This is a genomic window from Bifidobacterium polysaccharolyticum (assembly GCF_016101585.1).
GTDB lineage: Bacteria > Actinomycetota > Actinomycetes > Actinomycetales > Bifidobacteriaceae > Bombiscardovia > Bombiscardovia polysaccharolytica.
Genome location: NZ_JACFQG010000005.1, coordinates 1 through 115,343 on the forward strand (window position 1 = coordinate 1; position 115,343 = coordinate 115,343).

Genomic DNA, 115,343 nt, shown 5'->3' on the forward strand with positions numbered 1-115,343 from the left:
CCGAACCCGGAAGCTAAGACCCAGCACGGCAATGGTACTGCACCCGGAAGAGTGTGGGAGAGTAGCACACCGCCGCCACAACACGTGAACGAGGGAGGCGTCTTCAGGAGAACAATCCTGAAGACACCTCCTTTTTTATACCCGTCTCAGACCTATATTTGAAAATTCCAGTCTCCGTGCATAAAGACACATGCCAAGCAAGGGAACACGGTTAATCGGGACAAGTCAGGTTGCCTTTCACTTGGGCAGTCTGCGATTTGATTTTCGGGAGCCCTGATGCCGCAGCTGTCGCTCGCTTTGCCACCTTGACTTTGCCACCTGTTGTTTATTGTCTAGGACACCTAAAATGAAAACAGCCGAATCAGGCGCGTAAACACATAGGCGAAGAAAGCGGATGAGCATGGGCAAAAGAATCATTCTTGTAGGAGCTACCGGCAGAGTGGGTGCATTGACACTGGAGGATCTGGTCAAAGCCGGCCATGAGGTGGTGGCCTGTGCACGAGGAGCCTCGAAGATTCCGGCCAGCCGGCAGGTGGAGCCTACGACCCTGGATCTGCATGACCCGCTCTCCCAGGTAACCGACGTGTTCCGCAAGATGCATGCGGACGCCGTTGTTTTCACTGCTGGTTCGCGTGGCAAAGACATCAACCAGATTGATGCCCTGGGAGCGATGAAGACCATAGAGGCCGCCAAAGCGGTCGGCATCACCAGGTACGTCATGTTGGGGGCCATGTATGCAGCCGACTGGCTGCGCTGGGAACAGCCCCAGGTCAAGCCTGCCATTGATGCCCTTGCCGACTATTACGTGACCAAGAACATGGCCGACCAGTACCTGATCGGCTCCGGACTGGACTACACCATCATCGAGCCGGGCAGCCTGACCGAGCAGAACGGCACCGGAGCCATCCAGGTAGAGCCGGACGGGCCCGGACCCATACCGATCCCCGATGTGGCACAATGCCTGGCCGACTGTGTCGACCTGCCGCAGACCGTAGGCCGGATCTACAACATCGTCGGAGGCAGCACTCCCATCAGACAAGCCCTCACCGCAAAGCGGTGACAGAAACCCATCTAGTTCCTCGACAGCGGCTTTTGACGCCAACCATGGCGTGTCTGCATAGCAACGGGGATGGTACCTTGGGTGCAATGTTTGTTGCTTGTTGATTGCGCGCTGGTACACCGGGCTCCTGTTATTTTTATGGAGGCGGGGGTGGCTTAGAGACAGGGCGGATATTAAGGAGGTCGTCGATGAACATTACCAATTTTCGTGATCTAGGAGGTATACGGACCATTCATGGCCGTCTGGTCCGTCCCAACAAGTTCATCCGCTCCGGGCAATTAGTGGGTCTGGACGAAGACACTAAGAAGGAGCTGGTCGACCGCTACCAGGTGACCCAGGTCGTGGACTTCCGCCGGCCTTTCGAGATACAGGAAAGTCCAGACGACCGGATCGACGGTGTGACCTTTACCAACATTGATCTGCTGGAGCAAAGCGGCACCAACAGCGCCAGCCTGGACGATTTCGCCTCGATAGGTTCGGCGGATCAGGTCAACGGGCACATGCTGAATGTCTACCATGACCTGGTCATGAGTCCTGCGGCCCAGCAGGGGTATGGGAGATTCCTGCGCATCGTCGTGGACAACACCCAGGGGGCTACTCTTTTCCACTGCTTTGCCGGCAAGGACCGGACCGGGTTCGCCGCGGCACTGGTGCTCTGGCTGCTGGAAGTGGACGACGATCAGATATTCGCGGATTATCTGAAGACCAACAAAGAGAGGGTTGCTGCCAACAATCAACTGCTGGACCAATTCCGCGCCAAAGGCTTTGACCAGGATTCGTTGGATGCGCTACAAATTGCGCTCTGCGTCAAGAAAGAGTACCTGGCTCATGCCCAAGAAGCCATGGTCGAGGCCTACGGGGATGTCTTCGCCTATGCGCGTCAGGCTTTGGGGTTCGGGCCGGACCAGGTGGAGGCCCTGCGTAGCAACCTGCTGGAGTAGCCGCACCAGGCTGGAGGTAGCTGATACGGGTAGACTCGAGCTTAGACGTCAATCACGAGGAGGACATTGTGCGATACATGAATTTAGGACGGTCAGGATTCCGGGCCTCCCGTGTGGCCCTAGGGGTCATGCGGATCGATCAGAAGAGCCGCGAGGAGGCGCGGACCATTGTGGAGACGGCCATGAATGCGGGCGTGGACTTCTTTGATACAGCAGACTGCTACCATGCCGGGGCCAGCAGCCGCGCCCTGGGGCAGGCTCTGAAGGATCTGAGCGTAGACCGTGACAGCGTGGGCATCCAGACCAAGTTCGGCATTTTCCGCAACCCGGACAGCGACCAGATCACTCGCTATGACTTCTCCAAGGATCATCTGCTGAAGGCCCTGGATGAAGAGCTGGTCAATCTGCAGACCGACCATGTCGATTTCGTGCTGCTGCATCGCCCCGACACTCTGGTCGACCTGGACGATTTGGCTGAAGCCTTCAATGAACTGCAGTCCAGCGGGAAGGTTCGGCACTTCGGCGTCAGCAACGTCAACCCCATGCAGGTGGAGCTGCTGCAGAGCGCGGTAAGCCAGCGGTTGGAGGTCAACCAACTGCAGTTCGGCCTGGGGCACACCGGCATGGTCGACCAGGAGATTCATGTCAATATGGGCGACGATCCCAGCCTGGATCACGATGGCGGTCTTCTGGCCTATTCACGGCTGAAGTCCATGACCATTCAGGCTTGGAGCCCCTTCCAGACCGGATACTTCGACGGGGTCTTCCTGGACAATCCCCACTACCCCGAACTCAATGCCGAGCTGGACAAACTGGCCAAGCAGCATGGAGTGACCAAGAGTGCAATCGCAGTGGCTTGGATTCTACGGCACCCCGCCGGCATACAGGTGCTTCTGGGATCCATGAACCCTGAGCGCATCACCCAGATGGCAGCTGGTGCAGATGTGGATCTGACCGCCCAGGAATGGTACGACCTCTATCTGAGCGCCGGTCACGACCTGCCCTGATCCCTGCCTGCTGTAGGGTCGCTCACGTCCGTTCGGTTTCTGCCCTTGCCGCTTCAGGTTATGAAGGATTGTGCTCTGCCAGTCTGATCTTGCATCAATTTTCATGCATCATCGGTTTGCGTCATTTGGCAGGGCCTGCTTTATCGGGCATTGGGCGTCATGAGTGCAAAAGTGCGCAGAAGGATAGTCAGATCGGTTGCGAGGTAGTCGTACGCTGTCATGCATTATTTCACCCCACGACGTTGCGCTGCTACGTCCAAGATCATGTATCACGATCGGGCCAAGGCCCAGCAGGCCGCCGACCGCAGCATGGTCGAACGCAACGTTCTTCTGTGGGTCTACCGTTGCGATTACTGCGGAAGCTGGCATCTAACTAGCCATGAGCCGGGCTCCTACCAGCGTATGAGGACTGCCTCGCGAGCTTTGAAACCACACAGCCGCAAACGTGGGTACAAGCCTCGTCGCAGGTGAGGCAGTCATTGTCTCTCTGCAACCCCAGCGTTCTTGGTGATTGCCAAGCTGATTCTGATTGATTCCGACGGCCCCGAGCAGCAAGATTGGATTCCACTGATCTCGCTGTTTGGGGCCGATTGGACTTCGTCTATTCACCCAAGGCTGGTGGACTAGGCAGGTGAACTTATCGGGTGGCCATTGCGGTTGACTGGCTGGCAGGGATTTCGTCGCCTTAGCAGGCTGGGTCGAATCCCTGTCGGCGGATCGAATCCAGCATGGGTTCATGGCCGGAGGCGGGATTGCGAACCTTGTCAGCCATAATGGCACTGAATGAGCGGTGGGGAGCGTCCATGTGCCGGATGTCCCGATAATAGCGGGTGACCGTCTGGTCGAAGTCGACCAGGGCATCCTTCATGTCTGCATCTTCATCGGCTCTCTGATAGGTGTTGGTGAAGATTTGCGCCTGACGAGGCATCCTGGGTTTGGGATCCGGATCCTGGGCCGGGTGACCGATGGCAAGACCCAGCACCGGATAGACCAGTTTGGGCAGCTTGAGCAGATCAATCAATCTGTTTGTGTCATTGATGACGCTGCCCAGAATGACTCCGCCCAGGCCCAAGGCGTTGGCTGCGGTCTCCATGGCGTGCAGGGCCAAGACCGCATCGTTCTGCGACTGCAGGAAGACATACCCGGTGTTGAGCAGGGTGGTATCGGGATCCACATCATCGGCGAATCGTCGAACCAGATCTGCATTGCGACGCTGGTCGGCTAGGAAGATGTAGAGCAGCGGAGCTTCGGCGACATAGTGCTGATGGGCCATATCGGCGATGGCAAGCGCCTCATCATGATCAGTGACTCTGATGGCCGACCATTCATGGAAATACCGGCTGGTCGCTGCATGCTGGGCCGCCTGCTCCAGCAGGGCGACGGTCTGGTCGTCAACCGGCTCGTCGGTGAATCCGCGGATGGAGCGTCGCTCAAGCAAGGTCCGTATGGTGGGATTGTCGGTCGGATTCGTGGCCGAGGTTTTCTGTGAATTTGCTAAGGTCATTTTGATATTCTGGCCGTCAATGCCTGCCAATGCAAGACCTTGTCGCCAAAATCACGCAATCAGCGTTATCGGGCACTGCCCGGTTGTCGGTTGGCATCCTATGCTTTCAGCGCTGGTGGCGGCGATCAATCAGAGCCTGGGAACCACGCTCGAACAGGCCGGAGACCAGGGCGGTGACGGCTGCCGACAGCATGCCGAAGAGGAGCCCGGGAGGCCTGGACCATTGTGAAGAAAGTCATGAGTGTATGAGTGGGTTCTCTTCCACATAAACGGATTGTCGAGCAGACTGCGATTATAATGTCAGCAAAACGACACTGAAGTAGCTGGATTGGTCTTGGCTCAACATATCAATGTTGCAGGCGTTTGGATGGTTGAGGAGGATTTTGGACTCAGCTTAAAAGAGGTATCCGTATCCTGGAGCGGTTGCGGCGTCTCCCTGCCTGCTTTGTTTTCGTTCTTTCTTATACCGCTGGAGGTCAGAAGAGACCGTTGCTGTTGCGGGATTGTACGCCTTTCACGTTGTGCTCGATGATGTTCCCGTGCTCAGCCAGCTGGCCGCCCTGCAGCCGGTAGATATCGCAAACCTCGCTGGTATGGCCGTTCTTCAGCGTGCACTTGAAGAAGACATGGACCATGTCGTCCTCGCTGTTTAGCCTGATGATCACGATTTGCGGGCCAAGGGACAGGAAGCCCTTGATGGACTCCAGGAAACCCGCTTTCCCGTCGGCACAGGTTGGATTGTGCTGGATGTAGTCGTCCCGCATGAACCTGTCGATATTGCTGGTGTCTCCCCGAGTGAAGACCTGGTCGTAGAATGCTTGCGCCAGGGACTTGCAGGCTGCCGTTTCAGTCTCGCTCATCAGGAATCTTCGTTTTCTGCTTATACATAGGCTTTCGAGTTTTTCATGATGGGTGTCTTCGCTCAGGCTCGTAGGCGCGTATAAAACCAAGATGAGCAGGTGGATGGCGGCTGACGGGAAGGCTATCAGGCCTTGAAGTGGCGCTCGTCGTTCATTGTGGCGAAGTTCAGGCCGATCAGGATGCCGCCGCCTATGTAGTTGCCAAGCATAGCCACCAGGACCACCAGAATCGCCTTCCAGGCGTTGACCCGCCCGAAGAGACCCAGGATGAGGAAAAGGGCCGAATCCGCTATCGAGTGCTCGAAACCGCAGAAGGCGAAGACGAAGACGGCCACGACCATGATGATGCACTTGGTGAAGTCGTTGGAAAGCTTGCCGTTGTAGACCATGAGCATGGCGATGTTGATGCAGAAGTTGCACAGGATGCCGCGCACGAAGAGGTCCGCGAAGCCCATGGGACCGCCTGAGACGTAGCCGATCTTGGTCGTCGCGGCCGCCAGCATCTGGTCCAGGGTGGGACCGCTGACGATGGATGAGAATCGCAGGATGGCGGCCACGATCAGGGCTCCGACCAGGTTGCCCAGAAGGCAGAGGACCAGGATACGCAGGGAGGCCAGCCAGCCCAGGCGCTTGTGATAGGCGCCTATGGTGACCACCATCATGTTGGACGTCAGCAGTTCCGAGTTGGTGTAGTAGATCAGGACCAGGGCCCAGCCGAAGGTGGTCGCCGCCAGGACCCGGCCTGCCAGAATCAGGCCGTGATCGGCGGGGTTTTGTCCGGCCTGGCCCATGATGACAAAGAAGGCCGTGAAGAAAATGCCCACAAAAAGGCCGGCCATGGTGGCTCGCTGCATGTACTTGCCGGTCAGGGCGCCGCTCATGGTCTTCTTGCTCTCGACCACGTCCAGGACGGTGCTGATAAAGGCCCGCCCGGGGAAGAGGGGCTGTCTGTTCTGTTGATCTGTCATCTGATTGGGTTGCTCATTCACGGGGTTCATTATGGCATTCCCGAGTAAAGAGGGACCGCCCTTAGGGCCCTACTGTGCGGGAATTCACTTCTTTGCCGGTATCACCCAGCATCACTTAGTGTTACTCGGTGCGCAGGGCGGTGGCAGGATCCTGCTTGGCCGCCTTCCGTGAGGGGATCAGGCCGCCGATCAGGGTCAGGACCACGCTCAGAATGACCAGAGCCACGCCACCCGAGGCGGGCAGGGCCGCATTCACCTCGGTGGTCCCCATGAAATGGTGCATGATGCTGTTGGCCGGAATGATCAGCAGCAGGGTGATGCCCACCCCCAGCAGGCCAGCCAGAAGTCCGATGAGGCCGGTTTCGGCGTTGAAGACGTTGGAGACGTTCCGCTTGGAGGCCCCCATGGCGCGGAGGATGCCGATCTCCTTGGTCCGCTCCAGAACCGATATGTAGGTGATGATGCCGATCATGATGGAGGAGACCACCAGCGAGACCCCGACGAAGGCTATTAGCACGTAGGTGATGACGTTGATGATGGTGGTGACCGAATTCATCATCAGGCCCACGTAGTCGGTATAGACGATCCTGTTCTTCTCCGCGGCCTTGTTGTTGTAGTGCTTGATGGCGTCACCCACGGAATTCTTGTTCTCGAAACTGTCCGTGTAGATGCTGATGCGGGAGGGGGCGTTCCGGGAGATCAGGCCGAAGTCGCTCAGGTTGTCGGCGTAGGTGCCTGTGGATACGTACTGGTTGTAGATGGCGACCAGGGCCTCCTGCGGAGCGGTGGCGATGTACTGGTCGAAGGCCTGGGCCGTCTGTTGCTCAGCTGAGGCCCCAGTGGGGATGCCTGCAGAACCTTGGGCTCTGGCAGCGGCCCCAGCCCGGCCCTGGGCCTCCTGGCCGGCCATGGCTGCCGAGCCTTTCATGATCTCCTGGGCCATGCTGGCCTTCTGGCTAACGCCCAAGGATGCGATGTAGGCCTTGGCATCGTTGGCCTTGGCCGCATCGTCGGAGGGAGCGAAGGCCATTCCGTTGAGGACGCTGTGGCCCTGGTCAGCCTCCTGGTCGGTGACGATGGGGCTGGTCTTGGCCTGGTCAATCAGGTAATCGGTCAGCTGGCGGGTGTACCCGACGCCCACCTTGAGCGGCGTGGCCTTGGCCCCCTGGTTGGGGCGAACGATGCCGACGATGTGCAACTGCAGACCCTGGTCGGCGGCCTTGGACATCTGGTCGGTGCTGTCGCCGATGTAGTGGTAGTGGCCGTCGGTCCCCTTGGCATACTGGGCCGCAGCGGGCACCAGGGAGAGCTTCTGGTCCATGGCCTTGGCGTATTCGATGGGCTTGGTGTCGACCTTGACCTCCTGGCCGCTGTTGAGCTTGTTCATCATGTCGGTGTACTGGCTGGAGGGGAGGATGCCCAGCTTGTAGAGGCTGGTGACGGGCATCTGGTTGTTCTTGTCCAGCACCAGGACCACCTGGTCCTTGGCCTTGGGCCAGGTGCCGTTCACCACCTGGTAGTTGTCGGTCACCACCTTGCTGATGGTGGTCTTGGCATCGGCGCCAGGCATGATTTCACCGAAGATCTCCGGGGCCTTGTTCTTTTCGGTCTTGCCGGTCAGGTAGGACATCTGCATGGACTGGATGTCGCCCATGTCGCTGTCGGTGTTGGCCGTGGCCATCTGGCTAGCGGTGGAGCTGGCGTCGTCCTGCCCGCCCATGGTCACCTTGTCTGCAGAGACCAGCTTGCCGTCCGGATCGTGCCCGAAGACCGAGAACTTGGTGGCGTAGGAGTACTGGATGCCAACGGACCCCACGTACTGGTGGATTTCGCTCTTGGGATTGTCCAAGTATTTTTTGAAGTCTGTCAGATTGTTCTGGGTGATGCTGCTGGTCAGGCTGGAGGCCCCCTTGATGCTGGAGTCGTCTGGCTGAATGGCCTTGAGATCCTTGTGGGCCTTGGCCTCCTTCTGGGATTCCTGGGCGGAGTCCACTATCTTGTTCAGGTCGAAGGACTGCTCCTGAATGGTGATGGGGTAGGAGGTCATGGTCTCCCGCTGCACCCTGTCGATGTAGCGGTTGACCCCGGTGGATACGGACAGGATCAGGGCGATGCCGATAATGCCGATGGACCCGGCGAAGGAGGTCAGGGCCGTCCGGGCCTTCTTGGTTCGAAGATTGTTGAAGCTCAGCGACAAGGATGTCAGCAACCCCATGGAGGCCTTGCCGAAGGTGCGGTGGCGGGCCCGGCGAATGGGCACTTGGTCGTCGGGCAGGGGGTCGGAGTCGCTGATAACCGATCCGTCGTGCAGCTCTACGATTCTGGTGGCGTACTGGTGGGCCAGCTCCGGGTTGTGGGTGACCATGACCACCAGCCGGTCCTGGGCCACCTCCTTGAGTAGGTCCATGATCTGGATGGAGGTCTCGGAGTCCAGGGCTCCGGTGGGCTCGTCGGCCAGGAGGATGCGGGGGTTGTTGACCAGGGCCCTGGCGATGGCAACCCGCTGCATCTGCCCGCCCGAGAGCTGGTTTGGCCGCTTGTTCACATGCTGACCCAGCCCTACCTGCTCAAGGGCCTTCCTGGCCCGCTCCCGCCGCTCCTGCCGGTGTACGCCCGAGATGGTCAGGGCCAGTTCCACGTTGGACAGGATGCTCTGGTGGGGGATCAGGTTGTAACTCTGGAAGACGAAGCCCACGGTGTGGTTGCGGTAGGAATCCCAGTCCCGGTCCTTGTATTTCTTTGTGGAGGTGCCGTTGATGATCAGGTCGCCCTGGTCATAGCGGTCCAGCCCGCCGATGATGTTGAGCAGGGTGGTCTTGCCGGAGCCGGAGGGGCCCAGGATGGCCACGAACTCGTTGTCGCGCAGGTTGACGCTGACATCATTCAAGGCCTGCTGGACGAAGTCCCCTGTTTTGTATTGTTTGGAGATGTGTTCGATCTGCAGCACCGTCGTCCTCCGCTTTCTGGATTCTCAATGGCTCAATGGCATGGACTTATGGACTCTTGGAGTGCCAGCTTACGCCATGAGCATGGGTAAATGCCGATATGGCCTAGTCCACCGACTTAAGAGCCTCGAGCATGTCCACGTGCTTGAGCTTGTTGTTGACCATCCAGCCCAGGCCGGCCGTGATGACGGTGATCATGACCAGGGGCACGACGAAGGCCACCCAGCTGATGGAGGGGTCAAAGAGGACGTTGTCCGGAGGGACGGTGGTGATGATGTAGTGGTGCAGCCAGGCCCCGAACCCGTACCCGGCCAGGACGCCGATAGCCGATAGGAGGATGGTCTCCCGGTAGATGTACATGGTCACCTCGCGGTCGTAGAAGCCCAGCACCTTGATGGTGCTCAGCTCGCGGATCCGCTCCTCCACGTTCAGGTTGGTCAGATTGTAGAGGATGACCAGGGCCAGCAGGGTGGCCACGATGATCAGCACCTGCATGATCATGTTCAGGGACGTGACCACGGTGTCGATCTGGCTCATCAGAGTCGTGTTTTGCACCACTCCCTGGATCCCGTCGATCCGCATGAAGGAGGCGGCCTGTCTTCTGGTGTTCTCCGCGCTGGAGTCCTTGAAGGTGACCAGGTGGGCGTTGGGCGAGAAGTCCTGGTGGAAGACGGTCCTGTAAGCCGATGGGCTCATGAAGATGAAGTGCCCCAGGTACATCTCGCAGATGCCATCCACCCGCATGGTTCTGTTCCTGCCACCTGAATCCTGCAGGGTGATCCTGTCGCCGGTCCTGGTCCCCGTCAGCTGGGCGATCCGTTCGGACAGGATCACACCGTCGCCCTTGAGGTTCAGGGGCTTGTGCCCAGACCGGGTGTTTATGCGGATGAAGTCGTCCAGGTGCTCGGCGCTGGCCGGCGCGATCATGGTGATGGACTGCTTGTCGGCGTTGTGGCCGGCCGTCTTGCTCATCTCCTCGTAGCGCACGTTCAGGGAACGGCTCACATCGGGCTGTTCCAGCCGTTTTTTGATGGATTGACGCTGGTCGGTGGTTGCCTGGCTGTTCTCGGCAGCAATCAGGTCGTAGCGAATGACTTGGCCGAATTGGTGCTCGTTGATGGCCGAGATGGACCCCTGCACACCGAACCCGGCCATCAGGAGAGCCACTGACCCGCAGACACCGAAGATGGTCATCAGCATCCGTTGCTTGTAACGGAAGATGTTCCGGGCGGTGACCTTGTGGGTGAAGTTGAGCCTGTTCCATATCAGGGGGATGCGCTCCAGGAAGATTTTCGATCCGGCGCTGGGGGGCTTGGGCAGGAGGAGGGCCGACGGCTTCTCGCGCAGCTCCCGCCAGGCGCTCAGGAAGGCCGGAACCACGGCGCTCAGGAAGGCCAGCAGGCAGGCCAGGAGAGTTATGGGCAGGTGGAAGCCGTAGTGGATGGGCGGCATGTCGAAGGCATGGGCATAGGCCTGGTAGACGATCCAGGGTAGGAGGGTGTGGCCGGTGATGATACCCAGAAGCGCGCCCAGGGCGGAAGCCGCTCCGCCATAAACCAGGAACTTGGCCATGACATCCCGGTCCCTGTAGCCCAGGGCCTTGAGCGTTCCGGCGTTGATCCGCTCCTCGTCTACGAAACGCGTCATGGTGGTGAAGGTGACCAGGGCAGCAACCAAATACATAAAGTAGGGGAAGACCTTGGCCAGCGAGTCCACGATGAAGGAGACGGATGCGTAGACCTTGTAGCCCTCTGAGCCGGGCGCTTCACGGCGTGAGTCCAGGGCGTAGACCGGCTTTTCCAGACGGCTCAGCTGATCGGCCGCCTGGTTCAGCTTCTTCTGGGAGTCGTCGATCTTCTTCTGGGCGTCCGGGCTCTCCCTGTTGAACTTGTCCAGTTTGGTCTGGTATTCCGCGGTTTTCTGATCCAGGGTGGCCTGGGCCTGGTCGATCTGCCCCTGGGCCGAGGCGCGGCTGCTGGCCAGTTGCTGCCGGGCCTGGGCTATCTTGGTCTTGCCTTGACCCAGCTGAGCTGAGGCTTGGTCAAGCTGTGCCTTGCCCTGGGCCAGTTGGCGCTCGCCCTCCGCAACTTTGGTCCTTGCCTGGGCCAGCTCCCGGCGCTTTGCGTCCAGGGTCTGCTGGTTGGTCGCAACCTGGGCCATGCCGGGTGTGTACTGGTTGGTCATGAAGGCATTGCGGCCCGCCTTGGCCTTGGCCGCCAGGGCGTCGATTTGCGGCGATTGCCGGTTGAGCTCGGTCAGCTGCGCCTGTAGATCGGCCTTCTTGTGGTTGAGCTCCTCCTGCTGCTGGGGGGTCAGCCCGGATGTGGCCAGTTGGGTGTCGATGGTCTGAATGAGGCCGGTGACCTGTGCAATGCCCTGTCTGCATTGCTTCTGCGCTTCCTGGGCCTGGGCCACAGCCTGGTCGGCCTGGGCCTTGCCACCCTCCAGCTGCTGGCGGGAACCATCAAGCTTGGCCTGCCCCTGGTCGATGGCCTGCTGCCCGCGATCTGCCTGCTGCCTGCCCTGGGCCACCTGGCTGGCGGAGGACTGGTACTGCTTCTGCTTTCGGGCCAGCTCGGCCGAGCTCAGGTCTATCTCCTGCTGTCCTTGGTCGATGGCCGCCTGGGCCTGTACCGTCTTGGCGGCCAGTTGGTTCTTTGCGGACTGGATGCTCTGGCCACCCCGGTCCAGATCCTTCCTGGCCTGGTCCAGCTGCTGCCGGTTTCCCTCAAGTTTGTCTCTGGACTGGTTCACCTGGTCCTGCCCCTGGTCCAGCTTCTTCTTTAGGGGGGCCTTGATGGCGTTCAGCCTGGCGGCGGGGCGTCCTGACAGGATCCGGTTCAGGTCGTCCTTGTGGGTTTGCAGGGCCTGGATGTACTGGTCGGAATAGTGGTCCCTGATCCGATCCAGATCCTTGAAGGTCAGGCGGGCGATCATGTACTCGTCCGAGTCGAAGGCCTTTGGCGTGGTCACTGCGTAGGAGTCCAGGGATCCGGATCCGGCTGTGGAGGGGCCCATGTTGACCTTGCTCAGGATCTCGGTCGACCTGACCGTGCCCACCACGTGCAGCCTGTGGTGCTTCAAGACCTTCCTGCCCAGCTGGTCAGCCTTTTCGTCCACCTGGATGCTGCTGCCGATGGGGTGGCTCTCACCCAGGGCCGTGTCGACCGCTATCTGGTCGGGTCTGGTCGGCATGGATCCATCGACCAGCTCATAGGTGGAGATCCGGTCGGGGGCGGAGTAGATGCGCAGGCTCTTGTCGGTGCCCTTGAGCACCACATCTTTCAGATATCCGTATTCGATTCCCGAGTTGCCGGGGGCGGTGTCGATGGCATCCCGATCCTCCTGGTCCAGCCCGTAGCTGCTGATGACCATCAGGTCGGCCAGATGGTGGTTGGACAGGTAGGAGTTGCCGGCCTGCCGCATGTCCGGTCCGGTCACGCTCAGTCCGACCAGGGCGAAGGAGCCCAGCGCCACCAGGCAGACGATGGAGATGAACCGTCCCAGGGACTTACGCAGGGAGACCCGGATGTCGTGCCAGAGCACCTTCCTGACGGGCCGCATCCTCACCACTCCACGTTTTCGATGTCTTCAGGGCTGTCATTGGTCTGCACGGCCTGGACCCGGGCGTCGTGCATGCGGATGACCCTGTCGGCGATGGGGGCGATGGCCGCGTTGTGGGTGACGATGACCACGGTGGCGCCCTTCTTGCGGCACTGGTCCTGGAGGATGCGCAGCACCTGTTTGCCGGTCCGGTAGTCCAGGGCTCCGGTGGGTTCATCACAGAGCAGGATCTTGGGGTTCTTGGCCACGGCCCGGGCGATGGCCACCCGCTGCTGCTCGCCGCCGGAAAGCTGGGCGGGGAAGTTGTCGATCCGGTCGCCCAGGCCCACGTCGACCAGGGTCTGGACCGGGTCTGCGGCATTGTCCACGATCTCCGAGGCCAGTTCCACATTCTCCCTGGCGGTCAGGTTGGCCACCAGGTTGTAGAACTGGAAGACGAAGCCCACGTCGTAGCGGCGGTAGGTGGTCAGCTGCCGGGCGTCGTAGCCGGCGATGTCCTTTCCGTCCACGATCACCTGGCCCTCGTTGCAGGTGTCCATGCCGCCCAGAATGTTCAGCACGGTCGACTTGCCCGCTCCCGAGGCTCCGAGGATGACCACCAGCTCGCCCTTCTCGATAGAGAAGGTGACGGCATTGTTGGCCACGATGGTCGTCTCGCCGGTCACATACCGTTTCGTCTCTCCGATGACGTCGATATAGCCCATCATGCCCTCTCGTAACCCTGACCGTGCGGCGGGGCCGTCCGACGCAAGGGACGCCCTCCTGATGCTCTGTTCCCCACTACTGTATACGTTCGCGGGGTCCGGAGCATAGGAGAACCGCCTGCCGGGCGGCGACATGTTCACCGACTTTGCAAGGGCTCAGAGACTTAAAGGGCTTGCAAGAGGTTGCCTAGTTTGCGGCTGTCCCTGACCGGCCTGCCCTGGCGGAAGGTGATGAACCGCTGGCAGGTCTGGGCCAGGAACTCCTGGTCGTGCGAGATGACGATCACCATGACCCCCAGGGAGCGCATGTAGCGGATCATCCCGGTCACCTGGTTCATGTGGAGCAGGTCCAGACCGCTGGTGGGCTCGTCCAGAACCACCAGGCGCTTGCCCGACAGTATGGCGGCCGCAATGGCCACCCGTTGCTTTTCCCCGCCGGAGAGGGTGTTGGGGTGCCGGCCCAGGAGACGCTCCAGGTCCAGCTTTCGCGCCACCTCCTTGAAGAGGTCGGTCCGTTTGGCCCCAAGGAGCATCTCGCCCTCCACGGTCTCGCTGAAGAGCTGGTAGTTGACATCCTGAAAGACCATGTAGGAGTCCTCGACACGCTCCCTGACGGTCTGCTTGGTCCCATTCAGGCTGATTTCCGACCTGTCGCCAGGTTTGAGCAGTCCGGTCAGGACCGAGGCGAAGGTGCTCTTGCCGGCACCGTTGCGGCCGATGATGCCGGTGATGTCGTCGCTGGACAGGGTCAGGTCGTCCACATCCAGGGCAGGAGGCTGGTCGTGATGGTAGGCATAGGTCAGGTTCCTGACCCGGAGCAGGTCGGGGGTCTTCTCGCTGATGACCCTGGCTGGGGCGCTCGCGTCCTGGCCCGCATCCAGGGTCAAGGCTCGTAGCCCCATGGCCTGACGACTCGGGCCATCCAGCTCCCTCATAGCGGCTGGAGTCAGATGCTCTGTCAGCCCGCCGTCCTTCATGACCAGGAAGTCGTCGGCCAGGCCGTTCAGGTAGTAGAGGCGGTGCTCGATCAGGACCATGGTCAGGCCCCGGTCCTTCAAGCGGCCCAGGATCTGCGCCAGGCCGGCCACTGCTTCGACGTCCAGGTTGCCGGAGGGCTCGTCCATGACCAGGATCTGCGGGTCCATCATGCAGGAGGATGCGATGGCGATCATCTGCTTCTCACCCCCGGAAAGGGAAAAGATGTCCCGGTCCATGAGCGGGGCGATGCCGAAGAGGTCAGCCAACTGGTCTATACGCTCCCGGATGGCCTCCGGCTGGACCCCGGTGTTCTCCAGGGGGAAGGCCAGCTCGCTGCGGACGTCGGTGGTGAAGAACTGGGTCTTGGGATTCTGGAAGACCGACCCTACCTGTTCCGAAAGCCGGTAGATGGGCCGGGCCGTGGTGGGTTCGCCCCCGATCAGGCACTCCCCCTCCAGCTTGCCCTCGTAGAGCTCGGGAATCAGGCCGTTGATGACCCTGGACAGGGTGGTCTTGCCGCAACCGCTCGGTCCGGTGACCACGGTCAGCCGGCCCGGTCCCATCCGGCAGGAGACCTCCTTGAGGGATGGCTGGCTGGCACCTTCGTAGGTGAAGCTAAGCCTGGAACATTGCAACATAGGCTCCACATCCCATAAGGACCAGACCCAGGGCACACATGAGCGCATCCAGTCTGGTGAAGGCAATCCGTTGGATGGAGGTCTTGGGTCCGGGGTCGCCGATCCCCCTGGTCAGGGCGGCCGAGGTCAGGTCGGAGGCCACATTGGTGGCGTTGTTGAGCAGGGGAACGTAGATGTACTCCATGGTTCGCATCGGATGCCGTACCATGTCCCCGGTGGTGACCGCGATCCCCCTGAACTTCATGGCCCGTCTGATCTGGGCATAGTCGTGCCTGACGGTCGGGAAGAAGCGGAAGAGGACGCTGACAGGGATGACCAGCCACTGGGGGGCATGAATCTTGCGCAGCAGGTAGACCAGCTCCGAGACCTTGGTGGTGCCCATCATGAAGGCCGCCACCAGCACCAGGGGGAGGATCCTGCCCACGCCGACGAAGAGGAAGAGCAGATAATGCCCCGGCAGATTCTCGGGGAAGACCATGGCCAGGGAGGCGCCCAGGGCGAAGACCAGGCAGACCAGAAGCCAGGCCTGGCCCTTCCTGATCCTGCCCACGATGACCTGGAAGCTGCAGAAGTAGATGTTGATGGCCAGAACCAGGGGGGTGGGCAGAGTGACAAAGATCAGGGCGTTGGCGAAGATAACCAGCAGGAATCTGGTGTAGATGGAAATGGGCGTCATTGCTTGGCGGGAATCCGGTTGAAATGCCGGTCAACGATCCGGGCGCCTATCCATGCTCCAAGCAGAGCGCCGACCAGGGTAGCCAGAATGCAGACCAGGAAGGTGGCTCCGGTGATGGGCGCGAAGACTCCGTCGATGTACTCCTGGCTCTTGCCTCGACGAACCAGGCTGGCCACGTAGGCGTCCTTCATGAACCAAAGGGGAAGCACGGGACCGGTGCAGCCGAAGGTGAGGATGACGTAGCTCAGGTAACGGGCCAGGTTGGGACGGCTCTCCCTTAGCGAGGACTGAACCAGATCAGCCAGCAGGCCGCAGAAGGCGTAGGGGATGAAGGAGAGGGCGAAGTGGCCGAAGACCAGCAGGAAGAGGCCCATGATGACGCCGACGATGGTGATGGCCCCGAACCTGGGCACGCGGCGGATCATCAGCATGTAGACCGGGCCGGAGACCAGCCCCACCACAGCGGGGATGAAGAGGGAGGACAGGCCGGGCATGACCAGGCCAGCCAGGAAGACGGTGATGAAGTTGCCCACCGCCATACTGACGAAGTAGAGGGCCGTAAAAATGCCGACGTTGACCAGGTCTTTTGTCTTCAGTGCTTTCATAAAGGATCGCTCCCATCCGGGTGGCGGTCGCTCGGCCCTAGGCCATATCCGCCGATTTCAGGTTGTGCCGTCAAGTTTAGGAGGGCCGGGAGGGAAAGTAAATGATATTTTTTTATGTCTCTTGCCAGTGCTTCACAATAAGGGTATTGCCTGGCACATGAGGATTTTGTTAGTGTCCACTGAGAGGGGCGTATCAGAAAGGCGGCACGGAGGACAGGCATGATCAGCAAGCGACTACTTCATCTACCGGGAGCCAGGATGGGCGCCAGCCTCCTGCTGGCCCTCCTGCAGACGATCGGCGCGCTGGCGGAGGTGCTCCTCCTGCCGGTGGCCATCGCGGCTGTGGGCCGCTCTCTTGGCCTGGCTGTTCCTCATGCCCTTGCCTGGGTGCCGGATCGGCCCGGGCCTCTGGCGGTCTTGATAGGCGGGCTGATCCTGGTTCGGCTCCTGGCCCAGGCGGTCGCCAGGTCCGTCAGCGCCCGGCTGGCTGATGGGATGGGCAAGGCGCTCTCCCAGGCCCTCTACCTATCCGTGTTCGACCCCAATAGGCAGGAGGACGACCTGGGCGTTCCGGCGCAGACCCTGGCCAGGCTTTCGACCGAGGGGGTCAAGTCGGTCGTTTCCTATTTCACGGCCTATATTCCGGCCCTGGTCCAGACCGTCCTGATGCTGGCCCTGCCCCTGGCCGTCCTCCTGCCTGTCAGCCCCCTGGCTGCGGGGATCGTCGTGATCGGTATGGTGGCCCTGCCCCTGGCTTCCAAGCCCACCATGGGCGAGAACATCAAGATTCAGCTGGGTCAGCTGCGCAAGTACGACAAGGTCGGTGTCCACTTCGAGCATGCCCTGAGGGGGCTCAACACCTTGAAGATTTTCGGGGCAGACCAGCGGCAGGCCGACGACCTGGCCGAGGAGTCCGAAGGGTTCCGCCGGATCACCATGGGGGTTCTGGGCGGCCAGCTGCGCTCGCTGATCAAGGCCGACGTGGTTATCTACACCAGTCTTATTTTGGCGGTTGCAGCCACGGTCCTGATCGGGCAGGGCGGGCCCTCCCAAGTGCTGTCCTGCCTGGTTGTCGCCCTGGCTGGGGTCCGGCTCTTTGCACCTGAGCGGCAGCTGGTCTACATGATGCATTCCGGCATGGTCGCCATCAAGCAGGGCAAGGCCATTGACGATATTCTCCAGGCGCGGCAGGGGAGCGACGGGGAGTCGGCGGCTACGGGGACGACTCCTGAGTCACGCAAGAAAGTGGCGCCGGAAGAGGTTCCGGCAACGATTCCGGAAGCATCCGAGGAAGCGGCTCCGGAAGTGAGTCTCGAAGCATCTGAGGAAGCAATTCGGGAGTCTGAATCGGAATCTGCCTCGAAGCCTGCTTTGCAGCCTGCGTCGGAATCTGCTTTGGAACCTGTTTCGGATGCTGTCCAAATGCCTGCACGGACATCTGCGTCGAAACCTGTTTTGGGTGCTGTTCAAATCCTTGCACCGGGTTCTGCCAATGCGATGAGGCAGAATACTGGTTCGGCGCGATCGAGCTCGCAGCAGGCAGATCAGACGGATATGTCTGGCGACGATTTGCCGGGCATCAGCGCTCGCAATCTGACCTATACCTATCCTGACGGCTTCCAGGCCCTGACTGACCTGAACTTCGACCTGCCGGCCAAGGGGCATGTGGGCCTGGTCGGCGCTTCGGGCTCTGGCAAGAGCACCTTGGCGGGCCTGCTGTCCCGGCGCCTTCAGGGGTATGCCGGAGAGCTGACCATTGGCGGGCGCCAGATCAGCGATCTGCCGCGCCAGGACCTGGTCGGCCTGCAGACCGTGGTTCGGGGAACCGACCACCTCTTTACCGGGACCATCAGATCGAATCTCGATCCGGCCGGACTGGGCTACTCGGATTGGGAGCTGCTGGACGCGTTGGATCAGGTCGGTCTGACCGGTCTGGTGCAAAGCAAGGGCGGGCTGGACGCTCACATCGATCCTGAAGGAGGCAACCTATCCGGTGGGCAGCGCCAGCGTCTGTCTATTGCCCGCGGGCTCTTGCGGCGTTCCCCTCTCTACATCTTCGACGAGGCCACCAGCGCCGTGGACCGTGAACATGACGCCACTCTGGCTGCTCTGATGGATGCGCTGGGCAAGGAGTCCCTGGTTCTGACCATCACCCACCGCCTGGCTGGGGTCCGCAATGCCGATTCCATCCTCTTCCTGCAGGAGGGCCGTCTGGTGGAGTGCGGCGGCTTCCGTGAATTGATGGATGCCGGGGGCGGATTTGCGGCCCAGTGGAAGGAGCAGGCCCAGTATGAGGACGGGGAGTGACGACATGCAGCAGACGACGAGCAACCTGACGATGATGCGTCGCATGGCCCGGCTGATGAAGCCCCTGGCTGGTACGGAGGGCAAGGCCATCCTCTGCGGCAGCTTGGGCCATCTCTTTGCTGTCTGGAGCATGATGGCAGCCGCAGCGGCTCTGATCGGTCTGGTCACAGACTGGCCGCCGCTGAACGGTCAGTGGGTCGTCTGGGCTCTGGTGGCGGTTCTGACTGCTCTCAGCAGAGGGGTTATGGCCTATGGAGAGCAGTACTACAACCATGAGATGGCCTTCAGTATGCTCCGCGACATCCGCACGACGGTCTTCGACAAGATGCGCTCCCTGGCCCCGGCCGGTCTGCGAGACCAGGCGCGCGGGGACATGGTGACGGTGATTACCAACGACATCGAGCTGCTGGAGATCTTCTACGCTCATACCCTATCGCCCATCGCCATCGCCCTGGTGACCTCCTTGGCCAACCTGGCCCTGCTCACTTGGCTCTCGCCCTGGATGGGTCTAGCCGCCCTGGTCTCCTACCTGATTGTCGGTCTGCTCATCCCCATCCTGAGCGCTAGACCCACTTTCAAGGTGGCTATGGAGGAGCGGACGGCCCAAGCCAATTTGCACTCTCTGCTTCTGGAGACACTGCAGGGCCGTACCGAATTGGCGGGGCTGGGCGCTTTGGAGAATACCCGTCGCCGGGTGGGAGCCGCTACGGACCAGATGCTGGATGCCCGGGGGCGCACCTCTGGGCGGACCATCGCCAACGATATGGTCACCAACGTGGTCACTCTGATCTGCGCTGGAGTCTTCACTCTGATGGCCTGCCACCTAGGTTCGGCAGGGTTGGTGAATCCTGCCCGAGGGATGATCGGGCTGGTCGGCTTCCTCTCCTCCTTCGCTCCCTTGATACCTGTGGCCCGGCTTGGTGCTGGCTTGCAGCCTACCCTGGCTGCTGCTCGGCGGGTCTTTTCGCTTTTGGACAAGGAGCCGCCTGTGCGTGAGGTGGAATCCGGTCATGGGAATCGCCTGGCGGGGTTCACTGGAGAGGAGGCCAAGGTGGTTTCCTTCTCCTACGCTGTCAAGACTGACACGGGCAAGACTGACCCAGGTAAACATGGCGGTCGAATCGCGGTTTTGGATAATCTGGATCTTTCCATCAAACCTGGCGAGTTGATTGGCATCCAAGGTGCCAACGGGGTTGGTAAGTCCACCTTGATCGACCTGCTGATGCGGTTCCAGGAGCGAAGCGGCGGGGATCTGACCGTTTCCGACCTGCCGATCGAGACCATCTGCACCGCTGATCTGCGTGCCCAGCAGACTCTGGTGAGCCAGGACACTTATATATTCAGTCTCACATTGGCGGATAGCATCGCTCTGGCCCGGCCCGATGCCAGCAGAAAGGATATTGAGCAGGCGGCTCATGATGCCTGCCTGGATGATCTGATCGACCAGCTACCCGACGGCTTGGATCATCTGCTTGCTGACAACGGCTCAGACCTGTCCGAGGGACAGCGGCAAAGGGTGGCTCTGGCTCGCGCCTTTTTGAGCTCGGCGCCATTCATGCTTTTGGATGAGCCCACCAGCAATATGGATGCTCTCTTGGAGGGCAGAGTTCTGACCAGGCTGATTGAGCGGAAAGGCGACCGTACCTGTCTGATCGTCTCCCATCGTCCCTCGGTCCTTGCCAAGGTTGACCGTCTGCTGACGCTGCAGGACGGTAGACTTATCCCCGCCTGACCGCAGGCAGACGGGAGACGGCCGCGGGCAGGGGTCAGTCAGAGGAATTGGCGCATAATCTCGGGCAGCGGCGGCATCTTGGGAATCTGGAACTTCCCCTTGAAGTAGCCGGTAGCCCTGGGGCTCGCCCCGGTCGATCTTGCCGGGCAGGGGCCTCGTCGTAGGTAGCCACGATCAGTACCTGCCGGTCGGATATGTCGGTCTTGTGGACGCGGTCGTCCTGGGCAGTGCACAACTCATGGTATCCAGATTGATGATGTGGCAGTGACCGATTCTGGTGGCCTCCAGGTCTATCTGGATGGCAGGAGTCTTATAGAGGTACTTTCCTTATAGAGGTACTTTCCTTATAGAGGTACTTTCGGTAGGTGGCCGCCTTAGAAAGGTGCGTATCCGTGCCGCTACCATCTAACCCGGGGCTAATTCAGGCCGACCTGTTGAACACCATCGCAGATAAGCAGACGTTGATGATATAAGTCAAGATATGCGAGTCAGTATCAGATAACCCCGAAAGAGCGGCCAGAGTGGCATCCTTCACCATCATCCAGCCTGAAGATACCTATTGGAGCATTCGCCACAGGTCTACTTTTCAGATATGGTGAATTCCTGATCGATCTCTTTCATTTCTTGCCAGAGACGGACAACCGGATACCGACCCGGGTCATGCCTTGTGCGCTTCGATACCTTGGTCCTCACTGACCGGTACGGCAGATTCTCGAAGAGCGTGACCTTGTAGATCGGTTCCACAGCACAGATGCCGGTTTCTTTGACGCAATGTGATTCGGCGATACCTACACGTACTTGGTCGACCTTGGCCAGTAGTACCAGAGCTTCCGACGGGGTGAGGCCGGACGATTTGGCTTTAGAGAACGCCTGCCTCCTCTGGATTCGATCGGTGTTGTCCTCGATGCCTTCGAATCTAGAGTATGCGGCCGAGTACTGCCCTTTTTGGAATGATAGGAGATTCCCAGTTTCCGAATTTTGGCATGCAATTCAGCCTCGGGTGAGCCGTCTATACCATGCTTGAGCTAGCTGTCTACGAAATCTGGGTGGTCGGATCAATGGGTTCCGGGTCGATGTACCAGTCCCGGGTGGTGGCCATATAGGCGTAATCCCCGGCATGCTCGTGGACGTAGTCGGCAATCCGACCAGTGACCTCGTTGCTTCCCTCGACCGCCAGTTTTTCTCCTTCGCAAAAGGTTGGCTGAACATCCACGATTATCAGAATCTTGGGCGTGGTGATCGTTGTCTCTGCTGGAACAGACGATACGAATCAAGAATGTCCAACTTTATCTTGCTAGTCATTCATCTACCATGGCAGTCTAACGCCATGCCTCGGCCGGTCGTATCAGTCTCCAAGCATATGAAGGAATGCAGAGAATGCAGCTGGCGGACAAGGTGGCGCAGTGGGCACTAGATCATCGAGAGTGTCCGTCGCGGATCAGATTCAATGATATGGTCTTATGGGGCTGTTGAGGCAGTTAGTGATCTTTCTGTCGCCACTCTTTTCCTTCAGACAAAGCAGATGTTCAAAATTCCGGTCGCAAATACCCAAGGTCAGCCGCCATAAGGGTCGTCATCTTCTGCCACAAACTCAGTGGAATGGTCTCCACTTGGCTTCCCAGTCGTTTTAGCGTGGTGGTCACGTTCATGGCATAGCAGTGAGCGATATTCCCAGCCAAGTGAGCCTTGGCATCGACTAGATTTCACGGCAGCCTTAGTGCTAAGTTGTTATGGACCAGGTCAGCTTGTTGTATACTGCTACGTCATCGAAGAGCTGGGGAGTATCGATCTTTTGAAAGTACCACGGTGTTGAGCAGGTGCAACTGTATTTGACCCAAGACGGCTATCACGGGCACTATGATCCATTTTGTATCGGAGAGTCCGTCGGGCATATGGATGATGGCCCTGGAACCACCAGTCGACAGCCAGCTGACCGCTTTCCAGGTTCAGCTTGGCGTGGGGCGCAGCGGCCGGAGCCGCTACCGCTTCATGCTTGGCTTGGGTGAAACTTGACTTTGTTGCTCTGTCGGTAGAGCGCACAGACCATCGTATTTACCGAATCCCCAGCCAGTCCATAAACGTTGTCAATTCCTTAGGTCTCCATGGCCCTGACCATCTTGTCGGCAGCTCGGTATCTATCTTCACGCCCCATGTTCGGTTTTGTGCAGTTGTTCGTTAATGGTATTGCCAGGCTTCTCATGGCCTGTTGACGCTAATCGGTTACGAGCAACTACCATATGTTTTACCTTATAAAATCAAGCATCTTCCCTGCGACTAGGAAGACAATTAAAAGTCTAGGAAAGAGGTCAGGGAAGCGGGGTATGCACCAAAATAAAACGTTCCATTCCGGAATTGATTGTCTCTCCTTCTGCAATATCGGTTGGTTGAGGAGAGACAATCAATTGATATGGACGTCTCTATATGCGCCAATCAGCCGGCCAATCTGTCGGTTGTGGCAGCTCTTCCAATGGCGGTAGCGATTCAACTATATCAAGTGTCTTCATGCTGACAGTCACGACTTTTTCAACGAGTTCCACGATATACCGTGGATTATCGCTGTAGTTGTTGGGATCGTTGGTAATCCCTGATTTGTTGTCAGTGGTTACCTTGTATCGATCAATAAGCCAGCCAATGGCAGATTTGCCGTTTACTACATATTCATAGGCTCGCAATGGTATGCCATGAAGTGTGAGGTGTTCTGCTACTTGGAGCACTGTGCGGTCAGGCACCCTCTTACCGGTCTCTGGATCCTTGATCCTTTGAGGGTACTTCATTTTCTCGGTTCTTCCGGGTTCCTTGGAATTCCCTACTTCCATGAGTGGCCAGTTCTCTACAGTTTCATAATTAAGATGCAGGTCAGCCAATGCGCGCCCAGCATTCATGAAAGCCACAAAGTCATTCGCAAGGGGAATTCGGGGCATTTCCTTCTTGAGATTATTGCCAAAGCGCTGACGATACTCTGGAGAGTGCAGGATACCGTAAACATAGAAGAATATATCTTCCTTGCTTATGCGGGGGTCTCTGTTAGCTTTAAGCGCTGTATTCTTCCCATGTACATGGTGACTTAAGTGGATGCTTTGGTAGGCTTCGCGGAATACGCGAAGTGTGGTATCTGTTATTGCACTATGTTGGACCCAACGTGGAGTCTCCCCGCTAATAGGATCTCGATTAATTGCCAGTTGGCCCTGTTGTGCTCCACTAATTTGCTCGTACCAGTAGAGTGGGAAGCACTGTCCATGGTGGTTAAGCTCGAGATCTGGAACAAGATTCGTAATAAACGGGCCGCGTTCTCCTGTGATAATAGCAAGATTTTCCATATCAGAAGCGGGAAAAATTTGTGGCTGGAGATATACACAGCTGTTGAATTGTGAATCCATGTATTGCCACTGTTTAAAGAATGGACGGTACAGAGCGAGACGCACATGTTCAATGTTGAACTCAGCTTTACGATTCTGGATAATATCGTTGTACACTTCGCGTGTCCATTTGATTCGGGTTTGATCCCTTGTGAGAAATGACTGAGCATTAGCTGGTTTACCTGCTTGCTGCCAGCGTAGTAGTTCAGAGTTATAAGTGTCGACTGTCCTTTTCATATTTTCGATAACGATGTCACGTTCGGAGTTATAGCACCACGAATCACGATTGGTCTTTACCCCTGCTGACCAAATAGAGAAGAGGCCTGTCTTCAGTTTTCTGGTTCCAACCTGAATACCGGCCGGTATAAAGGACTTATAGCTATCGTCACGGTGATTAAGCCAATCGCCATGCATATCTTGTTCCAGGCTGGTCCATTCCGGATCTTTGGTGACCGCTTGGGTGAGAATCCCAAGCTTATCTTCGCGAGATAGATAATCGCCAATGTCACAATAGTGGATTATTCCATGACGATTTGAATTGGGGTTCTTTACTAGAAGAGTGATGGCAATGGTGGCCCGTGAGCCAGAGTCAAATATCTTGCCGCCTTCGCGTCGAGACTCTTCACCTAAAGTACGCTGATTGCCGCGCAGGTTATAAACATAGATATCGTTAAATTCTCTGGTGAAGCATCGCCGTACGCCTGCACCTGCTGCGCTGGTTAGCCACCCACCGTTGGAGACGAAGCAAACTATGCCAGAGCTGCCGATCCTGTCAGATGCCCAACGAAAAGCTTTGATGTAGTGGTCGTACAAAGAGTTGTTGTTTGTCGCATCCGAATTGGCGACATAAGTCTCTTCGACACGTTTATCAAGTTTAGGATATCTGGTATTTTGATTTCCCGTATTTTGGCTATCTCCTGCACGGTATGGAGGATTACCGATAATGATTTTGATGGGTAGGTCTTTTTGCTCCTTCACCCTAGTTGTGTTTTCGACGAATACGCCTAAATCGAGTGGATCGTCCTGTTCATACATCTGGAATGTGTCTGTTAGCAGGGCGCCGGGGAAGGGTTGGTAATCGCCACCGACACGTTTGTGGTAAGACTGCTCAATATTGATATCCATAATCGTCTCGGCGAGCGGAACGATTTCATTCGAGTGCAGATCGTGAGTGTATTTGTAAGGTAGGTCTTCATCACTGATAAGACTTCTGTCTTCGATAAGGCGGCAGATATAGGTACCAGTGCCGGCGAAGCCGTCCAAAATGTGTACACCTTTGTCGCTCAGAGATTGGTTGAATTCTCGTTGCAGTGCACGCTCAACCATGTGCAGTTGTGCATCTACGACTTCTACAGGCGTGTAAACGATTCCCAGTGAGTCAGCTGTATCTTTGAAGGCTTTGGTGAAGAAGTCATTGTAAATCTCCTTAATCAGATTCTGCTTTGCCAAATCAGATTGCAACTGAGCAGCTGACAGCCGCACGCTTGCATACAAATCACGCAAGGTGGCACTATCAATGCTGTCTGGTAATCCTGCTGCGTACAAGGCACTTAATGCTCGGTCCAAGCCCTTTATGATCGGATTATTAGCGAGTACTTCTTTATTCGTAAATAGGGTTTCAAAAATTGGTTTGGTGATTTCATGCTGGGCTAGTACGGCAATCGCGTCAGCTTCAGAATACCCGGGATTAAGGCTCTCCTGTAATCCCTGAAGGAAAGTAAGGAAAGCGCTGCGAGCAGATCCTTCTTTTGAAACTAGTTTGGTGATTTTATCGATCCTGCCTCGAGTTATGGATGCAATGTCATCCGTCCACTCACCCCAGTAGATTTTTGTGCCGCACTTACGCACTATCTGTGCATTGATTCCTCGAGCCATCTCACTTAGATCAAAGTCGAGTTCAGGTTGTGAGCTATTTCCCTCTTGAATATTCTCATCCGTGATTTCTTGCTCACCTGATTCTTGAGAGCCGATTTGGTTCGTCCTATTCGCTGGCTGGCCATTTCTGCGCTTGTTTTTGCGCAACTTCGACTCATCGAGTACATCGACCTCGATAATACGGCTCAGGGCATCAGTGTCACCAAGACTGGCCGAGTTGATAACGGCATCCAAACGTTCATCATGACTACGTAGTGCAGTGACAACATCCCAGACGGGTTTATAAGCTCCAGAGGAGAGCACGGAATCAGCATCTGCGCCCAGTGGTATCACCACCGGAATTATGATATAGCCGTACTCCTTGCCAGGAGAACGCCGCATTACGCGGCCAACGGATTGGATGATATCTATCTTGCTTTTCCGACTGCTTAGATACATCACCGCATCCAGATCAGGCACATCAATGCCTTCGGCCAGGCATCTGGCATTGGATAGAATGTGGCATTCATTGTCGGCCGTCGAAGCTGCCAGCCAGTCCAGTCGCGTTTTGCGGGTCTGTGAATCCATGCCACCATCTACATGCTGAACGTCTACAAGAACTTCTTTATTCGCATCGATAAGGGCTTTGTTTTCGCTGCTGTCATCGAGATTTGACGTGTAATCGTCAATGACGGCCCGGAACCGTTCTGTCAGAGCTTTGGAAGCTTTGATTGAAGGGGCAAAGGCAATGGCGTGGTGCAGTATTGTCTGACTGCTGTCGTCTTCTATCGCTGTAGGAGAGCTGTCTGCAATGTTGATGTCGCTGATACTGCGTGAGCGCTTTCGGTCAAAAAGCGCCTTCCAGCAACCGACGAACTTGGCGGCATCATCCAGCGGAATTTCGGAATCCTTGGCGCCATACATTTCTTGCATGCGCTTGCCCATCATGGATTCGGCAACTTGCATGACTACGATTTTGTAGTCAGTTAATAGATGTTGATCTACTGCTTTGCCAAAGCTTAAACGATATGCAACCTTCCCAAAAATGTGTGTATCATCCATGCTGGCTATCTGTATTGCACCAACATCAGCTTTGTTCCGTGCACCTTCTGAAAAGATGCGAGGTGTGGCAGTCATGTATAGGCGTTTGCTTGAACGTATGAAATGGGGGTCGTGAATTTTTTGGAATGCGGCTTCGCCATCGATAACTCCGGTTGTGCGGTGAGCTTCGTCGCAGATTGCTAAGTCAAAATCCGGTAGTCCCTTTTCCTGAGCATCGTGAATGACCTGAATTGACTGGTAAGTTGAGAATACTACGTTCAGCGCTTTCTTGTTCACATGGAAACGCTGAGAGACGGTTACCGGATTTGTGGTCGCGGGGAATGGTATATCTGATAGCTGGCCATAAGATTCTTTAGATAGCTTGCTGGCTTTTCCGTCGGAGCACACCACGTATACGTTGATGGGTACACGAACCTGGTTTACCCAGTCACGCATGGTCTGAGAGACCAGTGATATCGATGGGGCAAGGAATAGGACCGTGCCGCCCTCGCCCAGCATTTCTTCCGTAAGCCTCAGTGATGTTAGCGTCTTGCCGGTACCGCAAGCCATAACCATTGAGCAACGGTCAGCCTTGGAAAGCTCTTGTTTGACTGCATCAATGGCTTCCCGTTGGTGTGGACGAGGATCATAGGTGGCACGCTGCTTGAACTTTGTGCCGTGCACAAACGCACTCCAATCAAGATTTGCGTCGCGCATGGTTTCCAAGTCCATGCGAACCAAATCCAGATCGGGGTGTGTGTTGAAGTATGTTTCCAAATTTGAAGTATAGCCAGGTGCAGTATCAGCAATCATATAGTGCCGGTACCGATCATCTGCAAGAGCGTTCATAAAGAAAGTGGCGACATCGCCGTTTGCCAGCCTCGCCTTTGAGTAACATTTCGCTTGTATTGCCCAATACGTGCCATCAACATCTTTCGCAACCAGGTCAATACCTGTATCTTGTTTACCAGGATTGGTGGGAGCCTCATCCCAAAGCCATACGCCGGTCAGCCGTTCAACCCAAGCAGGGTCATTTTTCAGGAACCATTCGACGGCGCGCTCAAATCGGGTTCCCTGTTCCCGTTTGTCAACTGAATCCGCAAGGATGCTGGTGAATATTTCCCCCAAAGAGTCTGTTGGCTTGCTTTGGGCAATTGTGTCATCCGTGTATTCCGTCATCAGTTACCTTATCCTCCGACTGTCGGCTTCAATGTCATTCTAGAAGTGATTATGATTAACTCATAAGCAGACTTTGTGATGTAGGAAATCAACATGACCAGAGTAATAAGGGTGTCCTGTTGCGCTACTTGTTTAATGAAAATTACTGTAAGTCAGATGCGGGATTTTTACAAAGAATCCGAGCCGGTTGAATTCATCGATTAAAAGCAACGTATGATTCAGTGCGATTGCCCTAATTCTTCTAGATTAAAAATGAACAGGATAGAGGCCTGGAATCTGTACTGGATTGGAGGACTTATGAAAAGGGCCCCTTGCGGAATCCCGGAAATCCCTACCTGTGGAGCTAGCCGGATTCGAACCGGCGACCCTCTGCTTGCAAAGCAGATGCGCTACCAGCTGCGCCATAGCCCCGTGAATGTGTAAAGAACTTCAACCGCGCAAGAAATGCGTGGGCCTGGGAGGACTTGAACCTCCGACCTCATCCTTATCAGGGATGCGCTCTAACCAGCTGAGCTACAGGCCCATGCCGTGTGACCGAAGAATCACACAAATGGATAGCTTACCATAGTGTCCCCTCAAGTCAATCTCGGCGGCGTCGCGTCGCGTCTTGGCGAAAGAATGGAGGTCATGAGGCGGAAACGGCGTGCGGAACCAGTCCGGTCGGAGCAGCTGGAGATCGGCGACGAGACGGTTCTGGTCATCAGGAAGCGGATCGTCAACGTCTATCTGCGAGTCAAGCCGCCTGACGGCCATCTGGAAGTGACGGCGCCTCTAAAGCTGAGCGATGACCAGATTCGTGCCTTTATCGACGGCAAGCGCCGCTGGATCGTAACCACTAGAGAGCGTCTGGCCCGCTCACGCGATGTATACGCCCAGCCTGGAGCTGATGGTCTGCTGTCGCCAGACCGATCCGAGGCCGAAGCAAAGAGGATTCTTCGTGAGAGGTTGCCCATCCTTCTGGATCGCTGGGTCCCCGTGGTGGGTCGTCGGCCCGAGCGCATCAGTCTGCGGAAGATGAAAACCCGCTGGGGCTCCTGCACCCCCGCCACTGCCAGCATCCGGCTCAATACCGACCTGGCCTGGCTGGATCCTGACCTGCTGGAGTATGTGCTGGTTCACGAGCTGACCCACCTCTACGAGCATGGTCACGGGCCCGGCTTCCGCGCGCGGATGGATCGTTATATGCCCGACTGGGCTGAGCGCCGTCGTCGGCTCAACCGCTATTTAGCTCTGTAACCTCCGAAGCTTCGACATCTGAAGTCATGATTTCCAGAGTCATGATTTCGGGAGCTGTGAACTCGGCGTGATTTCTAAACTTGCACACTGCGAGCCAGTAAATTATGAACCCACAGCATCATTCGTACTGATGAGCTCCGAATCGGAGCCCCGCTAGGCCATCTCGTACGAAGCAGGATTGGTTTTTTGACGCATCCTTTCGATCCTGATCTAACCTGACTATACGGCCTGATTCAGCCCGATCTGACTTTGATCTATTTTGACTCAACTAACCTGCCTTTAATTCGTTCCGACCCTGCTCGAGGTTGGTTTAATGCGCCACATTTGTCATCGAAGAACGAAGAGAGTCTGTCACAGCCCATGCTGGTGCGCTAGCGTTAAAGAAGAAGGGCGATCCTGCAGCAGCTAGGCAAGCTCCCTGCGAACCGGAGGCAAGCGTGGAGTCAATCCGGGGGAATAAATCATGAAGGAGCGGATGAGATGACGGAATCCAAGAAGACAATCAAGCGTGCCGTGGTGACCGGCGCCTCCAGCGGTATCGGCCAGGCCAGTGCTCGGGCCTTGGTGGACAAGGGCTGGAAGGTGGTCGGCCTGGCCCGGCGCGAGGACAATCTCAAGGTTCTGGCCGACCAGCTGGGCCAGAACTTCACCTATGAGGTCTGCGATGTGACTGACGAGGACTCCACCCAGGCGGCCGTCGATGCCGTTCTCAAGGGCGGACCGGTCAAGGCTCTGGTCAACTGCGCCGGCGCAGCCTTCGGCAAGGATCCGGTGGCTACCTCCAGCCTGGATGACTGGCGCGGCATGTACGAGCTGAATGTCATCGGCACCCTGCGGGTCATACAGAAGCTGCTCCCGGCCCTGAAAGAGTCGGAGGGCACGGTCCTGGTCATCTCCTCGACGGCAGGCATCGAGCCCTACGAGGGCGGTGGCGGATACTGCGCCTCCAAGGCGGCGGAACGGGTCATGGCCCGTATTCTGCGGCTGGAGCTGATTGGCCAGCCAGTGCGCGTGGTAGACATCGCCCCGGGACTGGTCCACACTGATGAGTTCTCCCTGAAGCGGTTCGGCGGGGATAGCGACAGGGCCGATGCGGTCTACGCCGGAGTGCCCGACCCGCTGACAGCCGATGACATCGCCGGATGCGTCACCTGGGCCCTGGAGCAGCCCGACACTGTGGACATCGACCAGATTGTGGTCCGCCCCCGCGCTGAGGGCTCCTACACCAAGCTCTACCGTCGCAGCTAAGCCTGATAAGGGACCGATTCTGTCAAAACTGATTCTGTCAAAACCGAGTTTGGCAGGTTGATTCTGGCAGGAGCCGGATCTGGCGGAAGTTGAGTCTTGGCAACTAAGCCTATGTGTGCCTGGCGGAAGATAGTCGACCGGGGATAGTGCCCACGGCCACGATGAGCACGGACAGGACCGATCCTGCCAGCACGCCCAGTAGGGCTGACTCCAGATGCGGGGAACCAGCGAAGGCCAAGTTGGCGATCAGGAAGGACATGGTGAAGCCGATTCCGCAGAGCTGGCAGAGGCCAATCATGTTTCCGGTCCTGGAGCCGGCAGGCCGCTGCAGCCCCAGATGACTTGCCAGGTTCACCATGGTCATGATTCCCAAGGGTTTGCCCAAGGCCAGACCCAGCGTGGCCCCCCAAAAGACCCGGTCCGCCAGCAGTCCGGGTCCCAGCTGATCCAGGGAGATGGACAGCGAGAAGAAGGCGAACACAGGCAGAACCACCAGGGCGCTCAAGGGTGTCAACAGACGATTCAACTGTTCGGCGGGTGATGATGCCCGGACGTGGCTCGACTCAATCCCAGTCGTTTTGGTCCCAGCTGGATTGGTTCCAGTCGATTCCGTTCCTGTCGACCTGGTAACAGGGGTCAAGAGACCCATCGCCACTCCCGCCAACACCGGGTGGATCCCAGCCTTGAAGAGGCCGCACCACGCCAGCAGACCGCCGGCAAGGGCACCCAGCAGGAACAGCAGCATCAAGGGTCGCCAGAGCCGGCAGAAGCGGCTCGCCGCTCGGACCAGCAGGGCCCAGACCACAAGGCCGGCCAGGCAGACAAGTAGCCAACTCGGTTGCCCCAAGCTGGAGTAGCCCAAGGCGATCAGCAGGACGCCGACCAGATCGTCGAAGATGGCCAGGGTCATCAAAAACGCCTGCAGGGCGGGCCCAGCCTTGGGTAGGAGCAGTTGCAAAGCCGCCAGGGAGAAAGCTACATCGGTGGCCGTTGGGACAGCCCAGCCACGCAATCCGACGGGGGAGCCCAGGTTGAGTAGGCAGTAGATCAGAATCGGAACGGCTACGCCGCCCAAAGCGGCCAGCATGGGCAGCAGGACCTGCTTGTGGTCGCGCAGAGTGCCCGTGGCAGCCTCCTGGCGCAGGTCAAGACCCATGGTCAGGAAGAATATGGTCAGCAGCACGTCCTGTATCCAGTCCTTGAGGGAGAGGTTCAGTCCACCGGGCAGGTCCAGAGGGATCCAAGCGGCAAGAGCATTCAGCCCCGGCCCGGTCTCTGGCAGATTGGCCAGGATCAGCCCGACCAAGGCACAGGCCATCATGAATAGCCCGGTGATCCGGTCGTTTTCAGCCAGCGACGACAGGGCGGCGAAGAAGTTTGAAAGATGGAGTCGTTTGTGCCGGTCCCTGTCAGATCCGCCCTGCCCACGCTGAGGATTTGATGGTTGGGCATTCGATGGCTTGGAATCCGAGGGCTCGGAATTCAGTTGGGGGTCTGAGGGTTGGAGGCCCGACTGCCTTGGATTGAACAGTTTAGGATTCTGTTGCGAATCCGAATCGTCGTAATCCTGACGCTGTGGATTGACTGGGAACGCTGGGAATGTAGGCGTGGGCGGCATGATGCTCCTGGTCGGGCGGGTAGGGTTCGGTCTTCCATGGCCGACCAGTCTTCCCGGCGTGAGGCAGCGCCCGGCTGTCTCCCAAGTGCCAATTCTATCCTGAATTCCTGCAGTCTATCTCGGTCAGAGAAAATGCCGGCGGCCCCGCACCTTCACGATGCAGGGCCGCCGGCATACCGCCTATCGGGGGCGGCGATGAGTTCTCAGAACTCAGTAACTCAGTAACTCAGAACAGGTGGCTGCGCATGAACCACTGGAAGTGCTCGAGCTCCTGCACGTGGTCCTGCAGAATGTTGGAGCTGACGATGTCCAGGTCGTCCAGCTCCTTGATGGCCTCGCGGTCGCGCTTGATGAAGGTGGTGTAGTAGGTGTCCAGGGCCTTCAGGTAGTCCAGAGCATCCTGGCGGCCGGTCATGGTGATGCCATCCCAGTCGCGGTTCTTCATGATGTCGTCAGGCCGTCCGGCGGGGGAGCCGCCCAGGGTGGCGATGCGCTCTGCGGTCTCGTCGGCCATGTTCAGGACCGAATCGACCTCGGGGTCCATCATCTCGTGAATGCCGATGAATTCCTTGCCCTTCATGTTCCAATGGGCGTGCTTGAGGATCAGGGCAGTCTCCTGTTCCTGGCTCAGACGGCTCTGCAGGATGGCGACGACCTTTTCGCTGGTCGCTTCGTCGAGTCCCGGTACGGTAAAGTTCAATGCCATAATCGCTCCTTAAATATGAAATTATGCCTACGGTCGGGTCGGCCCGACCTTGTATCTCCAGACTAGAGGAAAAAGCAAGGAAACGCTTGGATTTTGCGGGAATCAACCAGTGAAATCATTCACGGACCATCGGCTACGCTGACAGTCATTTTTTCTTGACTGGTGTGAGGGCGGTCACCGGCTGACCGCTAGCCAAGCACTGGCTAGAGGATAGCTGGATTCGGTTAGACGATAGCTAGGCTCTGGTCGCAGTATCGTCTCGGCTCGTGTTGGATTGTCGTCTTCCTTCTTAGCTTCGACCAACCTCGGTCAGGTTAGAGCCGGCAAAGCTATCCTCGGTCAAGTCAGTCTCGCTCAGATTAGATCTGGTCCGGTTATCCTCGGTCCGCTCCTGCTTCGGAATTCGACCTGTCTTCATCCTTCCTGTTCTCACCCTCGTCATCCTCGTCGGCCTCGGCCTCCTGCCGCCGCCTGACCTCGATGGTCTCGATGCGCCGACCATCCACCTTGGTCACCACCATGTCATACCCGTCATCGGAGTGGATTACGTCGCCCACCTGCCCCATCCGCCCGGTCTGGGCCAGGAAGTAGCCGGCCAGGGTCTCGTAGGGCCCATCCTCCAGCTCGATCCCGGTCAGGTCCGCGAAGTCCTCGATGGTCATGCCGCCGTCGACCGTGGCCACCCCGTTGACGAAGGCGGTCGCCTGGGGATGGGCCGGGTTCTGCTCCTCGGGCAGGTCGTACTCGTCACGGATGTCGCCCACCAGCTCCTCGGTCATGTCCTCCAGGGTGACGATGCCGTCGGTGCCCCCGTACTCGTCGATGACCACGGCCAGGTGGATGCCCTTCTTGCGCAGCTTCTCCAGGCTGGGCAGGAGTTTGGAGGTGCCGGGCAGGGCGATGCCGGGCCTGGTCACGTCGGCCACGGTCTTGGCATGGGGATTGCGCACGTCCATCAGATCGCGCACGTGGACGAAGCCCAGCACGTCGTCAAAGTCGCGTCCTGTCACCGGGTAGCGCGAGTAGGGCTCATCATGCACGAATTCGACCGCATCCTGCAGCGGCATGTCCCCGGCGATGAAGACCACGTCGGCCCTGGGGCGCATGACCTCGGCCACGCTGGTTTCTGAGGCATCGAAGACGTCGCCCAGGATCATCCGCTCGTCCTTGCTCAGGTTGGTGTTGGAGGAGACCAGCATCCGCAGCTCGTCGTCGCTGACCTCGGTGTCGGTCTGCTGGGGGTCGAAGCCCAGGATGCGCACGATGAGGTCGGTGTTCTTGCCGATCAGCCAGATCAGCGGTCTGCACAGGGTGGTGAAGACATCGATGGCCGGAACGACGGCCCTGGCGATGGCCTCGGTGCGCTGCATGGCGATCCGCTTGGGCACCAGCTCGGAGATGACGATGGAGCAGTAGGAGATGATCAGGGTCAGGATCACCGTGGTCAGGGTGCCGGCCAGACCCTCGTGCACGCCCCACCCGGTCAGGACGGGCACCACGTAGGGGGTAATGGATGATGCGCCGAAGGAGGCCGACAGGAAGCCCGTCAGCGTCACGCCGATCTGCACGGCGGAAAGAAAGGTGTTGGGGTCGCGGGCGATGCGGGCCACCCGGGCGCCGCGCGCGTCCTGTTGCTCCATCTGCTCCAGCTGCGAGCCTCGCAGGGAGACCAGCGCCAGTTCAGTCCCCGAGAAGACGGATCCGAGCAGGAGAAAGAAGAGAATGAGCAGGATGTTCAGCCATAATGCCATGCCTCTAATGCTAGGGTATGGGCGCCCCATGTGCCCTATGTCACACCCCAGCGGCGAACCTCCGTCTTCCCCATGCAGCGCTTCCTGACTAGCATGAAATACGGAGACAGGTTCGGCTTCAGGCCGACGTTCCCAATGCTCCCGAAAGGATTTTTTTCATGTCACAGCTTCAGCACGAATTGACTGAGTTCACCACGCAGGCCTACCAGGATAACAAGACCTTCCCGGTCTCAAAGAAGGATCTGCTGGGCCACTGGTCCCTGCTCTTCTTCTACCCTGCGGACTTCAGCTTCGTCTGCCCCACCGAGCTGGAGGATCTGGCCAGCAAGTACGAGGACTTCAAGAAGATCGGCTGCGAGATCTACTCCGTCTCCTGCGACACCGAGTTCGTCCACAAGGCCTGGCACGAGGCCAACGAGAAGATCGCCAAGGTCCAGTACCCCATGCTGGCCGATCCGACCGCAACCCTGGCCAAGGACCTGCAGACCTACAACGAGGCCGAGGGCAAGGCCGAGCGCGGCGACTTCATTCTGACCCCTGAGGGCAAGGTCGTGGCCTACGAGGTCATCTCCTCCAACGTGGGCCGCAACGCCGACGAGCTGCTGCGCCGCGTCCAGGCCTCCCAGTTCGTCTATGAGCACGGCGATCAGGTCTGCCCTGCCAAGTGGGAGCCCGGCGAGGACACCATCGAGCCCAGCCTGGATCTGGTCGGCCAGCTCTGATCCGCAGCTGCCAACATCGGGAACTCGCCGATCGGAAGCGACCAGGGCGGGTTCCCTTTTCTGTATTCACGACCAGCATTCAAAACCAGCACATCCGTGCATTCCTTCGGAAGAGGCATTCATGACGGAAGACAAGAATCTTTATGACGTGGTCGTCATCGGCGGCGGCCCTGCAGGCCTGAGCGCAGGGCTCTACCTGGCTCGGGCGCGGTATCGCACCCTGATCCTGGAGAAGGACGACTTCGGCGGCCAGATCACCATCACGGCCGACGTGGTCAACTACCCGGGCGTGGCCAGCACCGACGGCCGCAAGCTGACCGAGACCATGCGCCAGCAGGCCCAGAACTTCGGAGCCGAGTTCATGAGCGCCGAGGCCACTGGAATCGAGGCCCAGGGCGACATCAAGGTGGTCCACACTTCCCGGGGCGACCTGCGCACCTTCGGCATCCTAATCGCCACAGGCGCCAGCCCCCGCAAGATAGGCTTCCAGGGCGAACAGGAGTACGCGGGCCGCGGTGTGGCCTACTGCGCCACCTGCGACGGCGAGTTCTTCACCGGGCGCGAGGTCCTGGTGGTCGGCGGCGGGTTCGCGGCCGCTGAGGAGTCGGTCTTCCTGACCAAGTACGCCACCAAGGTGACCCTGCTGGTGCGCGAGGAGGACTTCACCTGCGATGCCGCCGTGGCTGACGAGGCCCGCAACAACGACAAGATCGAGATCCACTACTCCACCGAGCTCAAGGGGGTCTCCGCTGGCCCCGGCGGACTGGTCGAGGCCACTATCTTGGACCGGAAGAGCGGGCAGACCACCACCTGGAAGCCTCAGGACGGCGGCACCTTCGGCGTCTTCGTCTTCGCTGGTTACGTGCCCCAGACAGGCATGCTCAAGGGCGTCGTGGATCTGGACGATCATGGCTACGTGCTGACCCACGACTACCTGGAGACCTCGGTGCCGGGCATCTACGCCGCCGGGGATCTGCGGGTCAAGAACCTGCGTCAGGTCATCACCGCCACTTCCGACGGTGCTGTGGCCGCTGTGGAGCTGGAGCGTTACGCCTCCAACATGTCCGATAAGACCGGACTGGTACCGCCGCGCCCCGAGGATTCCCCCTATGCCCGTTCTGAGCGACAGGCGGAGAATTCCGCACTGGCCTCGGGCACTTCGCCCGCGCCTGTGGCCCAGGAGCACGACCAGGCCCCGGCCAAGACCTCCGGCTTCTTCGGACCGGACATCCGCAAGCAGCTGGACATGGTCTTCGGCAAGATGACCGGAAAGCTGGAGCTGGCCCTGGATCTGGATGGCAGCCAGGTCTCCAAGGAGCTGGAGGCCTTCGTGGACGAGCTGGTCGGGCTCTCCGACGGCAAGCTGACCTCCAGGGTGGACTCCCGCACGGATGAGGACGGCAAGGAATACGATCCCGCCGGCGACCTGCCCGATGCCCGACCCAGCGTGCGCATCTGCCGCGTGGACGACCAGGGCGTCTCCCAGCCGACCGGGTTGGCTTTCCATGGCGTGCCCAGCGGCCACGAGTTCAACTCCTTCGTTCTGGCCCTCTACAACGCGGCAGGTCCCGGTCAGCAGGTGGATCAGCCAACCTCGGACCGTATCGATGCCATCAAGGACCAGGTGGACGTGATGATGCTGGTCTCCCTGACCTGCACCATGTGCCCGACGACGGTCCTGTCCGCGCAGCGTGTGGCTGCCCAGAACGGCAAGGTGCGTGCCGAGGCTTACGACCTGGCCCACTTCCCCGAGCTGAAGGACCAGTACCAGGTCATGAGCGTCCCCTGCATCGTGATCCGCAAGGACGGCCAGGAGACCGTGGAGTTCGGCAAGAAGTCCGTCCCCGAAATGCTGGATCTGATCGGAGCCTGACCCTGGGTCCGAGCCTGAACAGAGTCTGAAAGGCGCTGGCGTTACTGCCTTTACGGTGTGACGTCAGCGCCTTTTCTGATTTAAGTCCCTGAAATTATATTGATGAAAAACTGCTGATGCTATCCACGGTCTACATGGTCTGCCACATTCATGGCGCATGCGGCGATTGTTGTCATCATGACCGGCTCGACACAGTCTGGAATGACTACGCTCTATCCCACTGCATTCTTAATTGAGACCCCATGGGGGTGGGGGTCGCTTACACGTTCCTGCGGAGACACCCCATTGCGGTGTTAATGGCCGGAGCAGTCAAGTAGTCTATTAATCAGGAGCTGCCTAACCGCAGTGGAGCGGGCGGCTCAGTGGTTCATCAACCATTGTTGTTTTTGCACATGTGTGCCGTAGCTACCAAAGGATTTTTCATGCTCTTTCCACAGTCGGTCCATTCAGATCAGCCGCTCACCTACATGGCCCTGGGGCCCATCACGCCGGGTGCTGATATTCCTGACATCAGGGGACTGTATGCAGGCCCCGACATGAACGGATTGGAACAGACTCCCGCCTGGACCTCAACCCATTCGTCCCTGCTGCTGGAGCATGCGCAGAACACCTACCTGCATCCGGGCATGACCGGGCATCGGATTGCTCAAGGCCCAGAGGGCTTCCAAGCCGGGCGCTCATGGTCGCCGCGATTTTTGGTGGAAAGTCAGCCCGAGCAGACCGCCGAATCGCTGACCATTAGGGCCCGTGACGAGGATGCCCAGCTTGGGTTGGAGACCAGGGTGGAGGCCATGGCCGGCGGTTCCCTGCGGATTCGCCACACCCTGCGTAACCTGGGCGCCGATCCCTTCCTGCTGGAAGGTCTGGAGGTCCGCCTGCCCTTGGACGACCAGCAGACCCAGATTCTGGACTTCGCCGGCAGACACGAGCGTGAGCGCAGCCCCCAGCGCCATGACCTGGCCGACGGGGCCTGGGTCCGTGAGTTTCGCTGGGGTCGCACCGGCTTCGAGGGGCCTGTGGTCATGGTGGGCACCCCCGGGTTCAACTTCCATCATGGCAGGGTGCTCTGCGTCCAGCCGGCCTGGAGCGGGAACACCGTGCTCCGGGTGGACCGGAACAGCGCCACCCCGGCCGGCGTTAGCGCTGGCGAGCTCCTTCTGCCCGGCGAGGTGGTTTTGAGCCAGGGCCAGGAGTACAGCACGCCCTGGATTGTGGTCACGGCCTCCGACCATGGCATGGATCCGATCATGAACAGCCTGCATGCCTGGGAGCGAACCCTGCCCGAGCACCCCCGCGAGCAGCCGGTAATCCTGAACGTCTGGGAGGCCATCGGTTTCAAGCACGACTTCGATACCCTGCGCGACCTGGCCGACCGCGCTGCCCGCATCGGGGTGGAACGCCTTGTTCTGGACGACGGCTGGTTCCACCTGCGCCGGGACGACACGGCTGGTCTGGGCGACTGGTGGGTGGACGCTGCGGTCTGGCCACACGGTTTGGAGCCTTTAGTTGATTATGTCCATAAATTGGGGATGCAGTTCGGCCTCTGGTTCGAGCCGGAGATGATCAACCCGAATTCGGATGCCTTCCGCGACCATCCTGAGTGGGTCATGAGGGCATCCTCCAGAAACCCCGAGCTGCAGCGCAACCAGCTGGTCCTGGACCTGACCAATCCCCAGGCCTTCAACCATGTGCTGGAGGCCATGACCCGGGTTCTGGAGTCCTGCCAGATCGACTACGTCAAGTGGGACCACAACCGCGATCTTCTTGAGGCTGGTTCCCAGGCCCATGGAGGCGCGCCGGCCATCCATGAACAGACCCTGGCCTACTACCGCCTTCTCGATACTCTCCGCGCTCGCTTCCCCAAGGTGGAGTGGGAGTCCTGCGCCTCGGGCGGCGGCCGCATCGACCTGGGTGTGATCGAGAAGATCCGCCGCTTCTGGACCTCTGACATGACCGATGCCCTGAGCAGGCAGATGATCCAGCGCTGGACCGAGCAGACCGTAGCCCCCGAGTATATCGGCGCCCACATCTCCCAACCCTCCTCCCAGCAGACCGGCAGAACCTACAGCCTGGATTTCCGGGCGGCCACGGCAGTCTTCGGATCCATGGGCATCGAGTGGGACATTCGCCAGGCCAGCGAAGAGGACCTGGACCGGCTCAAGGAATGGATTGCCTGGTACAAGGCCAACCGTGGCTTCCTCCACTCCGGCCGTGTGGTTCGCCTGGACCTGGCCGACCCCTCGGTACTGGCCCATGGCGTGGTGGCCCCCGACCGCAGCCGGGCCATCCTGGCCCACGTCCAGTTGGACGAATCCCTGCATAATCGTGGTGTTTACTTACGTATTCCCGGCCTGGATCCCAAGGCCCGGTATCGGCTGGCTTGGACCGGCCCCGCCAAGCCCAGGGCTTCGCTGGAGCACTTGGATCCGGCGGGTCCGCTGGGCACCGCCGAGGTCACCGGCACCTATCTGGAGCGCGTGGGCATCCGCATGCCCCGCTGCCAGCCCGAGACAATCCGTCTGATCGACCTGGTCCGGGTCTGACCCGCCGCCATCTGCCACGCCACAGGGATGAAGGAGCACTGCATTATGAACCCAACTAGCCTCAGCCTGGGAGAGCCGGACTGGATCACGCTGACCACCGATGCCGACAGGGAGACAGCGCCCGCAGGCAGGCCTTTCCACGCAGCCCCCGATGCGAGGGTCAGCCTCAAGGGCGAATCCGCTCTGACGGTCAGCCTGACCGTCGGCTCCACCCCCATCCGGTCCTTGGCGCTGCGCTGGACCAGGCCCATGCCCGCCGACGACCTCTATCTGGGCGATGCCTGGGAGCGTGGTTACGGCCGCATGGGTTTCCAGACCATGCGCGCCAACCGGTTCATGCCCTGGTACTTCCTGGCGGCGGGTCAGGAGCAGGCCAAGGGGTATGGGGTGGTTACCGGTGCCAACGCCTTCTGCTTCTGGCAGGTCGACACGGCCGGTATCACCCTCTTCATGGACCTGCGCAACGGCGGCAGTGGCCTGGTGCTGGACGGGCGGCAGCTTGAAGCCGCTACCATCATCTGCCTGCAATATCCGCTCCAGGAGCGGGCTGGCGCCCCGGTCTTTGCTGTGGCCAGTGACTTCTGCTCTCGGATCAGCCGCAATGGCCTTATGCCCCCTGAGCCGGTCTACGGGAGCAACAACTGGTACTACGCCTACGGGGACTCCAGCCGCTCCCGCATTCTTGCCGATGCCGAGTATCTGGCCGACCTGACCCAGGGCAATGCTCACCGCCCCACCATGGTTGTGGACGACGGCTGGCAGGACCACCACCGGCTTGGGGACTACAACGGCGGCCCCTGGCGGCGTGGCAATGAGAAGTTCGGCGACATGGGCGCCCTGGCCGACCAGATCAAGGCCATGGGCATCAAGCCCGGCATCTGGTATCGCCCGCTCCTCAACGAGGACGAGACCATTGCCGACCAGTGGAGGCTCCCACATAACGGATGCCTGGATCCCTCGAACCCGCAGGCCCTGGACTACATTCGCCAGGACATCGCCCAGCTGGGGGAGTGGGGCTACCAGCTGGTCAAGCATGATTTCAGCACTTTCGACCTGCTGGGCAGGTGGGGTTTCCAGATGAACCCCTGGCCCAGCCCGGACGGCTGGCACTTCTATGACCGGAGCTTGACCAGCGCTCAGCTGGTCAAGCAGCTCTACCGAGCCATCTTTGAGCAAGCCACCGAGGCCGGAATGCTGGTCCAGGGGTGCAACGTGGTCGGCCACCTGGGCGTCGGCTTCATGCAGATCAACCGGACCGGCGACGACACCAGCGGCCTGCAGTGGGAGCGGACCAGACAGATCGGGGTCAACACCCTGGCCTTCCGCCTGCCCCAGAACGGGAGCTTCTACGCCACCGACGCCGACTGCGTGGGCATATCCGACGCAATCGACTGGGAGCTCAACCGTCAGTGGATGGACCTCTTGGCGCGGACCGGCACTCCGCTCTTCTTCTCGGCCCGTCCCGGCAGCCTGACCGCCGACCAGGAGGACCAGCTCAGGCAGGCGCTGGCCCTAGCATCGACCGGCGGCGCCCATGCCATTCCCTCGGACTGGCTGGTCAATGACTGCCCTGAGATCTGGACTGATGATGGCGGCACCCACAGATACTCCTGGTATCAGCCGGCTGGTCTGGAGTTCTCGGACATGCCCGAGCGCTACGACGGGTATCTTTCCGCCATTTAGAAGTAGATGACGGCCGTGCTCGGTTGGGATGGGCACAGCCGCCAATTCGCCGGATTGCAGTGATGGGAACCCGACCTTACTCGTGCGAAGTACAGTGGGGAATATTCGATAACGCCATTTACAGAGCCTCCCAAGAACTCTACCGACTGTCTCCCCAGCAGACGGTGCATCTCTTTCGTTTCCGCGTCTTTGTACAGTGATACAACCTTATCATCGCGCAATGACTATGACAGCCTGATCCGGTGTTGGCGGAACTCATGGTTGACGGGATGAGTAAAACAACGGCTGGGCTGGCTGTGGGTTTCTGCCTGTGGTTGGTCCAGCCGTGTTTCCCTCCCCTCCCAGGCGGGACGGGGCGTGCACGCCTGCCCTCGTGATTCTGCCTGAAGAAGTGTGGTAGGGGCGCGGGAGGAGTGTCGGCTCCCTTGGTGGGGATTGAGCCATAAATGACACTGGCCTCCCTGCCCCCTTGTCAGGGCCTGGGGCGGGGGGATTGATACGCCCCTGTCCGGTCTTACTCGTGCGAAGCGTATGACAGACTATGTGTTTCCCTCCGGTGGCGGCGGGATGCCAGGACCCCGCCCATGCCCGTCATGCCGGTGGCCAGGGTCAGCAGGATGCCCTCCCCGCCGGCTTTGGGGAGCACGCCTGCAGGCGTGTACTCGTACCGGAGGGAGGTGTCCGGCTGCTGGGGTGCGTTGCCCATCGTGTAGTCCACGCTGACCGTGATCGTGCCCGGCACGTGTGCAGGTGCGAATACGGTGACAGTGTTGCCATAACGAGGGATCAGGTTTGTGCTGGAACTGGTGTCGAATCTGACGCCGGTGATCACCGGTTGCTGACTGAACACCGGCGGTACAGGAACAGGGCTATAACTCCATCTGGAGATGCTGTCATTGCCGAGCTGACCATCGGTGTTGCCTCCCCAGGCGTGGACGTTTCCGTCGCTGCCCGCTGCCAGTGAATGATTGGCTCCGCAGCTGACCTGTACAGCCTTCAGCCAGGGGCCGCTTGAGCTCGTGGATTGCGCAGAGGCGAACACCCGCACAGGGGAAGAAAGATTGCTCGTGCCATCGTTGCCGAGCTGACCAGAGGTGTTGTCTCCCCAGGCGTAGGCGATCCGTCGCTGCCCACGGCCAGGGAATGATAGCCTCCGGCGTTGACTTGCACGTAGGTGAAGTCTGCGGGCGCGTCTGCAGGTTTCTTCACCTTGACCGGCGTATTCTTCTTAGTTTCCGTCCCGTCGCCGAGCTGGCCACTGCCGTTGTCTCCCCAGGCGTAGGCGTTGCCGTCGCTGCCCACGGCCAGGGAATGATAGCCTCCGGTGCTGACCTGTGTGTAGGTGAAGTCTGCGGGCGCGTCTGCAGGTTTCTTTACCTTGACCGGCGTATTCTTCTTAGTTTCCGTCCCGTCGCCGAGCTGGCCACTGCCGTTGCCTCCCCAGGCGTAGGCGTTGCCGTCGCTGCCCACGGCCAGCGAATGCAGGTTTCCGGCGCTGACCTGCACGTAGGTGATGTCTGCGGGCGCGTCTGCAGGTCTCTTCACCTTGACCGGCGTATTCTGATAAAAGGAGGTGTACTTCCCGTCGCCGAGCCGGCCACTGCTGCCGCTTCCCCATGCGTAGACGTTGCCGTCGCTGCCCAGGGCCAGCGAATGCCGACTTCCGGTGCTGACTTGCACGTAGGTGAAGTCCGCGGGCGCGTCTGCAGGTTTCCTCGCCTTGACCGGCGTTCTTCTTTGCTCGTATGTCCCGTCGCCGAGATCGCCATAGGAGTTGTCTCCCCAGCCGTAGGCGTTGCCGTCGCTGCCCAGGGCCAGGGACTGATAGCTTCCGCCGCTGACCTGCATGTAGGTGAAGTCCGCGGGCGCGTCTGCAGGCTTCCTGACCATGACCGGCGTATACCGGTGAGTGTTTGTTCCGTCGCCGAGCTCGCCAAACGTGTTGTCTCCCCAGGCGTAGGCGTTTCCGTCGCTGCCCACCGCCAAAGAAAAGTACATGGTACTACCGTCGTATGTTGATGTGCTGACTTGGCTGAATCTTATGCCTCGGCTGGTGTTTGGCGGGGTGATGCTGGTGGAGTTGCCGCCCAGCTGGCTGCCCTGGCTGGGGCTTATGCTCCACGTGTTGTTCCGGTTTTTGGGCGTCCATTTGGCGGTGAGGGTGAGGTTCTGGGTGACGGGCTTGCTGAAGTCGTAGGCGATTTCCCCGATGAACCATCCGTCGAACAGGTAGCCTTCTCGCACCGGGTCGGGGGAGGGCCGCTTCACCCTGCCGTACGGGTAGGATACCTGTTGGGGTTCGGGTGCCCGGCTTCCCTTGGCTGTATTGAATGTGACCTGGTGGGTGGTGTCTTGTTGGTCGTTTCTGGTCAGGGTCTGGTCGATGGTGTAGTTGAGGTTTTTGGTGAAGGGCTGGCCGTCCTGCCTGCCGGTGATGAGAATAGTGGCTGGTCCCGGTTTGCTGGCGGGCATGTCCGTCTGCCAGGCGTCGTTGTTCTTGTTGAGTTTGAGCGGCTGGCTGTCCATGCTGGCTGATTCCAGTGTGGGCGCCTGTGTGGTGTCGAGCCTGGCTGGCTTGCCGAGCTGGCCCTGCCCGTCCAGGCTCCAGCGGTATAGGCTGCCTTGCCTGCTGATGGCGGTGATCCTGCTGCCGGCTTTGACGGCCTGCGTGTACGGCTGGCTTCCGTCGTCCGCTCGGGTGGGTGTTTCGCCTGGCTCCCAGGCCCAAATGCGGCCGTCCGTATCAGTGATGACGGCCTGGCTATCATTGGCTGTGATCGAGTCGGCTTTCATGCTTTCCGGCAGGCTGACCGCTGTGGGGCTGTTCTTGCCATCGGCCAGGTACCGGGTTTGCCCGTCCGCGTCCAGGAGGAGGAACCCCTGGTTGAGGGCTTGGGCCTGGACGGTGCGCGTGCCCGGGTCCTGCTTGATGCGTGCGGGCTTGGCGTTTCCGGTATTGGCCGTCTCCCAGGTCCAGGCCTGCCCGTCAGCGTCCACGATGAGGATCCGGCTGCCGGAGGCGACGGCGGAAACGGCCTGCGCTTGTCCGGGCAGGCTGGTTGTGGCCTGCTGTGTGAGTTTCGGGTTCGGGTCCTGGCTGTCGGCATCCCTGGCTTGATAGGTGCGGATTTGTCCCTGCTGGTCCACGGCCAGGAGCCGATTATCGGTGATGCTGATGCTGGTGAACCCGGCATCCTGGCCGGTGTCGAGGATGGCGGGCGTGGGTTGTTGGCTGGTCCAGGTGTAGATGTGCTGGTCGGATCCGAGGGCCGCCTGCCGTTGGCTGCCGGCTGCGGCCTGCAGGTAGCGGAACCCGTCGGGAGCCTGGGCAGGGGCGGCAACCTTGTTGGGTGTGCCGTCCTGCGTCCATGTGTGGATGCGGCCGTCGCCGGTCAGGCTGAGGATCTGGCTGCCTGCGGTATGGAAGCTCGTGTAGTAGGGTTCCTGCCTGTCGGGCGGGCTGATGGTCAGTCGCGCGCCGGAGGCGGGCCCGTGGTCCGGGCTCAGCGTCCAGTCCGTGGTCTTCGACCACTGGGCTTTCAGGGTCGTGTCCCGGAGGATGGGAGTCTGCAAGTCGAAGGGCTGGCCGTCATGAGTCCACCCGTCGAACCGGAAGCCTTGACGCTGAGGATTCTCTTGCGGGGCAGCGGCGAGGGTGCCGGTTTTCACGGTTGTTTGTGTGGGCTTGCTGCCGTTGGCCGGGTCGAAACGCACCATGTGCGAAGCCTGATCCTCCGTCTTGTCGGCCGACTTGGCTGTAGCGGAGCCTGCGCTGTCGGGTGTGCCCGTCGTCGATGACGGGGTGCTGGGCGTGGGGTTTAATGGCGTGGCGGCTTGTATCGGCGAGGGCGAGGAAAGGGGAGTGTCTGTTGCGCTGCTGGGGAGCGTGGCGGAGGCTCCGTCAGCTACGCGAGGGGTTTGAAGACCCCCTCCCCCGGAGGGGACAGGAGCGTCGTCTTGGGCGGATGCGATACCCAGGCCTGCCAGCAGGCCCAGCAGGACGATCATCATCACCAGGATGCGACGCAGCCGGGAAACCAGACGCATGAAGCCAAAACCCCTTCACCAAACACCAAGTAGAGCAAACGCCGCTTGCCTATACAAGGTTCTTCCTGTCGAAAAGCCCTTCTACCTACAAGCGCCAGCCCTGCTCTGGATTACAGGAATCGTGGCGGAAGCCAGCAGTCCTCCCGACGCCCCCCGTCTCTCACCCTACCACCCAGCCAACAAATGACATACAGCCGCATCAGGAGCACTCGAATACTACAGGGTCCCGCCTCCTGCTATCTGCGGGAGGCGGGACCCTTAAACTTGTCAAGCGGAAATCAGCCGGTGTTCTGCAGGCCGGCGGCGACTCCTGAAACGGTGCAGAGGATCAAGTAGATGAAGTCGGCCTGCTGGCTCTTGCTGAGCTCCTCCTTGTCGTTGCGACGACGCAGGGCCCGCAGAGCACGCACCTGGGTCACCGACAGGGCGTCCACATAGGGAGAGCGGATCCGGATGGCCTGGCCCAGCACGTGGCGGTGCTGCAGGGGCCACTCGTCGCCTACGATCTGCAGAACCCACTTGCGGGTCAGCTCCATCTCCGAGAGGACCTTCTGGCTCAGGTCGTCCCGGTCTCCCAGGGAGAGGTACATCTTGGCGATGCGCTCGTCGGTCTTGGCCAGGCTCATCTCGATGTTGTCGATGAAGGTGCTGAAGAGCGGCCATTCCTCGTAGGCCTGACGCAGGGTCTCCAGGTCGCCGAACTTCTCGCAGGCGGTGCCCAGGCCGTACCAGGCGGCCAGGTTGATTCGGGCCTGCGCCCAGGAGAAGACCCAGGGTATGGTCCGCAGATCGTCCAGGGACTTGGCGCCCAGACCACGCTTGGCCGGCCTGGAGCCTATAGGTAGTAGGCCGATCTCGTTCAGCGGTGTCACGATGGAGAACCAGGGGGCGAAGTCCGGCGTGTGCAGCAGGTCCAGGAAGCGCTCGTGGGCGGCCTGGTCCAGCTTGTCGGCCATGTCCGCGTACTTCTCGGTCATGGTGGTGTTGCGCTCCTCCACGCTGGGCGCGGACTGGAGCAGGGTGGCTGCAGCCACGGACTCGATATGGCGGATGGCCAAGACCGGGTTGCCGTAGCGGGCGAAGATGACCTCGCCCTGTTCGGTCAGCTTGAACCGGCAGTTGACCGAGCCCACAGGCTGGGCCAGCACGGCCCGGTTGGCAGGGCCGCCGCCACGGCCTACGGCACCGCCGCGTCCGTGGAAGAGGGTCAGGTCGATGTCATGGCTCTCGGCCCACTTGGCGATGCGCTCCTGGGCGGAGTGGAGGGCCAGGGTCGCCGAGACTGGGCCGGCATCCTTGGAGGAGTCGGAGTAGCCCAGCATGACCTCCATCTTGTTGCCGGTCTCCTTGAGCCGGGCCTGGACCTCGGGGATCTTGATGATCTCCTCAAGCACGTCCACCGAATTCTGCAGGTCCTCCAGCTGTTCGAACAGGGGGATCACGTCGATGACCGGCACGTCCTCGGCATGCTCGAAGGCCAGCCGGTTGAGCTCGTAGACGTCCTTGACGTTCTGCGCCGACTTGGTGAAGGAGATGATGTAGCGGCGGGCGGCCTTCTGGCCGTTGCGCTTCTGGATGGCTCCCAGGGCCCGGAAGGTGTCGAGCACCTCGTGGGTCATGGGCTGCAGCTCGCCGCGCTCGCCATGCAGGCCGTGCTCGCGGATGTCCTCCAAGGCGCGGGCGTGGACCAGAGAGTGTTGGCGGAACTCCATCTCCACCATGTGGAAGCCGAAGGTCTGGGCCTGCCAGATCAGATCCTGCAGGGGGCCGTAGGCCTGACGGACCGCGCCCGCCTTGGCCAGGGAGTCCTGGACCACGCGCAGGTCGGCGATGAAGTCGTCGCAGTCGGCATACATGAGGTCAGCGTCACGCTGGATGGTGGCCTGCAGACGGTCGGCGATGACCAGGACCACGGCCCGGTGCAACTCATTATGCGAGATGGTGGTGGCCCTATCGGTCAGGCGCTCGCTCATCTCCTTCTGGTGGCTCCACAGGCTCCTCAGCTCGGGGCTGGGGGGCGTGGTGGTCAGCTCCATGGTCATATTGCGGCCCACGGTGGTGGTGGCCTTGACCAGTGCCTCGAGCATGTGGTCGGAGAACTTGCGGGCCACCTTGCGCGAGACCTTGGCGGTCACATTAGGGTTGCCGTCGCGGTCGGAACCGATCCAGCTGCCCGGGTGGAAGAAGGCGGGGCAGACGGGCTTGACCATGCCGGCCTTCTTGCCCAGCACCCAGTCGTCGAAGCGGCGGTAGACCTTGGGAATGGTCTCGAAGAGCGTAGCGTCGAAGATGTCCAGAATGGTGTTGGCCTCTTCGACGGGCGTCGGCTTCTTGGCTGCGATGGGCGAAGTGCGGAAGAGGGCGTCGATCTCGTTGTGCAGCAGACGCTCATTCTCCTCCAGCTCGGAACCTCCCAGGCCGCGGCGAACGGCCAGCAGGTTGGCGATGCGCCGGATCTTGCCCTCCACGGCCTTGCGCCGCGCCTCGGTGGGGTGGGCGGTGAAGACGGGGTGGAACTCCAGCTTCTCCAGCAGCTCCGAGGCCTTGGCCGGGCCCATCTCCTGAAGGAGCTGGCTGTAGGCGCTGGTCATCTCGTTGATGGGGTCGGTGCCCTTGACCTTCAGGTCCACCTTGCCCTCGCGCTCATGCAGGACCTTCACCCGGTAGTTTTCCTCGCAGAGGTTGGCCAGATGGAAATAGGTGGTCAAAGCGCGGGCCAGCAACTGGGAATCCTTGACTGAGGTGTCGTCGATCAGGGCTACGGCCTTGGACAGGCCATCCTCGTCAGGCACGGGGTCCGAGGGGTGGCGGTTGAAGTGCTCGGCGCTGGCCGTCATCACGTCCTCGCGCAGGGAGTCGAAGCGCTTGAGCAGCTGTTGATCGAATTCCCCCAACACATCCCTGAGTAGCCGCAGGCACAAGGCCATGTCCTCATCCAACGATTGAGGCAGCTTGCGTTCCTCCGGCCCTTTTGTCCCGGTGCCGGATGTGACCAGGGTCGCATCGGCAGCCGTGATTTGCTGATTACTATCTGTCATCAGTCCTCCTTGTCGAATCGCAGGTTGCCCGGTCTTCGGCCATTCCACGGCTCCTCCGCGGTTATTGGTGGTCGGCGTTGCAGGCCCACAGCCTTCGGTTCGATGGCTCGCGGCCCATTCTAGGACGCTTTCAGGTCGAATACGTTTCATGGTCCCATGCGGCGGTGCAAGCTCACGTGACCCGGGTGGAGTATGAATGTGGGTGTGAAATTCAAGAGCAGGAGTTCCAAGGACAGCTATCGCGGCAGGGCCGCAGCCGAGGTCAGACGGGTGAGCAAGTACCACACCCATTCCATCCCACTGGATATGGAGGATATTGAACGCGACTACGACAAGCCCATCGTCGAGGCCTGCATCGCGGCCAAGACCAGCCTGATTGTGCGGGTGGGCATGCTGGAGCTGGGGGCTGGAACGGGAAGCTTCCGCGTGCGCGAGATGATGCACAGGATTGCCTACCCCATGGGCGTGCATGTGCGAGCCGACGTGAACCTGACCGATATTGAGGCCACCTGCACGGATGGCGTGTCTCGGATCACCGAGGTGGTGGACCTGCCCACCACTGGGGTCAACACCGAGCGGATCTGGCTCCTGGAGCACTTCGCTGACTGGCTCAGCGTCAAGTGCGGGCAGGCGGGGACCTACCACGCCATGTCGGTGGTCTCCAGGGAGCTGGTGGACAACCTGGACGAGCCGAACGTCTACGCAGCGGCCCGCAAGGCGGTCAAGGAGGTGCTGGCCCAGGACCAGGATGCGGCCAAGGTGTTCAAGGATGCGGTGGCCACCGCCGTGCACAACGAGGACGAGATCAGCCAGAACCGGATCGATGCGGCAGCCATAGACACCAGGACGGCCGCCGGTCTGGGCACCGTAGGCTCCACGCCTCGGCCGGAGGCCACGCCGACCGCCGCAGCCTTGGAGGATTCCGAAGATTCCAAAGCTGCTTCTGTTTCTGCTGCCTACGCGATTGAGAATTCAGATTCGAGTGCCGCTGGTTGTGCAGCCATTGGATCATCTGCAACCAGCCAAGGGCGCGACTCCGCGTCTGAGCAGCTTGGGTCTGGACGGCCTGCGTCAGCCCAAGGCCAAGCACATGAAAAGGCCAAGTCTTCCGAGGGTGCGGCACCCTCCGAACAGCCGGTGTCTTCCGACGGGTCCGCATTGGTCAGAGAGGCAACAGACTCCGCAAAGGCTGCATTTTCCGATGAGCCTGCCTCCTCTGACAAATCCGCGTCCCCAAAGCCGCAGGCAAGGGGTGGCATCACGGTCCGGCAGGCGCATGAACGCCTGGACCTGATCGAGCGACGCAAACCCCTCTATTCGCCCCTCTTTTCGGGCTTCGCCTCGGCTGTGGCCTGCGCAGCCTTCGTCTTCCTGCTGGGCGGCGGTCCCTATGACATGGCTGGGGCTTTTGTCGGCGCTGGCATAGGCCAGTGGGTGCGTCGACAGATGCTGGGCAGGCGGATCAACCAGTTCTTCGCTACCGGGGTTGCGGTCATCATCGCCGCACTGGCCTGCGTCGGCACGCTGAGACTGGTGGGTATCTTCGACCCGGTGGCTCTCAAGCACGACACGGCTTATATCGGCGCCATCCTCTTCGTCATTCCCGGCTTTCCCCTGGTCACCGGCGGCCTGGACATCGCCAAGCTGGACTTCCCTTCGGGGGTGCAGCGCATCACCTACGCCTTCTCGATCATCCTGGTGGCCACACTGGGAGGCTGGGCCGTGGCGCGGATGGTTATGCTCAACCCCCAGGGCTTTGAACCGATGAACCTGAGTCCCCTGCTGATGGCCGGACTGCGCATGATTGCAGCATTCTGCGGGGTCTGGGGATTCTCGGTCCTCTTCAACTCACCCCAGCGCATGGCCTTGGTGGCCGCCGTCATCGGCGCTCTGACCGACACCATGCGCCTGGAGATGCAGGATCTGCTTCATGTCCCTCCGGAGATGGCTGCTTTTCTGGGTGCCTTCCTGGCCGGCATGCTGGCCACGGTGTGGCGCTCCTCGGTCCGTCACGGCCTGCTGCCGCCTCACCTGGGCTATCCGAGAATTAGCCTGACCGTGCCATCCATCGTCATCATGGTGCCTGGCCTGTATATGTACCGGGCCATGTTCTACCTGGGACAGTTCAATACGCTCAACGCCTTGGACTGGGCCTTCCGGGCCTTCATGGTCATCATCTGCCTGCCCATCGGCCTGGTCACGGCTCGGGTGCTAACCGATCGCTCCTGGCGGTACGACGTCTAGTAGCGCATACCCATAGCCGAGCGGACCTGATCAAGGGTTTCCTCGGCTATCTGGTTGGCCCGCTTGTTGCCCTCGACCAGGATGTCGCGCACGGTGTCCATGTCCTTGGCCAGCTCGGCACGGCGCTCGCGGTGGGGTGCCAGGAACTCGTTGACGGACTTGGTCACGTAGGCCTTGAGGGCGCCCGAGCCGGCATTGCCGATCTCTTCGGCGATATCCTCGGGCTTGCGGTCGGTCACCAGGCCGGCTGTGGTCAGCAGGGCCGAGACCTGCGGGCGGTTCACAGGGTCGAAGGTGATCCTGCGTTCGGAGTCGGTGGGCGACTTGCGGATCAGCTTGGCCGTCTCCTCGGCGGTAGCGCCCAGCATGATGGAGTTGCCATAGGACTTGCTCATCTTGCGGCCGTCCAGACCAGGAATTTCCGGGGTGTCAGACAGGATGGCATCAGGTTCTGGGAAGACCGGAGCTTGGCCGGGGTAGCGCTCGTCGAAGCGGCGGGCGATGGTCCGGGTAAGCTCAACATGCGGCAGGTTGTCCTTGCCGATGGGGACCACGTTGGCCTTGCAGAAGAGTATGTCGCAGGCCTGGTGGACCGGATAGGTCAGCAGCAGACCGGTCAGGGCATGGCCGCTGGCCTCCATCTCGGCCTTGACGGTGGGGTTGCGGTGGAGCTCGGCCTCGGTCACCAGCGAGAGGAAGGGCAGCAGCAGCTGGTTCTCTGCAGGGGTGGACGAATGGGTGAAGATCATGGTCTTCTTGGGGTCGATGCCCGCAGCCAGATAGTCAAGCACCAGGTTGAGCACGTTGTCGCGGATGTGCTCGGTGGTGTCCCGGTCGGTGATGACCTGGTAGTCGGCGATGACGATGTTGGTGTGCACCCCGCGATTCTGCATCTGGACACGCTCGCGGATGGAGCCGAAATAATGGCCCAGGTGAAGCCTGCCGGTCGGGCGGTCGCCGGTCAGCATGGTGTAGCGGCTAGGATTCTTGTCTAGTTCGGCCAGCACCTGGTCGGATCGATGCTTGGCGGCTCTGAAGCTGTCGCTGATCTCGTTGCCTGCCGCTGTGACTTCTTCCTGCATGGTCCCACCCTCGTCGTCGTGCCGAATGTCCTTCTGGGAATTGCTTTTATGGTAAAAGTCCGAGCCGACAAGATGCGTAGGTGGTACTCTCATAAATGATGCAAATTCACATTCAAGTTGCCTAAGTGCACGTTACCTGGCGAAGGGGGTCGGATGGGCCGCGGACGTCAGAAGGCTAAGCAGACGAAAATAGCCCGGAAGCTCAAATATCTGACAACGGACACGGATTACGACGAGCTGGCCAAAGAGCTCAGCAGCAAGGAACCCGGAACCAGGGGCAAAGATCCCTTCAAAATGGTTGAAGAGGAGTACTCCAAACCGGATTCGCGCAAATCGGGGGGCCAGGACCCCGAGGATTCCCCGGACGATGATCTGAGCGATTACGCCCGGTGGGCCGCCGAGGCTGCTGCCAAGGCCACCTCTGGGGAGATGCCGGCTACGCCCAAGCCGCACAAGCGCATACCCATCCCCGTGCCAAGCGCGCTCAAACACCATAAAGATCAGAAGACCGCAGCAAAGGGGTCGTCGAGCAAGTAGCCGACCGCAGAGGTGGCCGACTATTGGTCATACCAGTGGCAGTAGCTCGTGCAGATCGTCGCGCTCGCCCACGGCGCTGATATGCCCGGCGGCGGCTTCTTCACTCCAGCTGGTGATGCCAGCGGCCAGCCGCAACCAGACATCCGGGTCCAGTTCGATTACGTCAGGCGGAGTCAGGTTATGCGGGTCGGACGCAGGCCCGTCCAGAATCTTGATGGCTCCCCAGGGGGCTACCCTGACCTCTACGCCGGGACCGGGGGCCTTGATCTCCAGCATGTGCAGGGAATAGCGGACGGCCATGGCCTTGCTGTGCCTATCGGTTTGCGGGGCCACTGTCAGGCGGTTGCCCTCCGGGCCTAAATTGCCTGCAGCCTCCTTGGCCGCATTGCGCCAGGCCAGAAAATCCCGGCGGCCTTCCTCCATGTCTGCTTCCCGTATGGCACTCATAGCTCCATTGTGACGCGCCGCCCCAACAGGCGTGTCCGGCAGGTTGCGATCAAGCCAAAATCAGGCATGAAAAAAGGAACCCGTTGCCCTCACGTTCTTGACGCTGGGTCGGATTCCTTCCCGACCGGAACGGTCAGGCCTGTGCGCCCGCTTGCAGAGGGGCTTCAGGATCCTCAGACCCCTTGTCCTCCTCATCCTTGGCCAGGCCCAGGTCGACTGGCGATGAGCTGTTCTCCCAAGGCTCCTCCCAGGGATCGTAATCCGGGTTCTGCTGCTTGTATACGAACAGAGCGACAACGCCGGCCAGCAGCGTGCCGAAGAGCAGTGCAAAGAACTTCCAGCCGTTTGAAGATGAATTCTCCATGTTTGGCTCCTTTCGACGACTTTCGTCGGTCCTGCCCACTTCGACCGACCTAGTCAACATCCTAGTAGAAAGCGGTGAACTCTGGGGCACATCGGTGCCATTGCGGCACGGAAACCGCACACCCCGGGCCGGACGGTCAGGTAAGGTATGGTTCATGGTCAATGGCACTGGCACCAGTTTCGCAGGCGGAGGGAACGGTCGGGGGCCGCTGGGATGGATCCGGCGGCGCTGGGGCGACCAGGCTCCGGTGGTGACCGTGGCCATCACCCTGATCTGCATAGCGGCCTGGGTCATCCAGATGGTCCTGTATTTGCTGGCTCCGCTTCGCTACCAGCGGCTTTTGCTGGGCTACTGGGCGTTCGTGCCGATTACCGCCATTCATGAGCCCTGGATGTTTGTGACCAACATATTTCTGCACGCCACCAATGTCTCGCATATCCTCTTCAACATGATCACCCTGTGGGTTGTGGGGCCGGTGCTGGAAAATCTGATAGGGCATGGGCGTTTCCTGGCGCTCTATATGATCAGCGGGCTGGGCGGAGACCTGGGGCTGATGGTCTATGCAGTCCTGTCGCCCAATGGCTGGGGCACGTCGGCCATCGGGGCCTCGGGCGCGCTCTTCGGACTTTTTGCCGCCATTCTGGTGGTCTATCGTCGTTTGGGGATTAACATCGTTTCCATGGTGGTCTGGATGGCCATCAACTTCTGCATGCCCCTGTTCGTGCCCGGCATCGCCTGGCAGGACCATGTGGGCGGTTTCATAGTAGGCGGCCTCTTTATGCTGGCCCTGCTGCACATGGGCCGGCCCGGCTCGCGGGTGCATGGCCTGCTCTCCTGGCTGCTGCCCATGCTGATCTTCTTGGTGGTCCTGGTCCTGCTGGCTCTGGGTTGCAACATGTTCAACCCCATGCGCTGACAATCAGCAGCTGCCTGCTGCTTTAAATCCTTCTGTGATAGATAAATGACATGGATGTCACCTATCCACATTTGTTGACAATCGTGTGGATAACCTGGGAATAAGTAACCAGAACTGGTGCATATATATCGGTAAAAAGTGGATAAGTAAACACAGAACCTAACTAGCAGTAGGGTTGTGGACAGGTGTCTCAGGCTGTCCACGATAAAGCCGGGCGATTGTGGATAACTTTGGTTTGAGTCTCGAAACAGTGGATGAAATAGGTGGAGCCGGGAAATTGAATCCACACATGCCTGACGCTCAGGGGTGGATGGATATGCAAAGAACCCCACATCTGTGCCTGGGCGGTTGCGGGGTTCCTGAAGAGTAAAGCAGCTGGATCAGTGCCACCACATGGTCATGAGGAAGCCGACCAGCAGGATGCCGAAGCCTACGGCCAGGTTCCAGTTGCCGATGCCGGGGATTGGGAAGACATTGCCCCTGGTGGAAGCGATGTAGTAGACCACGATCCAAATCAGGCCCACTACCATCAGCGTGACGAAGAGAGGCACAAACCAGCGCGGATTGGCCTTGGTGCTTTTGATGGTGTCTTCCACGCGGCGGGTGTTCTCTTCTTGACGCTGCACGATGCGGCGCATCTGCGGAGTCATGTGCTTTTTGTCAACGCTCTCGTTGAGCACGGCCTCCACCTTGTCCATGGACAGGCCATACTCCTCGTCCTCTGCATCCTCGCCAGCGCCAGCGGTCTTGTTCTCGGCCTCGGCCTGGGTCTTCTTGGCCTCGTCCACCGCCTCGTCCTCGTCATCATGGAGTTGATGCTCTGCCATGAGGTTATTCTCCTTCATTAGATCTACTAAGCCATAGTAGCGGTTAGACTCGAACGTAATACTATCGCAGACGAGGATGAGGGTATGCCTATGACCAGACGGACGGGACGGCACGGAGCGCGCAGGTCCCTGGTCGGCACATTGTCCGTGGCTGTGGTGCTGGCCCTGGTCGGGTACATGCTGACCACCAACATCCGTGTCAACAGGACGGTCACGGTCACCTCGGATACGGCCGGGCTGGTGGAAGAGCGCGAGAACAAGGCTGCGGAGCTGCGCAAGGACATCAATGACATGAGCTCGCAGATCAACGCTCTGAAGACCATCACCGATGACGACAAGGGCAACTCGGACCAGGCCCGTGAGGACCCCGGTTCGGGCACGGTGCTCAAGGCCGTCCAAGGGCCGGGACTGACGGTAACCCTCGATGATTCCCCGCTCTGGAAGCAGAAGGTGGGGTCCGACGGATCGACGGCCAACATCAATGATTACGTCATCCACCAGCAGGATGTGGAGAGTGTGGTCAACGCGCTCTGGGCCGGGGGAGCCGAGTCCATGAGGATCCAGGACCAGCGTGTCCTGCCCACCACGGCCGTGCGATGCGTGGGCAATGTGCTGCTGCTGCACGGTCGAAAGTACTCGCCGCCATATAAAATTTCGGCCATAGGACCAGTCGATCGGATGACCAAGTCCCTGAATGCTTCGCCATCCATCCAGATTTACAAGGAGTACGTGAATACGGTAGGTCTGGGATGGAATGTCGAGTCTTCGGGCAATCTGAGATTCCCTGAGACGACGGCTGTCCTGCAGCCACTCCAGTATGCATCTCTAGATGAGAAGGCACGGTAAATGACGACAGAAGACTCGGAGAATGACTGGATGTCGGTTGATAAACCTGCCGATAAGCGACGAAAGTGGCCGGTTGGGATAGCAGAAATCGTGGGGGAGCTGCTGATGACGCTGGCCGTCATCTGTGCCCTCTACGTGGTTTGGCAGCTTTGGTGGACCGGTGTGCAGTCCGAGCATCAGCAGTTGGAGACCCGTGCCTCGACCGCTTGGAGCGACCCGGGATCGGGAGATACCCGAAAGGTTGCCAAGCCTCAGAGCGGAATGCCGCCGGTACAGCCCGAACACGCCTCCGAGGGCGATCTGATGGCCCAGATCTACATCCCCCGTTTTGGACAGCGCTGGGAGCGCAACGTGGTTCAGGGCACGTCGCCCAGGGATCTGGCCTACGCGGGACTGGGGCACTACTCCAACACGCAGATGCCGGGCGAGCTGGGCAACATGGCTATTGCCGGACACCGCGCCGGCTATGGTGAGCCGCTGGGCCATGTGGACCAGCTGCGTGTGGGGGATGCCATCGTCCTGCGCACCAAGGATTACTGGTACGTCTACCACTACACCCGCTACAAGATCGTGGCTGCCAACGAGGTCAGCGTCATCGCCCCCAACCCTTATTCGCCCAACGAGGCTCCAGATCGGCGCATGATTACACTGACCACCTGTGAGCCCAAGTACACCACGGCTACCCACCGCTGGATCAGCTGGGGCGAATTCGGCTACTGGGCCAAGGTGTCCGACGGGGTGCCTAAGGAACTGCTTGGTGATAGAGGCAGCAAGGTGGCCTTTGCAGACGACAAGGGCTCGGTCATAGCCAGGGTGGGTTCCCTGCAACCGGTCTTCCTGGTTTTGGTAGCAGCCTATCTGATCATCTACCTGGCGGCCCTGGTTGCATGGCGTTACCCCTTGCTGCGGCAGATTCGCAAGGGCGAGAAGCCACAGCCCATGATCAGCCTCTACGGCTGGTTGCTGCGGCACCAGTCCGGCATAGCTCCGATTCGCTGGCTTCTGCTGATTCTGCTCCTGCTGGCTCTGACCTGTGCCTTGATGGAATGGGGCTTCCCATGGCTGGCCAGCAACGTGCCCTGGCTCAGACAGATATCCAACTACTCCGCTTTCTGATCTCGGCGGCGTGGAAAAGCGGCGGGGCCGCAGGATCCAGTGTGATTCTGCGACCCCGCCGCTTATTGATAGTCATGTCTTGCCGACTGTCAGAAGTAATTGCCAAAGGCAAAGGCAGAGGCAAAGGTCTTGTCTACGTCTCTCCAGCGGCCATGGTCCTGATGACGCAGTGTTGCAGTCGATGTGGGTTTGTCGCAATCTGGCGACGCGACTTGGCAAGCGGCCAGTCCGGCAGTTATGGGTCAACCATTATGGATTGGTTGATGGGTCCTGGCGTTTAACGCTTGGAGCTCTGGTCTGTCAGCAGAAGTCATGACTGATGTTTGTGACCGAAAGTCTCGGTTCTCAGCCTAATGACGCGGACTAATAGCCATCGCTCTAATTCATCCCGTATTCACTCTGCCTGGCTCTTTATGACCCAACTATATGACCCGGCGGCAAGGCTGTGGCCGCCGGGTCATACGATCAGTTGGTGGAGCTGACGGTGGTCACAGTTATGGGGGTGTTGTCGTCCACCTTGCTGCCGGCTCCGGGACTTACAGCGGTCACCTTGTCCGTGTCCTTGCCGACAGAAGTGATTCTGTCGGCGCTGACACCGCTGTTGGTCAGCTTCTGCCGGTAGCTGCCCAAGGTCTCGCCCGGGGCGATGACTGGGACGCTGATAGCCGTGGTCAGGGTGATGGTGTCCTTGGACTTGTCGAAGGAGGCGCCTGAGGTGGGATCCTGGCCGGTGACCACGGCGTTGTCGTTGTTGGGGCCGTTGACCTTGATGTTGACCCCCTGGCCCAGGTTGCGCTTGGCTTCGCCCAGGGTCATGTCGATGTAGTAACCCAGCTTCATGCCGCTGCTGACGGTGACTGTAATCATGGCTCCCTGCTGGATGGAGGATCCGGCAGCCGGGTCGGTGCTGATGACCACGTCCTTGGCCACGGTGTTGGAGGCCTGCTCGTGGATGGTGATGTTGAAGTGCAGACTCTGCAGGGTCTTGGTCGCGTCGTCCTTGCTCTTGCCAGACAGGTCAGGCACCTTGGTCATGCCCGAGGAGATGTAGAGCAGGATGCTGGTTCCTTTGGCCACGCTCTGGCCGGCGGCGGGATCCGTGCGGGTCACATGGTCCTTGGGCACGTCTTGGCTGTCTTCTACCGAGGCGGCGGGAGAGGCCTTGAATCCGGCCTTCTCCAGGGTTCTGCGAGCCTCCTGCTGATTCATGCCCTTGACGTCGGGAATGGCCGTATCCTTGGGTCCGGAGGAGAACCAGACGGTCACTGTGGAGCCTTTGGGAGCCATGCTTCCGCCCTTGGGGCTCTGCTTGGTGAAGGTCCCCTTGGGCTCGGCCGAGTCATGGTCCTCCTTCTCCTGGTAATTGAAGCCTGCGGCGGTGACCTTCTCACGGGCGAGAATTCGCGACATCTGAGCATTGATGGTGGGTACCTCGGCCATCTGATGGCGGTTTCGGCTCATATAGGTCACGCCGAGTCCGGCGGCCACCAGAAGCAAGGCTGCCACGATAGCGGCGATGATGATCTTCTTGCGCCGTTTGGACTTCTGCTGGGCCGCCTTGGTGGCCGTGCGCTCAGCTGTGGCGAGATCGGTGGCAGCGGCCGGATTGAGTGGGTCCTGAACAGGGTTGAAGGCCTGGGTGGCGGCCGTCTCCTCTTCGGTCAGCGGCATGGTGGCCGTTTCGGTGCCCTGCTCGGCATCCTTGCGGGCCTTGACGTTGGCCAGGTCGGTCAGCGGGTTGAAGGCGGCAGCCACCGGGGTCCCGCCATTCATGAAGGCCAGGATGTCGCTCTTGAAGGCGGCGGCCGTGGCGTACCGGTTCTGACGATCCTTGGCCATGGCCTTGGCGCAGATGGAATCCCACATCTTCGGCAGGCCAGGCACGATGGTGCTTGGCGGGGTGGCCACCTCGGTGACATGCTGGTAGGCGATGGCCACGGCCGAATCCCCGTTGAAGGGCGGCCGTCCGGTCAGCATCTCGTAGAGGACGCAGCCGGCCGAGTAGAGGTCGGAACGCATGTCCACGCTCTCGCCGCGGGCCTGTTCGGGGCTCAGGTACTGGGCCGTGCCCACCACGCCCTGGGACTGGGTCATCGTGGCGGCCGAATCGTCCATGGCCCGGGCGATGCCGAAGTCCATGACCTTGACGATGCCCTGCTCCGAGATCATGATGTTGCCGGGCTTGATGTCCCGGTGGATGACCCCCATGTGGTGGGAGTAGTCCAGGGCGCTTAGCATGCCCAGCATGACCTGCTCGCTGTCGCGCTGGCTCAGGGCCCCGTTCTCCTTGAGGATGGACCTCAGGGTCTGCCCCTTGACGTACTCCATGACCAGGTAGGGCACCCGCTCATGGTTGCCCTGGTCGTCGGTCAGTATCTCCTCGCCCGAGTCGTAGATGGAGACGATGTTGGGGTTGTTGAGCAGGGCGACCGAGTGAGCTTCCCGCCGGAACCGCGATAGGAAGACCTCGTCGTTGGCCAGATCGGACCGCATGATCTTGACCGCGACCGTCCTTCCCAGACGCGTGTCCACAGCCTTGTGGACCTCGGCCATGCCACCGCGTCCGATCAGCTGTCCCAGACGGTAACGTCCGTCCGCTAGGGACGGCGGCAGTGTGATGCTCATAGGGTATCCCCTCCGTTCGTCGCTTCAAGGCCGCGCTGTGCGCTTCCTTCTCCATAGTGCCCCCAGAAGGGCCTGAAGATGTCTTTTGCCGCGTGTGGCCTGCTCACAATGCGTCGAGGCATGGGTGCGCGCGGGTCGATGACCTCCGTCTCGCCCAGCTGCTGGTCCAGCAGCCGCTGCTCGATCCTGGCCAGCGTGTGCGAGACCACCAGGGCATTCGCCGGGCGGTCTCGCGGGTCCTTGGCCAGCATGGACATGACGAAGTTCATGAGTTGGTTGTCCACTGAGTCGGGCAGTGGCGGCACAGGGTCGTTGACGTGTGCTGCGGCGATGTCCACCGGGGTGGCGCCGGTGAAGGGCCGGTGCCCGCAGAGCCCCTCGTAGGCCACCACACCCAGGGAGTAGATGTCGGACTGGGGGGTGGCCTGGAGGCCCTGGGCCTGCTCGGGCGAGATGTACTGGGCTGTGCCCACCACCATGCCGTCCTGGGTGATCTGCCCCTGGTTGGTGGAGTAGGAGACCCCGAAATCGGTGATCTTGACCTCGCCGGTGTCGGAGACCATGATGTTGGCCGGCTTGACGTCCCGGTGGATGACCCCGTGGGAGTGGGCCACGTAGAGCCCTCGGGCCGTCTGTATCAGGATGGGCAGCAGCTCGATGGGGTCCAGGGCGCCCCGGTCCCGATAGATGTCTGCCAGGGATTGGCTGGGCACGTATTCCATGATCAGAAATCCGATGCCGTCGTGCTCGTAGTACTCGAAGAGGGCGGCGATGTTGGGGTGGGCCAGGTTGGCGGAATTGTGCGCCTCGGCCCGCAGCCGCAGCAGCTTGGACTCCTCGTTGGTCAGATCCTCGCGCAGGGCCTTGATGGCCACAACTCGTCCCAGTTCGATGTCATAGCCCTTCCAGACTTCGCCCATGCCCCCTTGGGCCAGGCGACGGTCCAGACGGTACCGTCTATGGATGAGCTGTCCTTGTACCAGTTTCACTTGGCAGCCTCCTGCATGATGCGTTTCATAATCGGTCCGGCAATGTCTATGCCATAGGAGGAGATTCCATGCACCACGACGGCTACGGCTACCTTGGGTTTGTCGGCCGGAGCGAATCCTACCATCCACCCGTCATTTGCCGTATTGCCCGTGCCGATCTGAGCTGTGCCGGACTTGGAGGCCACCTGCACTCCTGGAATCTCAAGCTCCGGGTAGCTCTTGGTGGTTACTGCCTCCATCATGGTGGTCAGGGCCTTGGCGGTGTCCGATGAGAAGGCCTGTGAGTAGACCGAGGGCGTTGTCTCACTGATGACGCTGAGGTCGCTTGAGCGCACCCGGTCCACCAGGGTCGGTTGCATGAGCTTGCCGCCGTTGGCCACGGCGGCGACCGTCATGGCAGCCTGGAGTGGGGTGGATAGGGTGTCTCCCTGGCCGATGGAAGCCAGGGCGATCCGGTCCTGGGACTGGTCCTCGGGGAATTTGGAGGCCACGGCCTTCATGGGCCGTCCTGTGGAGGTGGTCCCGTCCAGGGTGATGGTGGAGCCGTAGCCGAACTTGCGTGCCTGCGCTGCCAGCGTCTTGCCGCCCAGGGCGACCCCTAGCTGGGAGAAGGCCGTGTTGGATGAGTAGGCCAGGGCATTCTCCAGGCTGATCTTCCCGTTGACCCCGCCGGCCGCTGTAGTGGTGTTGGTCAGATTGTAGTTGGTGCCGGGCAATGTGTATGAGGCCCCGGCCGGCAGTTGGCTATCGGGGTGATACTGGCCGGACTCCAGGGCGGCGGCGGCCACAACCACCTTGAAGGTGGACCCGGGCGGATACAGCTGCGAGGTGGCCCGGTTGAGCATGGGGTTGTCGGAACGGGAGGCCAGCTTCTGGTAGGCCTGGGAGGCATCGCCGCTGTCGTGGGCGGTCAGGTCTTCGGGGTTGTAGCTCGGTGTGCTGACCATGGTCAGGATGCGGCCTGTGGAGGGCTCGATGGCCACCACCGAACCGGACAAGTTGCCCAGCATGGCGTAGGCGGCCTCCTGCATCTTGGGATTGATGGAGGTCTCGATGGAGGCGCCCTTGTTCTGGGTGCCGGTGAAGAGGGACTTGACCCGGTCCATCCACAGGCTGTCCGACTGCCCGCTCAGCAGACGGTCGCGCGAGGCCTCGATTCCTCGGTCTGCCGGGCTGGTGATGGAGTAGTAGCCGGTGATGGGCGAGTAGACGGGCCCCTTGTGGTAGTGCCGCTGGTACTGGAAGGAGTCGTTGATGGGGTCGGACTGGGCCATGACGGCGCCGTCCGAGGTCAGGATGGCCCCCCTGGGTGCCGCATACTCGTGGTACAGGGCACGCAGATTGCGGGGGTCCGAGTTAAGGCTCTCCGCCCGGATCACCATGATGATGGAGCTGGAAAGCCCCAGGATGACGAAGAGGACGATGACGGCGTTGAAGAGTTGACGCAAGGCCTTGTTCACTGTCCACCTCCTCGGACCTGACGGACGGGGATGCGGCCGGTGGCTGGCAGGTCGGTCTCCTCGTCCTGGTCGGTCTGCTCGATCGGCCCGGCATGACGATCATGGGACTCTTGGTCGTCAGAATCTGAGTCGGGGTCCGAGTCGTCCTGGCTGTTGCGCTTGCTGGTCTCCTGCTGGCGCAGGACGGCCAGAGCCTCGTACTTGAAGGTGTCCGAGCTGACCTCCGGCGCAGGCTTGTTGGCCGCGTTGGAGATGATGATCAACAGGACGGCCAGGATGCAGTTGGCCACCAGACTGGAGCCGCCCGCCGCCATGTAGGGCATGGTCAGTCCGGTCAGGGGGATGACCAGGGTGATGCCGCCCACCACAGTGAAGACCTGGAAGGCCATGGTGAAGACCAGGCCGGAGGCCAGGAGCTTGCCGAAGCCATCCTTGATCTTCATGGCCGTGATCATGCCCGAGGCCACGATGACCAGGTAGAGGGCCAGGACCACCAGCAGGCCGCTCAGTCCCAGCTCCTCGCCCACCGATGTGTAGATGAAGTCGGAGTTGGCCAGGGGGGTGATCCAGGGGCGTCCCTGGCCCAGGCCGGTGCCTGTCAGCCCGCCGGCGGCCAGGCCGAAGATGCCGCGCACCAGCTGGCCGGACCCACCGAAGGCCTTGCTAAATTCAGCATCGCTGAAGGGGTGCAGCCAGGCGTCCACACGGGCACCCACATGGGCGAAGATCATGGAGGCGGCCACAGCCCCGATGACGAAGAAGACCGCGCCTATGGCGATCCAGCTGGTGCGGCCGGTAGCCACATAAAGCATGGAGACGAACATGGCGAAGTACATCAGCGAGGTGCCCAGATCATGCTGGATGACCAGGACGGCCAGCGAAATAAGCCAGACGATGATAATGGGGCCAAAGTCCTTGATTCGGGGCAGCCGCATGCCCAGGAACTTCTTGCCGCCCACGGCTAGCTGGTCTCGGTGGTCGAACAGGTAGGCGGCGAAGAAGAAGGCCAGGAAGAGCTTGGCGAATTCGCCGGGCTGCAGGGTGTGAGACCCTATGCCTATCCAGATGCGGGCGCCGCCGATCTCGCGGCCGATGCCAGGAAGCATGGGCGATAGGAGCAGGACCAGGCCCACCACCATACTCACATAGGAGAAGCGGCGCAGCAGCCTATAGTCCCTGAGCAGCACCACCAGCAGCCCGCACAGGACCAGGGCCAGACACAGCCAGATCAGCTGGGTGAAGCCCACTCGTGTAGGCTGGCCAATCCGGGCGTTGCGCAGATCTATGCGGGTGATCAGGGTTATGCCCAGGGAGCTCAGGATGACAATGCTGGGCAGGATGGCCTGGCTACCGTAAGGCTGAAAAATCTCCAGCAGGACCCAGAGGGCGATGAAGAGGGCGGCGGTGACCGCCAGCAGGGCTGCGTAGTCACCGGGGAAGCGGCCCGCCGCACGGGCGAACATCTGGAAGAATCCGATGAACCCCACCAGCAGGGAGAAGAGCAGAAGGCCTATGCGGCGCAGACGGGTGATGATCATGATTGCTGCCGCCCGCTCTGGTCGGTTTTCGACGGTGAGGGCGAGGCTGAGGGGGAAGTCGTCGCCTGGCCGGATTCGTCCTTGGCTTCCTTGGCCTGCTCACGTTTGAGGTCGCCGGCCTCCTTCCGGATCAGACGGGCGTGCTCCTTGGCGTCATCCATGCTGGAGACGGTGATGCCCTCTTCCAGTTGGTCACGCCAGGACTGGGGAAGCCCCTTGACGGCGATGTCCGTGGTCTGCACTGGGTGGGACAGCGAGAGGGTGAAGGCCTTGGTGGGCACGCCCTGGTAGATGACCACACGGCCCTGGTCCGTGCCCAGGTAGTACTGTTCCTGGCTCCAACGATAGGCAGCCGCCGTGCCTCCGGCCAGGGCAAGGATCACCAGGGTGATGATGCCGGCCAGGATCAGCCGAATCCGCCGATGCCGGGCGCGCTGGCGTTTGCGCTGCTCCAGGTGCTCCTTGTGGATGGCGTCGGCCACATCTGGATCGTAGGGATCGGCAGAGTCTGAGCCGTCCTTCTTGTGGACGATGGGGATCTCGCTGGTGTCGGGCACATGCCGTTCGCCGCTCTCCTCGCGGGCAGCCGAGGGCTGGGCGGTGCGGCCGTCGCCATCCTCGTCCTCCTGCTTGTCGGCGTCCCGGTCCTGGGCCAGGTCGGCGGCCCGCTTGGCGGGGGACTCCCGGGACTCGTCACGCAGGCGCGGTGCGGCCGCTACGGGCTCATCCAGGATGTCGGCCAGGGCCTCCAGGTTGGAGCTGGCTGCGCCACCGACCAGAGGAGTCTGATGGGGCAGGTCGAAGGCATCGGCGTCCAGGGCCAGCGTGGCATCGGCGATGACCACGGTCACGTTGTCGGTGCTTCCGGCCTTCAGGGCGAAGGTGACCAGCTGCTGGGCGCACTCCGCCTGGTCCGAGACCGAGGACAGCACTTCGGCGATGGTCGAGTCCTCCAGAACGCCGCAGAGACCATCCGAGCAGATCATCCAGCGGTCTGCTGGAAGGGCCTTGGAAATGGAGATGTCCGGGCGGGGGTCGATGTCGAAGTCCCCCAGGACCCGCATGACCACGTTGCGCTGAGGATGGTTGCGGGCCTCGGCCGGGGAGATGCGGCCGGTGTCGATCAGGTGCTGCACGTAGGAGTGGTCCTGGGTCATCCGGATCAGCTTGCCCTCCCGCAGGAGGTAACCCCGGGAGTCCCCGATATGGGCCAGCACCCAGGAGTCGTTGGCCAGAGCCAGGGCCGTGACCGTGGTGCCCATGCCTGACAGCCGGTGTTCGCGCTTGGCCTTGCCCACGATGGCGTCATGGGCCGCGATGACCGAGGTCTCCATCATCCGAGCCAGGGACTGCACGTCCTGTTCCCGGTCGTCGCGTTCGATGTGGGCCAGGGATCGGATGGCTATGGTCGAGGCCGTATCCCCGCCTGCGTGGCCGCCCATGCCGTCGCACATGGCCACCAGGCGCTCGCCGGCGAAGGCCGAATCCTGGTTGTTGCTGCGCACGTACCCCACGTCTGAAACCGCCGTGGAGTAGAGGAACAGCTTTTGGCTCGCATCGTTCCTGGTCATGGGCGGCTACCTCAACTCAAAGGTGGTGGCTCCGATGCGTACAGGAACCTCCGCCGGTAGGATTGTCGGAGCTGTGATTCTCTGCCCCGAGACGACGGTGCCATTGGTGGACCCAAGATCCTCGATGGCCCATCGGCCTGATGCAGGATCCTGGTAGACCCGCGCATGATGGCCGGAGACGAACTCGTCGTCCAGCACCAAGGTGTTCGAGGAGGAGCGGCCCAGGGTGATGGGACGCCCGGACAGCGGCGTGGAGGAGCCGGCCAGAGGTCCGTCGATGACCACCAGCAGGGAGGGTTCGTTGTTCGCGTGCTCTGTCTTGCTGACTGGGGCGATAGGCACGGATCTGGCGGCCGCCGGCAGCTTGCGCTGGGCTGCGCGTTCACTGCGTCGACGGGTATGGGAAGTCTTGGGGCTGAAGGTCTCGATGTCTTTGCGGAGTGAACGGACGGCCAGCCAGACGAATACCCATAGCAGAGCCAGGAATCCGTATTTGAGGATGGCGAATGTCAGTTCAGTCAGCATAATGATTCGACCTTACTTCAAGGTCTGGGCGACTTACGAATCCTGTTCCTGCGACGATGCCCAGTAGAGGATGCGGGTACGGCCGATGGTGATGGTATTGCCGTCCAGCAGGGTGGCCGCGGGAACCTGATGTCCCTCTACATAGGTGCCGTTGGTGGACCCCAGATCGCGGGCTACCACGCCCTTGTCGGTGATCTCGATCTGGAGATGTCGGCGGGAGATGCCTGCGTCGTCGATGACGATGTCGCAGGAGGATCCACGGCCGATGGTGGTGATGGGGGCGGTCAGCAGGTACTGGCGGCCGTTGATCTCCAGAACCGGGCAGTCCTTGGACTCTTCGGGAGTGGTAACGGGCGCCGCGTTGCCCTGAACCGACTCGGCAGACAGGTGGAAGTCACCCTTGTTCAGGTTGAGGTCCTCTTCGAATATGACCACGACCGGACCGACGAAGGCATAGTGCTGGCTTTCGGCGTACTTGGTCAGATTGTCTGCCAGCTCGTTGGCCAGAGCCTCCGAACCCCACTGCTCGATGCGGTCGAAGTCCGGGGTGGATAGTCTGAATCGATACTCGTTGGGCGCCACGGTGCGGTCGCGACCAACGGGCATGGCCTGTGAGTCTATCTCACGCTCGAGGGCGCTCGACAGGTCGACGGGCTGCAGGTCCTTGGAGCCGAACTTCGAGAAGACACCGTTAACGGCGCCTTCCACGCTCTTCTCGAAACGATCGAGAACGCTCATAGTCATCCCTTTCCATATAACCCTTTCATAGTACGTGACCCTGCCGGAAGGGGGTAATGAGTGGTCGGATGCTTGCAATTTCTCCAATGAACGGGTTCGAACGGACCGCGACCGTCAGGATGAGACATCGGTATTGAGGCTGATCGAATTCCCCTTTGGCGCTTGGGCGCTTATCATCGTGGCAGACGCATGGTCATGGGGATCATGTCAGAGATATTCGAGGAGCGAGCATGGCCGAAGAGGTGGATCGGGCGATGGAGGCATATCCGCGGGCCAAGGCCCGGACCCTGCGGTTTACGTTGGGTGCGCCGCGGTCGGCCCTGGCGGTGGGAGACGGTTCACGCGCCGTCTTCCTGCGCTCCGACGGGCCTGAGGACCTGGTGACCGGGCTCTGGCTGTCCGTCTTTGACCAGGAAGGCCGACACCATGAGGTGCTCTTGGCTGATCCCAGGGCTCTGCTGGAGGATGCGGACCAGGAAGAGGTGCCAGCCGCCGAGCTGGCCCGCAGGGAGCGCTCGCGAGAAGGCGGCGAGGGCATTGTCGATTACAGCGTGGATGCTGCCGGGGATCGGGTGGTCTTTGCCCTGGGTGGTCGGCTCTGGCTTTCGCTGATAGCCCCTGATGGTCTCACCGCCTCCACACGGGCTCTGAGCTTGGAAGACAGTGATTCGGCTGTGCTTAATCCCGCCATCAGCCCGGACGGCACCATGGTGGCCTATACGACTGGCGACCGGCTAATGGTGGTCACCATCGGGCAGGGTGCCGAGCAGGATCATGAACGGGCTGTCCTGGCCCTGCGCCCCGGCACTGATGATCGGATGCAGCTGGGGCTGGCCGAGTTCGTGGCCGGCGAGGAGATGGATCGCTACCAGGGGTTCTGGTGGTCGCCGGATTCCCGGGCTCTGCTGGTCGAACACACTGATTCCTCCGATGAGCCGATCTGGTACATCAGCGATCCGGCCAATCCCCAGGTCGGGCCGCGCGCCCGGCGGTATCCCCAGGCTCTGACTGCCAACGCACGTGTTGGGCTGAGCCTGGTCCTCCTGGGCCAGGATGACACCGACCCCTGGGTGGGCGAGGTGGACTGGGACCATCAGGCCTTCGAGTACATGGCCGTGGTCCGCTGGCAGGATGGGCATCGGCCCCTGCTGCTGGTTCAGAACCGCCGACAGACCGAGGACAGGATCCTGGATGTGCAGGTGCCGGATGCCCGTCAGGATTTGGAGCCGGGGCGGAATATGACCCTACTTGATCCCGAGGCGGCACCCAAGGTGTCCACCATGGTGCTGCAGGAGCATAGCAACGATCAGTGGATCGACCTGGTGCCCGGATTGCCGGCATACCGGCCCCAGGGCGGGCTGGTGGATGCCTTCATCGACACAGAAGCCGACACCACGCGGCTGCGCCTTGACGGAAAGGTCTTTTCCCCAGCGGGTTGCCAGATTCGGCAGGTGCTGTCTGTGGAGGACCGCGATGTGCTGGCGGTGGTCTCCACTGACCCCCGCAGTTTCGATTTGATGCGCCTGAGCTATGACGGCTCCATCCATGTGCTCAACCGTCTGCCTGGAGTGTGGTCCGCCTCACGAGCCGGCCATGGCATCGTGGTCAGCGGCCGGACCATGGCTTCGGCGCAAGGACAGGTGCGGCACTGCTATCTGGGGGCTGATGGGGATCTGGACCGCCTGGGTGCTGAAGGGCTGGGCCTGGTGGGCGAAGCTCGCCCTGACAGCAGCGCTAGGCAGACTGGCGAACCTGTACGGCCGGAGCATCAGGATCGTCCTGATCGTCGGGCCGTGGATACAGGTCATATCAATAGCCAGGGGGCTATGAGCGCTGTACTGGCCGACACCAGCAGCGATCCCGGGTTCACCCCCAACGTGGACTTCGTGCGCATGGGGCAGCACGAGCTGTTCGCAGCCATCGTCAGGCCCTCTGAATCCAGCCCCTACGCCAGCGCCGACAGCCTGCCCGTCCTGCTCAAGCCCTACGGCGGGCCAGGTGCCCAGCAGGTGGTCTTTAACCAGTCCTACTACTGGGAGTCCCAGTGGTGGGCCGATCAGGGCTTCCTGGTCCTGACCGCCGACGGCCGGGGAACGCCTGGTCGTGGTCCTGCCTGGGATCGGGCCATCTTCGAGGACATGGCTCAGGTGACCCTGGATGACCAGCTTGAGGCTTTGGAGGCCCTGCCGGACTTCGCCCCCGAGGCCGACCTGGGGCATGTGGCCATGATCGGCTGGTCCTATGGCGGCTTCCTGTCGGCCCTATCGGTTCTGCGGGCTCCCGACCGGATCCATGCGGCCTGTGCGGGTGCCCCGCCCACGGACTGGACTCTTTACGACACCCATTACACCGAGCGCTATCTAGGTCTGGACCCGGCCGTCTACCGCCGCAACGGGATCATTGATGACGCCCCCTCGCTGCGTCGCCCGCTGATGCTGATCCACGGGTTCGCGGACGACAATGTCTCCGTGGCCAACACCCTGAGGCTCTCCAACGCTCTGATGGCGGCTGGACGCCCCCATACGGTTCTGCCGCTGACTGGCATCACCCACATGACCAACGACCCCACAGTCTCCAGCAACCTGTTGACCCTCCAGCGGGACTTCCTTTACCGGGCCCTAGGGGTGCAGCCAGTCCAGGCTTGATCCGGGCTGACATTCAACGGAAACCAACTAGATGGATATTGATGACTTCTGCTGCTAGTCGCGTAAGGCTAGTGCGAAGATCATGCTGGGTGTCGGCATAAGGACCAGGGGAATGAAGGAGGCCCTGGAGGAGCTGGAGTATCTCAACGGGTAAGTAGGTACAGCCCTGGTTTATCGCTAGGTAGACAATGGGATTGCAGAGCCTATGGGCGTATCCATATGGTGTATCAGCTATGAGATGGATGGCCCTTGGCAGGTGTGCCGTATGAGTCCAGAAGAATATGCGTCAGCAGCGGACTGGACAGCCCAAACTATGAAACTGGCCGAACCTGGTCTCGAACTCGTGATCCGCGGCTCATCCAGTGCCTGCGTGCCTACCTTTGGTAAGTGGGAGAGTACGGTTCTGACCAAGGCCTATGAAAATGTGGACTCCGTCTTCTGTCATGCCTACTGCTATGAGCGTGGCGTTGCCAGCCAGCAGGAGGCGGATCTAAAAGTCCATCAGAGCCTAGGTACCAAACCTTGGCCGAAAGCCTCTCCACTCCTGGCTTATCGCCCATGGGTTCCATAACTCTAGCGGCCCTACAGCCCCTGGGTCTGGGTATCCGCTAGATTAAGCACTGTGATGAGTGAGCAGGATACAGAGGAGCATGCAGACCGACAAGGCCTGGGGCAGGTCGGCAGCCCGGGTGCGGCTCCAGTACGGCTGACAGGATCAGTCAGACGACTGCTGGGTCTGGCCATCTCAGTTCTGGTGCTGGGCCTGGGAGTAGGGCTGTCCTCAGGTCTGCTCTCCCTCTTTTTTGCGGGATCAGAAAAGCTCATGTTGGGCTTTGTGGAAGCCCCCCATCAGGCCGGGGCCTTCCAGACCCCTGCCTTGCGCCGGTTCATATCGGTCAGTCTGGCCGGTCTGGTCACCGCCATCCTCTGGTGGCTGCTGCGCAACCGTACCCGTCCGGTTCCCTCTGTCAAAAAGGCTGTGAGGGGAGCCGATATGCCTGCCTGGCAGACTGCGACCCATGTGCTCTTACAGATTTTTCTCGTAGCTTCGGGCGGCTCTATCGGTCGTGAGGTGGCCCCCCGGGAGGCCGGGGCCATGCTAGCCACTTACTGGACACGCCTTCTGGGCCGCCTAGGCCTGCGGAAGGCAGACCGGACCATGCTGGTTGCAGCTGCCGCCGGCGCCGGGTTTGCCGGTATCTACATTGCCCCCCTGACCGGCGCCTTCTTCGGTATCGAGGTCCTCCTAGGCCAGGTCAGCATCACGGTGGTCATGGTCAACTTGGGTATGTCGGCCCTGGCTACCCTAGTAGGAGGGGTCATTAAGGGCTTCGGCACCTATTATGCCCTCCCTAACCAGGCTTTTTCTCCCTGGATGATGGGCCTCTGCCTGCTCATAGGTCCCCTGATGGGGCTAGTGGGAACCGGCTTCCGCAGGCTGACCAGCTGGGCCGAACAGCACCAGAGCACGGGCAATCCTATTCTCTTCCAGCTGCCCGTCGCCTGTATCCTCACCGGCCTGGTTGCCATCTGGATGCCACAGGTCATGGGCAATGGTCGTTCCATGGCCCAAACCGCCATGAACCAGACTTTGCAGGGCATAACGGACGCTCATGCCTTGGTCATGGCCCTGGGGACCCTCTGCCTCTTCGCCTTGGTCAAGGCCGTATTCACCGTGGCCACCATCCGTTCTGGTGCCTCTGGCGGCACCCTGACTCCCTCGATAGCCATCGGGGCCAGTCTCGGGGCCGGGGTGGGCCTGGTGGGTGCCTGGTTTCTACCGGCAGTGCCGGTCTGGCAGTGTGCCCTGATCGGGGCTACTGCCCTCCTGGCAGCCTCTCAGCAGGCCCCCCTGATGGCCTTGGCCATGCTGATGGAGGTCAGTCACCTTCCCATTACCGCCATCATGCCCCTGGGCTTTGCTGTAGCTCTCTCCATTTTGGTTTCACAGGTGCTGTTGAGCCTGAGCCAGAAAGCCGGACATGAGCTAGCGGCCGCACCATGCAACCATACGGTCGGGGGAACAGGCTGACAGGCCATAGGTACCAGGAGTAGGGGATGTTCTTGTCTAAGCTAGGGGGAGGAGCCCTCCCGATGATGCAGGTGCGGGTCGGTCCCTCTGGGAGGGGGCAACTTCACGACCAGCTGACTGGATTCGCTGGTAAGAGAAGATGGCTATACTCAGGCGAGGCATTGGCGGGCAGCTATTTTTGGTCTGTCTCTAGGCAGTCCCAGCTTCAGTCACTGTCGTAGACATACGATAATCGATACTGTAAGGAAGTAAAGGTCCTGTCACTGGTAGGGCCAAATAAGGTAGGGCCTCATCTGTCAGGGTCATACAGGTACCCAGGAGGTGGAGTAGGTCGTGAAAGTTGTCTTACAGATCTTTTCACGGGATCTCCTGCGCCTACTGCGCAACCCAGTGGCCTTAGTGGTCACTATTGGGGTAGCTGTTCTGCCCTCACTCTATGCCTGGTTCAATGTCATTGCTCTCTGGGACCCCTATGCCAACACAGGCAATATTCCCGTGGCTATAGTCAACCTAGACCGGGGGGCTGATTCTCATCTCACCGGTAGGATCAATGCTGGCAGGGAGGTCACTGACGAGTTGCGCAAGAACACCAGCTTAGGCTGGAAATTCATAGATGATCAGCAAGTGGCCATTGATCAGGTTCATGCAGGTGAATCGTACGCAGCTATCATTATTCCCCAACACTTTAGTCAGGACTTAATCGGGGTTATCAACGGGTCTCATACCAAACCAAAACTGAATTACTACGTCAACGAGAAGAAAAATGCCCTGGTACCTAAGGTCACTGATACTGGAGCTTCTACGATTGATGAGCAGATCAATTCCACCTTTATATCCACGGTCAGTGACACCTTAGCAAATAAGGTGCTGACCAAATATCATGATGCCAAAGGTTCAGCTGATCAAACCCGGCAGTCTGTAGTGGATGACCTGGGTAAGACCATGGATGATGTCCAAGAGATATCAGATTCCCTGGGACGAATTCAGAACACAGTAGGCCAGGCTAAGCAAACGGTGGCTGAGTCCCAAAAGACCCTGGACTCCCTCAATAAGCAGATCAGTTCGGTTCAGAAGGCCCTGTCTGAGACAGATGCCAATTTGGGCACTGTGCGTACAGGATCCCTAGAATTTTCTACTGCCCTCAATCAGGCCCTGTCAGATGGGTCCATGAAGTTGGCGGGTACAGCCAGTGATGTAAGTCAGGCTGCTGGAACCTTGCAGGATGGCTTTAATACGACCCAGGATAAGGTAGATCAGGTTACCTCCAGCCTGGGCCAGATTGTAGACGACAGCGGGAAGGCTATTGACCGCCTGCAAAACGGCTTAAATCAGTCTGGTCTTCAGCCGGGAGACCCCTCGTATGACAGTATTCAGGAACAGCTCAATAAGCTGAAATCCGCGCATGACAACCAAAAAAAGGCCTTGGACGGTTTTACTAAGAATTCGACGCAAATCCTACAAGCAGGCAAGCAGGCAACGAAGGATCTCAGTGGTGCTATTACCGGTTCTGCCCAGGCTGGACTAGGCAGGCTAAACCAGACCAGTAGCGCTCTGACTGGCACACTCATGCCCAACCTGATCACCGGCATAGATGGTCTTTCCACGATGACAGGTACCTTGCAGGGGACCCTCAATGGTCTGACGACCACAGTCTCCCAGTCCAAGAGCCTCCTCGACCAACTTGACAGCACCCTGGACCGGGCTGACTCTACACTTGCCACCACAAGTACCTCCCTGGATGGGGTACACACTGATTTGGACAAAGTGCGTACAGATGTGGCTGCCTTGGGTAGCTCCTCCTCCTGGCATAAGTTGGAAGAGACCCTGAACCTGGACTCCGACTCGTTTGGCAGGACTCTGGCATCGCCGGTTGCGCTCACCACACACACGCTCTATCCCATTCGTAATTATGGCTCTTCCCTTTCCCCCTTCTACACCAATTTGGCTCTGTGGGTAGGGGGTTTCATCCTCATCGCTATCTACAAGCTCGAAGTGGACAAGGAGGGGCTGCGTAAATTTAACGCCACCCAGGCCTACCTAGGACGCTGGCTACTCCTGGTCTTCATCGGTTTCTTCCAGGCGGTAATCGCCACAGGCGGTGACTTGATACTGGGCATTCAGTGCGAACACCCTGCCCTCTTCATGTTGACCGGCGTATTCGCTTCCTTTATCTACATCAATATCATTTATGCCTTAGCTGCCACCTTCCGTCATATTGGTAAGGCACTGGCAGTTGTTATGGTTATCTTGCAGATACCAGGCTCAGCCGGTATGTATCCCATAGAAATGATGCCTAGCTTTTTCAGAAATTTGAGCCCCTGGCTCCCATTCACACACAGTATTGATGCCATGAGGGAGACCATCGGAGGCATGTATGGTTCCCGCTACTGGCTGGATATGCTCACGCTCTTCTGGTACCTGCCTGTAGCGCTCTTTATTGGTTTAGTTGTTCGCAGATATATGCTCAGTCTGAATGCCCTCTTCGACCGGAGGCTGGGTGCTACCGATTTGATGTTGACGGAGAAGAACCAGTCGGCCGGTCGGCCGGTCGGCCTAAGCAGCTTGGTCAAGGCATTCCTGGGTACAGGGGGTGAAGGCGACTTCGAGAATGAGTACAAGCTCCTTATTCGACGGCGGGCACATCGTTTCCTGGCAATTTATCCCCGTCTGATCCGCACCGGGTTGGCCCTGGCCCTGCTCCCCCTCCTCTTCCTCATCCTTCTCTTTAGTGTCGAGGCAAAAATTGTTATGCTCACCCTCTGCATCGTCTCTATTGTGCTGATTGACGCATACCTCATCATTGTGGAATACGTCTGTGACAGGTACGTGAGCTTACTGGGAATGACTCAGGTACCAGGTGGGGGACTACGCTCCCTCCTGCGGCCTGGTGGGGCTCAGTTCGAGACTGCTGATAGCGCTGATCACTCATGAAAAACATATGGAAGATCTTCCGCCGGGACGTGCTCGATGCCACCAATAATGTCATCGCTGTCATCGTGCTGATTGGCCTGATCATCGTGCCAGCCCTTTACGCCTGGTTTAACATCGCTGCCAGCTGGGATCCCTACAGTAATGCCAAGTCAATCAAGGTGGCTGTGGTCAATATGGACACCGGATACAAGTCAGATCTGATCCCGGTCAAGATCAATGTGGGGGAAACAGTAGCCAATACCCTCAAGGCCAACGATCAGCTGGATTGGAACTTTGTGGATCGGGAGTCAGCGCTCGATGGGGTTCGGTCAGGGCAGTATTATGCCGCTATCGTTATCCCCAAGGATTTCAGCGCAGACATGATGACCCTCTTTTCGTCCGATATTAAGCATGCCCAGCTGGGGTATTACCTGAATCAAAAGAAGAATGCTATCGCCCCCACCGTAACCGAGAAGGGGGCGGATACGGTGGCAAGCACTATTGACACCACCTTTGTAAAAACTGTCGGTCAGGTAGGTATTGATCTGGCTAGTCAGGTTTTCGCATATTCGCAGAGTCCACAGGCCCAGCAGTATCTCGATACAGCTACAAGTCACCTCAACGAGATGGCCAGTCGCCTGGATACGGCCTCAGCCCAAGTAGTCGCCTACGGTGGGCTTTTAGACTCTTCAGCCCAGTTAGTGGACTCGACAGGTAAGATTATTGGTCAGTCCGGATCATCCATCACGCAGGCCCGCAAGGCCTTGGGGCAGGGTGTCAAGGGAACGAAGAGTGTTGGTAAGGCCCTATCAGGGGCTGCTGATTCAGTGAATACTGCTCTAGACCAAACTGGCTCAGCCTATGACGCTATAGCCAAACAGGTTGACGACGCTTTTAGGAATGTTGGTCTTCAATCAGATGCGGTGGCTAATCAGTTGCAAACCTTGAGCGACCAGGTCTCGAACACTACTGCCGGCTATGACAAGGTCATTCAGAACCTACAGGCTGTCAGAGAATCTGTGGAGTCTAACAATGCTCTGACTCCTGATGCTAAGCAGAAGCTCTTGTCTTCGCTGGACAATGCCATCGCCAACGTGCGTTCAGCGCAAGATGCGCAAAAGGACCTGTCTGACAGACTGGGTGCCGCTTCCCAAAGTGTCAAGGATAATAGTGGTTCCCTCCAGTCCAGTCACCAGGACCTGCAGAAAAGTATCGTTCAGGCCAGGAAGTCAGTGGATAAGGTGTCCAAGGATTATCAGGATACCTTGCGGCCTCAATTGCAGGCCTTAGCTGATTCAGTGGATACCGTTGTCAGCCAAACAGGCGGACTGCTTGACGACTTAGATGACAATAACCAGGGTATCAGCTCCCTGTCCAGTTCAGTTTCTTCAGACCTCAAAGGGGCTCAGGATCATCTGCATCATGTCGCAGACAAACTCAGCCAGGCTTCAGGTAAATTGACGGCTCTGAGCGGTCACCTGGCAGATACGATGCAGAGCGATAAGGGCCAGGAGGCAACGGATGCGCGCAAGCTGCTCAGCGGGGATGCGGAGACCCTGGCCTCCCTACTTACCTCGCCGGTGGCCGTCCAGCGCAAGGCCGTCTTTCCTATTGCCAACTATGGCTCGTCTATGGCCCCCTTCTATTCCACCCTTTCCATCTGGGTGGGGGCCACCATCCTGGCTGCCATGATGACGGTGAGTATCTCCGACAGGAAGAAGGCCCGCGTCCTGGGCCTGGACTCTTTGAAGGCATCCTGGCTGCGGGCTGACGCGCTGGATGAAGAAGGCAAACAACCCTGGGGACCTTTTCGACCTGAATCACCTGGTAATGCCCGACGGTTCGGAATGAAACTCTACCAAGAGTATTTCGGACGGTTCCTGGTCTTCGCCGTCATGGCCATCCTGCAGGGGTGCATGGTCTGCCTGGGTGACCTCTTCTATCTGAAGATCCAGTGTGAACACCCCCTCCTCTTCCTCCTGGTAGGTATCCTGGCTGCCTTTGTCTTTATGAACTTGATTTACACCCTGGTGGTCTCCTTCGGCGACGTGGGGAAGGCCCTGGCCGTGATCCTGCTGGTGATGCAGGTGGCCGGTTCAGGTGGCACGGTCCCCAGGGAGGTCCTGCCAGACTTCTTCCAGGCGGTCTACCCCTTCCTGCCTTTCGTTCACGCGATAGCCGCCATGCAGTCGGCCATTGCCGGCGTCTACGGGATGGAATTCTGGCGCGAGATTGGTGCCATCTGCCTCTTCCTGGTTCCCTCTCTCCTGCTGGGTCTGGTTCTGCGCAACCCTGTTATCCGCTTGAACAGTTGGTTTATGAGGAATATGGAAAGCACGAAGCTCATGTAGCTTGTGAGTGAGTGGAAACACCCCCAAGTCCCCTAGGGTTTGAGTTCTCTAACCCCGTTTTAAGGCTTCTTCGGATAAGTAACAAGTCAGGCAAAAGCCGTGTAAAGCTGATCGGGGAAGCCTGACTCCTATAGGCTAGGACTATGAGCGTGGATTTAATTGATGAGCACGTCTACGAGCAGACCATGAAGAATAAGGTCCTGCCCAGTCTGGCCAGGTGCAGCCATGAGGGTTGGGTGGACTCCTGCCAGCCCGGGGATAAGGACAGTTTTCGTTCAGACATACCCAATGAGGACACGGGTGATCCCCACAAGCGGCTACATTACGTCTGCTATTCTGCGTCAGAATTCCAGGATGCCACCCCAACCCATGTGATGGCCCGCTACCGGGGAGTCATCGTCATCTCCCACGGATTTAGCGAATTTGGCAGGAAGTATGAGGAGCTCACCTGGTACTTCCTTATGGCCGGGTACTCAGTCTGCATCCTCGACCACTGGGGACATGGTCTGTCAGGGCGCGGGGTTGATGACCCCAACCTGGTCTGGGTGGACAACTGGGAGCGCTACGTGGCTGACTTGGCTGGCTTTTGCACCCAGGTGGCCCAGACCTATGCCGGTGAGCACCCGGTCTACCTTTATGCCCACTCCATGGGGGCGGCCATCGGGGCGAGAATGCTGGAGCGTTTCCCTGACATCATTGGCAAGGCTGTGCTCTCCTCACCGATGATTGAGCCAAAGACTGGGCATATGCCCCTGGCGGCACTGGCAGCAGCGGACGCAGCCTGTGCAGTAGGCATGGGTGAGAAGCCAGTGCCGGGTTTCCACCCTTTTGACGCCAACTTGGACATGTCCAAATATAAGCATGGCAGTCTGGCCAGGGTTGAATGGGCCCACCAATTGCGGGTAGGGCAGACCTGGTACCAGACCAGCCAGGTGACCTACCAGTGGATCAAGGAAGCGCTTCAGATGTGCCGTGAGCTCATGCGACCGGACCAGTGTGCTCAGGTGGAGGCTCCCATTCTCCTATTCCAGGCTGAGCCTGACAGGTTCGTCCTACCCAAGGCCCAGGAGAAGTTTGCCGCCCAGGTACGTGACGGTGGCTGTGAGGTCGAGTTGGTCAAGGTGCCTAACAGCATGCATGAGTTATATGAGATGCCCAACGCGGTCCTGGGTCCCTATCTGGACCGGATTTTTAGCTTCTTCGAACAACCTTACGCCCTGCTCAATGATGAGGCCTCCGGGGAGGCGGGCGATTAGTAGGGCCTGGACGACATGACCCACGTCTAGAGTGGGGGCAAGCCAAGAATCTGGGAGTGACGATGCATCGTTTTGCAGTGGGCTACGAGTTCGTATGCAGGATCATCATGATGATCGCGGTGGTTCATCTTGCCTTCCTGACCCATATGCTGCTCGGCCTGGTCCTTGCAGGATTCTTCCCCTCCATTGCTGCCTCCTGCTCGGTCTACAGAACCTGGATCCTGGACCTCCATGACCGCTCTTGGACGGTCAAGCAGACCTGGAAGGCCTTCCACCAGGCCTGGAAGGAGGAATTGGGTCCGGCCAATATCTTCGGCTGGCCACAGTTTCTGGTCTGGGTTCTCCTAATCTGGGAGTACTGGCTGACCATGAGCAACGATATGGGTACGACTGGCCTGGTGGTATCCGGCCTGCTCCTGGTCCTCAACATTGTGTATGGTCTCTTCGTCTGCTTAAGCTGGGTCGTCCGCTCCAATTTTGCTCAGGGTCCTATCTGGGTTGTGAAGACCTCCCTATCCATGGTGATTGCACGCCCCCTCTGCAGCCTCATGCTGGTCCTCCTCCTGCTTATTACCGTCTGGGCCTACTACACCTGGCCCGGTCTCATGGTTGCCTTCGGGCTGGCTGTCCCCATCTTCGCCGATATGATGGCGGTCTATTCCTGGGGCCGGATTCCTGGTATGGATGTCCACGTCCTTGAGCCCAGGGAGTCCAAGAGGCGCAAACAGGGTTAACCCCTGCCTGGTCTGGTGACCTTGGTGGTAGCGAGTAATGATTTTCTGATTCCCGCCCACCATAGGGTCCAGGAGGGGGATACTGCTTGTGCGTTAACTAATTTTATTTTTTCACACACCTGATAAATTCCTAATATCTCAGTATTTTATATCTCTTGTTAACTAGTTACTGCTGAAAGTTGACATAAACTAGTTAACTCTTTTACTATGACCTCGCCAGGAGAAGGATGGGTTGCACAGTCGCCTGATCATCGCTCTTCTGGCATCACCAGTAAAGGAGAGTGTGATGGCACAAAGAGGTGTATGGAAGAGAGTTGTGACTGCCGCTGCCCTATTTGGCATGGTGGTTCCACTGGCTGCCTGTGGTTCTGACAAAGCTGAAAACAGTACCGAGGCTGATGGTAAACCGGTCATAAAAATGATGATCACGCGCTATTCTACCGATACGCCTATGACCAAAATGAAATGGGTTAAGGATGTAGAGGCAGCCTGTGACTGTCATATTCAGTGGGAGGATCTCGCGGATTCTGCTTGGAGTCAGCAGAAGAGCGCCAAATTAGCTTCTGGGGATATAGCGGATGCCTCGATTTTTGCCTTTGACCCAGGGGATGCAGTCAAGTATGACTACTTTGATGATCTGAACGCCAATATGGACAAGATGCCCAATGTACAACGGTTCTTCAAGGACAATACCGTCGCTGAAAAGATGGTGAAAGACAAGGAGGGGCACGTATACGTACTCCCTACAGACCGTGGTAAGAGCTACCGCGTCTCAACGAGCCATTTCATGATTAACAAGAAGTGGCTCGATAAGCTCGGTCTTCAGATGCCTAAAACCTGGGACGAACTGACACAGGTACTTACCGCCTTTAAGACCCAGGATCCCAACGGGAATGGAAAACCTGACGAAATACCCTTCAATATGCGCCGTCTGGACACCGATGGTTTCAAGCTCTGGAACCCCTTTGTCCTGCTCAACTCCACGGGCATTACCACGAGCTTTGCCGGCACCTCGCCTTCCCTACAGGGCTACTATGTCAAGAATGGCAAGGTTGACAGTTTCTTAACGCAACCTGAGTACAAGAAAGTTATTACCTATCTGCACTCACTGATGGAGCAGGGTCTGGTGCCCAAGGATGCCATGACCCGTGACGATGCAGCCACCACGGCGGCCACCACCGGAGACGGGAAGACTGCCCGCTCCGGACTGATCGTCGGCTGGGCAAAGACAGATTTTGAAAAGCTCAAGGATGAATATGTCCCCATGCCGGTGCCTAAGGATAGCGCCGATAGGCCTGACTCTGAAGTTACCTGGGATTACACCCAGGACCTAACCGAATTAAGCAATCACGGTATCGCCGTTTCCAAGAATGCAAAGAACAAGGAGGCTGTCTACAAGGCCATCAACGCCCTCTATAGCCCTAAAATTTCAGTCGCCCAGTACTACGGTGACATTCCTGACTTTGTTGAGGAAAAGGGAGACAAGGTCTACAGGATGAAGGACGGCTGCTATGACGGCAAGATAAAGTGTGCTGCCGTTGCTGACCGGTTTGCAGGATGGATTCCCGACAGTATCAGCGTCGAAAATGACCAAACTGCTGAGGCGCTCCAGGAGGCCGATAAGGCCTATAAGGATACCCTGGCCAACGTCGACCCAGTCAAGGATGTCATGCCTGCCTACGTCCGTATTGACAGTGAGGAAGATCAAACCGCCTTGGGTAACAACAACACCGCTATTCTCAGCTACGCACTGGCACAAACCGCTAAGTGGATCCAAAAGGGCGGGGTCGATGAGGGCTGGGACTCCTATGTCAAAAAGCTTGAAGACCCCAGTCTGGGCCTGAAGCAGAACATCCAAATTTGGCAGAAGTATTACGACCAGTACACCAGTGAAGCCAACTAGGAGAGTTCACTGATCGATTGGGGCCACGAGGCGTTTGCCTCTGGCCCCGGACGGAGGGCAGCCCTCGAGGGTCTGAGATCTGGCCTAGTTGGGATCCTTCCCCGTCGCCATTGAATACATCTTGAGTGAATGGAGTGCTCATGAAAGCGAAGCAGGTGGTGGTTCACGAGAATACACCACACGGGATGCGAGGGATCGTGTGGTCCTTCAAACGGTATTGGCAATTGTGGCTGTTGGCCCTTCCCGCGATCTTCTTCGTCGTCCTGTTTGCCTACGTTCCCATGTGGGGAATCCAGCTGGCCTTTAGGAAGTTTGAGCCCAGTAAGGGTATTACGGGCGGCAAGTGGATGGGGCTGTCCTACTTTAAGCAGTTCTTTGCCTCCCCCATGTTTGGCAACATTATGAGGAACACCATAAGCATCAGCCTGTGGACCCTGGTTATGGGCTTTATAGCCCCTATTATCCTGGCCCTCCTGATCAATCAGATAGCCAGCACCAAGATCAAGGGCCTTGTGCAGACCATCACCTATATGCCTCATTTCATATCCACCGTGGTAATTGTGGCCATGCTCAATATTTTCCTGACGCCAGAAACTGGCCTCCTGGGAAAGTTTCTGGGCGATACCAGCCTTTTGGGAGAGCCACAATGGTTCACCCCCATCTACTGGATTAGCGAGGTCTGGCAGCATTGCGGTTGGAATTGTATTATTTACCTGGCCGCGCTCAGCTCAGTGGATGTTGCCCTTTATGAGGCAGCTAAAATCGACGGCGCCGGCAGGATGCAGCTGATTCGCTACGTTGATATTCCCACCATTTTGCCTACCTGTGGAGTCCTGCTGATCATGAACATGGGGTCAGTTCTCTCTGTCGGTTTCGAAAAGGTCTTCCTCATGCAGAACGCGCTCAATTCCTCGGCCTCAGAGGTCATCTCAACCTATACCTACAAGATAGGTATTTTGGGCAGTCAATTTTCCTACTCCACGGCCATCGGACTCTTTAACACCCTTGTCAACTTCTTCTTCCTGATCCTGGCGAATTACATCTCGAAGAGGGTCTCTGACACCAGTATCTTCTAAGGAAGTCACATGGTACAAAAAGCATCAACACCAGTGCAAGCCCCTATGAACCCTCGTGATGCTAACTTGCTCGCTGCCCGCAACAGTGGGGAGCAGGTTCCCTTCAATAAGAAGGTCCACCAGCAGAGGAGTTTTTCAGATTGGATGGTTGATATCGCTATCTGGGTCGTCCTGATCCTGGTGGTTTTGGCCGTCCTCTACCCCCTCTGGTTTGTTGTCATCGCCTCAGTGTCTGACCCCAAGCTGGTGGCCAGCGGGCAGCTGAGCCTACTCCCCAAAGGGCCGACTTTGAAGGGTTATGAAACTATTTTTCATGATGCCCGCATCTGGCATGGCTACGCCAATACCATCCTCTACTCGGTGGGCGGCACCCTGCTGAATATGGTGGTTACCATCCCTGTGGCCTTTGCTCTCTCTAGGAGGGAGTTTAAGGCCCGTCGCCTGATCATGTTCCTCTTTACCTTTACCATGTTCTTCGGTGGGGGACTGATCCCCAGTTACCTGCTCTATAAGCAGCTGGGCATCCTCAACACGGCCTGGGTCTTTATCCTGCCGGGGGCTGTCAGCGTCTACAATGTCATCATCACGCGATCCTTCTTCGATACCTCCATCCCTGAGGAGCTGCATGATGCTGCACAGATTGACGGCATGAGCTACATCGGATACTTCATACGTATTGTGGTTCCGCTGAGTTCGGCCATTATCGCAGTCATCGCCCTCTACTACTTCGTAGGGCACTGGAATGACTACTTTACCGGTCTGATCTACATTACGGATATGAAGAAGTGGCCCCTGCAAAATGTACTCCAACAGATCCTGCTTGCCAATCAGACCCAGTCGAATATTGCCTCCGTTGGCGCCCAACAGGCACAGGAGGCTGCCGAGCAAATCAAATATGGCATCATTATTGTGTCGACACTGCCTCTGTTGGTCCTCTATCCCTTCTTGCAGAAATACTTCAATAAGGGAGTCATGATAGGGGCCATCAAGGGCTAAAGTCCACCCATAAGAATCGAAGAAAGGGGGAAGATCGTGGTCACGATGCAGGAAATCGGGGACAGCCTCGGTGTTTCCAAAGCAGCTGTATCGTTAGTGCTCAATGGTAAGGACCAGGGCCGAATCCGCCGGGAAACGGCTCAGGCCATCCGGCAGACTGCCCAGGTCATGGGGTACTCCCCCAAGAAAACCAGTTATTCCAGTGAGAAAAAGACGCGGATTCTGGGATTCATCAGTGATCACATTGCCACTTCCCCCTATGCGGGCAGGCTAATTTTTGGTGCCCAGGAGGCTGCGCGACAGCTGGGTTACATCATCGTCGCGGTCAATACGGATGGGGATGACCAGCTGCAGGCCTCTGAAATTTCAGCCCTGAAAAGCTACGGAGTAGATGGTTTCCTCTATGCCTGTGTCTATAACCAGGTGATCCACTTGCCACAGAGTCTGAACGGGGAGCGGGTGGTGATTGTGGACGCCACTGATACCAGCGGCCATGTTCCCTCTATCATTCCTGATGAGCGACATATAGGCAGAACCGCCACCCGTCACCTGATCGATGTTGGGTGCAAACGTATTGCCTTTATTGGTTCATTTGGCCCCATGCAGGCTCAGCGCGGTCGACTGGCTGGTTACTGCAAGGAACTCACCGAGCACGGCATAGCAGTAGACGATAATCTGATCGTAAATGTAGAAATGGGCCAGGATGGGATGGAAAAGGTGGCCCGCTTGGTAGACCAATATCAGCCCGATGGCTTTTTCTGTTTCAACGATGCCCGAGCCTGGTACGTCTATAGCGCAGCCATGCGGCGCGGGCTCAATGTGGGCCAAGACATCTCAGTAGTTGGAGTGGATAATCACCAGGTTGTTGCTGAAATGATGGCCCCCTCGCTCACAACTATCGAATTGCCGCACTATGAGATGGGGTACTGGGCCACCCTGAAACTCATTTCACTGATTGAGCGGCGCCGGTTAGATGATCTCAAGCTCTTGCCCACTAATGCGCCCATTCCCTCGCTTGATCGCATTCACGCCCAGGTCAAGTGTGTGCTGATTGAGAAGGAATCAGTGGTGGGGCATTCATGATTAGTCTCCCCCCCCCCCCCCCTAGATAGATTCCGTATTCCTCAAAGGAGAAGATGATGGAAAACCAGGATTTCGATAGGCTCCCTGGCAAGGACGAGCCCCCTGCAGGCGTTGAGGCCGAGGCGGGAAACACGATGCAGGTAAGGGCCCGCAGGTGGAGGAAGAAGCATTGGGGCTTGGTCTTTGGAACCTTGCTGGTTGTGATATGCCTCTTGGGAGCCCTCATACCGGTCTTTGCGCCAGGCTTGAGTTTCAAAGGTAACCAGGAGGCTGAGGCCCAGAGTGCTAAGGAGAACCGGTTGATTCAGAGTAAATTTAAGCAACGATATCATTACTATAACCCGGCCGGATTCATGAACGATGTGCAGACCATCTGGCAGGACAAGAACGGACTATACCACCTGATCTACCTGCAAAATGCCAAGTACAAGCATGAGGGTGATGGGACAGAGTGGTATCAGGTTACGACCAAGGATTTTATCCATTATCAAAATGTGGGTGTCTCCATCCCCAAGTTTGCTGGATCCTGGCAGGACCTAGCGACCGGTTCTATTCTGCCTAACAGCCTTGGGTTTTTCCCTCAACTTGACAGGGAGGATCTGGTGGCCTACTTCACCAGCTACGTTGATGGCAGACAGGAACAGTTTGTCGCTTACTCCAAGGACGAGGGCAAGACCTTCACCCCCTATGTGGACCATGCCATCATGAAAGCTCCTGATGTGACGGCCAACTTCCGTGATCCGTATGTCACTTACAGCGCTGATAAGCACTCGCTCATGATGTATCTTGCAGAGGGTGACAAGATAGGGACCTATAGGAGCGATAATGGGCTCGATTTTCACTATGTCGGTGGGACCATGATTAACGCTGACAGCCTGAAAGACGGGATGGGGCTGGGCCTGATTGAGTGCCCCAATTTGAAGACCCTGATAGACCCCAAGACTGGGAAAACCCAACACATCATGTTTTTTGGAGCCAATGGGTACGAGCATTCCCAGCCTACAGGCACTTACTACATGGTGGGTCATCTCAACGAGGAGGAAGTATTCGTGCCCGACCAGGAACCCGAACGCATGGATGACGGCTCAGATTATTATGGGGCTAACTTCATGCAGGAGAATGAGGGCACCATTCTCTCCTTAGCATGGATGGGGAACTGGGATTATACCTCCAAGGCCCTAGAGGATGGGGAGGGAGAAGTCTATAATCTGGGTTCGTTGAGTCTTGCGCATAGGCTCACCTTGGCTGGGCAGGAAGGTGAGTATCGGGTTCGGAATACCATTGTTGAGCCCGAGTCTCTCTATGGGCAAGCCCTGCGAGGTCAGGTGCAGATAGGGCCAAAATCCCGCCGGGGTCAGCAGTTTGAACTTGAGCGTTCCTCCTATCAAAAAATGCGGTTTGCCTTTAAGCCCAAGGACGGGACCGCTGTCGGTTCGGCTGGCAGCGTCAAGCTTACCCTGGCCCAATCTGATGCCAGCCTGAACGTGGATTACGATCTGGAGAGCGGACAATATAAGGTCAGCCGGACTACTAAACGATTTTTGGATGCTCAGGGCCAGGCTAACTACAGCAAGCAGTATGCCCCGGTCGCCACCGGCCTTGAGAAAGGGCAGGAGCCTGTACTGCATGTGCTGGAGGATCAGAGTAGCGTAGAATTCTGGTTTGAGGGCAGTGGGAGAGTCTATTCCCTCACGAAGTTCTCCACGGATAAGACGACCAAGATCGCTGTCCAGGCTACTGAGCCCATGGATCTTACCTATACTCTAGCTGACGTCGCAAGTAATGCTGACCAAGAGTAAGGCCAGACAGGGTTCATAGGACCTGCGGTGACGGGTATCTGCATAGGCCCCCCGCCCACCAGGGTAGCCCGGTGGGCGGGGGGCCAAAAATTTCTACATATGCATACTGGGCGGTACCTGAGTCAGGTGGGTGTACCGTCCTGGCCGGGGAGCGCTACCGGCTTACTTGTTGAGCACCTTCTCCGGGTCGGCATCGAAGGTATCGACGCAGTTCTGCGAGCAGAAGTAGTAGGTCTTGCCCTGGTAGTCGCGCTTGGCTGCGGCTGTGTTGGGGTCTATGGACATGCCGCAGACCGGGTCGGTGACCTTGTCCGTCGCCGCCTGATCCTGCTGCATGTTGTCATGATGATGGAAGAGTCCCATCTCATTTCCTTTCTCTTGGTTGTGTTCTTGGTGGTTGGAAATACTGAGGTCCCTGGTCAGGGCATCCATGTCGATCGGCTTGGCCTCTTTGACCGGCCTGGCCTTCAGGGGCGTGTGCCGCAGCCGGTTGGCGTTGAGCACCACCGACAGTGAAGAGAAGGCCATGGCCGCGCCGGCGATCATGGGGTTGAGCAAGAGGCCGATGAAGGGGTAGAGCACGCCGGCGGCGATGGGGATGCCCAGGCCGTTGTATCCAAAGGCGAACCAGAGGTTCTGATGGATGTTGCGCATGGTTGCTGCTGAGAGGTCAATAGCCTTGACGGCTGCGTTCAGGTCGCCTGAGACCAGGGTCACGTCGGCGGACTCGATGGCCACGTCCGTTCCGGTGCCGATGGCCATGCCCAGGTCGGCCTGAGCCAGGGCCGGGGCGTCATTGATGCCGTCGCCGATCATGGCCACCTTGTGTCCTTGGGCCTGAAGGGCCTTGACGATGCTCGCCTTGTCCTCGGGATGGATCTGCGCCACCACCCGGGTGACCCCTACCTGGCCGCCGACCTGCTCCGCAGTGCCCTGGTTGTCGCCGGTCAGCATGATGGTCTGGATGCCACGCTCGTTCATGTCGTGGATGGCCTGCTTGGATCCGGACTTGACCTGGTCGGTCACTGCCAGGACCCCGGCAAGCTTGCCGTCGATGGCTACGAAGATGGTCGTGCGGCCCTGATCCTCCCAGCTGCGGGCAGTGTCCAAGAGGGATTGCGCGCCAGTCCGGTCCGCTATTTCGTTCTCAAGTTCGATTCCCTTGCTCTCGAGCAGTCTGCGGTTGCCGACAAGAACATGCGGGGTTCCTCTGTCTGCCTCGAAGGAGCCGGAGGGGAAGGTCGCATCGATGCCAGCGCCGGTAACCGAGTCGAAGTCCTTGGCCGGGACCAGCTCCAGGTTGCGGTCCTTGGCAGCCTGGACGATGGCCTGGGCCAGGGGGTGCTCGGAATTGCTCTCGGCGCTCGCGGCCGCCTTGATCAGCAGGTCCTCATCCATCCCCTGCACGCTCTGGGCATCAGCCAGTTCAGGTCGGCCTTGGGTGATGGTGCCGGTCTTGTCAAGGACGATGGTGTCGACGTCATGCGCTCCCTGCAGGGCCTCCGCCGACCGGTAGAGCACGCCGGCACGGGCGCCGCGTCCGGTGCCGATCGTCACGGATAGGGGAGTGGCCAGGCCTAGGGCGCAGGGGCAGGCGATGACCAGGACGGAGACCGCCGCCACGATTCCGTATACTCCGCGGGGCATGGGGCCGAACGCCCACCAGGCCACGAAGGTCCAGAGCGCTACCAGAATGACCCCGGGAATAAAGATGGAGGATATGCGGTCGGCCAGTTTCTGGATGGGCGCCTTGGAGGTTTGAGCCGTTTTGACCAGCCGGATGATCTGTGCAAGGACCGTGTCCTGCCCTACCTGGGTGGCCTTGTAGCGCAGGGAACCCGTGCCGTTGACGGTGGCCCCGACCAGGGAATCACCCTCCTGCTTGAGGACGGGCATGGGCTCGCCGGTCACCATGGATTCGTCCACTGAGGATGACCCGGATATGACCTGGCCGTCCACCGGCAGCTTCTCGCCCGGATGGACCTGAATCACGTCTCCGACGACTACATCGTCGACGGCGATTTCCTGGGTGGTCTCCCTGCCGTCCTGGCCGGTCCTCACCACGGTGGCGGTCTTGGGCCTCAGTCCGATAAGAGCGCGGATGGCATCGCCGGTGCCGCGCCGGGCCCGTGCCTCCAGGATTTGGCCGAGGATCATCAGGGTAATGATGGTGCCCACGGCCTCGTAATATGGTTCACGGCTTCCCTCAGGCAGGAGTTGCGGGGCCACAGTGACCACCAGTGAGTAGAGGAAGGCTGTGGCAGTGCCCAGGGCGACCAGGGAGTTCATCTCCGGGGCCCGATGTGCCAGGGCCAGCCACCCGGTGCGATGGATGGGCCAGCCCGAGTAGAACATGACCGGCAATATTAGGACCAGCTGGACCCAAGGGTTCATCAGAATGTGGGGCATGGGCAGGAACATGCCGAACATGGCTGGTATGAAAACCGGGAGCGTGAAGACCAGGGCTACGATGAATCGCCTGGTCAGGTCACGGATTTCTGCTGTGCGCTCCTGGTCGGCCTCGTCCTGGTCGTTGCCGCCATTGGTCTGGGCGGGCTTGGCGGATTCGGCGGCCTCGGCCTGTGAACGTTCGTCTTGTGACTGGCTACTTTGTGCCTGTTCGGATTGTGCCTCGGCACTGTCGGTCGTCGGTCCATTGGTGGCCCGGAGCATCCCGTGGAGCATGTTCATTCCGCAGGCGAAGGGATAGTCGCCGGCCTTGGGCGGGGTCAGCTGGACGGTCGAGGTCTGGAAGGCGGGCAAAGTCTTGTCGATATTGAAGTCATTGAAGACCACATGTGAGGAGCATTCCCCGCTCTCCTGGCGGTCGAAGACCAGCTTGACCGGCCGCCCGGCCTGAACCTGGATCAGCTGAGGGCTGTATCCGCCCTTGACTGTGATGTGGACGGTCTGGACGCCGCCCTCATCCTTGGCCTGGGTGGCCTTTCTGGGCGCGAAGAAGTACCAGATGATGCCCGCCGTGATGACCAGGGCTGCGATAAGGACCAGGATGCTGCTCATGTGGCCCACTATACCCCCCAGGGGTATACTGATAGTGAATTTCGAGATGGTTTCATGAATCCAAGTTGCTCTCGACTCTGCTATGAAGACCATTGACTAGGAATGGAGTAAATCGTGCCCGGATATGCCAACGACAAAAAACGGACCATCACCAGACTCCGGCGTGTCGAGGGCCAGGTCAGGGCCATCGAGCAGATGGTCGAGTCGGATACCTATTGCATTGACATCCTCACTCAGATTGCCGCCTCGACCAGCGCCCTGAAGTCGGTGGCTCTGACCCTGCTGGACGACCACATGAACCACTGCGTTCGCGAGGCTGCCGAAAAGGGGGGCGAAGAAGCCGACGAGAAGATGCAGGAGGCTTCCGAGGCCATCGCCCGCCTGGTTCGTTCCTAGCAACCCTTGTCAGACAGATCCAATCCGCCCTTGAATAGCAGTCCATAAGCAACGGGTATAGGCATTCTTCCGGGAATCGCTGAACTTTCGCTTCTTTCCTGTTAGATTGAACCCCAACCCCAGACCGTTCGGTCCTGGGAAGAAGAGGTTGAAGGGGAGAGGCAATGTCGGAAACAAGTTGGGATTGGGCGGCCCTGATAGTGGTCGTCATTCTCTTTGCGGGGCTGGCCCTGCTGAGCAGGAAGACCAAGGTCAACTTCAGTTGGCGGGTCATCATAGCGACGGTACTGGGAATACTGGTGGGTGTGGGCTTCTCCGGTCACACCACCTATGTGGGGGCATTCGGCAACGTCTGGTCCGAGGTCATTTCGGCCCTCGTGGTGCCCCTCCTGCTCTTCAGCATCATTGCCAGCATCAGCCGTATCGGAGGGTCTAGTCGGCTGAAGAACATCAGTGTGAAGACCATCGTTCTTCTCCTGGTCAACACCTTCACAGCTGCCGTGATAGCCCTGGTTTTGGGGCTGCTCTTCCAGGTCGGCAAGGGGTTCAACCAGGCCCTGCCCAAGGGGGCCAAGCCTCACGAGGTGCCAGGGGTGCTCGATACTCTGGTCGGTCTCTTCCCATCGAATCTGGCGGCAAACTGGGCCCAGAACCAGGTTATCCCTGTCGTGATCTTCGCCATCCTCCTGGCGGTCTCTCTGAACAAGGCCGCCTCAACACCGCGCGGGGAGCAGAGCGTGGCCCCCTTCAAGGCTTTCGTGGACGCCGGCAATGTGGTTCTGTCCAAGGCCACTCAAATCGTGGTCGGCTTCACTCCCTATGCTGTCCTGTCTCTGATCGCAGCCGCCATTGGTCGCAGCAACCTGAAGAGCCTTCTGCCCCTGCTTGCTGTTCTTCTGGTGGCCTACCTGGGTCTGGCCATTCAGCTCTTCCTGGTCCAACCCCTGATCCTGGCCCTGGTCGGTAGGGTCAATCCTCTGCCCTTCTTCCGCTCCCTTTGGCCGGCGGGCGTGGTCGCCTTCACCTCAGAGAGCAGCATCGGGACCATTCCTGTCACGGTCCGTCAGCTGCGCTCTGCCGGCGTTCCCGAAGAGACGGCCTCCTTCGTGGCTAGTCTGGGAGCCAATCTGGGCATGCCCGGATGCGCCGGACTCTGGCCCGTTCTCCTGGCGGTCTTCGCCATCAACGCACAGGGGATTCCTTACTCCCCCCTGCGTTTCGCCCTCCTGATCGTCTTTGCCCTGGTGGTTTCCGTCGGGACGGTAGGCGTGCCCGGCACAGCCACGATCACCGCCACCTCCCTATTCACGGCGGCTGGCCTGCCCGTACCATTCATCGCTATCATGCAGCCTATTTCCCAGCTGGTGGATATGGGCCGTACGCTGGTGAACGTGGCTGGTGCCGCCAATACGGCAGTCATCGTGGCCAGGACCGAGAACGAGCTGGACCTGGACCTTTACCAGGGCCGCAAGGTCTTCGACGACCAGGACATTGAAGCGGACGAGGAAATACAACAGTCAGCAGACTAGACCCGGATGCGTTCCATTCCCGCGCACATGAGCAGGAAGGCGCCCACCCCGTGCATGTCGTTGATGCTGGTGGGTCGCTGGCAGTATTCCTCATAGCTGCCGGGGCCGGTTCCTACGCAGATGTCGCCGATGAGGAGGTCATCTCCCTGCCACTCAAGGCTCGTTATGACCCCCTCATACCCCTTGTTGGCTACTTCCAGATAGGCCTTGTCCAGAATGCCTTGGTCTACGGCCTTGCAGATGGCGGCCACGAAGAGACAGGTGCAAGAGTTCTCAGGCCAGTTGCCCGCCTGGCCGACCTTGTCGAGAACCTGCCACCAACGGCCGTCGGGGCCCTGATAGCGGCAGACTGCGGTCAGCAGGTCGCGGACCAGGTTTCGCAGATCCTCGCGCCCCGGGTGGCTCTGCGGCAGCAGTTCCAGTTCATTGACTACTGCCATGGGTACCCAGCCGATGGAACGCCCCCAGTATTCGGGGGAGAGACCTGTTACAGGGTCGGCCCAGGGTTCTTTCCGATCCGGATCATAGGCGTGCCGCCAGAGCCCGGTTTCAGGTACGCGGGTTTTCCTCTGCATCAGGAGGGCCTGTCTGACGGCCTCGTCCACCAGATTCCTGCGTCCGAAGCGGGTACCGTATTCCACCATCATGGGGCCACCCATATAGAGCCCATCCAGCCACATCTGCCGCGGTACTCCGTCGTTGTGCCAGAATCCGCCCTCGTCGTTCTTCGGATAGGCTTCAAGGTCGTCGGCCAACTGGTCCAGGCCGGTCTTGTACCGGGAGGATCCGAAATGGTCATAAAGGGGGAAGAGGAGGATGCCTGGCTGGATGTCGTCCAAGCATACGGGATCGTGGTTGAGCACGTGGCCCTGGTCATCCAGGTTGGATTCGATCCAACCCCTTATGTACTCCAGATAGGATTCGTCATTGTTGATCAGATAGGTTTGGTGCACTCCAGACAGAAGGACGCCCTGATGGTAGTGGAAATGGTGGATCGGCGGCAGGTCGGCCGGGTTCGGATACGTGCGGCGGAGTGTGTCGACCGCTGCCTGGGCATACTCCAGTGGTGTTGACCGGGTCTGAACCATGGTGCCTTCCTCGTTGATGGGCTGGTTTCATTGAACATCCTACTGTTTTGCAGCCCGGCCGTTTCCCTTGGAATTTCGGCCCGGAGTGTTGCACATACGAGGTTGAAAGCGCCTGCAACTTTCTTGTCGCAGAAGTCGTTGCCTGATAGTTTGAGGCCAATCCAGCGGTGGTGCTGTTCGGCCGTACATCTGCAGATGCGGCATGCCCTACATAGTTTCCGCGAGCGCAACAGTCGGTGATGAGGAGGTCATCATGGCAGAGTTTTCCATGTCGAGGTTCTCTCTGAAGGGGAAGGTGGCCTTGGTGACCGGCGCTGTGTACGGGATCGGGTTTGCAATAGCCTCCGCCCTGCATGAGGCGGGCGCGACCATCGTTTTCAATGCTTCAAGACGCTCATCGGTGGACAAGGGGACCCAGGCCTACAGGCAGGCAGGTATTCCGGCCCGGGGCTATGTCTGCGACGTGACCGATGAGAATGCCGTGACTGACATGGTCGACCGGATTGACAGGGAGGTCGGCACCATCGATATTCTGGTCAACAACGCCGGCGTCATCAAGCGGGTCCCCATGCTGGACATGACTGTCGAGGACTTCCGCAAGGTGGTGGATGTGGACCTCATCGGACCTTTCATAGTTTCCAAAGCCGTCCTGCCGGGGATGATCAAGCAGGGGCACGGGAAGATCATCAACATCTGCTCGATGATGAGCGAGCTGGGTCGGGAGACCGTCTCGGCCTATGCGGCCGCCAAGGGCGGATTGAAGATGCTGACCCGCAACATCTGTGCGGAATATGGCGGGTCCAACATTCAGTGCAACGCCATCGGACCTGGCTACATCGCCACCCCGCAGACCGCGCCTCTGCGCGAGCGTCAGCCCGATGGATCCAGGCATCCCTTCGATCAGTTCATCGTTTCGAAGACGCCCGCAGCCCGATGGGGGAATCCCTCGGACCTCCAGGGTCCTGCGGTCTTTCTGGCCTCGTCGGCCTCAGACTTCGTCAACGGGCAGGTTCTGTATGTTGATGGCGGCATTCTGGCCTATATCGGCAAGCAGCCTCAGTAAGGCCGCGGTAAGAAGCTTTCGGGCTGCCTGCCCGAGGGGGTGCAGGGGTTCAGACGGGTAGTGAAATCAATCAGTGCTGAGGGAGAGTAGGCGGAGCATGAAAGTAGCGTTGATCAACGAGAACTCGCAGGCCTCGAAGAACGCCCTGATTTTCGCGACCTTGAAGGAGGTCTGCGATCAGAAAGGGCTTCAGGCCTTCAACTATGGCATGTACGGCAAGGAGGGGGAGAGCCAGCTGACCTACGTGCAGAATGGCCTGCTGGCTTCGATCCTGCTCAACAGCAAGGCGGCTGATTTTGTCATCAGCGGGTGCGGAACCGGCCAGGGGGCCATGACGGCCCTGAACAGTTTCCCTGGCGTGGTCTGCGGGTTGGCCGTGGATCCGACTGATGCCTACTTGTTCAGCCAGATCAACGGGGGCAATGCCCTCTCGATCCCCTTCGCCAAGGGGTTTGGCTGGGGAGCCGAGCTGAATCTGAAGCTGATTTTCGAGCGTCTTTTTGCCGAGCCGGCCGGTGGCGGCTACCCCAAAGAGCGGGTGGTGCCGGAGCGTCGCAATGCCGGCATCCTACGTGATGTAAAGAATCAGGTCTATCGTCCGTTGCCAGAGGTGCTGGAGCGGATTGATCAGGGCTTCCTTAAAGAGACCATTTCCGGCGAGCATTTTGCAGAGTACTTCATGGCCAATGCGGAGGATGGGAAGATCAAGGAGATGATCGCCGCTCGCCTGTGAAAGCCGCTTGGCAGGCAAGACATAAAAAGACGCCGTCGACAAGGAAGATTCCTTGCCAACGGCGTTTTGTCTGGTGCGAACGGAGGGAGTTGAACCCTCACGAGCATCAGCTCACTGCCACCTGAAGACAGCGCGTCTACCATTCCGCCACGTTCGCAGACAACTGGAAAGGCTAGCACGTTTGTCTATGCAGCGCAATAATGGCGTGTTGGCTCAGCCCTTGGATCCGTGGGCGTAGAACCGGGCCAGCGTCTCCTTCTTGTACTCGTCAAAGTAGCCGCCGTCGATGGACTGACGGATCTCGTCCAGTAGCCTCACGAAGAATCGTTCGTTGTGAATGGTGGCCAGCGTGTACCCGTTGAGCTCATGGGCGCGAAGCAGATGGTCGATGTAGGCCCGGGAGTAGTGGGTGCAGGTGTAGCAGTCGCAGTCTTCTTCGATGGGTCTGAAATCAGTCTTGAACTGGGCGCGCTTGATGTTCCAGCGGCCGTCACGGGTGAAGACGGCTCCGTTGCGCCCACAACGGGCGGGGGATACGCAGTCGAAGGTGTCTCCGCCGTTTTCCACGCCCGCAAAGATATCGTCCACAGCGGCGATACCCAGCACGTGTCTGGGCCGGGATTCGGGCATTTCGTCGCAGATCCAGGCGCAGGTCTGCCCCAGCAGCCGTTTCTCTATGGCACCGCCGATGCCCACGCCGTCGAAGTCCAGGGAGGCGATTTGGCGGGCGGCACGTCGGCGCAGGTCCTCATAGTTGGCCCCCTGCACCACGCCGAACAGGGCCTGGTAGGGCTTGCCGGTCCGTGCCTGGGTCAGCCTCTGGTGCTCGTCTACGCAGCGTTTGGCCCAACGGAAGGTGCGCTCCACCGACTGCTCCTGGTAGGTGCGGGTGTTCATCAGGGTGGTCAGCTCGTCAAAGGAGAACATGATGTCGGCACCGATGCAGTGTTGGATGCCCATGGAGATCTCAGCCGAGAAGCGGTGCCGGTCGCCGTTGAGCGGGGACTTGAAGGTGACCCCGTCCTCGTCCACAAAGGCCAGGCGCTCCTTGCCTTCGGCGATCACCTGGTCCGACTTCATGCCGGTCACGTCCATGGCCAGGGTCTTCTTGAATCCGGCACCCAGCGAGAGGACCTGGAAGCCGCCCGAGTCGGTGTAGGTGGGGCCGTCCCAGTTCATGAACCGGGCCAGGCCTCCTGCTTGGTCCAGAATGTCAGGGCCGGGGCGTTCAAACAGATGGAAGGCGTTGGCCAGAAGCACTTGGGCGCCCAGCTGCCGCATTTGCTCGGGCAGGACGGCTTTCATGGCCGCCTGGGTGGCCACGGGGATGAATGCGGGGGTATGGATGTCTCCGTGAGGGGTGTGGATGATGCCGGTGCGGCCGTAGCGGCGGCCATTGTGCCCCAGGCCATCGGGGCTGTCAGACAGGCGGTTCAGGGTCTCGAATGAGAATGCGGCTCGGTCGCCGGGTCGGCCCGGCGTGGCTCCCAGCGGGTTGGTGATCAGGCTCATGGCTCCACTGTATCCAAGACATCCAACCGTCCTGTTGTGCCCTGTGTACAGTCGATGTGACTTTCATACAATGTCCAGACAACATTCAGCATTTCGGCTCTAGACTTGGAAGCAATGCATGCGAGGACCCGCTTCGCCTGTCAGCCGGAAACAGCAAAAAGCGCGGGCGACGGGGTAGATTGACAAGCGTGACCGAATAGCAGGCAGCGGCATCGATCCAAAGGAGCAGAAATGGCTGAAGAGCACAAGGCCGACCCTTGGAGGGGCGGCGATGACGATCAGTCCTGGCAGCCAAGCCACATCGAGCGCGGGGCCGCCAGTCAAGAGCAGGAGACGGGAGCTTCCACAGACCAGACCGACTCTGCTCAAGTCCCCGCGCCAGAAGAAGGGGATCAGCAGACTCAGGCTTGGGACCAGAGGCCCACGACCCCTATTGCCATGCCTGGCGGCGATGCACGACCCGCGACTACGGAAAACGGGTCGAATGGCGATAGCGGCACCGGGGCTTCAGCCTCCGCCTCCAGTGGCTCGGCCACGGGGCAGGATGCGCCGACGCAGCAGCAGCCTTATTATCGGCCTGCGCCCGAGTATGGAGCATACGCGCCAGCAGGCTCGCGTCCACCTGCCAACAATCAGGGTCAGCAGCAGCCAAACCAGCAGCCCAACCAGGGGTATGGCTCCGGTCCTCAGCAGGGCTTCTTCGGACAATACGGACAGCCAGGCCAGTTCGGGCAGAATGGCCAGCCTGCTCAGCCTCGCCAGAATGCCGGTCAGAACCCCCAGGGTGGCCGACCCTCCGGCCAAGGCCCTTATGCGCCCTTCGGATCCGGCGGTCCCAACGGCCGGCCCGGTCCTGCCAACCATGCCAACAGCAACTTGAGCGGCACGGGCAAGTACGTCTTTACTGCCGTGGTGGCTGCCCTGGTGGCTGCAGCTCTCATGCTGGGCCTGGGCTGGGCGGCTCTGTCCAACGGATGGATCACCCTGCCCTCGTCCTCCTCGCTGAGCGGAGTCTCCTCCAACTCCTCGGGCCAGGGCACAGCCAAGGTCGAGGGCGGGCAGGCTCCTGACTGGCAGGGCATCAGCAAGCAGGTCTCCGAGTCCGTGGTCTCCATCCAGGTGCAGACCAAGAGCGGGGTCGGGGCCGGATCAGGCGCGGTCTTCGACACCCAGGGCCATGTGGTCACCAACAACCACGTGGTCGATGGCGCCCAGGAGATTCACGTCACCCTCTCCAACGGGCAGATGTACACGGCCAAGGTGGTCGGCACCGACACTACTGCCGATCTGGCCATCCTCAGCCTGGATCAGGCGCCCTCCGACCTGAAGCCTGTGAAGTTCGCCGACTCCGAAAAGCTGGCCGTGGGCGAGAACGTCATGGCCATCGGCAACCCCCTGGGCTACGAGAACACGGCCACCACCGGCATCGTCTCGGCTCTGAACCGCCCGGTCTCGGTCATGGACGAGAGCAACAACAACCCCATCGTGACCAACGCGATCCAGCTGGATGCGGCCATCAACCCCGGCAACTCGGGCGGCCCCACCTTCAATGCGGCCGGCGAGGTCATCGGAATCAACTCCTCCATCGCATCCATGGCTTCCTCCAAGTCCGAGGCGGGATCCATCGGCATCGGATTCGCCATCCCATCCAACCTGGTCAAGCGAGTTGCTGATGAGATCATCAAGGACGGCAAGGCCAAGCACGTCTCCCTGGGCGTCACCATCCAGAGCAGCACGGCCCAGGCCGACGGAGTCACCCGCGGCGGCGCCAAGGTCACCAATGTGGTTTCGGGCTCTCCGGCTGACAAGGCCGGCATCAAGGTTGGGGACACCATCGTGGCCTTCAATGGCCATGCTGTCAACAACAACTACTCCCTGCTGGGCTTTGTCCGGGCTGCAGCCTTCGGCGATTCGGTCAAGATCACGGTGGTGCGTGACGGCAAGACCGCCGAGGTGAACGCCACCTTGGATAGTGAAGAGCAGAACGTTCAGGGCAAGCCCAGGACCAACAGGAAGAACTCGGGCGGCAGTGGCCAGGACGGCGACTCCGACCAAGGCGGTTCGGGCGACGACGATGACTCCATGGATCCCTTCCGCTTCTTCTTCGGGCAGTGATCCAGGACTGAACCCAGGGGCCGCATCCGTCAGTTTGGCGGGTGCGGCCCCTTGTCATACTCGCCGGCCATCGCTGGTCCTGGCGCGGTATAGGCTTGAAATGTCAAGAGCAGAAGAGAGCCGTGATCCGGCTACGGCTGTCAGGTAGACAAGTCCGGAGCGGGGAAGTGGTCATGTCAAGAATCCTGGGTTTCGCCAAGAAGGTCCCCATGCTTTGGGTGGTGCTGGTCTGCGGGCTGGTCATGGGCCTGCTCTGGCACCCCTATCGCCAGGCTGCCCAATGGCTGGTCGCCGTCCTGGTGGCCGTCTCGTTGGTAGATACCCTCAAGGGGATGATCGATGACGTGCGCCAGGGCCACGTGGGCGTGGACATCCTGGCCGTGGTCGCCATCCTCTCCACCCTCGCTGTGCAGCAGTACTGGGCCAGTTGGGCCGTGGTCCTCATGCTTTACTCAGGCGACGCCATCGAGCAGTACGCAGGGAACAAGGCGCAGAACAACCTGACCGTGCTGGTCCAGGCTGCACCCCAGGTGGCCCATGTGGTCCAGGCAGAGTTGCCAGAGGGGGAGCATGCCCTTCCCAAGGAGAGCGACTGGAGCACGGTGGATGTCGATAAGGTCCGTCTGAACGACCTCCTGGTGGTCAAGCCCGGCGAGACCGTGCCCGTTGATGGTGAGCTGATCAGCCCGACCGCCACCCTGGACATGTCCACCATCAACGGCGAGCCCATGCCCCGCAGGCTCTACCAGGACGCCCAGGTCATGTCCGGAGCGGTCAACGGTTCGGGCACCTTCCTGATGCGGGCCCGGCAGCTGGCGCGGGACTCCCAGTACCAGCGAATCCTCAGCCTGGTGCGCTCCGCCCAGAACTCCCGGGCTGCAGTCGTCAGAACAGCCGACCTGATGGCGGTCCCCTTCACCGTGGTGGCCTTCATCATCGCCTGCGTGGCCTGGATCATCTCCGGCGTGCCGACCCGGTTCGCCCAGGTTCTGGTCCTGGCAACCCCCTGCCCTCTGCTGATTGCCGCCCCTGTGGCCTATATGGCCGGGACGGGAAGGCTGGCCAAGGCGGGGCTGCTGATCAAGACCCAGGATGTGATCGAGAATCTGGGCCGGGTCTCGCATATCTTCTTCGACAAAACCGGCACGCTGACTGTCAAACGTCCCCAGGTGTCCAAGATTGACCTGCCAGACGGTGGGAAGCAGAAGGTGGATACGGACCGGATTCTGGCCATGGCGGGTGCTGTGGAGTCCTACTCGGTCCACATCCTGGCCAATGGAATAGCCGAGGCCGGGGCCGCCGCCCAGGAGCGACTGCGGGCACAGGGCAAGGGAGAGGCCCATCTGCATGCGCGGGAGGTCCAGGAGGACTCCGGCAACGGGGTACAGGGCCAGGTCGACGGCCACCAGGTCAAGGTGGGCAGGGCCCAGTTCGTGGCTGACGGGCATTCAAGTGATTTATTCGGCCCCCTGGCGCCTGATGAGATGGCCTCCTACGTCTCTATTGATGGGGTCTTGGCCGCCAGGGTAGTCATGAAGGACGTGCCCAGGTCGGATGCCGCCCAGACCATCACCCAGCTGCGGGAGTTGGGCATCACCCGTCTGTCCATGGTCACCGGCGACAAGGAGGACTCGGCCCGGATCATTGCCGATCAGGTGGGCATCACCGACGTGCATGCCGGCCTCTTCCCCGAGGACAAGGCCAATCTGATCGCCAAGGCCTCTAGGGAGGAGCCTAACCGGCAGCCCTTCTGGGACATCTGGCTGTCTAAATTCCTGGGGGAGTCAGTGACTAAATCCATCACACTGATGGTGGGGGACGGTGTCAACGATGCTCCGGTCCTGGCCGCCGCCGACGTGGGCATGGCCATCACCGACGGGACCACTACGGCCGCCTCCGAGTCCGCCCAGGCGGTGATCATGAACGACGACATCGCCTGCCTGCCCAGGTCGATCACCATTGCCCGCAGAACCAAGCGGGTCATGCTCCAGGCGGTCATGCTGGGGCTGACCCTGGCCACGGTGGGCATGCTCTGCGCCGCCTTCGACCTGATTCCGGTGGTTGTGGGTGCCTTTACACAGGAGGCCATCGACGTGGTTTCCATCCTCTGGGCCCTGACTGCACTGATAGACCGGGACTAAGGCTATTCGCGACGCTTGGTGAAAGTCCCGGGGATGGAGCCCGACTAGCTCTGTTTCCGCCCGCCGCTTTGCGTTAGGCTGACAAGCATGAGCGATAATAATGTCAACGATTCCACCATGCCCGCACCGGCCCGCGGCGAGGAAGCCGGCTCACCCCTGCGCGTGGCCGTCATAGGCGCGGGGCCTGCAGGGGTCTATGCCTCTGACATCCTGCTGCGGCAGCTGCGGGAGAAGGGCGCCGATCTGGGTCTGGGCGACCGGGCCCGTATCGATTTGTTCGAGAAGCTGCCCGTTCCCTTCGGCCTGGTCCGTTACGGCGTGGCCCCGGACCATCCCAGCATCAAGTACATCGCCGGCGCCTTGGAGAAGACCCTGGACAACCCCGAGATCCACCTCTATGCGGATGTGGAGTTCGGCAAGGACGTCAACCTGGATGATCTGCTTCAGCGCTACGATGTGGTGCTCTTCGCCACCGGCGCCGTGGACGACCGCCCTCTGGAGATCGCCGGCCATGAGCTTGATGGCGTTCACGGGGCCGCCCACTTCGTCGAGTGGTATGACGGCTATCCTGACGCTGACCAGGACTGGCCCCTAGATGCCAAGCAGGTGGCCGTCATCGGAGGCGGGAATGTGGCCATGGATGTCTCCAGAATCCTGATGCGCCGGGCCGACGACCTGCTGGGCACGGACATCCCCGATAATGTCTACCAGGGGATCCAGGGCAACCAGGCCCGTGAGCTGCACATGTTCATCCGTCGCGGTCCGGCCCAGGCCAAGTTTTCGGTCCAGGAGCTGCGTGAGCTGGAGAAGCTGCCCGGGGTGCAAATCGTCATCGACGAGGAGGACTTCGACCTGGACCAGGAGACCATCGACCGGGCCGGTGCCGACAAGCTGACCCGGCAGATGCTGGAGGAGCTCTTCACCATTAGGGAGATGGCCGAGGACATGGCTGAGGACGGCGGCGTCGACTTCGAAGGCAACCCCGCCGACCGCCATTTCTATATGCACTTCTACCGGATGCCCGCCGCAATCATCGGCCAGGACGGCAAGGTGACCGGCATTCGTGTGGAGAAGAGCAAGGTCACACCCGAGGGCACCATGGAGGAGACCGGCCAGTACGAGGAGTACCCGGTACAGGCCGTCTATCACGCCATCGGCTACAAGCCTGCCGAGGTTCCCGGCGTTCCTTATGACTTCTCCGGCTACACCCTTTCCAACGTCCATGGTCGCGTGACCACTGCTCCCGAAGGGCAGGACGGCCGACCCATCGACCGTCTTTACGCAACGGGCTGGGCCAAGCGAGGACCTGTGGGGTTGATCGGATCCACCAAGTCCGATGCCCTGGAGACCATCGGCAACATGCTGGATGACCTGGCCGCCAGCCCGACTCGCGGCCGCTTTGCCCAGGACCGGGACGACGATTCAATTGACCGTTTTCTGGCGGGCAAGGGCATCCAGCCTATCGACTTCGCCGGCTGGAAGCGGGTGGATGCCTACGAGCGGGCTGAGGGTGCCAAGGTAGGCCGCGAGCACATCAAGGTCATCGATCCAGACCAGCTCCGCCAGCTCGCCCACGGCGAGTAGGCGATCGGTCTTAGGCCGTCAGTGGCAGGGTCTGGATGAGGTTTCATAAACCACGTCCAGGCCCTGTTTCTTGATCTGGCTACCGGGTGCTCACAGCGGACGGATAGACTCGGCGCAGCTATCATTGTCGTTAGAGCCCCTCACGGAATCGAAGGAGCGTGGCATGGCTAATCTGACTCTCTATCCGGCAACCCTGCAGTGGGCCGTTGAGGAGAGTGATGCCGATCCGGTGGCCCTGTCCCGGCGCCGGGGGCTTGGCCAGTTGCCGGATTGGCTGGAATCCAAGGAACCCGTGTCCGTATCCTTCAACAAGGTTGAGCAGCTCAGCAGGGCCCTGCATGTTCCTTTCGGCGCCTTGGTTAGGTCGGTCGTGCCCCAGCGTCGCCTTGAGCCTCTGGTCCGGTACCGTACCGTAGGCAATACGTCTGTGCAGCCCAGCAAAAACCTGCAGGACACCATCGACCAGATGCGATTCAGGCAGGAATGGGCCAGGGACGAATTGCTTGAGTCCGGCTTGGACGCCAACCCGCTGGTCGGTTCGGTACAGGATGCCGAGCATGACGATGCCCTGGCTGATGCGCTTCGCTCCACCCTTGGACTGGATGGGCGCTCTGCCTGGGAGGGCGGCAATTCCATCGACCGTTTCCGTCAGCTCAAGGAACGGGCATCCAATGCGGGCATCATGATCATGCTCAATTCCCAGGTGGGTTCCGTGAGTTCTCGAAAACTGGATCTTCAGGAATTCCGTGGATTCGTGCTGATCGACGACATGGCTCCGCTGGTGTTCATCAACAGAAACGATTCCTTTGACGGCATGATCTTCACTCTGATTCACGAGGTGGGCCACGTACTGCTGGGCACTCAGGAGCTCTTCGACGGCATTGGCGGCCAAGGGAATCGCAAGGCCATGGAGCGCGCTATAAACCGGGCAGTGGTAAAGGCCGTGATCGACGATGAGCGCTTCCGACAGGTGTGGCGAGAGCAGCTGGAAGAGGGGCAAAAACCGGCCGATGCTGCCGAGTCCATAGCTGATGACTTCCACCTGAGTGCCTTGGCTATGGGCATACAAGCCCATCAGTTCGGCTTGACTGGCGAAGATACGCTTGAGGAACTGCAGACACGAATGAATCGGCATCTTCAGGACAAGGCAACTCGCCATCAGGATCCGGAATCCCATGGCAATGGCAACAGGACCAACGCCTCCAGGGTCGATACCGGTTTCGTCCGCCTGGTCAATGCCGCCATGGACGGGGGCAGATTGGCTCCAACCGAAGGCTTCGACCTGGTGGGGGTGCGTTCTCCGCAGTCTTATCAGGGTTTGATTCGTGAAAAGAAGCTGATATGACTGCTACTCTCTACCTGCCTGATTCCAACATCTTCATCGCCTCCTACCGGCTCAACCATCCTTTCGACTACAAGGAGTTCCACCCCTTCTGGCGATGGATGGAAAAACTGGCTGAGGACAGGTCGATTGCCATGGTGGATGTCGTCTACGACGAGCTGGTCAACGAGCAGGCTGCCGATCCCGATATGTTGGATCTTTGGGTGCGTGCAGTGTTCAAAGGCCGCCAAATAAGTCATAAGGACGACAGGTATGCACAGGTCTATGCGAAAATCCAGGATTATCTGGTCACCTGTGGGCAGTATACGGAAGGCTCGCGCCAATACTGGGAGTCAGAGGGCAAGGCGGATCCCTGGCTGATTGCCGTGGCCAAGGTCGAGGGGGCGGTCATTGTGACGGATGAGGCCCGGGTTCCGCTACAACAGGGACAGCACATGAAGAAAGAGCCCAGGATTCCTAACATCGCAGACCAGTTTGGGGTGAAGACCATGAATCTTCGCCGGTTCTTCGATGCCAACGGGAGGTTGAAGAAGGCCCAATATGTTCCTTCTGAGCCTAAAAGCAGGAGAAAGGCTGCGAGCCAACCAGGCCTGTTCTGAGCAGACAGTAGGGGAGGAGCCCGGCAGTCCCATCTTTTCAGCGGTCGTTCAGCAAAAATTCAGCGGCATTGTCTACCATGGAACCCATGAATGGCAAGCTGAAGGTTCACGGACATTTCAACGGCCTGAAAACGACGCTTTTGTTCGCCCTTATGTGGGCCGTTATCATGCTCATCTGGTGGCTGACCGGCGGTCGCCAGGGGACGCTGGGCATCTATATCCTCATAGGCCTGGCCACCACTTTCGGATCCTACTGGTTCTCCGACAAGGTGGCGATCGCCTCCATGCATGCCCGGCCGGTCAGCGAGCAGGAGGCTCCCGACCTCTACCGGATCGTCCGAGAACTGTCGGGGAGAGCCGGCAAGCCCATGCCCCGCATCTACATTGCACCCACTGACTCGCCCAACGCTTTCGCTACAGGCCGCAACGAGCGCCATGCTGCCGTCTGCTGCACCCAGGGGATCCTGCGCATCCTCAACGAGCGAGAGATTCGCGGGGTGCTGGGCCACGAGCTCATGCATGTCTACAACCATGACATCCTGACCTCTGCCGTGGCTTCGGCCATGGCTACGGTCATCACCTACCTGGGTTACTCCCTCATGTATTTCGGCGGTGACAGCCGGGACAGGGATAGTGATTCCGGCGTCTTCGGCCTCCTGGGCGTGCTGATCAGCTCGATTCTGGCCCCTCTGGGTGCTTCCCTGATCCAAATGGCCATTTCGCGCACCCGTGAATATGACGCCGACGAGGACGGCAGCCGGCTGACTGGGGACCCGGCGGCTCTGGCGTCGGCGCTGAACAAAATATCCTACGGGTCTCAGGCTGCGCCTATGCCGCAGACCGCCGGCACCCAGAGCGCCGCTGCCATGATGATCGAGAATCCCTTTTCCGTCAAGGGATTCAGCAGGCTCTTCTCCACTCATCCGCCCACCGATGAGCGCATCGCCCGCCTGATGCAGATGAGTCAGGAGATGGGGCAGACCCAGGTGAATTCCGGGCATGGAGCTCAGGTGGGGTACTGAGAGGTCGAGCAGTTTTACGTCCCTGTCGATAGGAGATGATGCCTGGGATGACGGAGACCATCAATCTGGCCATCGTCGACGATCAGGAGCTGGTCAGAGCAGGACTGGTCTCGATACTGGCTGATGAGGACGATATCAAGATTGTCGCGGATGCAGCCAGTGCCCGGGAGCTTCTGGAGCACCCTCGCCTGAGAGATGTCGATGTGGCCCTGGTTGACTGCCGTATGCCTGACATTGACGGGATTCGCCTCATCGACATCTTGCGTAAGAGAGGACTGAAAGCCCGATGCATCGCACTGACGGCATTCGACGAGGATGAGAACCTTGTGGGAAGCATCAAGGCTGGAGCATATGGGCACCTGCTCAAAGACGCCGATGCAGAGGAGATCATCGGCACCGTGCATAGGGTCTATAGGGGTGAACGCGTCCTCGGGACTGCAGAGTCGGGTAGGCTGATGGACCTCATCAGCAGGGAAGGCGAACCGTCGCAGCTTGTCAAAGCAGCGGGAGGAGTCAACGTAGCCGACGACTTCGATCGGACTGACCGTCAGATCATCGACATGATTGTGGCTGGTTTAACCAACAGGGAGATTGCCGATCATCTCTGCCTGTCCCTGGGCACGGTCAGAAACCGCGTCAGTAGCATTTTCGACAAAACCGGCGTGCGCAATCGCACCGAGTTGGCCATGACCTCAAGGCGGTCATGAGCCTGTCAGAAACTGAGTCGTCTCAGGAGCGGAAACCAGGGTCCCTCCCATACGTGGGCCTGGTGGAGGTCGCTTCGTTCTGCTGCTCCTTCCTGTGGTCAAAATATGGCAATCCTCTCAACTTCTTCCTCTTCCAGACGGTCATGGTGTCGGCCTGGCTGGGTTATAGGCTGATTCGGCGACGTATTCCTGCCCTCATTTGTGGGGGCCTTCTCATCGCGGTTTGTCTGGCAGCCACTCTCTTCGACAATCCGCCGCAGATGTTTCTCACCACCATCGTGACCGTGGATGTTCTCTTCGCCTTTCCGGAGATCTGGACCTGGGTCGCAGTAGGAGGGGAAATAGGGGTCTACATTCTGCATATGGCATGGAGGGGAGAATGGCGACGGGACTCCTGGGGCGATACGGTCCTGAACCTGGCTCTGATCGTCTTCTTCGCGGTGGCTTTCCTCTTTTACGCACGGGCCAGCCGTCTGCTCATTGAAAAGAACCGGCAGCTCGCCAGGCAGTCGCTCACAATAGAAAGCCTGGCCCTAGCTAAGGAGCGGGCAGAGATGGCCTCGCAGATGCATGATTCGATTGGTCAGTACCTATCGGCCATGCACATGGAGCTTGAGGCGGCGCAAAGGACCCTGCACAAGGGTTCATCCATCGACCGGGCCCTCACCCATGTGATCAAGGCCGAAGACATCGATAAGAAGGCACTGGCTCAGGTACGTCAGCAGGCCAGGGCTTTGAACCCGGCTGCCTTTGGCGGGGAGCTGACCAAGGAGTCGATTGTCGGTCTGGCAGACTCCTTTGAATCCACAGGTCTGCATGTGACCGCTACGGTGAATGGGAGCCTGGAGGGCCTGTCATCGCAGAATAAGGTCCTTATCTACCGGGCCTTGCAGGAGACTTTGACCAACGTGGTCCGTCACGCACATGCCTCCTCCGCCTCGATTGTTATTGATCTGGCACCGAGAACCCTTCGCCTGTGTGTGACGGACGACGGGGTGGGTCCTGGCAAAGGGTCTGGTCGGTTTGTGCCGGGCTTCGGCCTGTCCTCCCTTGAGCAGAGGGTAAAGGACTTGGGCGGCTTCTTGCAGGTAGGACCGGCAGAGACAGCGGAGTCTTCCCGAGGTACCCGGGTAATACTCTCCCTTCCATTGACCGCGGATTCTTGCAGGTAACTTCTGCAGTGCAGCGGACGCAGTGACATTTGTCCTCCTGATGGTGACATCTGTCGGTAGCATCTCCACTATCCGTCGATATAGCTTGGCCCTATGCAATGGGCAGCAATAGGCGGTGAAAGGAAAGGACCCGGAACGGAAGGGGCTGAGGGGCGGAGTATTAGGATCGGGTACATTCGCCTGGTGAATTCCTTGTGGAGGGGAAACCGCGGCCTGCAAATCCTGAACATCCTGGCTGGAGCCTGTCCCATGGCCTTGATTCTCCTGGTTCTTGAGGCTATGGTCCGGGGAGGAGAGGGTGCCGATTCGACCACTCCGGTAGTCATGGTAGCCATCTTTCTGACGTCTTCAGCTTCCGTTTCCAAGACCATCAGCGACCATGCCTTCACTGCTCAATGGGACAGGCTCATGCGCATCCGTCTGCTGGGCGCCTCCCCCTGTCGGCTCCTGGGCTCGATACTGGCCGTCCAAGGTCTCATGGCTGCCTTCTCAGGCCTCATTGGCGTGGCTCTGGGCGAGCTGATGAAGCCTCTGGCAAGGCCTGCCATGGCACGGCTGGACATGCTTTTGCCGGAGCATGGCATCCTGCCAAACCTCTCCTCCATTCTTATGACGGTCCTGCTTTCCGTTTTGTGCCAATGTCTGGGCGCCATATTGGCTGCAGCGAGTGTCATCCGAGCTCGGCCCGATTTGCAGTCCATGCCCCGCTCTTCCGGGAGACGGCACCGCGCCCTGTCTACTGCGGCCATGCTCCTGGTGGTCCTTGCGACTTGCATGATGATCTACCTAAAGGGGACTGGAGCGGCCGCCGGCGGTATGGGCATCTTTTTGATTCCTCTCTTGGCATGGGCCTTGATAAGAGTGGGCAGACCCCTATTGAACCGAGCAGCGGGGGTCATCATGGCGGGTTACCCAAAAGGTCCTGTGGTCACCTTGGCTTTGCGCAATCAGGAGACCACTAGGGCGGCCTCGCTCTTCACGATGGTGGTCGTCGCCACTGCAGTTGCCTGCGGACTTTTCGGCTTCTTGGGATACAGCGATGCCAATGCGCGCGCCTCTCTGACCACGGCTCTGGCAGGAGGGTCTGTGATCAGCCCGGTCGGCAGTGACCGAGGGGCCCTGGATCATTGGGCTGCCTATGTTCGGTCGCGCGATACTGATCCTCTTATTCTGGCTCCTGCCACCGTTGTGCCTATGGCAAAGGACGGTGCGGGATGCGACCGGCAAATACGCCGGGCCGCCTCCTACTATCGTGGTGCCTCACGCCTTCAAATAGATGGCGATCTCAGTCGGATTTTTCCGTCGGCAGCTCTGCATCCTGCGCGGGATAGTACAGGATTGGACGGGCTCGATGGGGTGGTGGCTTCCAGTCCGGAGGTGGGTGCGGGTCTGTCCCTCGGCGCGCCGGTCTGTATTGATGATGGGAATGGACCAGCTCGACGGAGTCGGATTGCGGCTATAGCTGACCTGCCGGGTGGAATGGGTCAGTATTTCATCCCCTCGCATCTATCTACTTCTACCTCCCGAAATGCATGGAAGACCGGATATGAACGTTGGGGCGGGCGCACTCCCCTGGCTCTGGTTTCGTCACAGGTGGGTGGCCGGGAGGTGCCGACAGGGGTCGTTGACCAGACGGCTGAAGCATGGGTGGCGAATCTGCCGACTGGCAAGATCTATGCACAGACCGGAGGGGAGGGGATGAAGGAAATGGCCGTCATCGTCTACCCGGTCTTGGTCATATGTGCCGTGGGCGTCCTGTCGCTGATCTTCACCATGGTTGAGGAGAGGCGTAGGACCAGGGCCGTGGCCGTCCTTCTTGATTTGGGAGTCTGGCGGTACGGATGCAGTGGGACGTTAAGGTACCTGAGCGAAGTCTTGCCGGCCTTCCTGCTGGCCTGCGCCGGTTCGCTCCTGGTTGTCAACCTCTGCTCTCACCCGCAGTCAGTCGAACTCTATGGAGGTATCTCCTTTTACTGTCCCGCTGGGCAGCTGGGTCTGCTTCTGGCGGTGGTCCTGGCGATGGGGCTGGTGGCCCTGGTCGCCCACATGATTTCCTATGTTCGTCTGGTCTGTCAGGGATGAGCAAAGCAGCCTGTGGTGGACTGGAAATAAGTGAGAGCGCCATGAAATGAGACGGAGTCTTACATTCGGCGGTTGTGAGCGGATGTTTTGAAAATTGCGTGTAAGAAGGCTGGGCGTGAGAAGGAGGGATGTATGGAAACAGGACATGATGGATGGGATGCAAGAAAATCTCAGGTAACTGCCCAGGGTGTGGGCCCGGATGGTGGCGGTACGGTCTTGCGGGCCAGGTCCGTTTGCTACGACTACTCGGAAAATGGACGACGCAGGCATCGTCTGCTGGGAAAGTCGTATGACAGGAATGGGCTGGCACCTCAAATCGGGCCAGTCAATATAGAATTGCAAGATGGCTGTATTACGGCCCTGATTGGACCCTCGGGATGCGGGAAGTCCACTGTGCTCAAGCTGCTTGCCGGCATCCTGACCCCCTTGCGAGGTCAGATTTGGTATGAGCATCGGGATATTGCTCGGCAGCCGGATTTTCGCCGGGCAAGGCTTCGCAGGACCGAATTCGCCTTCATTTTTCAGGATTACATGCTGGTCGATTCTTTGACGGTCGCCGAGAATATCATCCTGCCGCGGTCCTTGAATGGTTCAGCCACCGATGATGGTGCTGTACGTCGGGCTCTGGCCTGTGTGGACCTGCCGACCGGTGTAATGAGGCGAAAGGTGGGCGAGCTGTCAGGAGGTCAACAGCAGCGGGTGGCCATCGCTCGGGCCATGATCATGGATGCGCAGGTTCTCTTCGCGGATGAGCCCACCGGCAATCTGGATCCCAGAGCCCGTGAGGACACCCTTGATGCCATCCAAGCAGCCATGAGTGCGGGACTCAAGGCCAGCCTTCTGGTTACTCATGATGCCAGGGTGGCTTCCAGGGCCGACAGAATTCTGTATATGCAGGATGGGAGGATTTGCGGTTCCTATCCCCATATGGATCAAGAGGATATAGAGCGGCTCCTTCTGTCCGGGTCGGAGTAGGAGGAGCCGCTGAGGTCGATTCAAAGCTGAATTCTGTGCCCGTTACAGACCATGGTTTTGACGGACCAGTCAGCCGGGTTCAGGAGGAGGAGGTCGGCCGCATAGCCGGGTGCCAGCAGACCCAGCGGAGCACCGGTGATCGGGTTGGAGCGGTCCAGTCCCAGGGCCCGGGCAGGTGTCAGCGTGGCGGCTTCCACGGCCTGGGGGGCTGGCAGGCCGATGGCCTGGATAGCTCTGCCGACTGCCACATCCAGGGTCAGGGTTGAGCCGGCGATGGCCCCGTTGGAGGTCAGACGGGCGTGGCCGCCCTTCACTATTACATCCAGGGAACCCAGCTTGTAGGCGCCGTCCTCGCAGCCGGTGGCCTCCATGGCGTCGGTGACCAGGGCTATCCGATGGGGGAAGAGCCTGAAGGCCAGGTCGACGCAGGGGTCCTGCACATGGAAACCGTCGTTGATCAGCTCGGCCGTAACCCGGCGGTCCTCCACGGCGGCTGGAATGGGGCCCGGCTGACGGTGGTGGATGCCGTTCATGGCGTTGAAAACATGAGTGAGTATACGGGCGCCGGCATCGAATGCGCGGCGGGTCTGGTCATAGTCGGCATCGCAATGGCCAACCGCAGGCACCACACCGGACTCGGCCAGGCGGGATATGGCCTCGTAGCCATGGTCGCGCTCGGGGGCCAGGGTCACCTGGCGTATGCAACCGTCGGCAGCCTCCAGGAGATTGTCAAGAACTGCTGGTTCAGGATCGCGCAGGCACTTGGGATCATGTGCGCCCTTACGGGAGAGTGCGATGAAGGGCCCTTCCAAGTGGGCGCCCAGCACGTCGGGTCTGGAGTCCATGACCCTCTTGACTGAGCGCAGATTGGTGCACATCGTGTCGACCGGATTGGTGATCAGGCTGAGCACCTGCCTGGTTGTTCCATGGACCATATGGCAGGCCCTGGCTGTGCGAATGGCCTCTTCGCCGTCGTCAAATGAGTGAACCCAGCCGCCGTGGGAGTGGATGTCGATGAACCCGGGGGTGAGGATGAAGCTGGCTGCATCGATGAACTCAGCACCGTCCGCATTCACGTCATGGGTATCTGATCCAGGCTGGAAGGAGGGCGGCAGGCTGGGCAGGCCAGCGGCCCTCAGGGCGGATTCCAGGCTCTCTCTGCCTTGCCCGACCTGCTCAATCCTGCCATCCAGAGCCAAAATCCAGCTGTTTTCCCTGATTCCTCGAGCGTCTATCAGCCTTGCGCCAGTCAGGACAAGGGGATGGACCGGTCCGTGGAGGGATGATTCAACCGCGAGCCCCGCCGACTCGTATGCTTCCTTGGACATGTTTGGTTTGCCTTCTAGATGGACTGCCAGTCAGGCTTGTTGGCGTATGCCCACTTGTAGTAGTCGCGGTTGCGCAGGCGGGAGGCGGCGGCCTCGTCCACGATCACAGTGGCGTGGGGGTGCATCTGGAGGGCGGAGGCCGGGCAGAAGGACGATATGCCGCCTTCTACGCTCTCGGCAACGGCTTCCGCCTTACCGGCACCAAAGGCCAGGAGAACCAGCTGGCGTGCCTTGAGGATGGTCCCGATTCCCTGGGTGATGCAGTGGGTGGGCACCTGATCCATGTCATTGTCGAAGAATCGAGCATTGTCGATGCGGGTCTGCTCGGTCAGTGTCTTGATGCGGGTGCCCGAAGCCAGGGAGGATCCAGGCTCATTGAAGCCAATGTGCCCGTCTGTGCCGATGCCCAGGATCTGCAGGTCGACTCCGCCGGCATCCTTGATTGCCTGGTCGTACACACGGCCAGCGTCCTTGATGGTGTCCAGGTTTCCATTTGGCACCTGCACCTTGGCAGGGTCCAGGCCCAGAGGCTCGACCACGGTCCGGTTGATGGTGGACCGGTAGGACTGGGGGTGGGCCGGATCCAGGCCAGCGTACTCGTCCAGGGCGAATCCGCGCACCTGGGAGACATCGATACCTTCCTTGTGAACTAGGTCGGCCAGCGCCTGGTATGCCGCCAGGGGGCTGGACCCCGTTGCCAGACCCAGCACGCAGTCAGGCTTGCGCCGGATCAGGTCGGCTGTGCAGCGGGCATAGATTTTCCCGGCTTCCTCCTGGGACTTGACGATGATGATTTCGGTCATGATGCGATTTCCTTTCCAATAAGCTCAAATGGGCGGCTGTCGGCTGCCATGCGTCCTGCCAAGGCGGCACCGATGGCTGCGATGGGCAGGTCGGCTGGGGCCAGGCGCAACCGGTCGGGTAGCCTCAGCGAGGCGATGAAGTGGCTACAGGCCGCGCTCTTATTCAGATGCTCGGTGACCAGATCCAGCAGGGGCTGGCCGGTTTTGCTCATGCCACCGCCCAAGATGATGACTGCAGGGTCGATAGCCAGGGCCACGATCTGGACAGCCAGGGCAATGCCATGGCCGATGATGTCCTGGACTTCCTTGGCGTGCTGGTTCCCCTTGCTTGCCTGGGCAATCAGGTCAGGCAGGGGGTGGGCGATTCCCGGCCAAAGGGTTTCCACTGCCGCACCTGAGGCCACGGTCTCCAGGCAGCCGCACTGGCCGCACTTACAGGGGAACTGATGGGCATCCACTGAGATGTGGCCAATTTCGCCGATTGCCCCGCTGGCTCCGTGTTCGATCCGACCCTCACGGATGATGCCCGCTGCCAGACCGGTGCCTAGGTTGATGAAGGCCACTACGTGGTCGTCCTGGTCGGGCAGGGCCCTGGGTCCGTCACGCCCAGGCTCTGATGCTGGTCGTCGGACCTGGTCCCGGGCAGCTTCGGAGTGGGGTGTGGTTCCAGGGGCTATCAGGGTGTTGTCAGCCTGCGAGGCGGCTCCCAGAGCAGCGATGTTGACATCGTTCTCGACGCGGACGGGCAGACCGGTCGTCTTGGCAACGGCAGGGCCCAGAGCCATGTGGCGGATTCCCAGATTGACTGCGTCGTCCACCATTCCACGGTTTGCATCCACGCGCCCCGGGATCCCCAGGCCTACGGTGACCGGCCCCCGATTCAGGCCAACCGGATCCAGTAGGTGGTGGATAAGTGTCACGGTGTCGTCATGAACCGCTTGGTTACCCTTGCGCGTGGGTATTCGGTGGCAAGCCAGCAGGCGCTTGTCGCCGTCTATGGCCACGCCTTCGATCTTGGTACCGCCAATGTCAATTCCTAGGCTGATCGGACCGGCCTGGACGCTATCTGTATCCGCCTCGGGATGCGGGGTCGATGCTGCCATGGATTTCAGCGGGCCTGATCCTGCTCCGCCTGCCCCTGTCCGCAAGCCTTCTTGATGGCCGTAGCGATGGAGACCGCCGGGTCGTTGTAGGGGATCAGGGTGGACTGGAAGGCATGGTAGAGGTCGGACTTGCCGGGCCAGACCGTGCCGATCACGTGGTTGTCGGCATCCAGCTGATGCCACCAGGATCCGCCTTGGTGATCAATCAGATAGTGGTCTACATAGCTGCAGAAGGTGGCGTACCAGTCAGCGTAGGTGGCCTTGCCGGTGGCTGCGTAGAGAGTGGACGAAGTGTTCAGGGCTTCGGCCAGGGTCCAGTGCATGCGGTCGTGGACCACCGGGCGGCCCTGCCAGTCCGTGGTGTAGACCAGGCCTTCGGCCCCGTCGGCGGCCCAGCCATCCTCAACAGCCCTGGCGAACAGGTGCTCGGCTGCCTCGATGTAGCGGCTGCGGTCGGCCTCCCGATCGAACCTGCTTAGGGCGTACTGGGTGATTAGCCTGGCCCATTCGATTCCGTGGCCCGGCGTGGCCCCGTAAGGCTTGAACTGGTCGGCCTTGTTGTCCTGGTTGTAGTCCAGGTCGGCCTGCCAGTCGCTGTTGAAATGTTCGGGGATGCGCCACTGGTTGTTCTCAGCCCAGCTGATGACCTGGTCGATGATGCGACCGGCGCGCTCGCGATAATCCTCCTTGCCGGTGGCATCGGCCACGGCCAGGAAGGCCTCGGTGCTGTGCATGTTGGCGTTGAGCCCCCGGTAGGGGTCCAGACGGGTGAAGCCGCTGTCCCAGGTGTCGACGGCCAGGCCCTTGTCGTCATCCCAGAAGTAGCGGTTGAAGATCTCCAGCGCCTGATCCAACAGGTCCTGTCCGTCAGGGTCGCCCGCCAGCATGGCCGAAGAGGCAGCCAGGACTACGAAGGCATGGGTATAGCAAGTCTTGCCGCTCTCGGGCTGGCCCTGCCAGGAGACCGAGGGGTACCAGCCGCCGTGTTCGTCGTCGTGTAGGTTGCCTTGAAGGGCCTGAACACCGCGGTGGGCCAGCTCCGATGCGCCCGGGTAGCCCAGGAGGCTGCCGATGGCGTAGACATGGGTCATCCTGCAGGTGATCCAGGTCTGGATTCCCTGCTCGGGGTCGATGCTGCCGTCGTCATTGAGCCAGCCGGCGCCGCCCTGCTCGGTGGGGAACCCCCGCCCGAAGTCCAGGAAGCCATAGGTTTGCGAGGCCATGAAGATGCGGTTGGCTTCGTTGCCCAGCAGGTATCGGGGATTTGTGGTGGACGGTGAGACTCCCGAATGGTTCGGTGTGGTGGTCATGGCGATCGCTCCTTTGCTCAGCGAGGGGATGCAGCTGTTTCTGGTATCTGTTCACAGCCTAACACGTAATTGTTAGGAAACTGAACTTTTTACTGGCTGCCCCGTTGTCTTGTCTATGATGCTAGTGCGCAGTCTTGAAAAATGAACCGCTCTGGTGTCGCAATGACGAGGTCTGAGCCTGCCCGGAAAAGGGCGTTTACAATATAAGATGCAAGTATGGATGGGCGCGGTCACGGGGTTCAAGGCCCAATCCCCACGGCGGGTCCCCGTCCCCGCATTATTTATCGTCAGGTGAATCATGACCATCAATACCGGCAACCTGTCCAAGGCGTTGCCTGAGTCGGTGCGGCAACACAACCGAGCCATCCTGCTTAGGCTGCTCTATCCTGATGTCAGTATGACCAGGGCTGACCTGGCCCGAGCCTCCGGGCTGACCAGGGTCGCCATATCGGACATCGTGGCCGAGCTGCTGGGTGAGCATCTGCTCATGGAAGTTGGTTATAGCAAATCCACCGGGCCGGGCAAGCGTGGACGGCTATTGCGCATCAATCCCGACGGGCGAAGCATCCTGGCCCTGGACCTTTCCACTCCTTATGTCTTTAGGGGAGCGGTGCTCAACCTGACCGGACAGGTGGTGGCGCGTGAAGAGATCCCTCTGACCACTGACGGCAAGGTTCCCCTGGACTTGGTGGGGGAGTTGTCCGATTCGCTGATGCAACGGGCGGCCCATCCCATCATGGGCATAGGCGTATCTAGTCCCGGCATCGTCAGTGCTGAAGGCGTGGTGGACGATGCCACCAACCTGGGCTGGGTTCAGACCGACCTGCGCGGCTATCTGCACGAGAAGACAGGCCTGGAGGTGACGGTCAACAACGATGCCAACAACGAGGTCCTGGCCGAGCGGCAGTTCGGCTCAGGTCAATCCGACCTGCTGCTGGTCCACCTGGGCAACGGAGTCGGGGCAGGGTTGCTGGTCTCTGGCGAGCTGGTGACCGGTTGCAACCGTGCAGCCGGTGAGATCGGTCATGTAGTGGTGGATCCAACTGGTCCTCAGTGTCGCTGCGGCAAGCGCGGCTGCCTGGAATCCTTGATTAGCGTTCCCAGGCTGACTGCTGCGATGGATCGGGATCCTGACAATCTGGCAAGCATTCTGCGGCGGGCTGGTGAACTGCTGGGCCGCGTTCTGACCATGCCCGCCGGCCTTATGGACATTCCTCGCGTGACTGTTCTAGGGGACTCCAGGGTGGTCAACCGCATCTTCCTGAGCGCCATGGAGAAGACTATGAACGATGCCCTGGCCACTGATTTTCGGCGACCTCTTGTGGTTGACCGCTCGGCCTTGGGGGAGGATGCTGCCTTGCTCGGGGCCTGCTCCACAGTAGTGGCCGACCTGATTGAGCCTGACGGCACTGTCTGAAAGTGGGTTGAAGACCTTGCTCGCAACCGTGCTCGGAGTTGGTGATTCGCGCACATCGCCGAGACCTGCTACCATGGTGACTCGCATGCGGTTGGCCGAGGCCTGACCCCGGTAGCCGGATTTGCGGGCGTAGTTCATTGGTAGAATGGAAGCTTCCCAAGCTTCAGAGGCGGGTCCGATTCCCGTCGCCCGCTCCAGTCTGATTTACAAGCGCGTCAATAAAGATTAGAATTTCAAACCTTTTATATTCGCATATATGAGCTTTTATTGACGTGATCCGGCTTTTTCTGAGATCGCGCCTTATTCCACAGATCTGACATATGGAATATGAGGTGCTTACGTGGATATTTGTTGGTCATAAGCTTATCAAGTCTGTATATCTCTGCAAAGCGCCTTGTTCCTAAATGGCTTTCGTTGGTTCTCGATAAGAATACTCTTGAAAATTATTCCTCAGTGACAGACGCGGAAGAATAAATGCCGAAGTCAAGCTTTTGATTATCATTCACGTACTGTCGGCCTAATGCGTCTTTCCACTCAACATGAAGTATCTGGCGAGAACGGTTTGATCCTACTAAGAGTTGAACTGCGGTCAAGTGTTGTGCGTCGATAATAATGGTTTCTTCGTCTGGCTTCAGTTTTGGAAGATTTCGGGCCAGATATTCTACGCCTGCATAGCTTTTTAGACTTATTCCTGGCGAAAGCGAAAATTTGATATCGAGGGCAATGGAACCGCCTACGTTGGTGAGAAACACCGTATCAAGGGTGCTGCCCTTCATTTTTGCAATGCGAACTATGATGAGCGGCTCCGTTGCGCTGATATGGGCGTTGTACTCTTTATAAGCGATGATGGCTGCGATAAGGGCGATGAGGAAGGTGCCAAAAGCCCACCACGCCTGCCAGTCGGAGTTGTTGCCGGTAACCCATTGGTAGAGGTATGGAATAACGCAAAAGAGGACTGAACCTGCTATTAGGGCAGGTATGGTCCATTTCTTTTGTCTCATAGCATCAGTTTAAGAGGCATGGCATTTCGTATTTCTTCGTCAGATAGCTTTTGTCGTTTAGAACTGGAATTCAGCCGTTTCCTTGATTTAAGAGTTTATCCTTCAATTCTGGTCTGTCTTCAAGATCGTTGACTCCTACGGAATCAAAGATGCCGATGCACATTGGGAAAATCCGTCGTGGAAATTCGACTGATGTTGAGGATGTAATTATAGAAAAGCGTTCAGGTTTGGTGATGTTCACTGCTCAGTCGATTAATGTTATGAACTCACTTGCATGTGCAGAGCCGGACGGTTCTCTGCAGTCGG

Annotated in this window: 78 protein-coding genes, 4 tRNA genes and 2 pseudogenes; 45 read left to right on the forward strand and 39 right to left on the reverse strand. The window is 59.6% G+C overall.

Annotated elements, in window-relative coordinates; all coding sequences use genetic code 11:
* The first annotated feature begins 394 nt into the window (after positions 1 to 394).
* The 4 genes from H3T90_RS08170 (at position 395) to H3T90_RS08945 (ending at position 3,479) form a co-directional block, all read left to right on the forward strand.
* Positions 395 to 1,060, forward strand: a complete 666-nt coding sequence (locus tag H3T90_RS08170) for an NAD(P)H-binding protein (protein WP_198230200.1) — start codon at positions 395 to 397, stop codon at positions 1,058 to 1,060.
* 188 nt (positions 1,061 to 1,248) lie between these two features.
* On the forward strand, positions 1,249 to 2,001 hold the full coding sequence (locus H3T90_RS08175) for a tyrosine-protein phosphatase (RefSeq protein WP_198230201.1): 753 nt from the start codon (positions 1,249 to 1,251) through the stop codon (positions 1,999 to 2,001).
* Between the two features lie 68 nt (positions 2,002 to 2,069).
* On the forward strand, positions 2,070 to 3,008 hold the full coding sequence (locus H3T90_RS08180) for an aldo/keto reductase (RefSeq protein ID WP_110424647.1): 939 nt from the start codon (positions 2,070 to 2,072) through the stop codon (positions 3,006 to 3,008).
* 219 nt (positions 3,009 to 3,227) lie between these two features.
* On the forward strand, positions 3,228 to 3,479 hold the full coding sequence (locus H3T90_RS08945; RefSeq protein ID WP_046322106.1) for a hypothetical protein: 252 nt from the start codon (positions 3,228 to 3,230) through the stop codon (positions 3,477 to 3,479).
* Positions 3,480 to 3,693: 214 nt separating this feature from the next.
* On the opposite strand, the gene H3T90_RS08185 is transcribed toward H3T90_RS08945, so the two are convergent.
* The 9 genes from H3T90_RS08185 to H3T90_RS08225 form a co-directional block, all read right to left on the reverse strand.
* Positions 3,694 to 4,512, reverse strand: a complete 819-nt coding sequence (locus H3T90_RS08185; RefSeq protein WP_198230202.1) for a nitroreductase family protein — start codon at positions 4,510 to 4,512, stop codon at positions 3,694 to 3,696.
* A 476-nt stretch (positions 4,513 to 4,988) separates the two neighbouring features.
* The gene (locus H3T90_RS08190; RefSeq protein ID WP_198230203.1) at positions 4,989 to 5,372 is read right to left on the reverse strand and encodes a nuclear transport factor 2 family protein; all 384 of its coding nucleotides are present in this window, start codon (positions 5,370 to 5,372) and stop codon (positions 4,989 to 4,991) included.
* Between the two features lie 125 nt (positions 5,373 to 5,497).
* Positions 5,498 to 6,340 carry a formate/nitrite transporter family protein gene (locus H3T90_RS08195; RefSeq protein WP_232350657.1) on the reverse strand — a complete coding sequence of 281 codons (843 nt, stop codon included), beginning with the start codon at positions 6,338 to 6,340 and terminating at the stop codon, positions 5,498 to 5,500.
* 121 nt (positions 6,341 to 6,461) lie between these two features.
* Positions 6,462 to 9,287, reverse strand: coding sequence for an ABC transporter ATP-binding protein/permease (locus H3T90_RS08200; RefSeq protein WP_198230205.1), 2,826 nt, complete (start codon positions 9,285 to 9,287; stop codon positions 6,462 to 6,464).
* 103 nt (positions 9,288 to 9,390) lie between these two features.
* On the reverse strand, positions 9,391 to 12,849 hold the full coding sequence (locus H3T90_RS08205; protein WP_198230206.1) for an FtsX-like permease family protein: 3,459 nt from the start codon (positions 12,847 to 12,849) through the stop codon (positions 9,391 to 9,393).
* A gap of 2 nt (positions 12,850 to 12,851) precedes the next feature.
* Positions 12,852 to 13,553 carry an ABC transporter ATP-binding protein gene (locus H3T90_RS08210; RefSeq protein WP_198230262.1) on the reverse strand — a complete coding sequence of 234 codons (702 nt, stop codon included), beginning with the start codon at positions 13,551 to 13,553 and terminating at the stop codon, positions 12,852 to 12,854.
* A 164-nt stretch (positions 13,554 to 13,717) separates the two neighbouring features.
* Positions 13,718 to 15,169: an ABC transporter ATP-binding protein gene (locus H3T90_RS08215; protein ID WP_198230207.1), complete on the reverse strand. Its 1,452-nt coding sequence runs from the start codon at positions 15,167 to 15,169 to the stop codon at positions 13,718 to 13,720.
* Positions 15,147 to 15,845 (reverse strand): energy-coupling factor transporter transmembrane component T, encoded by a 699-nt coding sequence (locus H3T90_RS08220; protein ID WP_198230208.1) that lies wholly within the window; start codon positions 15,843 to 15,845, stop codon positions 15,147 to 15,149. The genes H3T90_RS08215 and H3T90_RS08220 overlap by 23 nt, the downstream gene beginning before the upstream one ends.
* Positions 15,842 to 16,450, reverse strand: a complete 609-nt coding sequence (locus H3T90_RS08225) for an MptD family putative ECF transporter S component (RefSeq protein ID WP_015021078.1) — start codon at positions 16,448 to 16,450, stop codon at positions 15,842 to 15,844. Before H3T90_RS08225 ends, H3T90_RS08220 begins: the two co-directional genes overlap by 4 nt.
* Before the next feature lie 219 nt (positions 16,451 to 16,669).
* Here H3T90_RS08225 and H3T90_RS08230 point away from each other — a divergent pair, with 219 nt between their 5' ends.
* On the forward strand, positions 16,670 to 18,757 hold the full coding sequence (locus H3T90_RS08230) for an ATP-binding cassette domain-containing protein (RefSeq protein WP_198230209.1): 2,088 nt from the start codon (positions 16,670 to 16,672) through the stop codon (positions 18,755 to 18,757).
* The gene (locus H3T90_RS08235) at positions 18,741 to 20,489 is read left to right on the forward strand and encodes an amino acid ABC transporter ATP-binding/permease protein (protein ID WP_198230210.1); all 1,749 of its coding nucleotides are present in this window, start codon (positions 18,741 to 18,743) and stop codon (positions 20,487 to 20,489) included. The genes H3T90_RS08230 and H3T90_RS08235 overlap by 17 nt, the downstream gene beginning before the upstream one ends.
* Positions 20,490 to 21,147: 658 nt before the next feature.
* Here the strand turns inward: H3T90_RS08235 and H3T90_RS08240 are convergent.
* The 4 genes and pseudogenes from H3T90_RS08240 to H3T90_RS08255 form a co-directional block, all read right to left on the reverse strand.
* Positions 21,148 to 21,729: pseudogene (locus H3T90_RS08240) on the reverse strand (nicotinamidase).
* Between the two features lie 1,177 nt (positions 21,730 to 22,906).
* Positions 22,907 to 27,919, reverse strand: coding sequence for a type ISP restriction/modification enzyme (locus H3T90_RS08245; RefSeq protein WP_198230211.1), 5,013 nt, complete (start codon positions 27,917 to 27,919; stop codon positions 22,907 to 22,909).
* 338 nt (positions 27,920 to 28,257) lie between these two features.
* A tRNA-Ala gene (locus tag H3T90_RS08250) sits at positions 28,258 to 28,330 on the reverse strand.
* A gap of 38 nt (positions 28,331 to 28,368) precedes the next feature.
* A tRNA-Ile gene (locus H3T90_RS08255) sits at positions 28,369 to 28,442 on the reverse strand.
* 104 nt (positions 28,443 to 28,546) lie between these two features.
* Here H3T90_RS08255 and H3T90_RS08260 point away from each other — a divergent pair.
* Positions 28,547 to 29,155, forward strand: a complete 609-nt coding sequence (locus H3T90_RS08260; protein ID WP_198230212.1) for a M48 family metallopeptidase — start codon at positions 28,547 to 28,549, stop codon at positions 29,153 to 29,155.
* 480 nt (positions 29,156 to 29,635) lie between these two features.
* A complete protein-coding gene (locus tag H3T90_RS08265; RefSeq protein ID WP_198230213.1) occupies positions 29,636 to 30,403 on the forward strand; it encodes an SDR family oxidoreductase in 768 nt (255 codons plus the stop codon).
* Positions 30,404 to 30,512: 109 nt separating this feature from the next.
* Here the strand turns inward: H3T90_RS08265 and H3T90_RS08270 are convergent, their stop codons facing one another.
* The 3 genes from H3T90_RS08270 to H3T90_RS08280 form a co-directional block, all read right to left on the reverse strand.
* Entirely contained in the window at positions 30,513 to 32,021 is a 1,509-nt protein-coding gene (locus tag H3T90_RS08270) for a Na+/H+ antiporter NhaA (RefSeq protein WP_198230214.1), read from the reverse strand.
* Positions 32,022 to 32,247: 226 nt separating this feature from the next.
* Positions 32,248 to 32,727, reverse strand: coding sequence for a Dps family protein (locus H3T90_RS08275; RefSeq protein ID WP_110416651.1), 480 nt, complete (start codon positions 32,725 to 32,727; stop codon positions 32,248 to 32,250).
* A 374-nt stretch (positions 32,728 to 33,101) separates the two neighbouring features.
* Positions 33,102 to 34,478 carry a hemolysin family protein gene (locus H3T90_RS08280; RefSeq protein WP_198230215.1) on the reverse strand — a complete coding sequence of 459 codons (1,377 nt, stop codon included), beginning with the start codon at positions 34,476 to 34,478 and terminating at the stop codon, positions 33,102 to 33,104.
* Between the two features lie 158 nt (positions 34,479 to 34,636).
* Here H3T90_RS08280 and H3T90_RS08285 point away from each other — a divergent pair, with 158 nt between their 5' ends.
* The 4 genes from H3T90_RS08285 (at position 34,637) to H3T90_RS08300 (ending at position 41,299) form a co-directional block, all read left to right on the forward strand.
* The gene (locus tag H3T90_RS08285) at positions 34,637 to 35,200 is read left to right on the forward strand and encodes a peroxiredoxin (protein WP_015021096.1); all 564 of its coding nucleotides are present in this window, start codon (positions 34,637 to 34,639) and stop codon (positions 35,198 to 35,200) included.
* A 121-nt stretch (positions 35,201 to 35,321) separates the two neighbouring features.
* Positions 35,322 to 37,073 (forward strand): FAD-dependent oxidoreductase, encoded by a 1,752-nt coding sequence (locus H3T90_RS08290; RefSeq protein WP_198230216.1) that lies wholly within the window; start codon positions 35,322 to 35,324, stop codon positions 37,071 to 37,073.
* Positions 37,074 to 37,495: 422 nt separating this feature from the next.
* Positions 37,496 to 39,616 carry an alpha-galactosidase gene (locus tag H3T90_RS08295; protein ID WP_198230217.1) on the forward strand — a complete coding sequence of 707 codons (2,121 nt, stop codon included), beginning with the start codon at positions 37,496 to 37,498 and terminating at the stop codon, positions 39,614 to 39,616.
* Between the two features lie 45 nt (positions 39,617 to 39,661).
* Entirely contained in the window at positions 39,662 to 41,299 is a 1,638-nt protein-coding gene (locus tag H3T90_RS08300) for a glycoside hydrolase family 36 protein (protein ID WP_198230218.1), read from the forward strand.
* A 514-nt stretch (positions 41,300 to 41,813) separates the two neighbouring features.
* On the opposite strand, the gene H3T90_RS09045 is transcribed toward H3T90_RS08300, so the two are convergent.
* From H3T90_RS09045 to H3T90_RS08310, 3 genes and pseudogenes are all read right to left on the reverse strand, one after another.
* Positions 41,814 to 42,419 (reverse strand): RCC1 domain-containing protein, encoded by a 606-nt coding sequence (locus H3T90_RS09045; RefSeq protein ID WP_332468249.1) that lies wholly within the window; start codon positions 42,417 to 42,419, stop codon positions 41,814 to 41,816.
* Positions 42,420 to 42,490: 71 nt separating this feature from the next.
* Positions 42,491 to 45,346 (reverse strand): annotated as a pseudogene (locus H3T90_RS08305) (InlB B-repeat-containing protein); the annotation flags it as partial.
* Positions 45,347 to 45,624: 278 nt separating this feature from the next.
* Positions 45,625 to 48,384, reverse strand: a complete 2,760-nt coding sequence (locus H3T90_RS08310; RefSeq protein WP_198230219.1) for a phosphoenolpyruvate carboxylase — start codon at positions 48,382 to 48,384, stop codon at positions 45,625 to 45,627.
* A gap of 306 nt (positions 48,385 to 48,690) precedes the next feature.
* On the opposite strand from H3T90_RS08310, the gene H3T90_RS08315 reads away from it, so the two are divergent.
* Positions 48,691 to 50,628, forward strand: a complete 1,938-nt coding sequence (locus H3T90_RS08315; RefSeq protein WP_408610700.1) for a threonine/serine exporter family protein — start codon at positions 48,691 to 48,693, stop codon at positions 50,626 to 50,628.
* Here the strand turns inward: H3T90_RS08315 and trpS are convergent.
* On the reverse strand, positions 50,625 to 51,710 hold the full coding sequence (gene trpS / locus H3T90_RS08320; protein ID WP_046322131.1) for a tryptophan--tRNA ligase: 1,086 nt from the start codon (positions 51,708 to 51,710) through the stop codon (positions 50,625 to 50,627). The two genes, H3T90_RS08315 and trpS, sit on opposite strands and share 4 nt — an antisense overlap.
* A gap of 153 nt (positions 51,711 to 51,863) precedes the next feature.
* Here trpS and H3T90_RS08325 point away from each other — a divergent pair, with 153 nt between their 5' ends.
* Positions 51,864 to 52,247, forward strand: a complete 384-nt coding sequence (locus H3T90_RS08325; RefSeq protein ID WP_046322133.1) for a DUF3073 domain-containing protein — start codon at positions 51,864 to 51,866, stop codon at positions 52,245 to 52,247.
* Positions 52,248 to 52,274: 27 nt separating this feature from the next.
* Here H3T90_RS08325 and H3T90_RS08330 read toward each other — a convergent pair whose 3' ends face one another.
* Positions 52,275 to 52,694 carry a sterol carrier family protein gene (locus H3T90_RS08330; protein WP_198230221.1) on the reverse strand — a complete coding sequence of 140 codons (420 nt, stop codon included), beginning with the start codon at positions 52,692 to 52,694 and terminating at the stop codon, positions 52,275 to 52,277.
* Between the two features lie 133 nt (positions 52,695 to 52,827).
* Positions 52,828 to 53,058: a hypothetical protein gene (locus H3T90_RS08335; protein WP_046322139.1), complete on the reverse strand. Its 231-nt coding sequence runs from the start codon at positions 53,056 to 53,058 to the stop codon at positions 52,828 to 52,830.
* A 154-nt stretch (positions 53,059 to 53,212) separates the two neighbouring features.
* Here H3T90_RS08335 and H3T90_RS08340 point away from each other — a divergent pair, with 154 nt between their 5' ends.
* Positions 53,213 to 53,974, forward strand: a complete 762-nt coding sequence (locus tag H3T90_RS08340) for a rhomboid family intramembrane serine protease (RefSeq protein ID WP_198230222.1) — start codon at positions 53,213 to 53,215, stop codon at positions 53,972 to 53,974.
* A gap of 380 nt (positions 53,975 to 54,354) precedes the next feature.
* Here the strand turns inward: H3T90_RS08340 and crgA are convergent, their stop codons facing one another.
* The gene (gene crgA, locus H3T90_RS08345; RefSeq protein WP_046322141.1) at positions 54,355 to 54,801 is read right to left on the reverse strand and encodes a cell division protein CrgA; all 447 of its coding nucleotides are present in this window, start codon (positions 54,799 to 54,801) and stop codon (positions 54,355 to 54,357) included.
* Between the two features lie 90 nt (positions 54,802 to 54,891).
* Here crgA and H3T90_RS08350 point away from each other — a divergent pair, with 90 nt between their 5' ends.
* Both H3T90_RS08350 and H3T90_RS08355 read left to right on the forward strand, forming a co-directional pair.
* A complete protein-coding gene (locus H3T90_RS08350) occupies positions 54,892 to 55,647 on the forward strand; it encodes a DUF881 domain-containing protein (RefSeq protein ID WP_046322142.1) in 756 nt (251 codons plus the stop codon).
* Complete coding sequence (locus tag H3T90_RS08355; protein WP_144178613.1) at positions 55,648 to 56,763, forward strand: class E sortase; 1,116 nt, start codon at positions 55,648 to 55,650, stop codon at positions 56,761 to 56,763.
* Positions 56,764 to 57,228: 465 nt separating this feature from the next.
* On the opposite strand, the gene pknB is transcribed toward H3T90_RS08355, so the two are convergent.
* From pknB to H3T90_RS08390, 7 genes are read right to left on the reverse strand one after another with little or no spacing between them, the layout of a single operon-like run.
* A complete protein-coding gene (pknB, locus tag H3T90_RS08360) occupies positions 57,229 to 59,388 on the reverse strand; it encodes a Stk1 family PASTA domain-containing Ser/Thr kinase (RefSeq protein WP_121913224.1) in 2,160 nt (719 codons plus the stop codon).
* The gene (locus H3T90_RS08365) at positions 59,385 to 60,377 is read right to left on the reverse strand and encodes a serine/threonine-protein kinase (RefSeq protein WP_046322149.1); all 993 of its coding nucleotides are present in this window, start codon (positions 60,375 to 60,377) and stop codon (positions 59,385 to 59,387) included. Before H3T90_RS08365 ends, pknB begins: the two co-directional genes overlap by 4 nt.
* Positions 60,374 to 61,837 carry a peptidoglycan D,D-transpeptidase FtsI family protein gene (locus tag H3T90_RS08370; protein WP_121913223.1) on the reverse strand — a complete coding sequence of 488 codons (1,464 nt, stop codon included), beginning with the start codon at positions 61,835 to 61,837 and terminating at the stop codon, positions 60,374 to 60,376. Before H3T90_RS08370 ends, H3T90_RS08365 begins: the two co-directional genes overlap by 4 nt.
* Entirely contained in the window at positions 61,834 to 63,375 is a 1,542-nt protein-coding gene (locus tag H3T90_RS08375; RefSeq protein ID WP_198191662.1) for an FtsW/RodA/SpoVE family cell cycle protein, read from the reverse strand. The genes H3T90_RS08370 and H3T90_RS08375 overlap by 4 nt, the downstream gene beginning before the upstream one ends.
* Positions 63,372 to 64,946 (reverse strand): PP2C family protein-serine/threonine phosphatase, encoded by a 1,575-nt coding sequence (locus H3T90_RS08380; RefSeq protein WP_198207715.1) that lies wholly within the window; start codon positions 64,944 to 64,946, stop codon positions 63,372 to 63,374. The genes H3T90_RS08375 and H3T90_RS08380 overlap by 4 nt, the downstream gene beginning before the upstream one ends.
* A 6-nt stretch (positions 64,947 to 64,952) precedes the next feature.
* Complete coding sequence (locus H3T90_RS08385; protein ID WP_390895326.1) at positions 64,953 to 65,468, reverse strand: FHA domain-containing protein FhaB/FipA; 516 nt, start codon at positions 65,466 to 65,468, stop codon at positions 64,953 to 64,955.
* 36 nt (positions 65,469 to 65,504) lie between these two features.
* On the reverse strand, positions 65,505 to 66,209 hold the full coding sequence (locus H3T90_RS08390) for an FHA domain-containing protein (RefSeq protein ID WP_015021121.1): 705 nt from the start codon (positions 66,207 to 66,209) through the stop codon (positions 65,505 to 65,507).
* Positions 66,210 to 66,439: 230 nt separating this feature from the next.
* On the opposite strand from H3T90_RS08390, the gene H3T90_RS08395 reads away from it, so the two are divergent.
* The 12 genes from H3T90_RS08395 (at position 66,440) to H3T90_RS08450 (ending at position 84,994) form a co-directional block, all read left to right on the forward strand.
* Positions 66,440 to 68,854: a S9 family peptidase gene (locus H3T90_RS08395; RefSeq protein WP_198230223.1), complete on the forward strand. Its 2,415-nt coding sequence runs from the start codon at positions 66,440 to 66,442 to the stop codon at positions 68,852 to 68,854.
* Positions 68,855 to 69,119: 265 nt separating this feature from the next.
* Positions 69,120 to 69,425, forward strand: coding sequence for a hypothetical protein (locus H3T90_RS09130; RefSeq protein WP_144178607.1), 306 nt, complete (start codon positions 69,120 to 69,122; stop codon positions 69,423 to 69,425).
* A gap of 54 nt (positions 69,426 to 69,479) precedes the next feature.
* Positions 69,480 to 70,886, forward strand: coding sequence for a chloride channel protein (locus H3T90_RS08405; RefSeq protein ID WP_198230224.1), 1,407 nt, complete (start codon positions 69,480 to 69,482; stop codon positions 70,884 to 70,886).
* A gap of 333 nt (positions 70,887 to 71,219) precedes the next feature.
* Positions 71,220 to 73,817 carry a YhgE/Pip domain-containing protein gene (locus H3T90_RS08410; RefSeq protein ID WP_121913216.1) on the forward strand — a complete coding sequence of 866 codons (2,598 nt, stop codon included), beginning with the start codon at positions 71,220 to 71,222 and terminating at the stop codon, positions 73,815 to 73,817.
* Positions 73,814 to 76,147, forward strand: coding sequence for a YhgE/Pip domain-containing protein (locus H3T90_RS08415; protein ID WP_198230225.1), 2,334 nt, complete (start codon positions 73,814 to 73,816; stop codon positions 76,145 to 76,147). The genes H3T90_RS08410 and H3T90_RS08415 overlap by 4 nt, the downstream gene beginning before the upstream one ends.
* A gap of 143 nt (positions 76,148 to 76,290) precedes the next feature.
* Positions 76,291 to 77,403: an alpha/beta fold hydrolase gene (locus H3T90_RS08420; protein WP_198230226.1), complete on the forward strand. Its 1,113-nt coding sequence runs from the start codon at positions 76,291 to 76,293 to the stop codon at positions 77,401 to 77,403.
* Positions 77,404 to 77,465: 62 nt separating this feature from the next.
* Positions 77,466 to 78,137, forward strand: coding sequence for a YesL family protein (locus H3T90_RS08425; RefSeq protein ID WP_198230227.1), 672 nt, complete (start codon positions 77,466 to 77,468; stop codon positions 78,135 to 78,137).
* A gap of 286 nt (positions 78,138 to 78,423) precedes the next feature.
* Positions 78,424 to 80,040 (forward strand): extracellular solute-binding protein, encoded by a 1,617-nt coding sequence (locus tag H3T90_RS08430; RefSeq protein ID WP_198230228.1) that lies wholly within the window; start codon positions 78,424 to 78,426, stop codon positions 80,038 to 80,040.
* 185 nt (positions 80,041 to 80,225) lie between these two features.
* Positions 80,226 to 81,116 carry an ABC transporter permease gene (locus tag H3T90_RS08435; protein ID WP_232350660.1) on the forward strand — a complete coding sequence of 297 codons (891 nt, stop codon included), beginning with the start codon at positions 80,226 to 80,228 and terminating at the stop codon, positions 81,114 to 81,116.
* Between the two features lie 45 nt (positions 81,117 to 81,161).
* Positions 81,162 to 82,112 carry a carbohydrate ABC transporter permease gene (locus H3T90_RS08440; RefSeq protein WP_121913231.1) on the forward strand — a complete coding sequence of 317 codons (951 nt, stop codon included), beginning with the start codon at positions 81,162 to 81,164 and terminating at the stop codon, positions 82,110 to 82,112.
* Between the two features lie 45 nt (positions 82,113 to 82,157).
* On the forward strand, positions 82,158 to 83,195 hold the full coding sequence (locus H3T90_RS08445) for a LacI family DNA-binding transcriptional regulator (protein ID WP_121913210.1): 1,038 nt from the start codon (positions 82,158 to 82,160) through the stop codon (positions 83,193 to 83,195).
* A gap of 53 nt (positions 83,196 to 83,248) precedes the next feature.
* The gene (locus H3T90_RS08450; RefSeq protein WP_198230229.1) at positions 83,249 to 84,994 is read left to right on the forward strand and encodes a glycoside hydrolase family 32 protein; all 1,746 of its coding nucleotides are present in this window, start codon (positions 83,249 to 83,251) and stop codon (positions 84,992 to 84,994) included.
* A gap of 162 nt (positions 84,995 to 85,156) precedes the next feature.
* Here H3T90_RS08450 and H3T90_RS08455 read toward each other — a convergent pair whose 3' ends face one another.
* Positions 85,157 to 88,015, reverse strand: a complete 2,859-nt coding sequence (locus H3T90_RS08455) for a heavy metal translocating P-type ATPase (protein ID WP_198230230.1) — start codon at positions 88,013 to 88,015, stop codon at positions 85,157 to 85,159.
* Positions 88,016 to 88,129: 114 nt separating this feature from the next.
* Here H3T90_RS08455 and H3T90_RS08460 point away from each other — a divergent pair, with 114 nt between their 5' ends.
* Together H3T90_RS08460 and H3T90_RS08465 are read left to right on the forward strand one after the other, a co-directional pair.
* Positions 88,130 to 88,411 carry a metal-sensitive transcriptional regulator gene (locus tag H3T90_RS08460; RefSeq protein WP_024627554.1) on the forward strand — a complete coding sequence of 94 codons (282 nt, stop codon included), beginning with the start codon at positions 88,130 to 88,132 and terminating at the stop codon, positions 88,409 to 88,411.
* Positions 88,412 to 88,575: 164 nt separating this feature from the next.
* Positions 88,576 to 89,940 carry a dicarboxylate/amino acid:cation symporter gene (locus H3T90_RS08465; RefSeq protein WP_198230231.1) on the forward strand — a complete coding sequence of 455 codons (1,365 nt, stop codon included), beginning with the start codon at positions 88,576 to 88,578 and terminating at the stop codon, positions 89,938 to 89,940.
* Here H3T90_RS08465 and H3T90_RS08470 read toward each other — a convergent pair.
* Positions 89,937 to 91,028, reverse strand: a complete 1,092-nt coding sequence (locus H3T90_RS08470; protein WP_198230232.1) for a glycoside hydrolase family 88/105 protein — start codon at positions 91,026 to 91,028, stop codon at positions 89,937 to 89,939. The genes H3T90_RS08465 and H3T90_RS08470 overlap by 4 nt on opposite strands.
* 253 nt (positions 91,029 to 91,281) lie before the next feature.
* Here H3T90_RS08470 and H3T90_RS08475 point away from each other — a divergent pair, with 253 nt between their 5' ends.
* Complete coding sequence (locus tag H3T90_RS08475) at positions 91,282 to 92,091, forward strand: gluconate 5-dehydrogenase (RefSeq protein ID WP_198230233.1); 810 nt, start codon at positions 91,282 to 91,284, stop codon at positions 92,089 to 92,091.
* Between the two features lie 97 nt (positions 92,092 to 92,188).
* Positions 92,189 to 92,824, forward strand: coding sequence for an RpiB/LacA/LacB family sugar-phosphate isomerase (locus H3T90_RS08480; RefSeq protein ID WP_198230234.1), 636 nt, complete (start codon positions 92,189 to 92,191; stop codon positions 92,822 to 92,824).
* A 71-nt stretch (positions 92,825 to 92,895) separates the two neighbouring features.
* Here the strand turns inward: H3T90_RS08480 and H3T90_RS08485 are convergent.
* A tRNA-Leu gene (locus H3T90_RS08485) sits at positions 92,896 to 92,981 on the reverse strand.
* Between the two features lie 56 nt (positions 92,982 to 93,037).
* Complete coding sequence (gene tgt / locus H3T90_RS08490) at positions 93,038 to 94,336, reverse strand: tRNA guanosine(34) transglycosylase Tgt (RefSeq protein WP_198230235.1); 1,299 nt, start codon at positions 94,334 to 94,336, stop codon at positions 93,038 to 93,040.
* A gap of 231 nt (positions 94,337 to 94,567) precedes the next feature.
* Here tgt and H3T90_RS08495 point away from each other — a divergent pair, with 231 nt between their 5' ends.
* The 10 genes from H3T90_RS08495 to H3T90_RS08540 all read left to right on the forward strand — a co-directional run bounded on the left by H3T90_RS08495 (position 94,568) and on the right by H3T90_RS08540 (position 108,075).
* On the forward strand, positions 94,568 to 96,451 hold the full coding sequence (locus tag H3T90_RS08495; protein ID WP_198230236.1) for a S1C family serine protease: 1,884 nt from the start codon (positions 94,568 to 94,570) through the stop codon (positions 96,449 to 96,451).
* Between the two features lie 173 nt (positions 96,452 to 96,624).
* Complete coding sequence (locus tag H3T90_RS08500; protein ID WP_198230237.1) at positions 96,625 to 98,592, forward strand: heavy metal translocating P-type ATPase; 1,968 nt, start codon at positions 96,625 to 96,627, stop codon at positions 98,590 to 98,592.
* Between the two features lie 117 nt (positions 98,593 to 98,709).
* Positions 98,710 to 100,176 carry an FAD-dependent oxidoreductase gene (locus tag H3T90_RS08505; RefSeq protein WP_198230263.1) on the forward strand — a complete coding sequence of 489 codons (1,467 nt, stop codon included), beginning with the start codon at positions 98,710 to 98,712 and terminating at the stop codon, positions 100,174 to 100,176.
* A gap of 163 nt (positions 100,177 to 100,339) precedes the next feature.
* The gene (locus tag H3T90_RS08510) at positions 100,340 to 101,521 is read left to right on the forward strand and encodes an ImmA/IrrE family metallo-endopeptidase (protein WP_198230238.1); all 1,182 of its coding nucleotides are present in this window, start codon (positions 100,340 to 100,342) and stop codon (positions 101,519 to 101,521) included.
* A complete protein-coding gene (locus tag H3T90_RS08515) occupies positions 101,518 to 102,117 on the forward strand; it encodes a DUF4411 family protein (RefSeq protein WP_198230239.1) in 600 nt (199 codons plus the stop codon). Before H3T90_RS08510 ends, H3T90_RS08515 begins: the two co-directional genes overlap by 4 nt.
* Before the next feature lie 86 nt (positions 102,118 to 102,203).
* Positions 102,204 to 103,139, forward strand: a complete 936-nt coding sequence (htpX, locus tag H3T90_RS08520) for a zinc metalloprotease HtpX (RefSeq protein WP_046322188.1) — start codon at positions 102,204 to 102,206, stop codon at positions 103,137 to 103,139.
* A 47-nt stretch (positions 103,140 to 103,186) separates the two neighbouring features.
* Positions 103,187 to 103,846, forward strand: a complete 660-nt coding sequence (locus tag H3T90_RS08525; protein ID WP_198230240.1) for a response regulator — start codon at positions 103,187 to 103,189, stop codon at positions 103,844 to 103,846.
* A complete protein-coding gene (locus H3T90_RS08530; protein WP_110416688.1) occupies positions 103,843 to 105,018 on the forward strand; it encodes a sensor histidine kinase in 1,176 nt (391 codons plus the stop codon). The genes H3T90_RS08525 and H3T90_RS08530 overlap by 4 nt, the downstream gene beginning before the upstream one ends.
* 249 nt (positions 105,019 to 105,267) lie before the next feature.
* Positions 105,268 to 107,100 carry an ABC transporter permease family protein gene (locus tag H3T90_RS08535; RefSeq protein ID WP_198230241.1) on the forward strand — a complete coding sequence of 611 codons (1,833 nt, stop codon included), beginning with the start codon at positions 105,268 to 105,270 and terminating at the stop codon, positions 107,098 to 107,100.
* A gap of 132 nt (positions 107,101 to 107,232) precedes the next feature.
* Entirely contained in the window at positions 107,233 to 108,075 is an 843-nt protein-coding gene (locus H3T90_RS08540; RefSeq protein ID WP_198230242.1) for an ABC transporter ATP-binding protein, read from the forward strand.
* A gap of 20 nt (positions 108,076 to 108,095) precedes the next feature.
* Here the strand turns inward: H3T90_RS08540 and nagA are convergent, their stop codons facing one another.
* Genes nagA through H3T90_RS08560 form a run of 4 tightly spaced genes read right to left on the reverse strand, consistent with a single transcriptional unit; the run spans position 108,096 to position 112,619 of the window.
* Positions 108,096 to 109,403: an N-acetylglucosamine-6-phosphate deacetylase gene (gene nagA, locus H3T90_RS08545; protein ID WP_198230243.1), complete on the reverse strand. Its 1,308-nt coding sequence runs from the start codon at positions 109,401 to 109,403 to the stop codon at positions 108,096 to 108,098.
* Between the two features lie 14 nt (positions 109,404 to 109,417).
* Entirely contained in the window at positions 109,418 to 110,206 is a 789-nt protein-coding gene (nagB, locus tag H3T90_RS08550; RefSeq protein ID WP_046322199.1) for a glucosamine-6-phosphate deaminase, read from the reverse strand.
* On the reverse strand, positions 110,203 to 111,309 hold the full coding sequence (locus tag H3T90_RS08555) for an ROK family protein (protein WP_198230244.1): 1,107 nt from the start codon (positions 111,307 to 111,309) through the stop codon (positions 110,203 to 110,205). The genes nagB and H3T90_RS08555 overlap by 4 nt, the downstream gene beginning before the upstream one ends.
* A 5-nt stretch (positions 111,310 to 111,314) precedes the next feature.
* A complete protein-coding gene (locus H3T90_RS08560; RefSeq protein ID WP_046322202.1) occupies positions 111,315 to 112,619 on the reverse strand; it encodes an AGE family epimerase/isomerase in 1,305 nt (434 codons plus the stop codon).
* 298 nt (positions 112,620 to 112,917) lie between these two features.
* Between H3T90_RS08560 and H3T90_RS08565 the strand changes: the two genes are divergently transcribed.
* Together H3T90_RS08565 and H3T90_RS08570 are read left to right on the forward strand one after the other, a co-directional pair.
* Entirely contained in the window at positions 112,918 to 114,036 is a 1,119-nt protein-coding gene (locus tag H3T90_RS08565) for an ROK family protein (protein ID WP_046322207.1), read from the forward strand.
* A 123-nt stretch (positions 114,037 to 114,159) separates the two neighbouring features.
* Positions 114,160 to 114,233: transfer RNA gene (locus H3T90_RS08570), tRNA-Gly, on the forward strand.
* A 246-nt stretch (positions 114,234 to 114,479) separates the two neighbouring features.
* On the opposite strand, the gene H3T90_RS08575 is transcribed toward H3T90_RS08570, so the two are convergent.
* Positions 114,480 to 115,037, reverse strand: a complete 558-nt coding sequence (locus tag H3T90_RS08575; RefSeq protein ID WP_198191682.1) for a DUF8453 domain-containing protein — start codon at positions 115,035 to 115,037, stop codon at positions 114,480 to 114,482.
* Positions 115,038 to 115,343 lie beyond the last annotated feature (306 nt).

Bases quoted from the DNA above. Each gene is read 5' to 3' on its own strand.
- H3T90_RS08275 (WP_110416651.1), bottom strand. From the start codon at position 32,727: ATGGCATTGAACTTTACCGTACCGGGACTCGACGAAGCGACCAGCGAA.
- H3T90_RS08375 (WP_198191662.1), bottom strand. From the start codon at position 63,375: ATGATCATCACCCGTCTGCGCCGCATAGGCCTTCTGCTCTTCTCCCTG.
- H3T90_RS08495 (WP_198230236.1), top strand. From the start codon at position 94,568: ATGGCTGAAGAGCACAAGGCCGACCCTTGGAGGGGCGGCGATGACGAT.
- H3T90_RS08355 (WP_144178613.1), top strand. From the start codon at position 55,648: ATGACGACAGAAGACTCGGAGAATGACTGGATGTCGGTTGATAAACCT.
- H3T90_RS08405 (WP_198230224.1), top strand. From the start codon at position 69,480: ATGAGTGAGCAGGATACAGAGGAGCATGCAGACCGACAAGGCCTGGGG.
- H3T90_RS08330 (WP_198230221.1), bottom strand. From the start codon at position 52,694: ATGAGTGCCATACGGGAAGCAGACATGGAGGAAGGCCGCCGGGATTTT.
- H3T90_RS08380 (WP_198207715.1), bottom strand. From the start codon at position 64,946: ATGACCAGGAACGATGCGAGCCAAAAGCTGTTCCTCTACTCCACGGCG.
- H3T90_RS08235 (WP_198230210.1), top strand. From the start codon at position 18,741: ATGAGGACGGGGAGTGACGACATGCAGCAGACGACGAGCAACCTGACG.
- H3T90_RS08525 (WP_198230240.1), top strand. From the start codon at position 103,187: ATGACGGAGACCATCAATCTGGCCATCGTCGACGATCAGGAGCTGGTC.
- H3T90_RS08390 (WP_015021121.1), bottom strand. From the start codon at position 66,209: ATGAGCGTTCTCGATCGTTTCGAGAAGAGCGTGGAAGGCGCCGTTAAC.
- H3T90_RS08285 (WP_015021096.1), top strand. From the start codon at position 34,637: ATGTCACAGCTTCAGCACGAATTGACTGAGTTCACCACGCAGGCCTAC.
- H3T90_RS08315 (WP_408610700.1), top strand. From the start codon at position 48,691: ATGGAGGATATTGAACGCGACTACGACAAGCCCATCGTCGAGGCCTGC.
- H3T90_RS08535 (WP_198230241.1), top strand. From the start codon at position 105,268: ATGGCCTTGATTCTCCTGGTTCTTGAGGCTATGGTCCGGGGAGGAGAG.
- H3T90_RS08470 (WP_198230232.1), bottom strand. From the start codon at position 91,028: ATGGTTCAGACCCGGTCAACACCACTGGAGTATGCCCAGGCAGCGGTC.
- H3T90_RS08575 (WP_198191682.1), bottom strand. From the start codon at position 115,037: ATGAGACAAAAGAAATGGACCATACCTGCCCTAATAGCAGGTTCAGTC.
- H3T90_RS08300 (WP_198230218.1), top strand. From the start codon at position 39,662: ATGAACCCAACTAGCCTCAGCCTGGGAGAGCCGGACTGGATCACGCTG.
- H3T90_RS08445 (WP_121913210.1), top strand. From the start codon at position 82,158: ATGCAGGAAATCGGGGACAGCCTCGGTGTTTCCAAAGCAGCTGTATCG.
- H3T90_RS08340 (WP_198230222.1), top strand. From the start codon at position 53,213: ATGGTCAATGGCACTGGCACCAGTTTCGCAGGCGGAGGGAACGGTCGG.
- H3T90_RS08435 (WP_232350660.1), top strand. From the start codon at position 80,226: ATGCGAGGGATCGTGTGGTCCTTCAAACGGTATTGGCAATTGTGGCTG.
- H3T90_RS08190 (WP_198230203.1), bottom strand. From the start codon at position 5,372: ATGAGCGAGACTGAAACGGCAGCCTGCAAGTCCCTGGCGCAAGCATTC.
- htpX (WP_046322188.1), top strand. From the start codon at position 102,204: ATGAATGGCAAGCTGAAGGTTCACGGACATTTCAACGGCCTGAAAACG.
- H3T90_RS08415 (WP_198230225.1), top strand. From the start codon at position 73,814: ATGAAAAACATATGGAAGATCTTCCGCCGGGACGTGCTCGATGCCACC.
- H3T90_RS08945 (WP_046322106.1), top strand. From the start codon at position 3,228: ATGCATTATTTCACCCCACGACGTTGCGCTGCTACGTCCAAGATCATG.
- H3T90_RS08420 (WP_198230226.1), top strand. From the start codon at position 76,291: ATGAGCGTGGATTTAATTGATGAGCACGTCTACGAGCAGACCATGAAG.
- nagB (WP_046322199.1), bottom strand. From the start codon at position 110,206: ATGACCGAAATCATCATCGTCAAGTCCCAGGAGGAAGCCGGGAAAATC.
- H3T90_RS08210 (WP_198230262.1), bottom strand. From the start codon at position 13,553: ATGGGCTATATCGACGTCATCGGAGAGACGAAACGGTATGTGACCGGC.
- pknB (WP_121913224.1), bottom strand. From the start codon at position 59,388: ATGAGCATCACACTGCCGCCGTCCCTAGCGGACGGACGTTACCGTCTG.
- H3T90_RS08325 (WP_046322133.1), top strand. From the start codon at position 51,864: ATGGGCCGCGGACGTCAGAAGGCTAAGCAGACGAAAATAGCCCGGAAG.
- H3T90_RS08350 (WP_046322142.1), top strand. From the start codon at position 54,892: ATGACCAGACGGACGGGACGGCACGGAGCGCGCAGGTCCCTGGTCGGC.
- H3T90_RS08475 (WP_198230233.1), top strand. From the start codon at position 91,282: ATGGCAGAGTTTTCCATGTCGAGGTTCTCTCTGAAGGGGAAGGTGGCC.
- H3T90_RS08425 (WP_198230227.1), top strand. From the start codon at position 77,466: ATGCATCGTTTTGCAGTGGGCTACGAGTTCGTATGCAGGATCATCATG.
- H3T90_RS08260 (WP_198230212.1), top strand. From the start codon at position 28,547: ATGAGGCGGAAACGGCGTGCGGAACCAGTCCGGTCGGAGCAGCTGGAG.
- H3T90_RS08500 (WP_198230237.1), top strand. From the start codon at position 96,625: ATGTCAAGAATCCTGGGTTTCGCCAAGAAGGTCCCCATGCTTTGGGTG.
- crgA (WP_046322141.1), bottom strand. From the start codon at position 54,801: ATGGCAGAGCATCAACTCCATGATGACGAGGACGAGGCGGTGGACGAG.
- H3T90_RS08560 (WP_046322202.1), bottom strand. From the start codon at position 112,619: ATGACCACCACACCGAACCATTCGGGAGTCTCACCGTCCACCACAAAT.
- H3T90_RS08195 (WP_232350657.1), bottom strand. From the start codon at position 6,340: ATGACAGATCAACAGAACAGACAGCCCCTCTTCCCCGGGCGGGCCTTT.
- H3T90_RS08290 (WP_198230216.1), top strand. From the start codon at position 35,322: ATGACGGAAGACAAGAATCTTTATGACGTGGTCGTCATCGGCGGCGGC.
- H3T90_RS08510 (WP_198230238.1), top strand. From the start codon at position 100,340: ATGGCTAATCTGACTCTCTATCCGGCAACCCTGCAGTGGGCCGTTGAG.
- H3T90_RS08430 (WP_198230228.1), top strand. From the start codon at position 78,424: ATGGCACAAAGAGGTGTATGGAAGAGAGTTGTGACTGCCGCTGCCCTA.
- H3T90_RS08555 (WP_198230244.1), bottom strand. From the start codon at position 111,309: ATGGCAGCATCGACCCCGCATCCCGAGGCGGATACAGATAGCGTCCAG.
- H3T90_RS08515 (WP_198230239.1), top strand. From the start codon at position 101,518: ATGACTGCTACTCTCTACCTGCCTGATTCCAACATCTTCATCGCCTCC.
- H3T90_RS08220 (WP_198230208.1), bottom strand. From the start codon at position 15,845: ATGACGCCCATTTCCATCTACACCAGATTCCTGCTGGTTATCTTCGCC.
- nagA (WP_198230243.1), bottom strand. From the start codon at position 109,403: ATGTCCAAGGAAGCATACGAGTCGGCGGGGCTCGCGGTTGAATCATCC.
- H3T90_RS08280 (WP_198230215.1), bottom strand. From the start codon at position 34,478: ATGGCATTATGGCTGAACATCCTGCTCATTCTCTTCTTTCTCCTGCTC.
- H3T90_RS08265 (WP_198230213.1), top strand. From the start codon at position 29,636: ATGACGGAATCCAAGAAGACAATCAAGCGTGCCGTGGTGACCGGCGCC.
- H3T90_RS08395 (WP_198230223.1), top strand. From the start codon at position 66,440: ATGGCCGAAGAGGTGGATCGGGCGATGGAGGCATATCCGCGGGCCAAG.
- H3T90_RS08185 (WP_198230202.1), bottom strand. From the start codon at position 4,512: ATGACCTTAGCAAATTCACAGAAAACCTCGGCCACGAATCCGACCGAC.
- H3T90_RS09130 (WP_144178607.1), top strand. From the start codon at position 69,120: ATGAGTCCAGAAGAATATGCGTCAGCAGCGGACTGGACAGCCCAAACT.
- H3T90_RS08270 (WP_198230214.1), bottom strand. From the start codon at position 32,021: ATGCCGCCCACGCCTACATTCCCAGCGTTCCCAGTCAATCCACAGCGT.
- H3T90_RS08465 (WP_198230231.1), top strand. From the start codon at position 88,576: ATGTCGGAAACAAGTTGGGATTGGGCGGCCCTGATAGTGGTCGTCATT.
- H3T90_RS08530 (WP_110416688.1), top strand. From the start codon at position 103,843: ATGAGCCTGTCAGAAACTGAGTCGTCTCAGGAGCGGAAACCAGGGTCC.
- H3T90_RS08450 (WP_198230229.1), top strand. From the start codon at position 83,249: ATGATGGAAAACCAGGATTTCGATAGGCTCCCTGGCAAGGACGAGCCC.
- H3T90_RS08205 (WP_198230206.1), bottom strand. From the start codon at position 12,849: ATGCGGCCCGTCAGGAAGGTGCTCTGGCACGACATCCGGGTCTCCCTG.
- H3T90_RS08480 (WP_198230234.1), top strand. From the start codon at position 92,189: ATGAAAGTAGCGTTGATCAACGAGAACTCGCAGGCCTCGAAGAACGCC.
- H3T90_RS08440 (WP_121913231.1), top strand. From the start codon at position 81,162: ATGAACCCTCGTGATGCTAACTTGCTCGCTGCCCGCAACAGTGGGGAG.
- H3T90_RS08230 (WP_198230209.1), top strand. From the start codon at position 16,670: ATGATCAGCAAGCGACTACTTCATCTACCGGGAGCCAGGATGGGCGCC.
- H3T90_RS08310 (WP_198230219.1), bottom strand. From the start codon at position 48,384: ATGACAGATAGTAATCAGCAAATCACGGCTGCCGATGCGACCCTGGTC.
- trpS (WP_046322131.1), bottom strand. From the start codon at position 51,710: ATGCAGGAAGAAGTCACAGCGGCAGGCAACGAGATCAGCGACAGCTTC.
- H3T90_RS08175 (WP_198230201.1), top strand. From the start codon at position 1,249: ATGAACATTACCAATTTTCGTGATCTAGGAGGTATACGGACCATTCAT.
- tgt (WP_198230235.1), bottom strand. From the start codon at position 94,336: ATGAGCCTGATCACCAACCCGCTGGGAGCCACGCCGGGCCGACCCGGC.
- H3T90_RS08540 (WP_198230242.1), top strand. From the start codon at position 107,233: ATGGAAACAGGACATGATGGATGGGATGCAAGAAAATCTCAGGTAACT.
- H3T90_RS08565 (WP_046322207.1), top strand. From the start codon at position 112,918: ATGACCATCAATACCGGCAACCTGTCCAAGGCGTTGCCTGAGTCGGTG.
- H3T90_RS08335 (WP_046322139.1), bottom strand. From the start codon at position 53,058: ATGGAGAATTCATCTTCAAACGGCTGGAAGTTCTTTGCACTGCTCTTC.
- H3T90_RS08245 (WP_198230211.1), bottom strand. From the start codon at position 27,919: ATGACGGAATACACGGATGACACAATTGCCCAAAGCAAGCCAACAGAC.
- H3T90_RS08215 (WP_198230207.1), bottom strand. From the start codon at position 15,169: ATGTTGCAATGTTCCAGGCTTAGCTTCACCTACGAAGGTGCCAGCCAG.
- H3T90_RS08170 (WP_198230200.1), top strand. From the start codon at position 395: ATGAGCATGGGCAAAAGAATCATTCTTGTAGGAGCTACCGGCAGAGTG.
- H3T90_RS08225 (WP_015021078.1), bottom strand. From the start codon at position 16,450: ATGAAAGCACTGAAGACAAAAGACCTGGTCAACGTCGGCATTTTTACG.
- H3T90_RS08505 (WP_198230263.1), top strand. From the start codon at position 98,710: ATGCCCGCACCGGCCCGCGGCGAGGAAGCCGGCTCACCCCTGCGCGTG.
- H3T90_RS08455 (WP_198230230.1), bottom strand. From the start codon at position 88,015: ATGAGCAGCATCCTGGTCCTTATCGCAGCCCTGGTCATCACGGCGGGC.
- H3T90_RS08295 (WP_198230217.1), top strand. From the start codon at position 37,496: ATGCTCTTTCCACAGTCGGTCCATTCAGATCAGCCGCTCACCTACATG.